103 protein-coding genes, 3 pseudogenes and 1 riboswitch (2 of these 107 only partly in view) are annotated in these 115,343 nt (G+C 44.8%); of the genes and pseudogenes, 41 read left to right on the forward strand and 65 right to left on the reverse strand.

Annotation, left to right across the window (positions count from 1 at the left end):
* A protein-coding gene (parE, locus tag COP04_RS10535) for a DNA topoisomerase IV subunit B (protein ID WP_100487985.1) crosses the window boundary here: on the forward strand, nucleotides 1–765 show its end. 1,206 nt of this gene lie to the left of the window's left edge; only the last 765 of its 1,971 coding nucleotides appear in the window; its start codon lies beyond the left edge, outside the window; its stop codon occupies nucleotides 763–765.
* A gap of 5 nt (nucleotides 766–770) precedes the next feature.
* Nucleotides 771–3,221, forward strand: coding sequence for a DNA topoisomerase IV subunit A (gene parC / locus COP04_RS10540; RefSeq protein ID WP_100487986.1), 2,451 nt, complete (start codon nucleotides 771–773; stop codon nucleotides 3,219–3,221).
* Here the strand turns inward: parC and COP04_RS10545 are convergent.
* Nucleotides 3,218–3,733 carry a hypothetical protein gene (locus COP04_RS10545; RefSeq protein WP_100487987.1) on the reverse strand — a complete coding sequence of 172 codons (516 nt, stop codon included), beginning with the start codon at nucleotides 3,731–3,733 and terminating at the stop codon, nucleotides 3,218–3,220. The two genes, parC and COP04_RS10545, sit on opposite strands and share 4 nt — an antisense overlap.
* A gap of 1,037 nt (nucleotides 3,734–4,770) precedes the next feature.
* Here COP04_RS10545 and COP04_RS10555 point away from each other — a divergent pair.
* From COP04_RS10555 to COP04_RS10565, 3 genes are all read left to right on the forward strand, one after another.
* A complete protein-coding gene (locus COP04_RS10555) occupies nucleotides 4,771–5,781 on the forward strand; it encodes an NAD(P)/FAD-dependent oxidoreductase (protein ID WP_100487989.1) in 1,011 nt (336 codons plus the stop codon).
* Nucleotides 5,782–5,922: 141 nt separating this feature from the next.
* Complete coding sequence (locus COP04_RS10560; RefSeq protein ID WP_100487990.1) at nucleotides 5,923–6,798, forward strand: GNAT family N-acetyltransferase; 876 nt, start codon at nucleotides 5,923–5,925, stop codon at nucleotides 6,796–6,798.
* 12 nt (nucleotides 6,799–6,810) lie between these two features.
* Nucleotides 6,811–8,025 carry a class I SAM-dependent methyltransferase gene (locus COP04_RS10565; RefSeq protein ID WP_100487991.1) on the forward strand — a complete coding sequence of 405 codons (1,215 nt, stop codon included), beginning with the start codon at nucleotides 6,811–6,813 and terminating at the stop codon, nucleotides 8,023–8,025.
* A gap of 115 nt (nucleotides 8,026–8,140) precedes the next feature.
* Here COP04_RS10565 and COP04_RS10570 read toward each other — a convergent pair whose 3' ends face one another.
* The gene (locus tag COP04_RS10570) at nucleotides 8,141–9,592 is read right to left on the reverse strand and encodes a sugar porter family MFS transporter (protein WP_100487992.1); all 1,452 of its coding nucleotides are present in this window, start codon (nucleotides 9,590–9,592) and stop codon (nucleotides 8,141–8,143) included.
* A 284-nt stretch (nucleotides 9,593–9,876) separates the two neighbouring features.
* Here COP04_RS10570 and COP04_RS10575 point away from each other — a divergent pair, with 284 nt between their 5' ends.
* From COP04_RS10575 to corA, 3 genes are all read left to right on the forward strand, one after another.
* Nucleotides 9,877–10,338 carry a MarR family winged helix-turn-helix transcriptional regulator gene (locus tag COP04_RS10575; protein WP_239984838.1) on the forward strand — a complete coding sequence of 154 codons (462 nt, stop codon included), beginning with the start codon at nucleotides 9,877–9,879 and terminating at the stop codon, nucleotides 10,336–10,338.
* A gap of 817 nt (nucleotides 10,339–11,155) precedes the next feature.
* A complete protein-coding gene (locus tag COP04_RS10580) occupies nucleotides 11,156–11,692 on the forward strand; it encodes an EXLDI protein (RefSeq protein ID WP_100487993.1) in 537 nt (178 codons plus the stop codon).
* Nucleotides 11,693–11,759: 67 nt separating this feature from the next.
* Nucleotides 11,760–12,719, forward strand: a complete 960-nt coding sequence (corA, locus tag COP04_RS10585) for a magnesium/cobalt transporter CorA (protein ID WP_100489632.1) — start codon at nucleotides 11,760–11,762, stop codon at nucleotides 12,717–12,719.
* 57 nt (nucleotides 12,720–12,776) lie between these two features.
* Here corA and COP04_RS10590 read toward each other — a convergent pair whose 3' ends face one another.
* Nucleotides 12,777–13,427, reverse strand: coding sequence for a peroxiredoxin-like family protein (locus COP04_RS10590; RefSeq protein WP_100487994.1), 651 nt, complete (start codon nucleotides 13,425–13,427; stop codon nucleotides 12,777–12,779).
* Between the two features lie 139 nt (nucleotides 13,428–13,566).
* Between COP04_RS10590 and COP04_RS10595 the strand changes: the two genes are divergently transcribed.
* Together COP04_RS10595 and COP04_RS10600 are read left to right on the forward strand one after the other, a co-directional pair.
* Complete coding sequence (locus tag COP04_RS10595) at nucleotides 13,567–14,004, forward strand: SRPBCC family protein (protein ID WP_100487995.1); 438 nt, start codon at nucleotides 13,567–13,569, stop codon at nucleotides 14,002–14,004.
* Between the two features lie 246 nt (nucleotides 14,005–14,250).
* The gene (locus COP04_RS10600; RefSeq protein WP_100487996.1) at nucleotides 14,251–14,838 is read left to right on the forward strand and encodes a xanthine phosphoribosyltransferase; all 588 of its coding nucleotides are present in this window, start codon (nucleotides 14,251–14,253) and stop codon (nucleotides 14,836–14,838) included.
* Nucleotides 14,839–15,186: 348 nt separating this feature from the next.
* Here COP04_RS10600 and xerS read toward each other — a convergent pair whose 3' ends face one another.
* On the reverse strand, nucleotides 15,187–16,281 hold the full coding sequence (xerS, locus tag COP04_RS10605) for a tyrosine recombinase XerS (RefSeq protein ID WP_100487997.1): 1,095 nt from the start codon (nucleotides 16,279–16,281) through the stop codon (nucleotides 15,187–15,189).
* A 1,260-nt stretch (nucleotides 16,282–17,541) separates the two neighbouring features.
* Between xerS and COP04_RS10610 the strand changes: the two genes are divergently transcribed.
* Nucleotides 17,542–18,744 (forward strand): MFS transporter, encoded by a 1,203-nt coding sequence (locus tag COP04_RS10610; RefSeq protein WP_100487998.1) that lies wholly within the window; start codon nucleotides 17,542–17,544, stop codon nucleotides 18,742–18,744.
* 367 nt (nucleotides 18,745–19,111) lie between these two features.
* Here the strand turns inward: COP04_RS10610 and COP04_RS10615 are convergent, their stop codons facing one another.
* Nucleotides 19,112–20,068, reverse strand: a complete 957-nt coding sequence (locus COP04_RS10615; RefSeq protein ID WP_204988038.1) for an SDR family NAD(P)-dependent oxidoreductase — start codon at nucleotides 20,066–20,068, stop codon at nucleotides 19,112–19,114.
* A 113-nt stretch (nucleotides 20,069–20,181) separates the two neighbouring features.
* On the opposite strand from COP04_RS10615, the gene COP04_RS10620 reads away from it, so the two are divergent.
* Nucleotides 20,182–20,856, forward strand: a complete 675-nt coding sequence (locus COP04_RS10620) for a DUF975 family protein (RefSeq protein ID WP_100487999.1) — start codon at nucleotides 20,182–20,184, stop codon at nucleotides 20,854–20,856.
* 107 nt (nucleotides 20,857–20,963) lie between these two features.
* On the opposite strand, the gene COP04_RS10625 is transcribed toward COP04_RS10620, so the two are convergent.
* Together COP04_RS10625 and COP04_RS10630 are read right to left on the reverse strand one after the other, a co-directional pair.
* Nucleotides 20,964–21,827, reverse strand: coding sequence for a VOC family protein (locus COP04_RS10625; RefSeq protein ID WP_100488000.1), 864 nt, complete (start codon nucleotides 21,825–21,827; stop codon nucleotides 20,964–20,966).
* A 255-nt stretch (nucleotides 21,828–22,082) separates the two neighbouring features.
* On the reverse strand, nucleotides 22,083–23,822 hold the full coding sequence (locus COP04_RS10630; protein WP_100488001.1) for a methyl-accepting chemotaxis protein: 1,740 nt from the start codon (nucleotides 23,820–23,822) through the stop codon (nucleotides 22,083–22,085).
* Nucleotides 23,823–24,082: 260 nt separating this feature from the next.
* On the opposite strand from COP04_RS10630, the gene spoIIP reads away from it, so the two are divergent.
* The gene (gene spoIIP, locus COP04_RS10635; protein WP_193437411.1) at nucleotides 24,083–25,171 is read left to right on the forward strand and encodes a stage II sporulation protein P; all 1,089 of its coding nucleotides are present in this window, start codon (nucleotides 24,083–24,085) and stop codon (nucleotides 25,169–25,171) included.
* 124 nt (nucleotides 25,172–25,295) lie between these two features.
* Nucleotides 25,296–26,891, forward strand: a complete 1,596-nt coding sequence (mbcS, locus tag COP04_RS10640; protein ID WP_100488002.1) for an acyl-CoA synthetase MbcS — start codon at nucleotides 25,296–25,298, stop codon at nucleotides 26,889–26,891.
* Between the two features lie 66 nt (nucleotides 26,892–26,957).
* Here mbcS and COP04_RS10645 read toward each other — a convergent pair whose 3' ends face one another.
* The 3 genes from COP04_RS10645 to COP04_RS10655 are packed head-to-tail and all read right to left on the reverse strand — an operon-like array spanning nucleotide 26,958 to nucleotide 29,797.
* On the reverse strand, nucleotides 26,958–27,761 hold the full coding sequence (locus tag COP04_RS10645) for an energy-coupling factor transporter transmembrane component T family protein (protein WP_100488003.1): 804 nt from the start codon (nucleotides 27,759–27,761) through the stop codon (nucleotides 26,958–26,960).
* The gene (locus COP04_RS10650; RefSeq protein WP_100488004.1) at nucleotides 27,703–29,211 is read right to left on the reverse strand and encodes an ABC transporter ATP-binding protein; all 1,509 of its coding nucleotides are present in this window, start codon (nucleotides 29,209–29,211) and stop codon (nucleotides 27,703–27,705) included. The genes COP04_RS10645 and COP04_RS10650 overlap by 59 nt, the downstream gene beginning before the upstream one ends.
* Nucleotides 29,195–29,797, reverse strand: coding sequence for an ECF transporter S component (locus COP04_RS10655; protein WP_100489635.1), 603 nt, complete (start codon nucleotides 29,795–29,797; stop codon nucleotides 29,195–29,197). The genes COP04_RS10650 and COP04_RS10655 overlap by 17 nt, the downstream gene beginning before the upstream one ends.
* 104 nt (nucleotides 29,798–29,901) lie before the next feature.
* A riboswitch (TPP riboswitch) is annotated at nucleotides 29,902–30,000 on the reverse strand.
* Between the two features lie 171 nt (nucleotides 30,001–30,171).
* On the opposite strand from COP04_RS10655, the gene COP04_RS10660 reads away from it, so the two are divergent.
* Both COP04_RS10660 and COP04_RS10665 read left to right on the forward strand, forming a co-directional pair.
* Nucleotides 30,172–30,777, forward strand: coding sequence for a hypothetical protein (locus COP04_RS10660; RefSeq protein WP_100488005.1), 606 nt, complete (start codon nucleotides 30,172–30,174; stop codon nucleotides 30,775–30,777).
* A gap of 101 nt (nucleotides 30,778–30,878) precedes the next feature.
* A complete protein-coding gene (locus tag COP04_RS10665; RefSeq protein WP_100488006.1) occupies nucleotides 30,879–31,082 on the forward strand; it encodes a hypothetical protein in 204 nt (67 codons plus the stop codon).
* Here COP04_RS10665 and COP04_RS10670 read toward each other — a convergent pair whose 3' ends face one another.
* A complete protein-coding gene (locus COP04_RS10670; protein WP_100488007.1) occupies nucleotides 31,083–31,478 on the reverse strand; it encodes a YppE family protein in 396 nt (131 codons plus the stop codon).
* Nucleotides 31,479–31,572: 94 nt separating this feature from the next.
* Nucleotides 31,573–31,866, reverse strand: a complete 294-nt coding sequence (locus tag COP04_RS10675; protein ID WP_100488008.1) for a hypothetical protein — start codon at nucleotides 31,864–31,866, stop codon at nucleotides 31,573–31,575.
* 252 nt (nucleotides 31,867–32,118) lie between these two features.
* Between COP04_RS10675 and recU the strand changes: the two genes are divergently transcribed.
* Both recU and COP04_RS10685 read left to right on the forward strand, forming a co-directional pair.
* A complete protein-coding gene (recU, locus tag COP04_RS10680; protein WP_100488009.1) occupies nucleotides 32,119–32,724 on the forward strand; it encodes a Holliday junction resolvase RecU in 606 nt (201 codons plus the stop codon).
* A gap of 84 nt (nucleotides 32,725–32,808) precedes the next feature.
* Nucleotides 32,809–35,241, forward strand: a complete 2,433-nt coding sequence (locus COP04_RS10685) for a transglycosylase domain-containing protein (protein ID WP_100488010.1) — start codon at nucleotides 32,809–32,811, stop codon at nucleotides 35,239–35,241.
* Nucleotides 35,242–35,347: 106 nt separating this feature from the next.
* On the opposite strand, the gene COP04_RS10690 is transcribed toward COP04_RS10685, so the two are convergent.
* The 13 genes from COP04_RS10690 to COP04_RS10750 all read right to left on the reverse strand — a co-directional run bounded on the left by COP04_RS10690 (nucleotide 35,348) and on the right by COP04_RS10750 (nucleotide 45,988).
* A complete protein-coding gene (locus COP04_RS10690) occupies nucleotides 35,348–35,866 on the reverse strand; it encodes a YpoC family protein (protein WP_100488011.1) in 519 nt (172 codons plus the stop codon).
* Entirely contained in the window at nucleotides 35,856–36,521 is a 666-nt protein-coding gene (nth, locus tag COP04_RS10695) for an endonuclease III (protein ID WP_100489636.1), read from the reverse strand. Before nth ends, COP04_RS10690 begins: the two co-directional genes overlap by 11 nt.
* Nucleotides 36,522–36,536: 15 nt before the next feature.
* Nucleotides 36,537–37,235, reverse strand: a complete 699-nt coding sequence (locus COP04_RS10700; protein WP_100488012.1) for a DnaD domain-containing protein — start codon at nucleotides 37,233–37,235, stop codon at nucleotides 36,537–36,539.
* A 172-nt stretch (nucleotides 37,236–37,407) separates the two neighbouring features.
* The gene (gene asnS / locus COP04_RS10705) at nucleotides 37,408–38,700 is read right to left on the reverse strand and encodes an asparagine--tRNA ligase (protein ID WP_100488013.1); all 1,293 of its coding nucleotides are present in this window, start codon (nucleotides 38,698–38,700) and stop codon (nucleotides 37,408–37,410) included.
* Between the two features lie 37 nt (nucleotides 38,701–38,737).
* Complete coding sequence (locus COP04_RS10710) at nucleotides 38,738–39,922, reverse strand: pyridoxal phosphate-dependent aminotransferase (protein WP_100488014.1); 1,185 nt, start codon at nucleotides 39,920–39,922, stop codon at nucleotides 38,738–38,740.
* A 48-nt stretch (nucleotides 39,923–39,970) separates the two neighbouring features.
* Nucleotides 39,971–40,453, reverse strand: a complete 483-nt coding sequence (locus COP04_RS10715; protein ID WP_100488015.1) for a cell wall elongation regulator TseB-like domain-containing protein — start codon at nucleotides 40,451–40,453, stop codon at nucleotides 39,971–39,973.
* Nucleotides 40,454–40,602: 149 nt separating this feature from the next.
* On the reverse strand, nucleotides 40,603–40,986 hold the full coding sequence (gene panD, locus COP04_RS10720; RefSeq protein ID WP_100488016.1) for an aspartate 1-decarboxylase: 384 nt from the start codon (nucleotides 40,984–40,986) through the stop codon (nucleotides 40,603–40,605).
* 3 nt (nucleotides 40,987–40,989) lie between these two features.
* The gene (panC, locus tag COP04_RS10725) at nucleotides 40,990–41,895 is read right to left on the reverse strand and encodes a pantoate--beta-alanine ligase (protein ID WP_420852750.1); all 906 of its coding nucleotides are present in this window, start codon (nucleotides 41,893–41,895) and stop codon (nucleotides 40,990–40,992) included.
* Between the two features lie 264 nt (nucleotides 41,896–42,159).
* Complete coding sequence (locus COP04_RS10730) at nucleotides 42,160–43,143, reverse strand: biotin--[acetyl-CoA-carboxylase] ligase (RefSeq protein ID WP_420852790.1); 984 nt, start codon at nucleotides 43,141–43,143, stop codon at nucleotides 42,160–42,162.
* Nucleotides 43,113–44,330, reverse strand: a complete 1,218-nt coding sequence (locus tag COP04_RS10735) for a CCA tRNA nucleotidyltransferase (protein ID WP_100488018.1) — start codon at nucleotides 44,328–44,330, stop codon at nucleotides 43,113–43,115. The genes COP04_RS10730 and COP04_RS10735 overlap by 31 nt, the downstream gene beginning before the upstream one ends.
* A gap of 57 nt (nucleotides 44,331–44,387) precedes the next feature.
* Nucleotides 44,388–44,804: a methylglyoxal synthase gene (gene mgsA / locus COP04_RS10740; RefSeq protein ID WP_100488019.1), complete on the reverse strand. Its 417-nt coding sequence runs from the start codon at nucleotides 44,802–44,804 to the stop codon at nucleotides 44,388–44,390.
* Between the two features lie 48 nt (nucleotides 44,805–44,852).
* Nucleotides 44,853–45,662 (reverse strand): 4-hydroxy-tetrahydrodipicolinate reductase, encoded by an 810-nt coding sequence (dapB, locus tag COP04_RS10745; protein ID WP_100488020.1) that lies wholly within the window; start codon nucleotides 45,660–45,662, stop codon nucleotides 44,853–44,855.
* A gap of 2 nt (nucleotides 45,663–45,664) precedes the next feature.
* A complete protein-coding gene (locus tag COP04_RS10750; RefSeq protein WP_100489638.1) occupies nucleotides 45,665–45,988 on the reverse strand; it encodes a nucleotide pyrophosphohydrolase in 324 nt (107 codons plus the stop codon).
* 254 nt (nucleotides 45,989–46,242) lie between these two features.
* Between COP04_RS10750 and COP04_RS10755 the strand changes: the two genes are divergently transcribed.
* Nucleotides 46,243–47,127, forward strand: coding sequence for a YitT family protein (locus COP04_RS10755; protein WP_100488021.1), 885 nt, complete (start codon nucleotides 46,243–46,245; stop codon nucleotides 47,125–47,127).
* A gap of 107 nt (nucleotides 47,128–47,234) precedes the next feature.
* Here the strand turns inward: COP04_RS10755 and coaW are convergent, their stop codons facing one another.
* Nucleotides 47,235–48,059, reverse strand: coding sequence for a type II pantothenate kinase (gene coaW / locus COP04_RS10760; protein ID WP_100488022.1), 825 nt, complete (start codon nucleotides 48,057–48,059; stop codon nucleotides 47,235–47,237).
* A gap of 138 nt (nucleotides 48,060–48,197) precedes the next feature.
* On the opposite strand from coaW, the gene rarD reads away from it, so the two are divergent.
* Nucleotides 48,198–49,166 carry an EamA family transporter RarD gene (rarD, locus tag COP04_RS10765; protein ID WP_239984839.1) on the forward strand — a complete coding sequence of 323 codons (969 nt, stop codon included), beginning with the start codon at nucleotides 48,198–48,200 and terminating at the stop codon, nucleotides 49,164–49,166.
* 96 nt (nucleotides 49,167–49,262) lie between these two features.
* On the opposite strand, the gene COP04_RS10770 is transcribed toward rarD, so the two are convergent.
* The 3 genes from COP04_RS10770 to COP04_RS10780 all read right to left on the reverse strand — a co-directional run bounded on the left by COP04_RS10770 (nucleotide 49,263) and on the right by COP04_RS10780 (nucleotide 52,346).
* Nucleotides 49,263–49,697: a ferritin family protein gene (locus tag COP04_RS10770; RefSeq protein WP_100488023.1), complete on the reverse strand. Its 435-nt coding sequence runs from the start codon at nucleotides 49,695–49,697 to the stop codon at nucleotides 49,263–49,265.
* 143 nt (nucleotides 49,698–49,840) lie between these two features.
* Nucleotides 49,841–51,388: an amidase family protein gene (locus COP04_RS10775; RefSeq protein ID WP_100488024.1), complete on the reverse strand. Its 1,548-nt coding sequence runs from the start codon at nucleotides 51,386–51,388 to the stop codon at nucleotides 49,841–49,843.
* Between the two features lie 316 nt (nucleotides 51,389–51,704).
* The gene (locus COP04_RS10780) at nucleotides 51,705–52,346 is read right to left on the reverse strand and encodes a GNAT family N-acetyltransferase (RefSeq protein ID WP_100488025.1); all 642 of its coding nucleotides are present in this window, start codon (nucleotides 52,344–52,346) and stop codon (nucleotides 51,705–51,707) included.
* 188 nt (nucleotides 52,347–52,534) lie between these two features.
* Between COP04_RS10780 and COP04_RS10785 the strand changes: the two genes are divergently transcribed.
* Nucleotides 52,535–52,819, forward strand: coding sequence for a GNAT family N-acetyltransferase (locus tag COP04_RS10785; protein WP_100488026.1), 285 nt, complete (start codon nucleotides 52,535–52,537; stop codon nucleotides 52,817–52,819).
* Nucleotides 52,820–52,937: 118 nt separating this feature from the next.
* Here the strand turns inward: COP04_RS10785 and COP04_RS10790 are convergent, their stop codons facing one another.
* The 3 genes from COP04_RS10790 to COP04_RS10800 form a co-directional block, all read right to left on the reverse strand.
* Complete coding sequence (locus COP04_RS10790; protein WP_100488027.1) at nucleotides 52,938–53,474, reverse strand: hypothetical protein; 537 nt, start codon at nucleotides 53,472–53,474, stop codon at nucleotides 52,938–52,940.
* A gap of 811 nt (nucleotides 53,475–54,285) precedes the next feature.
* Nucleotides 54,286–54,825: a DUF1003 domain-containing protein gene (locus tag COP04_RS10795; RefSeq protein WP_100488028.1), complete on the reverse strand. Its 540-nt coding sequence runs from the start codon at nucleotides 54,823–54,825 to the stop codon at nucleotides 54,286–54,288.
* Nucleotides 54,826–54,849: 24 nt separating this feature from the next.
* A complete protein-coding gene (locus COP04_RS10800) occupies nucleotides 54,850–55,146 on the reverse strand; it encodes a hypothetical protein (RefSeq protein ID WP_100488029.1) in 297 nt (98 codons plus the stop codon).
* Nucleotides 55,147–55,421: 275 nt separating this feature from the next.
* Between COP04_RS10800 and COP04_RS10805 the strand changes: the two genes are divergently transcribed.
* Nucleotides 55,422–55,967, forward strand: a complete 546-nt coding sequence (locus COP04_RS10805; protein ID WP_100488030.1) for a phosphatase PAP2 family protein — start codon at nucleotides 55,422–55,424, stop codon at nucleotides 55,965–55,967.
* A gap of 290 nt (nucleotides 55,968–56,257) precedes the next feature.
* Here COP04_RS10805 and COP04_RS10810 read toward each other — a convergent pair whose 3' ends face one another.
* From COP04_RS10810 to hemH, 8 genes and pseudogenes are all read right to left on the reverse strand, one after another.
* Nucleotides 56,258–57,184, reverse strand: a complete 927-nt coding sequence (locus tag COP04_RS10810) for an alpha/beta hydrolase (RefSeq protein ID WP_100488031.1) — start codon at nucleotides 57,182–57,184, stop codon at nucleotides 56,258–56,260.
* A gap of 334 nt (nucleotides 57,185–57,518) precedes the next feature.
* Nucleotides 57,519–58,862 carry an SLC13 family permease gene (locus COP04_RS10815; RefSeq protein ID WP_239984840.1) on the reverse strand — a complete coding sequence of 448 codons (1,344 nt, stop codon included), beginning with the start codon at nucleotides 58,860–58,862 and terminating at the stop codon, nucleotides 57,519–57,521.
* 292 nt (nucleotides 58,863–59,154) lie between these two features.
* Nucleotides 59,155–60,087 (reverse strand): YczE/YyaS/YitT family protein, encoded by a 933-nt coding sequence (locus COP04_RS10820; protein ID WP_100488032.1) that lies wholly within the window; start codon nucleotides 60,085–60,087, stop codon nucleotides 59,155–59,157.
* Between the two features lie 865 nt (nucleotides 60,088–60,952).
* Nucleotides 60,953–62,026 carry a 3-dehydroquinate synthase gene (gene aroB, locus COP04_RS10825; protein WP_100488033.1) on the reverse strand — a complete coding sequence of 358 codons (1,074 nt, stop codon included), beginning with the start codon at nucleotides 62,024–62,026 and terminating at the stop codon, nucleotides 60,953–60,955.
* A 2-nt stretch (nucleotides 62,027–62,028) separates the two neighbouring features.
* On the reverse strand, nucleotides 62,029–63,030 hold the full coding sequence (gene aroF / locus COP04_RS10830; RefSeq protein WP_100488034.1) for a 3-deoxy-7-phosphoheptulonate synthase: 1,002 nt from the start codon (nucleotides 63,028–63,030) through the stop codon (nucleotides 62,029–62,031).
* An 18-nt stretch (nucleotides 63,031–63,048) separates the two neighbouring features.
* On the reverse strand, nucleotides 63,049–65,097 hold the full coding sequence (tkt, locus tag COP04_RS10835; RefSeq protein WP_100488035.1) for a transketolase: 2,049 nt from the start codon (nucleotides 65,095–65,097) through the stop codon (nucleotides 63,049–63,051).
* A 973-nt stretch (nucleotides 65,098–66,070) separates the two neighbouring features.
* A complete protein-coding gene (gene hemQ, locus COP04_RS10840; RefSeq protein WP_100488036.1) occupies nucleotides 66,071–66,814 on the reverse strand; it encodes a hydrogen peroxide-dependent heme synthase in 744 nt (247 codons plus the stop codon).
* Nucleotides 66,815–66,881: 67 nt separating this feature from the next.
* Nucleotides 66,882–67,826: pseudogene (gene hemH, locus COP04_RS10845) on the reverse strand (ferrochelatase).
* Between the two features lie 423 nt (nucleotides 67,827–68,249).
* Here hemH and COP04_RS20895 point away from each other — a divergent pair.
* Nucleotides 68,250–69,368 (forward strand): annotated as a pseudogene (locus COP04_RS20895) (uroporphyrinogen decarboxylase); the annotation flags it as partial.
* Between the two features lie 244 nt (nucleotides 69,369–69,612).
* Here the strand turns inward: COP04_RS20895 and hemB are convergent.
* From hemB to COP04_RS10880, 5 genes are all read right to left on the reverse strand, one after another.
* Nucleotides 69,613–70,602, reverse strand: a complete 990-nt coding sequence (gene hemB / locus COP04_RS10860; RefSeq protein ID WP_100488039.1) for a porphobilinogen synthase — start codon at nucleotides 70,600–70,602, stop codon at nucleotides 69,613–69,615.
* On the reverse strand, nucleotides 70,586–71,404 hold the full coding sequence (locus COP04_RS10865; RefSeq protein ID WP_100488040.1) for a uroporphyrinogen-III synthase: 819 nt from the start codon (nucleotides 71,402–71,404) through the stop codon (nucleotides 70,586–70,588). The genes hemB and COP04_RS10865 overlap by 17 nt, the downstream gene beginning before the upstream one ends.
* Entirely contained in the window at nucleotides 71,394–72,326 is a 933-nt protein-coding gene (gene hemC / locus COP04_RS10870; RefSeq protein WP_100488041.1) for a hydroxymethylbilane synthase, read from the reverse strand. Before hemC ends, COP04_RS10865 begins: the two co-directional genes overlap by 11 nt.
* 51 nt (nucleotides 72,327–72,377) lie before the next feature.
* Nucleotides 72,378–73,745, reverse strand: a complete 1,368-nt coding sequence (hemA, locus tag COP04_RS10875) for a glutamyl-tRNA reductase (protein ID WP_100488042.1) — start codon at nucleotides 73,743–73,745, stop codon at nucleotides 72,378–72,380.
* Nucleotides 73,746–74,173: 428 nt separating this feature from the next.
* Nucleotides 74,174–75,847 carry an alpha-keto acid decarboxylase family protein gene (locus COP04_RS10880; RefSeq protein WP_100488043.1) on the reverse strand — a complete coding sequence of 558 codons (1,674 nt, stop codon included), beginning with the start codon at nucleotides 75,845–75,847 and terminating at the stop codon, nucleotides 74,174–74,176.
* Nucleotides 75,848–76,080: 233 nt separating this feature from the next.
* Here COP04_RS10880 and COP04_RS10885 point away from each other — a divergent pair, with 233 nt between their 5' ends.
* On the forward strand, nucleotides 76,081–76,521 hold the full coding sequence (locus COP04_RS10885) for a MarR family winged helix-turn-helix transcriptional regulator (protein ID WP_100489641.1): 441 nt from the start codon (nucleotides 76,081–76,083) through the stop codon (nucleotides 76,519–76,521).
* A gap of 227 nt (nucleotides 76,522–76,748) precedes the next feature.
* Here COP04_RS10885 and COP04_RS10890 read toward each other — a convergent pair whose 3' ends face one another.
* From COP04_RS10890 to COP04_RS10900, 3 genes are all read right to left on the reverse strand, one after another.
* Nucleotides 76,749–77,150, reverse strand: coding sequence for a hypothetical protein (locus tag COP04_RS10890; protein ID WP_100488044.1), 402 nt, complete (start codon nucleotides 77,148–77,150; stop codon nucleotides 76,749–76,751).
* A 76-nt stretch (nucleotides 77,151–77,226) separates the two neighbouring features.
* The gene (gene lacB / locus COP04_RS10895; RefSeq protein ID WP_100488045.1) at nucleotides 77,227–77,754 is read right to left on the reverse strand and encodes a galactose-6-phosphate isomerase subunit LacB; all 528 of its coding nucleotides are present in this window, start codon (nucleotides 77,752–77,754) and stop codon (nucleotides 77,227–77,229) included.
* Nucleotides 77,755–77,809: 55 nt separating this feature from the next.
* Complete coding sequence (locus COP04_RS10900; protein ID WP_100488046.1) at nucleotides 77,810–78,262, reverse strand: RpiB/LacA/LacB family sugar-phosphate isomerase; 453 nt, start codon at nucleotides 78,260–78,262, stop codon at nucleotides 77,810–77,812.
* A gap of 356 nt (nucleotides 78,263–78,618) precedes the next feature.
* Between COP04_RS10900 and COP04_RS10905 the strand changes: the two genes are divergently transcribed.
* The 3 genes from COP04_RS10905 to COP04_RS10915 are packed head-to-tail and all read left to right on the forward strand — an operon-like array spanning nucleotide 78,619 to nucleotide 80,888.
* Complete coding sequence (locus tag COP04_RS10905) at nucleotides 78,619–79,107, forward strand: PTS sugar transporter subunit IIA (protein ID WP_100488047.1); 489 nt, start codon at nucleotides 78,619–78,621, stop codon at nucleotides 79,105–79,107.
* 27 nt (nucleotides 79,108–79,134) lie between these two features.
* On the forward strand, nucleotides 79,135–79,440 hold the full coding sequence (locus COP04_RS10910; protein ID WP_100488048.1) for a PTS sugar transporter subunit IIB: 306 nt from the start codon (nucleotides 79,135–79,137) through the stop codon (nucleotides 79,438–79,440).
* A 41-nt stretch (nucleotides 79,441–79,481) separates the two neighbouring features.
* Entirely contained in the window at nucleotides 79,482–80,888 is a 1,407-nt protein-coding gene (locus tag COP04_RS10915; RefSeq protein ID WP_100488049.1) for a PTS transporter subunit IIC, read from the forward strand.
* 452 nt (nucleotides 80,889–81,340) lie between these two features.
* Here COP04_RS10915 and pfkB read toward each other — a convergent pair whose 3' ends face one another.
* Nucleotides 81,341–82,291 carry a 1-phosphofructokinase gene (pfkB, locus tag COP04_RS10920; protein WP_100489642.1) on the reverse strand — a complete coding sequence of 317 codons (951 nt, stop codon included), beginning with the start codon at nucleotides 82,289–82,291 and terminating at the stop codon, nucleotides 81,341–81,343.
* A 167-nt stretch (nucleotides 82,292–82,458) separates the two neighbouring features.
* On the opposite strand from pfkB, the gene COP04_RS10925 reads away from it, so the two are divergent.
* Nucleotides 82,459–83,208, forward strand: coding sequence for a DeoR/GlpR family DNA-binding transcription regulator (locus tag COP04_RS10925; RefSeq protein WP_100488050.1), 750 nt, complete (start codon nucleotides 82,459–82,461; stop codon nucleotides 83,206–83,208).
* 378 nt (nucleotides 83,209–83,586) lie between these two features.
* On the opposite strand, the gene COP04_RS10930 is transcribed toward COP04_RS10925, so the two are convergent.
* Nucleotides 83,587–85,254 (reverse strand): L-lactate permease, encoded by a 1,668-nt coding sequence (locus COP04_RS10930; RefSeq protein ID WP_100488051.1) that lies wholly within the window; start codon nucleotides 85,252–85,254, stop codon nucleotides 83,587–83,589.
* A gap of 220 nt (nucleotides 85,255–85,474) precedes the next feature.
* Between COP04_RS10930 and COP04_RS10935 the strand changes: the two genes are divergently transcribed.
* The 4 genes from COP04_RS10935 (at nucleotide 85,475) to COP04_RS19590 (ending at nucleotide 87,455) form a co-directional block, all read left to right on the forward strand.
* The gene (locus COP04_RS10935) at nucleotides 85,475–86,119 is read left to right on the forward strand and encodes a class I SAM-dependent methyltransferase (RefSeq protein WP_100488052.1); all 645 of its coding nucleotides are present in this window, start codon (nucleotides 85,475–85,477) and stop codon (nucleotides 86,117–86,119) included.
* A gap of 11 nt (nucleotides 86,120–86,130) precedes the next feature.
* Entirely contained in the window at nucleotides 86,131–86,844 is a 714-nt protein-coding gene (locus COP04_RS10940; protein WP_100488053.1) for an SOS response-associated peptidase, read from the forward strand.
* Nucleotides 86,845–87,006: 162 nt separating this feature from the next.
* Complete coding sequence (locus tag COP04_RS10945; RefSeq protein WP_100488054.1) at nucleotides 87,007–87,261, forward strand: helix-turn-helix domain-containing protein; 255 nt, start codon at nucleotides 87,007–87,009, stop codon at nucleotides 87,259–87,261.
* A 44-nt stretch (nucleotides 87,262–87,305) separates the two neighbouring features.
* A complete protein-coding gene (locus COP04_RS19590) occupies nucleotides 87,306–87,455 on the forward strand; it encodes a hypothetical protein (RefSeq protein WP_157800261.1) in 150 nt (49 codons plus the stop codon).
* A 250-nt stretch (nucleotides 87,456–87,705) separates the two neighbouring features.
* Here the strand turns inward: COP04_RS19590 and htpG are convergent, their stop codons facing one another.
* Nucleotides 87,706–89,589 carry a molecular chaperone HtpG gene (htpG, locus tag COP04_RS10950; protein ID WP_100488055.1) on the reverse strand — a complete coding sequence of 628 codons (1,884 nt, stop codon included), beginning with the start codon at nucleotides 89,587–89,589 and terminating at the stop codon, nucleotides 87,706–87,708.
* Between the two features lie 273 nt (nucleotides 89,590–89,862).
* On the opposite strand from htpG, the gene COP04_RS10955 reads away from it, so the two are divergent.
* Nucleotides 89,863–90,513 (forward strand): histidine phosphatase family protein, encoded by a 651-nt coding sequence (locus COP04_RS10955; protein ID WP_100488056.1) that lies wholly within the window; start codon nucleotides 89,863–89,865, stop codon nucleotides 90,511–90,513.
* 225 nt (nucleotides 90,514–90,738) lie between these two features.
* Here the strand turns inward: COP04_RS10955 and COP04_RS10965 are convergent, their stop codons facing one another.
* From COP04_RS10965 to COP04_RS10975, 3 genes are all read right to left on the reverse strand, one after another.
* The gene (locus tag COP04_RS10965) at nucleotides 90,739–91,026 is read right to left on the reverse strand and encodes a dihydroxyacetone kinase subunit DhaK (protein ID WP_100488058.1); all 288 of its coding nucleotides are present in this window, start codon (nucleotides 91,024–91,026) and stop codon (nucleotides 90,739–90,741) included.
* A 300-nt stretch (nucleotides 91,027–91,326) separates the two neighbouring features.
* The gene (locus COP04_RS10970; protein ID WP_100488059.1) at nucleotides 91,327–92,493 is read right to left on the reverse strand and encodes an aminotransferase; all 1,167 of its coding nucleotides are present in this window, start codon (nucleotides 92,491–92,493) and stop codon (nucleotides 91,327–91,329) included.
* Nucleotides 92,493–92,993, reverse strand: a complete 501-nt coding sequence (locus COP04_RS10975; protein ID WP_100488060.1) for an Lrp/AsnC family transcriptional regulator — start codon at nucleotides 92,991–92,993, stop codon at nucleotides 92,493–92,495. The genes COP04_RS10970 and COP04_RS10975 overlap by 1 nt, the downstream gene beginning before the upstream one ends.
* A gap of 291 nt (nucleotides 92,994–93,284) precedes the next feature.
* Between COP04_RS10975 and COP04_RS10980 the strand changes: the two genes are divergently transcribed.
* Genes COP04_RS10980 through COP04_RS10990 form a run of 3 tightly spaced genes read left to right on the forward strand, consistent with a single transcriptional unit; the run spans nucleotide 93,285 to nucleotide 96,693 of the window.
* A complete protein-coding gene (locus COP04_RS10980; RefSeq protein WP_100488061.1) occupies nucleotides 93,285–94,565 on the forward strand; it encodes a UDP-glucose dehydrogenase family protein in 1,281 nt (426 codons plus the stop codon).
* The gene (locus COP04_RS10985) at nucleotides 94,562–95,518 is read left to right on the forward strand and encodes an NAD-dependent epimerase/dehydratase family protein (protein ID WP_100488062.1); all 957 of its coding nucleotides are present in this window, start codon (nucleotides 94,562–94,564) and stop codon (nucleotides 95,516–95,518) included. The genes COP04_RS10980 and COP04_RS10985 overlap by 4 nt, the downstream gene beginning before the upstream one ends.
* Complete coding sequence (locus COP04_RS10990; RefSeq protein ID WP_239984841.1) at nucleotides 95,515–96,693, forward strand: glycosyltransferase family 4 protein; 1,179 nt, start codon at nucleotides 95,515–95,517, stop codon at nucleotides 96,691–96,693. Before COP04_RS10985 ends, COP04_RS10990 begins: the two co-directional genes overlap by 4 nt.
* 198 nt (nucleotides 96,694–96,891) lie before the next feature.
* Here COP04_RS10990 and COP04_RS10995 read toward each other — a convergent pair whose 3' ends face one another.
* Genes COP04_RS10995 through COP04_RS11005 form a run of 3 tightly spaced genes read right to left on the reverse strand, consistent with a single transcriptional unit; the run spans nucleotide 96,892 to nucleotide 99,560 of the window.
* The gene (locus COP04_RS10995; protein ID WP_100488063.1) at nucleotides 96,892–97,332 is read right to left on the reverse strand and encodes a hypothetical protein; all 441 of its coding nucleotides are present in this window, start codon (nucleotides 97,330–97,332) and stop codon (nucleotides 96,892–96,894) included.
* On the reverse strand, nucleotides 97,333–98,430 hold the full coding sequence (locus tag COP04_RS11000; RefSeq protein WP_157800262.1) for a CotS family spore coat protein: 1,098 nt from the start codon (nucleotides 98,428–98,430) through the stop codon (nucleotides 97,333–97,335).
* Complete coding sequence (locus COP04_RS11005) at nucleotides 98,427–99,560, reverse strand: glycosyltransferase family 4 protein (protein ID WP_100488064.1); 1,134 nt, start codon at nucleotides 99,558–99,560, stop codon at nucleotides 98,427–98,429. Before COP04_RS11005 ends, COP04_RS11000 begins: the two co-directional genes overlap by 4 nt.
* A gap of 401 nt (nucleotides 99,561–99,961) precedes the next feature.
* Here COP04_RS11005 and COP04_RS11010 point away from each other — a divergent pair, with 401 nt between their 5' ends.
* From COP04_RS11010 to COP04_RS11025, 4 genes are all read left to right on the forward strand, one after another.
* Entirely contained in the window at nucleotides 99,962–100,966 is a 1,005-nt protein-coding gene (locus COP04_RS11010) for a CotS family spore coat protein (RefSeq protein WP_239984981.1), read from the forward strand.
* Nucleotides 100,967–101,498: 532 nt separating this feature from the next.
* A complete protein-coding gene (gene gpmA, locus COP04_RS11015) occupies nucleotides 101,499–102,227 on the forward strand; it encodes a 2,3-diphosphoglycerate-dependent phosphoglycerate mutase (RefSeq protein WP_100488066.1) in 729 nt (242 codons plus the stop codon).
* Between the two features lie 311 nt (nucleotides 102,228–102,538).
* Nucleotides 102,539–103,888, forward strand: a complete 1,350-nt coding sequence (locus COP04_RS11020; protein WP_100488067.1) for an MFS transporter — start codon at nucleotides 102,539–102,541, stop codon at nucleotides 103,886–103,888.
* Between the two features lie 207 nt (nucleotides 103,889–104,095).
* Nucleotides 104,096–104,371 (forward strand): hypothetical protein, encoded by a 276-nt coding sequence (locus tag COP04_RS11025; RefSeq protein ID WP_162297092.1) that lies wholly within the window; start codon nucleotides 104,096–104,098, stop codon nucleotides 104,369–104,371.
* Between the two features lie 72 nt (nucleotides 104,372–104,443).
* Here COP04_RS11025 and COP04_RS11030 read toward each other — a convergent pair whose 3' ends face one another.
* The 7 genes and pseudogenes from COP04_RS11030 to COP04_RS11065 form a co-directional block, all read right to left on the reverse strand.
* Complete coding sequence (locus COP04_RS11030; protein ID WP_100488069.1) at nucleotides 104,444–105,733, reverse strand: hypothetical protein; 1,290 nt, start codon at nucleotides 105,731–105,733, stop codon at nucleotides 104,444–104,446.
* Nucleotides 105,734–106,164: 431 nt separating this feature from the next.
* Nucleotides 106,165–106,890 (reverse strand): ABC transporter ATP-binding protein, encoded by a 726-nt coding sequence (locus COP04_RS11040; RefSeq protein ID WP_193437412.1) that lies wholly within the window; start codon nucleotides 106,888–106,890, stop codon nucleotides 106,165–106,167.
* Nucleotides 106,883–107,659, reverse strand: coding sequence for an ABC transporter ATP-binding protein (locus COP04_RS11045; protein WP_100488071.1), 777 nt, complete (start codon nucleotides 107,657–107,659; stop codon nucleotides 106,883–106,885). The genes COP04_RS11040 and COP04_RS11045 overlap by 8 nt, the downstream gene beginning before the upstream one ends.
* Nucleotides 107,656–108,948 carry a branched-chain amino acid ABC transporter permease gene (locus COP04_RS11050; RefSeq protein ID WP_100488072.1) on the reverse strand — a complete coding sequence of 431 codons (1,293 nt, stop codon included), beginning with the start codon at nucleotides 108,946–108,948 and terminating at the stop codon, nucleotides 107,656–107,658. Before COP04_RS11050 ends, COP04_RS11045 begins: the two co-directional genes overlap by 4 nt.
* A 6-nt stretch (nucleotides 108,949–108,954) precedes the next feature.
* A complete protein-coding gene (locus tag COP04_RS11055) occupies nucleotides 108,955–109,947 on the reverse strand; it encodes a branched-chain amino acid ABC transporter permease (protein ID WP_100488073.1) in 993 nt (330 codons plus the stop codon).
* Between the two features lie 220 nt (nucleotides 109,948–110,167).
* Nucleotides 110,168–111,389 (reverse strand): annotated as a pseudogene (locus tag COP04_RS11060) (branched-chain amino acid ABC transporter substrate-binding protein).
* Between the two features lie 339 nt (nucleotides 111,390–111,728).
* On the reverse strand, nucleotides 111,729–113,906 hold the full coding sequence (locus tag COP04_RS11065) for a methyl-accepting chemotaxis protein (RefSeq protein ID WP_100488074.1): 2,178 nt from the start codon (nucleotides 113,904–113,906) through the stop codon (nucleotides 111,729–111,731).
* 289 nt (nucleotides 113,907–114,195) lie between these two features.
* Between COP04_RS11065 and metA the strand changes: the two genes are divergently transcribed.
* A complete protein-coding gene (metA, locus tag COP04_RS11070) occupies nucleotides 114,196–115,104 on the forward strand; it encodes a homoserine O-acetyltransferase MetA (protein WP_100488075.1) in 909 nt (302 codons plus the stop codon).
* A gap of 90 nt (nucleotides 115,105–115,194) precedes the next feature.
* On the opposite strand, the gene plsX is transcribed toward metA, so the two are convergent.
* Nucleotides 115,195–115,343, reverse strand: the 3' portion of a protein-coding gene (plsX, locus tag COP04_RS11075) for a phosphate acyltransferase PlsX (protein WP_100488076.1). 865 nt of this gene lie beyond the right edge of the window; 149 of the gene's 1,014 nt are visible here — the last part of the coding sequence; the start codon falls outside the window, past its right edge — the gene reads right to left on this strand; it ends in the stop codon at nucleotides 115,195–115,197.

Raw genomic sequence — 115,343 nt, forward strand, 5'->3', positions numbered from 1 at the left:
CGGAAGGAAACGTTGCTCAGCGGTAAACTAACGCCAGCGTCTTCGAAAAACGCCGACCGGAATGAACTGTATCTGGTCGAAGGCGATTCTGCCGGAGGTTCCGCGAAGCAGGGAAGGGACCGCAAATTTCAGGCTGTACTTCCCTTGCGCGGGAAGGTGATCAATACTCAGAAGGCAAGGCTGGAAGATATATTAAAGAATGAAGAAATCAATACGCTGATTTATGCCATCGGTGCGGGAGTCGGAGCCGATTTTTCGATAAAAGACAGCAATTATGACAAAATCGTGATCATGACCGATGCCGATAATGACGGCGCGCACATTCAGGTCCTTTTGCTGACCTTTTTCTATCGCTACATGCGACCGCTGATCGAAGCAGGCAAAGTCTATATTGCCCTTCCGCCGCTTTACAAGGTCAGCAAGGGCACCGGAAAGAAAGAGGTGCTTGAATATGCATGGGATGACAATGGTCTGAAAGAGGCGATCAAGCACATCGGCAAGGGCTATGCAATTCAGCGCTATAAAGGGCTAGGCGAGATGAATGCTGATCAGCTCTGGGATACGACAATGAATCCGGATTTGCGCACACTGATCCGGGTTAGAATTGATGATCAGACCTTTGCGGAACGGCGCGTAACGACACTGATGGGGGATAAAGTCGAGCCGCGCCGCAAATGGATTGAGTCCCATGTCGCGTTCGGTCTTGATGAAGAAACAAACATTCTGGAGAACGAAAACCTGACTGTCGTGAAAGGTGCTGAATAAAGAACATGAACCGAGAAAAGCTGCTGGACCTGCCGCTGGAAGAAGTGATTGGCGACCGTTTCGGTATTTACAGCAAATATATCATTCAGGAGCGTGCGCTTCCCGATGTCCGAGACGGGCTTAAGCCTGTTCAGAGACGTATTCTCTATGCAATGTTCCGTGATGGAAATACGAGTGACAAACCCTTCCGTAAATCGGCAAAAACAGTGGGCAATGTCATTGGCAATTATCATCCTCACGGTGATTCTTCCGTATATGAAGCCATGGTGCGCATGAGCCAGGAGTGGAAGGTCAGAATGCCTCTGATCGAAATGCATGGGAATAATGGCAGCCTCGACGGCGATCCGCCTGCCGCCATGCGATATACTGAAGCGCGCCTGTCAAAAATATCCGCAGAGCTGCTCAGAGACCTTGATGCTAAAACAGTAGAATTTGTGTCTAATTTTGACGATACGCTTGAAGAACCGATTGTGCTCCCCTCTAAATTCCCAAATTTGCTCGTTAACGGGTCAACAGGTATTTCAGCCGGCTATGCGACAGAAATACCTCCCCACTCACTTGCAGAAATCATTGATGCGACGATCATGTTGATGGAACGACCTCAGTGCACCATAGATGATCTGATGACTGCTGTAAAAGGCCCGGATTTTCCGTCAGGTGGCATTGTTCAGGGGATTGATGGCATCAGGAAGGCCTATAGGACAGGCAGGGGAAAGATCATGCTCAGAGCACGCACAGAAGTCGAGTCCTTGCGCACCGGGCGTCAGCAGATCGTTATTACTGAACTTCCCTATGAAGTAAATAAAGCGCTGCTGGTTAAAAAAATGGACGAACTGCGCCTGGATCATAAGGTTGAAGGCGTCGCTGAAGTGCGAGATGAGACGGACCGGACCGGTATGAGAGTTGTCGTCGAATTAAAAAAAGAGGCGGATTCTCAAGGGATACTGAATTACTATTTCAAAAACACGGACCTCCAGGTTTCTTACAACTTCAATATGGTGGCCATTGATCATAAAGCGCCACGCCAGCTTGGACTGAAAGAAATTCTGGAAGCTTACGTTGAGCATCAGAAAAATGTTGTCACCCGGCGATCGCAGTTTGAGCTGCAGAAGAGTAAGGAACGTCAGCATATCGTCCAGGGACTGATCAAAGCCGTTTCCATTCTCGACGATGTGATTCGTGTGATCCGCGCGTCAAAGGATAAGAAAAATGCGAAAGAAAATCTTTCCAGTTCATTCGGTTTCAGTGAGCTGCAGGCCGAAGCTATCGTCAACCTGCAGCTGTACCGGCTGACCAATACCGATATTCTCACATTGAGAAAAGAAGAGGAAGAACTTGTTCAGACGATCAACCGTCTGCAGGGCATCCTCAGTTCGGAGAAGAAACTAATTTCAGTAATTAAGAAAGAACTGATTGAAATTAGGACCAAGTATGCCGATGCCCGGCGGACAACCATTGAAGATGAGATCGAAGAAATAAAGATCGGGCTTGAAGTCATGGTTGCTTCAGAAGATGTCATGGTTTCATTAACCAAACATGGTTACATTAAACGTTCAAGTCTGAGATCTTTTGCTGCCAGCAGCGATGACGGGGTCGCCATGAAAGATACAGATCACGTCCTGTACCAGAAACAGATGAACACAACGGATACGCTGCTTGTCGTTACGAACTTGGGACGTTATTTGTACCTTCCCGTTCACGAGATTCCGGATAAACGCTGGAAAGATCTTGGCCAGCATGTCACCAGTATGGTCCAGGTTGAGACGGATGAGCAGGTAATTGCAGCCCTTCCGGTTTCTGATTTTGGTACGGAAAATCAGTTCGCTGTCTTCATCACGAAGATGGGCATGGTGAAACGGACAGCACTTTCTGAATATAAAGCCCAGCGCTATTCAAAACCGCTGACGGCGTTGAAACTGAAAAAAAGTGATGCGTGCATCAATGCATTTTTGACTGATGGGACGATGGATATTCTTATTGCCACCCGTTTTGGCTATGGGCTTCGTTTTGCAGAAGAAGACGCCGGAATGGTTGGCCTCAGAGCGGCCGGAGTCAAAGCGGTTCTACTAAAGACGGATGACTGGGTTGCGGGCGGACTGGCCTTTCCTAATGAGGCATCTTCAGATGATTTACTGATTGTGACTGATCGCGGTTCGGTCAAAAAGATGTCGGTTGAAAGGCAGCTTGAGCGGAGTGCACGCGCCCGCAGAGGGCTGACGATGCTTCGTGAACTGAAAAGCAAACCGCATCGAATTGCCGGCATTGAACTGATCAATGAACAGGATAGAGTCTGGCTGGCAACGGAAAAAGGGAAAGTCGTCCCAGTAGACCCGTTTAACGTCCGAATTTCTGACAGATATAATAATGGATCCTTTGTAGTGGATCAGGAAGAAGATGGAGACGTTATAGAAATTTGGAAAACCCCAGGGATTTCGGATACTGATGAGGTCGATTAACTTTTGCTGGGTCGGTTAGCCTTATTTTCTGTTTTTCGAATAAAGAGTTGGAAATAAATCATGGTCAGACTTAATACGAGTAAGTAGATGGGGATGGAGAAGAAAATCCGGTATCCCCGTCTGTAATGATAGACACCGGCATGCCACGCCAGTGCTTCAGCGGTGATAGAAAAGATAGTCCAAACCAGTAAATAGAAGAAATATGTGGATTTACTTTTTCTGAGTAAAGTGTAGCCATAGATAAAAAGATAGGCAAATGGTCCATACATGATGTAGGAAAGAACATCCCAGATGTCGATTTTGTTTGAATCGTTGACGTCATAATAATCAAGGGGTTCAACACACATTGTATGATCAAAAAAAACGACGAAATAGATGCCGATAAAAAGAGTAAGCACAGTCTGGGCCCGGGTGAACTTTTTGGGCAGAAAAAAAATCAAACTGTATGCGGTGATGCCGGTTACGATAATGAACCATTCGTTTAGGCTTAAAAATTGATCATAGGTTCTCATCGGTGCCTCCGGAGTTCATATGCACTCTTTTTTTCCATGCCTCTGATTAACTGAAAGCTTTTTATCAGGCATGAAATCAGAAACAAGTATACTACTTCAAAAAAAATCAAAAATGGAACATGGGTGACTGTTGTATATTTTTCTTCCAACGAAATAAAAAAAGTGACAGTAATGATGAATAACAGGGCCGCGCTGACGTGTTGATAAAACCTGGTATTTTGAATCAGGTTGGCGTAAATGATTGTCAGCAACGGAAAAATACAATTTCGGTTGATCAGAAAAGCAAAAAACTGAGCGAGGCTTAGTTTAAATCCTGGTACACCATAATAAGCTTTATGGGCCGGGAAATAGATGGCCAGCGTGATTGCGATGGAGCTCGTAAGAAATAAGAAAAGCATTTCTTCCTTTGATAATTTTCTCGGTATGAGGATGAGAAAATTGATAGCAAACCATAGGAGGCAAAGGTTTGTCGCAAGTATCATCATCGATTTCCTCTTCCCTTTTTTATAGTTCGTTGATATTTTGCTCTTTTTTTGCTGAATTTAATCTTGTCACGCTTAACGATCCGCTTTTCAGGTGCTTTTCAGATTTTCCTGTTAACTTAGGGTTTGGGACTTGTTCATCAAGAACAGAAGGTGATTTTGTGATAACAAAACGGCTCTGGTGACGAAATGTTTCGACGGTCGGCCGGTTAAAAATTTACGGGAGATGGCGGAAAAACTGACAAGATCTATCCGTCGTGTAAAGATATCCATATTGTCTGTTGCCAAGGCCGCGACGCTCGAAACGATATGAAGCGCACGCTCTTGGAAATTCTTCCGTCGATTCATGGAAAAGGCGGAGGAAATACTTCTTTGGCACAGGGTGATCAGAACTCTCGGCGGACAGGTACTGAAATTATTGAGAACTGCAGTATTGCGCCTGCTTAATCGATGTGAAACTGCACGAATTATTTCTGATAGGGCGTTAAAATTGTGCATTGATTCACTGTTTTTGCGGCGTAAGCCATAATGAATAAATGATTCGGAGGGGTCAGATTGTCAGAAACTCAGGAACTGTATGATATAACTATTATCGGCGGCGGTCCGACCGGGCTTTTTGCTGCTTTTTATGCCGGATTACGGCAAATGAAAGTAAAAATTATTGAGAGTCTTCCTCAACTCGGAGGTCAGCTTGGCACGCTTTATCCGGAAAAAGATATATTTGACGTTGCCGGTTTTCCAAAGATAAAGGCTAAAGACTTGGTCAAGAACCTCGTGCAACAGGCGGCACAATTTGATCCGGAGATTATTCTTGATGAAAAGGTACAAACACTTGAACGTCAGGATGATGGGACTTTTAAGATCACTGCGGAATCAGGAAATAGCCACCGTACAAGAACGGTGATCGTTACGGCCGGGGTCGGAGCTTTTTCTCCGCGACCGCTGAAAATTGAAGGCGCGGAAACCTACGAAAATAAAAACCTGCACTATTATGTTGACGATGTCCAAAAATTCGCGGGTAAGAAAGTTGCCATACTTGGTGGCGGCGATTCTGCAGTCGACTGGGCAAACACGCTTGAGCCAATAGCCAGAGATGTTATGATTGTCCACCGCCGCGATCAATTCCGAGCTCATGAAAAAAGTGTAGAACAAATGAACCGGTCACGCGTTCGGATTTTCACACCGTATACGGCAAAAGAAATTATTGGAAACGGGGACAGAATTGAAAAATTGGTTGTTGAGGAAGTCAAGGGCAATCGGCTTGAAATTTTGCCGCTTGACGATCTGATCGTCAACTACGGCTTTGTATCGGCGCTTGGCCCGATCAAAGACTGGAACTTTGAATTTGATAAAAATGCTATTGTTGTCAATACAAAAATGGAGACGAGCGTACCTGGTATCTATGCTGCCGGTGATATTGCTTCATATCCAGGAAAAATAAAACTGATTGCCACCGGATTTGGCGAAGCGCCGACTGCAGTCAATAACGCAAAACACTTTATCGATCCTGATTCCAGGACGCAGCCGATGCACAGCTCAAGTTCCGGAGAACTTTTTTCCAAATAAACAACCGATGGATAAGTGAATAAGTCGAATAGTCGATTATGCCCGGTGTCTGAACGATGCCGGGCATTGAGATTTGATGTCGTTTTTTTTAACTGGTTCACTTATAATTAATCGTATCAAAGAACAGGCGGAGACGATGGGATGATTATAAAGAGTTTCAATCGGCTGGATGAGGGAACGCTCATCCAGATTCGCAGCCTAGAACAGGCAGTGATGAAACAGGATGGCGAAAGGAATGAAGTATACCTTGATGCCTCACTGCATTTTAACAATGCGATCAAGCATACGTTTATTGCTTATGAAAAAGACCAGCCAATAAGCGTTCTGCACCTGTTTCTGCCCACTTCGCGAGAAGCCGAACTCTGTGCTATGACACTGCCCGACTATCGGGGGCGTGGATACTTTTCAGCACTGCTGCTTTGTGCCGGGAAAGAATTGTCGAAGTACGGAATCCCGGATATTTTGTTTGTCGCAGATCATCGCGACTCAAATAAAAGCCTGACGGACCATCTGGGTGCAAACTATGATTTTTCGGAGTATGCCATGGCGCTTGAAAAAAACAGTTGGCATGATCAGTCGCAGGACAATGGAATTAGATTAATAAAAACAAAATTTGGTGATCTCGATACGTTGACGGATATCAGTAGGGCGATTTTTGGCGAAAGCGAGGAGGACGCGCGCAGCAGGATTGAAAAATCATTGCTTGCCAGGACACGGGAAGGTTTTGCTGCGAATTTGAGCGGAAAGTTGATTGGCATGTGTTATGTTGACTATGAAGAAAGAGACCCAAGTGTTTTTGGCTTTGGGGTTCTGCCTGAGTTTCAGGGAAAAGGATACGGGCGGCGCTTTTTATCCCTCATCATCAGGCATCTCTTCGTCAGAGGTGCTGTTCGAGTAAAATTAGAGGTAGAAAGTAAAAATAATCGCGCACTAAACCTGTATCGAAGTATCGGCTTCGCTGTTTCATCAGGTTACGATTATTATCGGATGGCTGTAAAACATATTTACAACGGTTAAGGGGATCTGTTTATGTGTGAAAATGATTCAAGAGAGCGATGGGAAAATGTACTCATGACTGCAATGGCGCTGATTGATCAGGCAAAAGTCCCCTACACGCTGACAGGGAAAAGTGCTCTGGTCCTCCAGGGTGTTAAAATTCCTGATTCGGAAAATCAAACGATACAGATTTTAATTCAATGGGACGCGATAGAAAGTCTGTATCGGCTTTTTTTGCCTTACGAACCGGCTCCTGTAAAAAAGGACCTGAGAAAAACTTGGTTCGCACTGACCATTGATCATTTTCAGATGGAAATCGTCGGTTTTTTTGGCACGGTAATCCGTACGGATCCGGATCGGTTGCAGATAAAATGTGGAACAGAAATGGTCTTTGTCAAGTCCCTTTATTATTTTTTAAGACGGTTGCAGGCGGATGATCCTTTATATCTGACGGTCAAAGACTATCTCCATCAAATGCAAAGTTCGGATGCCATTCAAAATGAAAAAGCCTGGAATGAAGATGCTTTTCAGGCATGGATCAGCCGGTTTGGGACCCCTGAACAGGCTGCTGCGAAAATACGGCATGATCCGGTCGGGCGGCTGGCTCAGCTTGCCCCTTATTTTCGCGTAGTAAAAGGGAAAAAGATCATCAATCTGCTCGGTTCACATGGGGGAAAAGCCCTGGCTCTTTCTTTGCTTGGGGCGGATGTAACGGTTGTCGATATATCAGAAGAAAATGCTGCGTATGCCCAAAGAACGGCGGCTGCGCTGGGTACTCCGCTCAATTATATTGTTTCAGATGTTCTGCGCCTTCCGAAAAACATAAGAACGTCGGGTTATGATGTTGTTCTCATGGAATTGGGCATTTTGCATTACTTTATTGATCTTGACCCGCTTGCGAAGTTAGTCTTCCAATTGCTTAAAGACGGCGGGCAGCTGGTTCTTCAGGAATTTCATCCGGTTTCCACGAAACTGGTCACGACACGCGGAAAAAAGCAAATCGTTTTTGGCAATTATTTTGATCAGACGTTGAAAGAACGGGAAGTCGCATACGGAAAGCATTTATCTTCCAGAGATCAATCAGAAGCTTTAAATTATAAAGTATTCCTGAGAGAATGGACACTGGGAGAGATTGTCACTTCATTCGCCCGTTCGGGGCTGCGCGTGGACAGGCTGGATGAACTGCCCAATACGAAAAACAGTGATATCGGTCTTCCAAAACTGTTTACGCTTGTCTGCTCAAAATGAAAATTAAAAGCACTGAGCTACTTTGGCCGCTCAGTGCCCAAGAACATACAGTTTAGTCAAAATGGCGATTCCCGGCGAAATTTTATTTTTCTGGATTATAGAGTAAAATGATTGGTTAATCGGCTTGCTGTGATTCTTGAACAGCCTGATTTTTATCAAAATTTTTGAAATAGCGCTCAAGTTCTTCAAGCGAGTGTCCATTTGTTTCCGGTAAAAACTTTCCGACAAAGGCCAGCGCGCCCAGTCCGCAGACAAAAAAGACAAAGAATGTCGTAGAGAGGCCGATCCAATTAAGTAAAACAGGGAAAATCAATCCAATCAGAAAGTTCGTGATCCAGAGACAAAAAACAGTGACCCCCATTCCGAGGCCGCGCAGCCTGAGCGGGAAAATTTCCGAAAGCATCAACCAGGTAACCGGGGAAATGGCACCTTGCTGAAATGCGAGAAAGGTCACTGTCATGCCGAGGACAAGGAATGGGAGCAGGGCAGTGCCATGCAATGTGAGGGAAAAAATTCCGATCAGCAGAAGTGACAAGCTTGTTCCTGTGAGACCGACAAGCAACGTTGGGCGATGATTTACTTTGCCAAGAAGCCACATCCCGAAAAGCGTTGCAAGCACAGAGATAATGCCGTTGGCAATATTGGCAATGAGAGCGACCTGCGCTTGAAATCCAGCTTCCTGAAGAATGTGGGTGCCATAGTACATAATGGAATTTACACCGGTAATTTGTTGAACAACAGCAATACCAATACCAAGTAAAACGATTCTCCGGATCCAGCCAACGTTCAGATCTTTGAAACCGGCTTTGTTTATTTTACTCTCTTTTTCGATCGATTTTTTAATGGTAATGAGTTCCAGATTCGCCCGCTTTTGCCTCCGAATCAGATGAAGGACATGCAACGCACTTTTCAGTTTGCCTTTCGATGCATACCATCTTGGACTTTCCGGAACGATCAGCATGCCGATCCAAAGGAAGACTGCCGGCAAAGTCGCCAGCACAAGCATATAGCGCCATATATGCCCGGCACCGCCGGTATAACTTGCAATCATCGCATTGAAAGTATAGGCGAGCAGCTGTCCGCTGACGATCATCAGTTCGTTCTGCGTTACAATCTGTCCGCGTTTTTCAGCCGGTGACACTTCTGCCAGATAGGTGGGGACGGTTACTGAAGCCCCGCCCACGGCAAGCCCCAGCAAAAAGCGGAAAAAAATCATGAGCTCAGCGTTAGGAGCTAATGAGCAACCTAAAGTCGTGGCCAGAAAAATGATGGCCAGATACATAATGACTTTCCGGCGCCCTTTCATATCTGCCAGTTTTCCGCTGAATACAGCTCCAAAAGCAGCTCCAAACAGCAGTGAACTGGCAACCAGCCCTTCAGTGAAAGCATTGAGGTTGAGCTGATCCGGACGTGACATAAAAGGCAGTGCACCATTGATCACGCCTGTGTCATAGCCGAACAAAAGTCCTCCGAAGGTAGATACTAAAGCTATCAGTTTTAAAAATCTTTTATGTTTGTTTGAATTCGGTGTCTTAAAGTTTCGGTCGGTATCATAGTCTGTTTGAATCGGATTATTGATACTGATAATGAATCCCTCCTTGTCTAAAAAACATTTTACCGAAGCAATGACAAATCACATGTTTGGGTTAGAAAAAGCTGTGGCAATAAATATTGAGAAGATCAACGGAAAAACAGGGTTGTGCGAAAATGAGTACGTGGGAATAGAAATTGAAAATCAGTGCTAACATTGAAGATAGCTGATCAACCGAAAACCACAAGAGCAAAGTTGATTTTTGAGATTGTGATTAGTTTAGCATTAAACTGATATTAAGTCAAAGAAGGTGAAATAATTTGAAAAAACTTTCAATGGGAAACAGGTCAGGAAAAGCACAAAATAGAAGCCAACAACTTTGGCTTTTTCTGTCCCGAACCTATCATCTTCAGTTGCATTCCTTTGGGGTTTTTCTGAAAAAATGGAATCTTACTGTTCCTCAATATGAAGTGCTGAAACGGATTGCGGAACAGAAAAGGATTTCACAAAAAGATCTCGCTGAAAAATTGCTTGTTTCTAAAGGAAATGTCACACAACTTATTACTAAAATGGAAAATTCGGGATATATTTATCGTGAACGGGAGTGGAAGACAAAATATTTATCTTTGACAGAAAAGGGGCTTGCACTTTATCAAAATTTACTGCCGGAGCAAGAAGATTTTTTTACACTTAGAATTCAAAGTTTAACAAAGAAAGAACAGAAGCAACTGATTAAGCTACTGAAGAAATTATACGATGAAGAGCCACATCCCGAAAGCTAAGCGAAATTCACGGGTTAGAAAAAGGCCCCGGAAAGCAGGGACCGTTTTTTTATAATCAATTAATCAAACGTTTGTTTAATTGATTTGTTTGCTTACACTACCCCGACAAAAGTTCTGTCAGCCGTATTAAGTACAAGTTTTTTAGTTCTTTGCATCTATCATTCAGCGTTGTCATTTGAACAGCGTTTACGATCACAACGGTTTTTTCCATAGTTTTCTGATCGGTACCTGTCCATTCAGTTCATCCTCAATAATCGGAATCCCATGCATTGAAATCTTCTCATACCTTCAAACTTCTTGATTAGTTTTGAAATATCTTTGTTGATCATTTGTATTTGGCACGACCTAAGTCATTTATTTCTTGGAAGAATACACTTAGATCTACACATCACTATTTTGAATTGCCGGGGTTTTTAAGTTCCCTGGATTAAACTTTGCGGGTGGGGAATGCCCGGCCGAAACTATGCTACTGGCACGAAGCGGCCACTCTGTGACAAAAATTATGCGCTGCTCGTCATTTATACATAAACCAATCGTTTTAATGGATATTTTTTCAAGCAGCAGCCTCATCCAGGTCAAAAGCAGCTGCTTTAACACGGGAAAAATGATTCAGATTCATTCTACCCCGCGGTTATTGCTTAAATAATTGCATTATCGTCGCTTTTTGAGGCGCCGTTGTCGAATATACGTATAATATAGTACAAAATATGTTTATAAACTATTCATATAATGCTTTATTTATACGTATATGTCGTGTATATTTATGTGTATAAACTAAATAGTCCGCAGATTACTTCAAAACGAGGGAGGAATTTCAGTGCCAAATAAGACAATCTATGTACCTGACTCTGACCTTCAAGTTTTTGATCACGCACAGGATGTGTCCGGAAAAAACTTATCTGCTACGATCGTTCAGGCATTGAGATACTTTATCAAAATCGGTGAGGGCAAGGGCTTTGAATACGTGGAAATATCGGAAGGCGAAAGAGGATTTTACAAACGGAAGAGATTTATTGGCAGGGAACTGGCTTCGGCGTGTGTAACGGATGATCAGTCATCGCTTACTACCAGCTATACTGTCTATGAGACAGTGCATGGCCGTTTTGCAGTGCTTATTTCGGAGGAGAAAAAAATTCCTCTAGAACAGTCTTTAGAGCGTGAACTCGAAAGAAGGATCATGGAAAGGATTACTGGGGACTATAAAAACAGTTTTCAATATGGCAAGGAGGAGGAAGTGCCCGATGTGCGCCGGCTTGAAGTCTATAATTCGCTTGATTTACTTTCCGGCCATATTCCAGGTGACCTTTTCAGAACGCTTCACGAAATCAGGGATGGCGAATTTCTGGATATTTAATGACAGGAATCCATATAAAAAATGCTGGAGATTTTGCATGTTTTCGGGCTTAAAAGGAGCATGGACGATGATTCGTATTTTAGCAAAACAAGAAGAAGGGGAACTGACCGATTCGCTGACACTGTCTTCTCTGAATACAGCGTCGACAGAATGGCACTGGGTGGACATCAGTGAACCGGATGAGGAGGAGACGGAGGAATTTACCCGGCGTTTTCCATTTTTCAGGTCCCATATGATGAAAAATGAACACCGTTATACAAAACGTCCCCAGCTTCAACTTTTTAATGATTACTATTTCATGTCAATTCAGGCCGTCAGCCCGAGCACACTGAAACCTCATGAACTTCAATTGTATATAGGCAAAAACTACTTTTTCTCGTTTCATACAGATAATCTAAAAGCGGTTAATGACATTTGGCATGAATGCCGTTCAAATGAAAATATTTCCGATGCCCAAACACCAAAGGAAATTTTGCATCGTTTAATGGACAGGCTGGTAGAACAATATTTTATGGTCGCCAGTCTTCTTGAAGACAAAATCGATGCATTGGACATGAATTCCAAACGTGAATCAATACACAGATTGAATGAACGGGTGTTTCAGATCCGCAGTGAACTTCTCGGCTTTCGGAGAGTGGTGACACCTTTGATGGACATTCTCCAGCGGATGGTCGGTTCTTCTTATATACCGACAAGCGAGACGGAGAACATTTATTTGCGAAATGTCAGTGAGAATCTCGCCCGGTTGACTCACATAATTGAATCCAACATGGAGATTACATCCGATATCCGTGACAGTTATCTGTCATTGACTTCGTACCGGACAAACAGCATTATGCAGACACTGACTGTCATTACGACCATATTTATGCCTTTGACATTTATTGCCGGGATTTATGGTATGAATTTCAAATACATGCCGGAACTTGACTGGCATTGGGGCTATTTTCTGGTACTTGTGCTGATGATGGGTATTGCAATCAGCATGTATTTCTGGTTCCGGAAAAAAGGCTGGTTTGATAAATAACAGAAAGCTGCCCCGAGATAAGGGCAGCTTTCTGTTTAACCTTTTTTACTGCAAAGGTTATTTTCCCAATCCTTTAACAACGTTTATAACTTCGACCGGATCAGTTCTTACTTTATAATCTGAACTGACATGTGCAAAAACAATGTTTCCTTTCTGATTGATTACAAAAGTTGCGGGCTTTGGCAGTTCCCATTTTTCATTGCCATTCCGCTCTTCAAGATCAATTCCGGACTCTTTATACAGATCAATTAGATAATCCTGAAGTTTAAAAAGCAAATGATAATGTGCAGCAACTTTTCCATCTTTGTCGCTCAGCACGGCAAATTCGAGTTCATCTTTTTCTTTTGTGGATAAAGACGCGTCAGGTGTCTGCGGACTGATTGCAATCAGCCGTGCACCGGCTTTTTGAATTTCAGGCAATGAGCGCTGATAGGCTCTCAGTTCAAGGTTGCAATAGGGACACCAGCCGCCGCGATAGAATGAGATGATTACAGGACCTTTTGCCAGTTCTTCTGAAAGAGTTACTTTTTTTGCGGTGGCATCGGGAAGAGAAAAATCGGGGGCAGGATCTCCTTCCTTTAGTCCTCGAGCGACACCGAATGCTTCCAATTCTTTGATAGCCTGTGCATAGAGACGCTGTTTTTCAGGAGATGCTTTTTTCTTTGAAGAAACTTTATATTCATTTATTTCATCAAGTAATGAAGCCATTTTTTTACAAGCCTCCAATAGTATGTTAAATTTACTGTACAGCAGAGTTGAGAATGTTTCGAATCATTCGCTCTGATGCGAAAATAGATTTGCTTTCCAGTAACATCATTGTATATAGAAATTTTCGGGAGGTCATTATATGGCATTTGCTGAATTTGCGGTTTCAATACATAGACCGGTAAAAGAAATTTATGATTTTATATTGAATGGCGAAAATAATAAACTTTGGAGGCCCTCTGTAGTTGATGTGAAACAGGAGACCGCGGGTGCCATTGACATCGGGACCAAGTTCTCACAAACTATGAAGGGACCGTTTGGGAAAAGCATCAGCGGTGATTATGAAATTACGGAATGTAAAGCAGATCAAACCATTTCTTTTAAAGTGATATCGGGTCCGGCAAGGCCGGTTGGACATTACGTTTTCGAAAATGATGGAGAAGAAACAAAAGTAACGTTTACCTTATCTTTTAAGCCTAGTGGATTCGCGCGGCTTATGGATCCAATGATAAACAAACAAATGCAGTTGGAGACGGTCACAATCTCAAATGTAAAAAAATACTTGGAAGAAAAATCCTGATTAGAACGGTTTGAGCCGCTTCCGGGTCTTGTACATATTCATTGAAGAGAATGGGGAGATCTTATCAGGTCAAGCCTACATTGAGTTTTTTTCCTGGTTCATGCATTTTTATCATGTGCCATCATTGATTCTTTCCTGAGACATATGGAGGCGCATCTGTTCTCTCGTTTAACACATATACTTATTTTTTGAAAAAATTTATCTTTTAAACTTTCAATTTGTTTTGGAGAGGATTTGGAGAAGAAAATGAAAGAATTAAAAAAACGTATTCGGGAAGAGGGGAGGGTCATCGGTTCGGAGATTCTTAAGGTGGATCATTTTCTGAACCATCAAATTGATCCTGTATTAATGCTGAAAATAGGCAAGAAGTTTGCCAACATTTTTCAGAAGAAAGAAATCACCAAAGTCATTACAATTGAGTCTTCAGGTATCGCACCAGCGCTGATGACAGGGCTAGAGTTGGAAGTACCTGTTATTTTTGCCCGGAAGAAAAAACCGGTTACTTTGGATGAAGGCAGCCTGGTTACTGAAATCTTTTCATTTACCAAACAAGTCACAAATTCCGTATTTATTGAGAAAGGCATGTTGATCCCTGGTGACCGTGTACTTATTATTGATGATTTTTTAGCAAATGGGGAGGCTTCACTCGGTCTGACGCGAATCATTGAGATGGCAGGGGCAGTTGTAGCAGGCATTGGCATTGTGATCGAAAAATCATTTCAGGAAGGAAGGATGAGGCTGGAGCAGGCTGGTTATCCGGTTTTTTCTCTTGCCAGAGTTGCTTCATTGAACCACGGACAGGTAACGTTTATTGATGAAAAACAGGTACAATGAGTACTGACAACGGATGAATGTATATAAAAACACATAAATTATATTATGTAAACTAAATTGCATGGAATATTGGTTTGCAATTTAATAGAGATAAAGCATGGAATACCTACTTAAAAATTTATAATTGGGATTTCTGAGGGCTGTTTTTCAATTAACTGACGATTTTAAGGAGCTGCTTTTATGTCAGTTTAGGGCTAAACCGGCAGCACAGGGGTAGCACAGGCACAGGCAAAATATAGGGCTAATTTATTCTAAGCCTTTGTTTTAGTGCAGAGTTGGCAGAGTTGTTAGGTGAAACTAAAATTTATTACTCTGGTTCAATAAACTATGCGGCGTGCAATGATGTAATCATTGATTATCCGGTTCATCGAAGTGGTCGTCCATATTGTCGACAGCTCTTTTAAGTTCCTCATTTGATAGATGGGTGTAAATCATTGTAGTCTGGATAGACGAGTGGCCAAGCTGGCGGCGAAGCTTAGGAATATCGTTGTTTTCGGCCTGGTATCTAGTTGCAAACGAGTGCCGTAGTTTGTGCACAGACAGCGCCGGTTTGCCGAATGCGGTAGCATATTTTTTTACCAGGTTTTCGATTGCCCGCGGGCTCAGCCTCCGTGTTGTTTCTTTTGGTCCCATAGATGCGGAAACGAAAAGAGCTTTATTTGAAACCGGCAAATGATATTTTTCAGTTCGTACCTGCAGATAATCTTCAAGATCCAGTCCGGCCTGTTCACTGAAGTAGACATACTGCTCCTTGTTGCCTTTGCGCATGACACGAACCATCCGTTTTTTAAAATCCACATCGCTCAGATCCAGTCCGACCACTTCGGATAAGCGCAATCCGGAGCCGAGAATTAACGATACAATTGCCGTGTCACGTTCCGCATTTTGCTGATGGAAATTCAAAAGCTTTTTGTCATTCTTAACAGTCTGGCAGTAATCTTCGGCAACAAACTGGCGAAACTGTTCATATTCATCTTTCCAGAGTATTTTTCCCGCCATCTTCTGGGCAACTGTTTCCTGATCTTCTTTAATCTTGTTGAAGGAAATTTTGGCCATCACATTGCGCACCAGATAGGGCTTGAGATCCTGAGTCTCGGCGACATTCTGAAGGTAATTAAACAGCGACTTCAGCGAGGAGAGTTTACGGTTGATTGTAAAACGATCGTTATTCAGCCGGAACTGCAAATAAGACAGAAAGTTTTCAATCTGCTGCGGAGTAAGTTTTTCTAGGCCATCCAGGGGAATATCCTCACATTTGCCTTTATAAAGACCTTCGGCAAGCATCCAATTAAAGAAAATCAAGTAGTCATGGCAGTAATTCAACAGTGAACGGGGCGACATCGTCCGCATCTTTTTATCAACATACTCGCGGACATACCAGGGGAGCTCATCTGTTTTTTCATCGATTCTGTCAAGCAAATGCTGTTTACGAGCATCATCCACGCTTAGGGCCTCCAAAGAGAAAAATAGTTTTGTTAAATAATGGTAATTATAATAGTATAATATCATGATGAAATATAAGAGTCAAGTATTTTACGTAGTAATCACTCGATCACGATCTGAACATTGAAGGCGTTGAAGGTGCTGCAACTTCAGCTAGACGTTGCTGATGAGCATCAACAGTGGGAAAATCAGTTCAACAGTATTTGCAATGACCGGATGAATGAGCAATCAGAATTATTGCGGCATTGGTACTTTGATGAACGTTAAGCCATAGATAATCATTTTCGGTTTCCGTTATGTGCATCTGATACAGTGAACAGCTCGTGGAATATCTAAATGATGAAAATATCTACAAGAAAAGATGAGCGGTCCGGAACATTTCATTCGAGTAATTTATCATTCAAAATAGATGAGACCAATGAAATCACTTAAGCACACTAAAATAGACCAAACAAAAATAAATCATAACATTACTTCGTCAAAATTATATTTTACGTAGTAATGTTTAAGAGCAATAATACTCCTATACCAGACTTTCCAGTCCTCTGCCTCTTCTTATATATTTACTGTATCAAAGTTTCGAGTGACCGTTTCGCAACAATAAGCTCGCAACGAAGTTTTTATGTTGTAATCACACACCTGTTTTCGTTCCTTTCTTACGCATTATTCGTTTACTTTTTCAGTACAAACCATAATATTTTTAAATAACTTTATTTTATAACGGAACAATTTTACAGTTGAAAATGCAGCCTTATCATTATCAAACCTCTTATTTGTATTTATCAGTGCCCATCACTGTCGCGGTTGAATCTGTACAGGTCATAATGCACCAAGCCAAGCCCCAAGCCACGGCAAAAGAGATTTCATTTCAGTGATCTCTTTAATTTCTTTATCCGTACAAATTGATGATCAACGACATTCCGGGAACAATGGCTTTGTCACCACCTTCCCCTCCCTGCTTCAGTCATTACTAATGCCGTTAATTCTGTTAACGTTAAAGAAATTTTGCTAAATATCTTGTCATACCTAATAAATTTTATTAATATCTAATTAGATAATTGTTTAATTAAATACAGATATGTGACTCAGTAAGTGGTTGTCCTTTGCAAAGCTTTAGGAGATGCAACAGCTGCTTGTTCTATCCTATCGTTTCTTCTGTGTTAGGACATAATTAAAAATCTATCCTTATATTTTTTAAAAAATTAATTAGATATATGTGAAATTAGATTATTGTAAAAGTAGGCGATTGCTGTGTCTTTAATGTTTAAAGGTCCGTACAGTAAGTTGTTTTTTTCTGGAATGATTAATGGTTTGGGTGACAGATTCAGTCAGGTTGCTATGCTCACACTATTATTAAAGTTAACGGGATCTGGATTTTCAGTCGGAATGGTGATGATGCTTCGGTTACTGCCATTTTTATTTTTTGCTCCGATTGGAGGCCGTTTAGCAGATCGATTCCCTCGAAAAAATATTTTAGTGATCACGGATTTAGGGAGAATTATTTTTGCATTTTCTTTTTTGCTGGTTCACTCAGAAAATGAAGTATGGATCATCTATATGAGTGCGTTTGTTTTGGCAGCCGGAGAGGCAATTTATGCTCCTGTTCGCAAGTCTGTACTTCCTTTGATGGTAAAAAGAAATGATTTTGCTAGGGTAAACAGTCTCGAACAAGTTTTAACAGGCATTGTATTGATTATCGGTGCCTTTTCTGGAGGAATTATCTCCTTTATTTGGGGTCAAAGCATTGCTTTTTGCATGAACGGATTATCGTTTTTGATTGCTGCTTTGATTAATTCTACAATTACCTTGAAGGAGACAAAAATCAGACCTAATTCTGAGTGTAGAAATCATTCTTTTCTGCTTAGCGTAAGAACTATGATACGACATTCGTTTTCTATTCAAATAATTATCAGCTGCATACTGCTTGTCTCATTGGTTAACGGAATTGACAATGTGCTGATCAGTATTTACGCCGTTAAGGTTTTTCATCTTGGTGATTTAGGAGTCGGAGTTTTCTACGGAGCTTTGGGTGTGGGATTGGTTTTGAGTTTTTCAATTGCAAGCAGATTAAAAAAACATTTCATTGTTATCGGATTTATTTGTTTGTTTCTTGAAGGTATGATGCTAATCTTCTTAAGCATTAGCATCATTGCAACCATGGCTATTTTAGCTTTCAGCTCTGCAGCTTTGTTTTCAGGCATCGGTAATACATGCTTTGAGACTGTAATGATGAAAGAAATTCCAGATGAATTTAGAGGTACAACATTTGGCCTAACAGAAGCACTTTCTAACTTTCTCCTTGGACTTTCAATGTTTTTTTCGGGTATTGTTTTAGCTTTTATTTCTCCGAGACATCTAGGTTTTATTGGCGGATTGGGTTTCATAATCATTTCAATTGTATTATGTTTTGTATTAATTGTTCGAAGTGCACACTCTGCTCACCCGAAAGGAAGAATTTTATAAAAGTCAAAAAGTATTATGGCCCTTTGTTATTTTACTGAAGTTCATTACTCAGGTTGATTATCCGAATTTATGGCGTAAGCCGTATTCAGTTATTATGCGGTTTCCTGCTGTGCATTTTGATCTATTGGCGTGTTTAATGAAATATCTAATACTTTGTGTAGTGATCGGTTTGATTTCCTGATAAACTCTTAAAAAATTGGCCCTATAAACGATCTTTTTATGAAAGCAAAGTATATGTGCGATTATATTGTTTTTCCATCACATTTGAAGAGCTTTGAGCCTTGCACAGACATCTTCTGGCGGCAATTCCGATGAAAAAATTCATAACTAATTTACCTCTTTTGGTAAAGTTCCTTCATTTATATTGCTAATTATCCCTTCTCATTAAACTAAAACTTTGGGCTGTTGGTCCGATCTCAGGCTGTGTCGCGAGAAAAATGGCTAAAGGTATTACATCTTTTGGTTCCTTTATCCATTCACTTTCTATATCAAAAACACTCGCTTTTGAGTTATTATCCATTGACGTTGTAACAGGTCCAGGAATAAGCTCATTAACACTTATCTTATACTGCCAAAGTTCTTCAGCTAAAATCCGAGTCAGCATCCATAGTCCGGCCTTAGAGCACGCATATGCTGAACCACCTTGATTGCCACGGTGTCCAAGACCGGAACCTATGGTTATGATCTTTCCGCCTTTTTGTTTCATATAAGGAATCACGGAATGTGCACAGTTGTACGCTCCTATTAGGTTTACATTTATTGTCTGAAACCACCCATCTGGATTGCTTTTTTCCACTAGATTTCTGTCTGCATTAATGCCGGCATTTACGACTAAAATATCAATTCTGCCAAAATCTTCGTTGGTTTTCTTTAACATTGCATATACAGACTCTAAGTCAGTAACATCCGTTGGAATGGCTAAAGCCTGTCCACCTTTTTTCTGTATTTCTTCTGCGACCTCCTTAATTTCTTTTTCTGTACGGGCTGCACACACAATGGATGCACCAATATTGGCGAACGCTAAGGCAATGGCTTTGCCAATCCCCCGCCCTGCCCCGGTAATTACTGCTACTTTTCCTGATAGTAGATTTACATTATTTTGCATAGAATTCTCCCACTTAGTCAAATGTAATTTTTTGCGGTTTCTACGTACTTTGTTTTCTCTCAACATATTCAGATTATCACATGCTCCCGTTTTTTTCAGTAAGTGCTTATTATATGGCAAAGGTATACCTAGCTGAACATCATAAGAACTAAGGGAGACCGGCTGGCCCACTGAAAGTGCGGATACCGCAGCAAGTAACACATACCGATAATTGTTCATCTGCTCCAATTTCCGATTTAACTTTTTCCAGGTTTGAGTCATGTGTTAAAATTTATAATGTATGCGTCGACTGCTGATAAATTTACAAATGATGACCGGGAGGTAATTTGTTAATGCGCATTTCTGAAATCAAAAAGAAAGCCAGAGACTCGCTGGAAAATAATTGGGCAATCTCTTCTCTGCTAGTTTTCATCGCATTTTTTGTAATTTCCGGCTTTCAGGATCTTTATGAAATATTTATTTCCGGAGGCTTGAGCATCTGGATATACAATTGGGAACATAACATTGATCTTCCCCCGTCTGTCCTGCTGACTGAAATTATTTATTCAATCATCGTATCACCGATATCCATTACGTTTTATTGGTTTTTCCTCGGGCTGGCCAGATCGGAAAATCCTCAGATCGGTGAAGTATTTACCGTTTATACAAACATTAGAAAAGTACTGAAGTTGATCTGGGTGTCGTTCGTCCTGGGCTTTTTCGTTGCGATGTGGACCCTCTTATTTATCGTTCCGGGCATTATTAAATCGATCGCTTACGCCCAGACTTACTTCATTCTTAAAGATCATCCGGAATACTCTGCCACAGAGGCAATTGCTGAAAGCCGTAAAATGATGCGCGGTTACAAGTGGAAATTCTTTGTCATGGAGTTAAGTTTCATCGGTTGGGCGATTCTGTCCGTCTTTACATTGTTTATTGGCATGCTCTGGCTGGCACCTTACTTCTTTGCGACTCTGGCAGTGTTCTATAATGAACGAATCAAAGTACCAGAAGAAGTATACAGGTGATCCTGCTTTCAGGCAGAAAAAAAATAGCAGTTAAAATAACAGCAGCAGCTGAAAATCGGTTTGATTTCCGGCTGCTGCTGTTATACTTCATTTAACGATTAAAAGAATTAATCTGCATTTCCCGCGTGCAGTAATATTTTAATGTTCGACGGATCCTTTACGCTGATAAATGTCCCCTTTTCGGATACAGAGACGCCCATGCTCTTCAAACGGCCGACAGCTTCTTCTCTGGTTTCCGGGCTTGGATATTCCAGAATAAAACAATTCATGCCGGCATGGACTTCGTCGGTTGCCGGACGGCCTTTGCTCATCCAAACATTCAATCCGATGTGATGATGATAGCCGCCGGTTGAAATGAAATCTGCCTGATCATCGTACTGTGAGACCAAATCGAAACCAAGCGCGCTGCAATAAAATATTTCGGCGGCTTCCAGATCGGCAACCTGGAGGTGAATATGCCCCATGATTGTTTGCTCCGGCATCCCATTCCACGGCTGACCGTCCAGCTCATCAAGAATATGTTCATCCATTGCTACAGTAGGCATGAACACCTTACCGTCACGCCACTTCCATTCTGTTGCAGGTCTGTCGCGGTAAAGTTCAATGCCGTTGCCATCAGGATCCGCCAAGTAGACTGCTTCACTGACCGCATGATCGGAGCCGCCCTGCAGCGGGTATTCCTCTTTCAGCAGATGATACAGCACGGCGGCAAGGTCTTTGCGCGAAGGCAGCAGCAGCGCAAAGTGATACAAACCCGCCTGCCGCGAGTGATGCGGCAGCACTTGGTCCGGTTGTTCAAGTGTGACCAGCGGATCGAGTCCGTTTGCGGAAAAAGTAATTGAATGGCCCTCTTTTTTCATGACACGCAGACCCAGCATGTTCTGATAAAAATCCCGGGAACGTTCCAGGTTGCTTACCGCGAGATAAACCTGGCTGACGAAAGTGTTAGGAAAACTGTGAAAAGGTGACATGTGAATCCCTCCGATTTGTATAAACTTGCTTCACTTCATCGTTGCTCTATGTAAAAAAGTATATGATGATAAGAGCAATGTCCAACAAACGTTCTCTGCCAGCCAGAATATGTTGGATTAGTGTGAGACATGCCCCGTTTTCCTCTGCAAACAGCATTGCGGTTATTGACAGGAAATGCAATCGCTACTCGTTAAACGAAAAAACCGGGTTGCACAAGGCAGCCCAGTTCCTGATCAGATAAATGCCGGTGATTATTATGTAGCCGGTGAGTCATTCAGTTTAAACCGATTCATCATGTCATCCATTCTTTTTGATTCGAGGGCCATTGATTCCGCGTCATGCGAAAAACTAAGCATTGTTTCATTGACGCTTTCCATCGATTGTGATACATCGCCAACCGTTGCTGCTGACTGTTCCGATACGGCGGCAATACTCTCGATTGAATGGATCATATTTTGTCCGATTTCACTAATTTCATGAAGTCTGGCAGACATGCTTTTTATTTTTTCTCCTACCTGTTTCATCTGTGCATCGATCTGCGTAAATTGGCCGCCCGTGGTCTTGATTTGTTCCGATCCGTTCCTGACTTGTTCATAGCTCATGGTCAATGCCTGATGCACAGCACCGGAATTCTTACGGATCTCATTCATCATTCCGGTAATCTTTTTCACAGACTCCGACGTCTGGTCGGATAAGTTGCGGATTGATTCGGCAATAACCGCAAATCCCTTGCCACCTGCTCCTGCCCTGGCAGATTCAATCGAAGCATTGAGCGCAAGAAGATTAGTTTCTCTGGCAATTCCTTCAATCAGATGAATCAAGCCGGAGATATCCTTCATCTGCTCATCAAGCCGCGTCATTTTGACCATGCAGTCCTGGACACTGCTGTTAATCATAGTCATATGGCTCACGGAGCTGTCAATCGAGTTTTTCCCCTTTTTCGTTGCTTCTGTCGCTGAAACAGAAAGCTCATTAATTGAGCTCGCCCGCGTGGCTTCGCCGGAAAGACTGTCCATGAAATGACCTGCCATTTCACTGATTTGTGATGCATTTTTTGCCTGATCTTCCGTACCGGCGGAAAGTTCAGCCATTGCCTCTTTGACATGATTACTGTTTTCTGCCACCTCACGAACAGATTGGATCAAATGGTGGCTGTTCTGCCGTGATGTAGTCGAAAGTCTAGCGATGGTCAGTGTCATATTCAGCAGATTGTTTTTCATATTGATGATCGACTGTGCAATCAGACCGATCTCATCTTTCCCGCGAACGGTTTCCGCGGAGTCTCTAAGATCACCTGAAGCGATCCGGTCTGTCATTTTAAGAACGTGAGCAAAGGATAGCCTCATCTGCCGGTGTATGAAATAGGTGATGCACCCGCTCACGGCTACGGACAGAAGCAAACTCAATATTAAAAAAATGATCGACCATCTGATCTGGGCACGAGCCCCCGCGACCGCCGACTGTTCCTGGCCTAAAACCGAAACCCGAAGATTTTGAATCTGCCTCATTGTATCATCCTGAAGGCGGTTCTGCTCATTTCGGATGCTTCTTGCTTTCTTCATATCATTCATCGATATTGCAGGCACCAGTTCGTTTTGAAACAGATCATAGGTCATCGAATCGTTTCTCATAATCCGGTTGAAAATCGTCTGCTGCTCTGGAGTCTTCATATAAGGCTGCACCTGGCGTTCCATCCGGGTCAGCTGCTGCTGGTCCTGTGTATACCGGCTAACCGCCGAGTCACTGGGATTAATGAGATAATCGGCGACTCCGGAATCTTTGGAACGGAACAAAGAGCCAATATCTGTAATTTGAACGACCCGGTTCGCCTCCACTCCGGCACCGTCCACCTTCTGCAGTGCCTGCACGAGCAAAATTGTGGCGATCGCCACGGAAACCAAAGTGATCAGGAGTACGATAAGAAGATTTAGAAGATACTTCTGATTGATTTTAAGATTTCGCCATTGAAAATGATACCGTAATCTTAGCTGCATGACGCCCTCCTGGTTATTAAGAATCAAGCTGAAAGTCCTTTATTAAGTATTCAACGTGCAGCGAAATGAGACAAGACGAATCATGTAAATTTATTGTAAATCAGGCTTTACAAATTATTGCTGTAACATTAAATAGTCTAAGGGAATCTTAAATATCTTTTTTAATCTTTTTTAATGAAAAATTGAGTCTATCTTTTCCCCTTCGAATCATAGAGTTAATCAGACGGCATGAAATTCTCAGATGGTCAGGAGGGACAAGCTTGAATCATAACGACCCATCTCATACAACCTCACTCGCAGAAATTTTCTTATACTATTTGATTCTCCTGATTATTGCCTACGGGCTGGCTGCGTTAATCGTTGTCAGCCAGGTAAGAATCGGTCCTGTAGACGATGCGCTGCAAAAAGCTAACTGGCCTGCAGAAGCGTTGATGGCTGAAACCTTCGGTAATGAAAACTCAGTTTTTAATCACGTCATCCGTGCAACTGATCGCCCGAAAAGTGTCTATAAACTTGCTTTTGAGGTCATGACCGATCTGCGGTTTGATGATATCCGAAGCCTTTTCGGTTCGGAACTTCCGGGTTTTACAATTTATAATACAAAAATATTTGTAGCGGGCAAAGGATTGAACTACACGAATCTGCCTCAAGATAGTCCGCCACCGCCTGAAATTACCCTGGAAAAGCCTAAGCAGACAAAACCGGAGAAAGCGCCGTCAGGCCCAATCACTGATAATAATAAACTTAAAAAAACAGTATTACTCTACCACACACATTATTGGGAGTCGTATAAACCTTTTAACAACGGTCAGGCAACAGGTCTGAATCCGGATCATGGCGTAATTCATGACGGATTTGTAGTTGGAAACGTCCTTGCAAGTCATGGTATTGGCTATATTAATACGGGCATACAAAACTGGGGCTACAATGTTGCCTATCAGGGTTCAAGAATTCTTGTCCAGAATTTGCTCAAGCAAAATCCTACCCTTACCTATTTGATCGATATTCACCGGGACTCTTCCGGAAGGAGCATCACAACAATGGATTTGAACAATACCTCTTACGCGCGGATCAGCTTCATTATCGGTGAGGATAATCCGGACTATTCGGCCAATCTGTATATGGCAAAGCAAATAAAAAATGTTATGGACAAACAGTACCCGGGCCTTGTGCGCGGCATTGTCGGCAAAACAAAATTTGACGGCAATGGTGTCTACAATCAGGATCTGTCAAAAAATGCCCTGCTTATTGAGATCGGCGGCATCGATAATACTCAGGCTGAGGTGGATCGGGCATCTAAGGCATTTGGTGAGGCCCTGGCCACATATATAAAACAATCAAATCCATAAAAAACAGTTGTAATAATTAGTACCAGGTATTAATATGTAGTTATATAAAACAACGCTCTTTCAATCCTTGGTACTATTCATTGATTGTTTGCACAATTAACAGAAAAGCAGAGGTGTCCATTTAATGGAACTTAAAGATTTGATCGCTCCGGACTCTTACAATCTGACTAGTGAAATTGATCGCTTTGACTCAGATAAAATTGCGCTTCGCTGGGAAAATGAGGATGGAGAAAAAAAGACTGTTACCTATCATGAATTGATTCAGAGAGGAAAACGGTTTGCGAACGTGCTGACCAGCTTAGGAATCAAAAAGGGTGACAGGATCATGACGATTGTGCCCCGGATCATTGATGCGTATGTGATTTATCTTGGCGCACTGAGAGCGGGCATCGCTGTTATTCCAGGATCGGAAATGCTCAGATCCGCAGATATTGCTTTGCGCATTAATCAGGGAGAGGCAAAAGCAATTGTTGCTTTTCACGAATACAGCGGCCAGGTTGACGAGATCAAGGAAGAGACGCCGTCACTGAAATACAAACTATCAGTAGCCGGAGAAACTGCGGGATGGTTGTCGATGGATCAATTGATTGGAGAGGCTTCTGCTGATTTTACAACCGTTGAAACGAGCAAAGATGACATGGCTTTTCTGACTTATACTTCAGGGACCTCAGGCACTCCTAAAGGCGTCGTACACAGCCATGCCTGGGCCTACGCCCATCTGAGAATTGCAGCGCCTCGCTGGTTGGACATTCGCGATGGTGATACATTCTGGGCAACTGCCGGCCCGGGCTGGCAGAAATGGATCTGGAGTCCGTTCCTTTCAGTTCTGGGCAAGGGCGTTACCGGATTTGTATACAACGGGCGGTTTAATCCTGAGAAGCAGCTGCAGCTGCTTCAGGATTATAAAGTCAACGTCCTCTGCTGCACGCCGACCGAATACAGACTGATGGCAAAAGTTGACGGGCTTGAAAAATATGATCTATCCCATCTGCGCAACGCCTGCTCCGCCGGAGAAGCATTGAACCGGGAAGTGATCGACGTCTTTAAGAAAACATTTGATATTCAGCTTAAAGACGGCTATGGACAGACGGAAAGCACGCTGCTGATTGGCACCATGGTCGGTGATAAAATCTGTTATGGATCAATGGGTAAACCTATTTTGGATCCTTTTATCACGATTATCGATGAAGACGGCAATCCCGTTCCTGATGACGTGATCGGTAACATCGCCGTCCGCCGTGATTTTCCGGCGCTGTTCCGTAGTTATTATCATCAGCCGGATCGTTATCAGGCAGCTGTTCGCGGCAACTACTTCCTTACCGGGGATCGTGCTTCGAGAGACAAAGACAACTATTTCTGGTTCCACGGCAGACGCGATGATGTGATCATCAGCTCCGGGTATACCATCGGACCGGTAGAAGTGGAAGACGCATTGCTCAAGAATGAAGCAGTCAAGGATTGTGCGGTTGTCGGGAAACCGCATGCCATCCGTGGCAATATTGTCAAAGCATTTGTCATACTCAAAGACGGTTATACCGGCGGTCCGGAACTGATTAAAGCATTGCAGGCATTCGTTAAAAGTGAAACGGCGCCTTATAAGTATCCGAGAGAGATCGAATTTGTCACGGATCTTCCAAAAACCATCTCAGGTAAAATCAAACGGTCTGCTCTGCGTGATCTTGAAGTTCGCCGTGCCCGTGAAAATGGACTGACCGTTTGATTGTTCTGTTTAATGACAATAAATGTGGCACAAAAAAGCATTTCCCCTTTTGGAGAAACGCTTTTTTTAATAGCTGTCAAAAACATTTGAGAAGGGTGTCAGCGGGAACCACTTGGATAGAATGAAACTGGCAGCCACTGCTGCAAGCAGGATCAGAACAAAAGCAGCATCAGAGCGACTCCAGCCGATCTGATAATAATAGGTTCGGTCATCTGTCAGTGCAAAACGTTTTGCCTCCATGGCAACGGCCGTTCTCTGGGCGCGGCGGATTGATTGGACAAGCATTCCGAGTGTGTAGCGCATAAAACGGTTATAAATGGCTTTTATCCCCTTTTTCCGCATCAGGCCGCGTACTTTCATTGCCTGGCGGATGTGGAAAAATTCTTCAGCCATTAAGGGCAACATCCGGAAAGCAGCAAGGCAGCCATAGGCATAACGGACCGGAACTCTAAGTTGCTGCATCAGTGAGTAGAAAAAAGGTACCGGTTGCGTCGTTGAAGCGAATAACATACCGACCAGACTGAAAACAAATGTCCTCAGCCCGAGCAGGATGCCGCGCGCCAAACTCTCCTCTGTCACCCTGACCAGAAACCACTGAAAAAGGACATGTGTCCCTTTTCCATATAAAATCATCGCCGAAGCACTGAGAAAGGAGACAATAAACGTGATGAACAAAAACCAGAAAGAAATTTTCCCGGAGCTCCCTCCGGCGTATAGGTAAAGCATTAAAAAAACTGCTGTTGCCCAGATTATCGTATTCAGATTATGAACAAATAAATAAACGATAAACAAAAGCGCAAAACATAAAAATTTAAGTGTTGGATTGACTTTGAAAAACAGTCGGTCTGTCTTCGTCCACAATGCGTCCATTCGGATCCCCCTCCCTGCCCGGATCAGGATCTGTCACGAGTGAATCACCGATCAGCCTGCCTTGTTTAACCGTTAAAACGCGAGTCGCAAAGTGCCGGACAATCTCCATTTCATGGGTCACCATGATCACTGTAGTGCCCTCATCAACGAGCTGCTGTAACACGTCGAGGAGTGCAAAAGTATTTCGCGCGTCCTGGCCAAATGTCGGTTCATCGAGAATGACGGCTTCAGGACGGTCGATCAGCGACGACGCAACACTGAGCCGCCGTTTCTGCCCGACCGATAACTGAAAGGGATGGCGCGCGCGCTGTTCGTTCAGTGAATATCTGTCAAGTGTCTCATTCACGCATCTATCGATGACGTTCCTGTCGGATTTTTTCAGTTTAAGACTGAAAGCCAGTTCATCATCGACCCGGTCGGTTACAAACTGGTACTCCGGGTTCTGGAAAACGAAAGCGACATCTTCTTCTTGGTGTTTGAGATGCCAGTGAATAGCCCCCTTGCGGTGGATCAGATTCATCAAACCCTCGACCATGGTACTTTTTCCCGCGCCGTTTTCTCCAATAATGGCAATCCATTCGCCCCGGAAGATCTTCAGACGGGACACCGAAAATTTGAGTTCCCTGCTGCGGAGCACAGAAAAATTTTTAAGGTCCAGAAGCGGCTTTTCATACGTTTTTTTCTTGAGATTTCCTAATCGGCTTTTTTCATAGCCGGCCCAGGCGCCTGGATGCCAGATGCCATACTGATCCAGCTCCCGGCTGTGTTCTTTGAGAAGTTCTGATTTGGGTCCGTCAGCAATAATCTTTCCGTGCGCATCAAATAAAACAATCCGATCAACGAAATCGAGGATCCGGCTGATTTTATGTTCAACAATAACCAATGTTCGTTCAGAACCAATGTTACGTACGGTCTGCCACAATTGCATGGTTCCCTCAGGATCAAGCAGCGCCGTCGGTTCATCAAGAAAGAGCACTTCGGGTTCCAGCGCGAGCACGCTGGCAATCGCGAGTCGCTGTTTCATCCCACCTGAAAGCGAGTTAATCGGCCGGTGCGGATCTACAAAATCCAGTCCGGTCATGTTCAGATACCGGTGAATCAGCTCAGGCATTTTTGAGGGATCGATTTTCCTGTTTTCCAGCACAAAAGCGATTTCTTCATCTACGTAGGGCATACAGAACTGAGTATCAGGATCCTGAAAGATAAAACCCCAGTCTTCAGGAATAGACAGGGATTCCGCCCTCATCGGCAGCTGGACGCTTTTGGGAATCAGTCCGGAAAGTACCTGAAGCAGTGTTGATTTTCCACACCCGGACGGGCCGAGAAAGAGAACCTTCTCCCCCTTATGGTAGTGAAAACTAAGATCTTTGAAAAACATGTCCTGCTTTTTTGGAAAAGCAAGGCGTAATTTCGAAACGCCCCATTCCTGAATCCTACTTGTTGAGGACATCGTAATCTTCCTTTGTAACAGGGCGGACGAGCTGGGTCACTCCCGTTTTCTCCAATGCTTTGACCAAAACAAATGGAAGCACGCCGGCAAAGATCAGTGCACCGATGAATCGAAAAATGATATTCAGAGTCAGATTCCATCCTGCAAGATAGTTCATGGCACCTAAGGGGATATCCAAAATAAGCGATCCGGCGGAAGCGGCCAATCCGGATAACATGGCTGGAGACAGTGTAAAACGGCGGTACATGAAAACAGCAAAGATCAGTTCAGAAAATGCCCCCTGAATCAATCCGTAATAGAGATTGATGATTCCTCCGCTGCCGCCAAAAAGCACCTCTGCCAGTGCAGCAGCTGTTTCCGCCAGAAATGCGATACCTGGTTTTCTGATCAGCAGCGCCGCAAACGGTCCAGCGATAAACCATAATCCGTAAATCAGAGCATCGAGCTGCACGCCAAACGACTGGAGCAGATCGTAAACCGGCCCCATCAATCTGAAAATCAGTCCAAAAACCAAAGATGCAACAATGGTGACCAGGATATCGGTCAGATTCAATACGTTGTGTTTACTCCATTTCAAATGAATCACCCTCTGTTCGTTTGTGTCCACCAGTCCGCACAAAAACTGGTCAGGGGAAAAGCACACAAATAAACCGCTTCCTCGCGTAACACAAGAAAGCGGCTGACTGTATGCTCATTCAAGCACCACTTCCCTACGCTGGTATTATCCAGATCAGGTCCAAGGGTCAGGGCTGAAGCCCCTCTCAGCAAAATGCGCCCCTAGTGGACAAATTCAATATTTAATTGCACATTCTCAATTTACTACATGTTCACCTTTTGTTCAAGAATAACTTCTTCTTTTTGCCAAGCTGCAAAGATTCAAACTTAGGAAGATTCACGGATAGTTTTTGTCCCATGGTTTATCCTAAGCTTTAACAGGTTTCAATATGAGGGAGATATGTAATGCAACATTTGACTACTCGATTCATCCTTATGGGTATCCTGATTTTTTTCTTTTTTACCTATGTGTACACGGATGTTGTGTACACGGAACCGGTGAATGCACAGCTTCCCCTTCCCCGCCAGATCATCAAAACATCTCACCAGAAAGATAGCGCGGCATTAACCCGCACTTCCGATCTCATTGTTTATGCATCTATCGGTCCCCACAGCGACAGATGGCCGGTAAATAGGAGAATTTCTGCTCATCAAACACTTTTCAACGCCCGGCAGCAGATTCAAATAAAACGGGTGCTGAAGGGAAGTCTCCCGCCATCTGTTTATTTGCTGACAACGGGGGTCGATCCGCTTCCACGGCCAGGGGATCCATTGAACAGTCTCTATACCGGACCTCTGGCGGACGGTGAATTTTTGCTCTTTCTTAAATCCTATAATGTAAGACCTTATTATACACTTAATGGCGGTTTCAGTGCCGTTTATCCGATTATAAATGGGAAAACAGTGGTTCTGGAAGATGAAGGTTTTGGCGATTTTGGAGGAAAAACGGTAACTGAAATAGCAGATTTACTGCGGCAGCTGGTTCAAGCCCTTTCTTTTTGCCTGAAATAAATAAGTGTTTCGGCAGCACAAAAGCCTGTCTCTCTTTTTTGGCATAAATAAGTGAGACAGGCCATATTATTTTGATAGAAAGATCACAGGAGGAACATCACATGGAAAAACAAATCGCAGCATCTTTAAAAAGAAAACAAGTTACCCTTTCTGAACGAATCAGAAAATTTGCCGGAAAAATGGAGCATCTTTCACCTGAAGCGTGTTTCGAAATGCTGACCATCATCATGTACCGTTTGATTCTGTTTCTCGGTATTCCTTATTTTATTTATGTGCTTTTTTCGTTCATCAGAATGACCAGCTGATTAATGGGACAGGCCCTCTTCAAGGATGTCCGTGTCCAACTGATCAAGGACATTATCGAGCACATAGTCAATCGCTTTGATTGTTTCGATGAATCGTCGTCTCCGGGTATCCTTTTGAAAAGCGGTGACGATCACAATCGACAGATTTTCACACGTGTCTTTAATCAGAACAGGAAAGACGTATTTGGGTTTCCGGTTTTCGACCCAGTCCTCCACAAGCGGTTGCCATTGATCAATGATCGCCTGGTAGCGATCGGCAAAGGGTTTTACATCCTGTTGAAAGTCCGCATCATAGTCTCCCGCAAGTGTATGGTTCATGAATTGATCATAAGCTTCTTTATTTCCGCTTTTCAATTTTTCAGTCAGTTTTTTCAACCTGACGGATTGACTATCCATTATCGTTCACTCCAAACATACAAATTTCATCTTCCTGCTTCAGTGTAGCATGGAGCCTGTGTGAACGGCCATTTTACATCAAATCGGGAGAACTTCAGGAAGAAGCTACAGCTTTTTTCTTCTGCAGGGAGAGCACACGTACTTCGCCCAGACGATCAGGAATACTGGGCCTTTGTGTTTTAAAAAAGCCAATCTCCTGGTCGAGATTCACAAGTTTTTTTGCTGAGTGTAATATAGGAAGTCTAAAAGCGGAGCAGTGAAAATCGATCAGGTCCTCAATTCTGCGCGTCACTTTATTCTCAAGTTGGTCCGTTTCAAGAATCAGAAAGTCGATCTTATTATTGATTTCCTTAATCGAGAGACCTCTGGCATCAACTAAATGCTGCATCGTCTATCCCTTCCTCTCATTAGCTTTGACTAATTATTCTGCTCTCATTACCGGATCCCCTTTATGTATGACAAAAGCAGTGCCGGGAAGACAAAACTAGTTTTTAAGGGACAAATTTCTATCAATCCATAGGATATTGATCTGAAATTGTGTCTCCGGTGCCGCTTAATTGTGAATTTTTCCCCGTTGACCTTTGATTTTGGTATACTGGGTTATAGCAATTGCTTATCCGATGAAAGGAGTATTGGGAATGTGACACTCTTTTATCCGAATGGACAGCCTTATAGAGAGACAGAAATCCGGAAAGAAGCCCTTTCGCAATCGGCTGTTGATTATAGCCATCGCGGAATGTCTCTGGAAGAAGACCTCAACGTGACGAATCTTTATTATATTAAGACGGATCAGGCGGTCATCTACAAGAAGCCGACGCCTGTCCAGATTGTGCATGTGGACTATCCAAAGCGCAGCGCGGCCAAAATTACGGAAGCATATTTCAGAAAAGCTTCGACAACGGATTATAATGGAGTCTATAGAGGAAAATATATTGATTTTGAGGCGAAAGAGACGACTCATGAGAATTACATTCCTCTGAAAAATTTTCATGGCCATCAAATCGAACACATGGAACGGATCCAGCGCCATGGTGGCATAGGCTTTATTATTGTTAAATTTACGAAGTCTGACGAAATCTTCCTGTTGGACGCCTCCTTCCTGTCTGGTTGCTGGTCTTTATCCATGCAAAGTGGTGGAAGAAAATCCATTCCGAAAAAGCTGTTTCAGGAAAAAGGGCATCTGATTTCCCAGAAATACTTGCCGCGAATTGATTATCTTCGCGTCATAAATGATGTATACTTTTAAACTAGTCATAATTCACGGCTGGATACGAATAATTTGACGTTGTAAACCATGGACTGGTTTTTTCAGAAAGGTAGGATTTTTAGCATGGTCGAATATCATTCTAGAATGGAAAAGCGCCGGGCAGCCGAGCTTGAGAATCAAAATGGCAATGGCGGCGCTCATGCAAAAAAGAAGTCTTCTGGAGGGGGCAGAAAAAAAAGAGGCTGGTTTAAACGTATTTTGATTATTTTCTTCCTGATCATTCTCTTTTTAATCCTTGCCGGCACGGTGACAGTTTTTGCTATTATCAGAAACGCTCCCTCACTGAATGAAAATGCACTTCGCAATCCGGTATCTTCAGTAATATACGATGAAAATAATCATCTGGCGACTTCTGTAGATACAGGTCAGCACAGGACATATACGAGTATTGATCAAATCCCAATGATCGTTCAAGACGCTTATATATCGACTGAAGACGTCCGTTTTTATCAGACGTTTGGTATTGACCCGTACCGAATTCTGGGAGCCACTGTCGCCCAGTTTACAAGGGGTTTCAAATCAGAAGGCGGAAGCACGATTGACCAGCAGGTCGTCCGCAATGCTATGCTGACCCAGAACAAAACATTTACAAGGAAAATTCAGGAAATGTATCTGGCCATTCAACTGGACAAGAAATATACGAAGAAACAAATTCTTGAAATGTACTTGAATTCAATCTATCTTGGCAGCGGACCAACTTATGGTGTGGCTGCTGCTTCAGAGAAATTTTTTGGAACAAGTATACAAAATGTCACCTTGCCAGAAGCGGCTATGCTGGCAGCAATGACACGAAATCCCGGCTATTACGACCCAATTCTCCATCCCGTCCAGGCAAAGCAGCGCCGCGACTTGGTTCTTGATCTCATGGTTCAGAATAAAGCGATCACACCTGCACAGGCCGCACAGGCAAAGGCTGTAACGATGCAACAGATGACCAAGAACCACAAGACGCTCCCGGTAAGTAATCGAAAGTACGCGGCTTTTGTTGATTATGTTCGGCGTGCCATCCTTAATGATAAAAGTCTGGGCATCACTGAAAATGAATTTGATTCCGGTGGATTAAAAATTTATACAACTCTTGATCCGGCTATTCAGCAGCAGACGCAAAACATTCTGGACAATAAGAACAATTTTCCCAATGTGCAGAAAAATTTTGAAGCCGGCGTTTCAGTCATTGACACACAAACCGGAGCGATCCGGGCATTGGGCGGCGGCCGGAACTATTTTTACAGTGATTTTAACTGGGCGGACAGCGCTTCACGAAGTATTGGCTCAACTGCTAAACCAATCATCGACTACGGCCCGGCTATTGAATATTTAAAATGGCCAACCGATTATACTGTTGATGACCAAAAAGGGACAACATATACTAACGGTCCGGCTGTTAATGACTGGGACGGGAGATTCATGGGGAAAATGACCATGAGAAAAGCTCTGTATTTGTCCCGAAATGTCCCGGCTGTAAAAACTCTTCAGACAATCGATCAGCAGACCGGTTCAACTCAGGACGTTACTACATTTGCCGGGCTGCTTGGTTTCCACTGGCCCGCTACCGGCCCCAATGCTTTTAACGAAACTTACGCCATTGGCTCATTCGGCTCGTCGCCGCTTCAAATGTCCGGTGCATTTGCGGCTTTTGGAAACAATGGCGTTTATAATCAGCCGTATGCCATCAGAAAAATCGTTAAGCCTGACGGCGAAGTGATTAACTTTAATCGCCCGTCTCACATTGCCATGCATGATTATACGGCTTATATGATCACAAACATGCTCGAAGATGTCATGACCAAGGGAACCGGGATTAAAGCCGATATACCGGGTGTGGCTCTGGCAGGAAAGACAGGGACAGAGAATATTCAGACGCAGTACGCTCAGCAGTACAACATTCCTCAATACGATGTCGATCATGGCGCTATGGATGAATGGATGGTCGGGTACACGAGCAGGCTGACTGCTGCAGTCTGGACAGGATATGGCAATGTTGCGGCAAATCCTAAAAATAACAGTAATTATGGGACCTACCTGGGACCCAATGAGCTTGGCTATGCGCAATCTATTTTTAAATCCATCATGAGTGGATTTATGCCTGGTGCTCCTGAATTTATCAGGCCGAATTCGGTTGTCAGTCTCGGCGGCGGGGAATTAGGTGTGAGCGGTTCAACAGTCACCAATCATTTCTCGAATACTCAGAGTTCAAGTTCATCGAGCAGTTCATCAAGTTCGTCCAGCAGTTCTTCAAGCTCTTCGAGTAGCTCATCGTCCAGCAGTTCATCGGTGGCTCCGCCCGCCAGCAGCAGCTCGAGTTCATCATCATTTGTACCGCCGGCAAGCTCGTCTGGCACATCAAGCTCCAGTGTTCCTGCTACGTCAAGTTCGTCGTCCAGCAGCGGCGGATCGTCATCTCCGGGTGCGACGGGCGCATCATCAGTGAATAAGTCGTCTAAAAAATCTTCTTCTGGTGGCGGGACGTCAACAACAAATTCGACGAATCATTAAATGGCTTCTGGTCGACGACACTAATCATTTGACACAGTATTTGTTTTGATGGCGAATAAAAATAAAAAAACCTGCTCTATCTGATTTGGATGGAGCAGGCTTTTTTTCATCGTTTAATTTTTTTATACACAGACAGTTTTTTACCGAGTTCTTCCTGAAGTTTGTCCAGCTGGATGAAGGAAAGATAACGATCCGGCTGATCATGGATGTATTTGAGACGTTCCCCGAGATTTAGAGGCGCATAAGGCATTACCAGCAGCTCCGGGACCAGAATATCCGGTGAAAGCGTGTGGACCGGTCTGTCCGATGCCCAGAACATCTGATCAATAAATGAGGACAGAGCGTATATCATCGGTTTACGTGCTTCGTCCGGCCGGCGTCTGTGGAAAGTCTCTTTTATACGGGGACGCATCTTATCCCATAACTTTCTAAAATGCGGGGTTCCGGTCTGCCATGGCCAGGGTGAGCCCGAAGAAAACCCAGCAGCATACAGTATATCGTAGAAAAAAGGAATGTTCTCTTCGGTTGGCGAATGGTCGATAAAAGAAATAACAGCCTGTTTCTCAAAATAGGGCAAGAAACAAAAAGGTTCGGGAATTTTCAGGCGGGTGGCTTTATTTTCCAACTGCGACACCTTCACCTTTCATTCTTTTTTTCCCTTCCCGGCACAGGTAGAGCAGAGGACATTCCGGACAGTTAGGATGCTGCGCTTTGCAATGATAACGTCCAAAAAAAATCAGCTGGTGATGTGTTTGCGACCACTTGTCCCTCGGCACGCGCTTCGTTAACGTCTTTTCCACTTCGAGGACACTGTCTTTCCAGCGGCAGATACCGAGCCGTTTGGTCACGCGCTCAACGTGGGTATCGACAGCAAGAGCAGGTTCCCCGAAAGCCACTGAAGCGATAACATTTGCTGTCTTCCGGCCGATTCCCGGAAGTTTGATCAGTTCGTCACGGGTTTCGGGAAGTCTTCCGCCGTAATCATCGATCAGGCACTGGCACATCTGGCGGATATGTTTTGCCTTATTACGGTAAAGCCCAATGGAACGGATATCATCCTGAAGTTCTTTTTCCGGAACGGCCAGATAATCTTCCGGTTCGTGATATTTTTCAAATAATTCCGGTGTGATCCGATTGACCAGAGCATCGGTGCATTGAGCAGAAAGCATCACAGCAATTGCCAGCTCAAAAGGATTTCTGTGATTCAGTTCACAATGGGCGTTCGGAAACATTTCAGCCATTGTACTCATAATCGTATCAATTTGTTTCTGGTTCAGAATGATAGACAACTCCTCTCAGTCTTTGTCCAGCCAATCATATGCAGGCTTTTTCGGTGCAGGATCCTGATCATTTGAGCGGGCTGTGCGTGACGACGGCTGGCGACGGCGTATTTTGTCTCCATGCTCTTTGGCCTGTTCAAGGGTCTTAATTCCATTTTTCTTCCATTCAAACAATATCCGGTCAATATATCTGAAATTAAGCTTACCGGAGACAACCGCTTCACGAAGCGCGGCTTTAACGAGAGCCGGTGAATTCCGGTCTTCATCTGTCCACATAGCAAGTGTTTCACATTCGATCGGTGAGAGCGGCCTTCCGAATTCATTTTCAAACAAAGTGTACAGTGCATCTTCATTCTCCTGCTGCACTGATGACGCTTCACTTCTATAGGCAAATCGCAGCAACTTTTCCCACAAAGGCTGAAGCGAGTATGATTCAGAATAAATATCGTGATCGGTTTTCTGAACGATTGAGAGAAAACCGTGCTGAACCAGGCTGCGCAGCATATCCGCACATGATGTTTCGTCCAATGTCATTCTGTTTGCAAGAGTATCAAATGTCGGGAAATGATCTCCTTTAATTATAAAAGAGTGAACTTCAATAAGCAGCATGCATTCTTGTTCGTTCAGACCAATCGAGTGATAATGTTCAATGAGCAGCGATGGGATGTTTACGTTACCGTCAATCATCAGTTTCATAATAAATTTAGTATCCATGAGTTGACACCTCTCCACCATTATAGCATGACTGCGTAAAAATTAAGGCCTGGGAAAACCCATTGAAAAAGCGCTCAGGAATCCGGTGAATAGTACACAAAAAGCCGGGGATCACCCGGCTCAATTTTGATAGAGATGAACATGCTCCTGAACAAAAAAAGCAGAAATAGGATCACGGATAGATACGGTTCAGCAGTCTCGGGAACGGGATTGCTTCGCGTATGTGATCCAATCCGCAAATCCAGGCAATGGCTCTTTCAAGTCCCAGACCGAAGCCTGAATGAGGAACCGAACCGTACTGCCGGAGTTCCAAATACCATTGATACGACGGATCTGTCAGATGGTATTGTTCATAACGTTTCTTCATCAAATCCAGGTCGTCAATTCTCTGACTCCCGCCAATAATTTCCCCGTATCCTTCCGGAGCAAGCAAGTCGGCGCAAAGTACAACTTCTTCCCTTCCGGGTACAGGTTTCATATAGAAAGCTTTGGCTTTCGCCGGATATTCTGTCACAAATACGGGAACATCAAAATGCTCGGCAATCGCAGTTTCGTGGGGAGCACCAAAGTCATCGCCCCACTCAATGTCATCGAACCCTTTCTCCTTGAGAAAATCGACGGCCTGATCATAGCTGATTCGCGGAAAAGGAGCCTTGATTTTTTCAAGTTTTGATGTGTCCCTGCCGATGGCTTTCAGTTCAGTCTGGCAATTTTTCAGCACGCGCTGAACCAGGTAGGCTATATAGTTTTCCTGAACTTTCAGGTTCTCTTCATGATCGCAGAAAGCCATTTCCGGTTCGATCATCCAGAACTCAATCAAATGGCGCCTTGTTTTCGATTTTTCCGCACGGAAAGCGGGGCCGAATGAAAAAACTTTGCCGAAAGCCATGGCAGCCGCTTCCATGTAGAGCTGCCCGCTTTGGGATAGATAGGCGTCCCGGTCAAAATATTTTGTATGGAACAGATCGGTCGAGCCTTCTGCCGAACTTCCTGTCAGAATTGGCGGATCCACTTTGATAAACCCATGTTCATTGAAAAAATCATAGGTCGCTTTGATCACCTCATTACGGATTCGGAGAATGGCATGCTGACGACTGGATCTGAGCCACAGATGGCGGTGGTCCATTAAAAATTCGACACCATGTTCTTTCGGCGTAATTGGGTAATCAAGAGCAATCTGTATGGTTTCCACTGAAGAAACGGTCAGCTCATAGCCTGAAGGCGCGCGTTTATCCTCCCTGACCGTTCCGGTAATGTAAAGGGAACTCTCTTGTGTCAGCTCCTTGGCTTCCTCCCAGTCTTTCTCGCTTACTTCGTTCTTCAGAACAACGCCTTGAATGAACCCTGTCCCGTCGCGGAGTTCCAGAAACTGAATCTTACCGCTGGAACGTTTATTCGCCAGCCAGGCACCGATCGTCACTTCTCCTCCGACATGTTTGCTCACTTCTGAAATTGTTGCTTTCATTCTTCAATGACCCCCTGCTTAAATAAACCTGAGCTGGTTATTTTGTATGTTTTTTCATAAAATGCTCGATTCTGTCCAGCGCTGCTTCAAATTTTTCCAGTGAAGTGGCGTAAGACAGCCGTATATGTTCCGGTGTGCCGAAGCCTGCTCCCGGCACAACAGCTACCTTTTCTTCATCCAGAAGTTCGGAAACCCAATCGGAAACCTGGCTGAATCCGCAGGCAGCACTCGCTTTCTGAATATTCGGGAACAGATAAAAAGCTCCTTCAGGTTTGATACAGCTGACGCCCGGGATCGCTACAAGACGGCTGTACACTGTATTCAGCCTTTTTTCAAAAGCCTGGCGCATTTCTTCAACGCTGTCCTGCGGGCCGTTGTACGCTGCAATCGCAGCGTACTGGGAAACGGATGCAGGATTCGATGTGCTGTGGCTGGCGACATTGGTCATCGCTTTAATCAGTTCTGCGTTTGCTGCGGCATAGCCGATCCGCCATCCGGTCATAGCGTGCGATTTGGATACGCCGTTAATGATGATCGTCTGCGCCTTCACCTCGTCCGAGAGCTGGGCGATCGAGTAAAACGTATTCCCGTTATAGATCAGCTTTTCATAAATTTCGTCTGAAATAATCAGAATACCATGTTTCAGGCAGAATTCGGCAATCGGAACGAGATCGTCTTTCTGATAAATCATCCCGGTCGGGTTGCTTGGTGAGTTGAGGATCAGCGCTTTCGTTTTCGATGTCACAGCCTTTTCCAGGTCATCGGCTGTGATCTTGAAATGCTGCTGCTGAGTCGTGGCGATGGATACCGGGATACCTCCCGCCAGCTTGACTTGTTCCGGGTAGCTGACCCAATAAGGTGCCGGAATGATAACTTCATCCCCCGGATTAAGAAGAGCCTGAAACAACAGGTACAGAACATGTTTCGCACCGTTCCCAACGATGATTTCCGACGGGTCATAGTCAAATCCCTGATCGCGCTTCAGCTTGGTGATAATTGCCTGCTTCAGTGCTGGCAGGCCGGCTGTCGGTGTATATTTTGTATGACCGGCTCTCACAGCTTCCATTGCGGCGTCAATGATAAAGTCAGGTGTATTGAAATCCGGCTGCCCTGCTCCGAGTCCGATGACATCGAAACCCTGTGCTGCCAGTTCTCCGGCTTTTGCTGTAATGGCCAGAGTACTTGAAGGTGTAATCGTCGCCACGCGTTTTGCTAATTTCATAATTCTTCCCCCTCGTATGACTATGAATGATATTCCGCTATTTCAGACTCAGACATTGAGAATCCTCTGGGCTTCCTTGCCATTATCAAAATAAAATGAAACATAATTATAACTATTTGTATTATTGGTAAAGGTAATTTCCCAAACCGGACTATTCTGTATCGCTCCAAGCTTTACCGAAATAATTTTGTTCACATTAAGATGAAGGCCAGCCAGCTCTTGAAGCGCCTGATTGCGTGTGATGCCGTTCTTGACAGCCCGAACTATATACTTTGCCTTTTGGGGTTCGTCAGGAACCCACACATACATCTGCACACTGTTTCTGACACATTTAACAACTTCATAGGCATCCGTCCCGTAATAGTAAGAGACAGAATCTACTTTCTGCACCTGATAGTAGCGTTTCGCCTTAACGATCGCTGCCTGTGCAGAACTGTTGCTCGTGTCCATATTGCTTGTGTACAAATACCAGGATCCAAAGCCGGCAATTAAAAGCACAGCGAGAACACCAGTAATAATCCAATTTTTCAAGTGATCACCTTAAACTCTTTTTTATGTAATAGCAGAACAATCCGGCCGCTTGTTTATCTCCGGATGTCCTGCATTCAAAGCTGAAAACATACACAAGCAAATTAATCGTAATCATAAAGCCTGGTAAAAGCAAGACTGAATATCAGTGGTTACAAAATGGTGAACGGTTTTTCACCCTTGATCAGCCGAGAAATGTGATTCTGATCATCCAGCAGGGCAACTTCAGGAACAAGATGTGCCCATTCCTCCTCGTTCATCAGAGCATAAGCCATGATAATCACAATGTCGCCCTTCTGTGCCAGCCGGGCAGCGGCTCCATTAAGACAGATGACGCCCGAATCGGCAGGACCCGGAATGATATAAGTTTCCAAGCGGGCGCCGTTATTATTATTGACGATCTGTACTTTTTCGTAGGGCAGCAGATCAACGGCCTTCAGAATAGCTTCATCGACCGTGATACTGCCGACATAATTCAGATTGGCGTCCGTAACAGTGGCCCGGTGAATTTTACATCTCAGAAAGGGTCTCAGCATGATTCAGTCAGCCTCCCTGCTGGAAAGGAGTTTTTCGGTATCCGCAGTGATGTTGTCAATCAGACGCGCGCTTTGGTAACGGACTGCGCAGGCGATGATGAAGTGCCTGTCCAAAGAGGCTCCGGATCGTTTCAGCTCCGGATAATTCAGCACATCCACGTAATCAATTTTTCCGAGGATCAAGTGTTTTGCATAATAAGCTTTGACAGTTGAAATCAGACGGTCAAAATTCCTTTCTCCGAGTTCAGCAGCTCTGAGACCTGCCTGAAGCCCCTTATAAATTTCGGGGGCCTCCTTTCTTTCATTGGCACTGAGCCGCACATTTCGGGAACTCTTTGCCAGTCCGTCCGACTCTCTGACAATCGGGCAGGCAACCAGTTTCACAGGAATATGGAAAGTGCGAATAAGGCTTGAAACGATGGCTACCTGCTGCGCATCCTTCATTCCGAAGTAAACAGTATCCGGCTTGACAATATTGAATAATTTCGTCAGGACTGTCGCCACTCCGTCAAAATGACCGGGCCGGCTTTTGCCACAAAGCACATCGGTTTTGGTGTGAACCTGTACTGTCATATCGGAACCATTCGGATAAATTGCTGATTCCTCGGGGATGAAAAGGACGTCAACGCCGGCACGCTCAGCCAGTGCGGCATCCCGATCAATATTTTTCGGGTAATTGATATAATCATCCTTGTCGCCAAACTGCGTCGGATTCACAAAAACGCTGGCAATGACACAATCAGAACTTTCGCTTGCCCTTTTAAACAGCGATAAATGCCCTTCGTGAAGGGCACCCATTGTCGGCACGAAACCGACCGTTTTCCCTTTTTGTTTCTGTTCCGTCACAAACCGGGCCACTTCTGCGGGGGAAACCATACGCTTTAATCCCTCAGCCACGATCTTGTTCATTTTTACTCCTCCTATTGTCCGGAGAAGGTCCGACCCAGCGCACGAAGTACAGCGTCGCCGGCCTTCCGTCTACGTCTTTTCAAGGATCATAGCGGACTTTTCTTTTTATTTGCGTCAGGATCCGGGCCCTGTCTGTGCCGCTTTACCGATCGGAAAATGCAGCCTTGTTGTTCAGGCACGCCCCCGCGCAACTCTTATTATAACAAATGAAGCGGCATTTTTCGCAGCATAGGACGATATAATTGACCGCTTTTGCTTTAAGGCTTACGACCATTCAATGTCGGCAGAATAGATCCGCGTCATTAGCCCGTCACTATCCTTCAATAGAAGCACCCCTTCATCATTGATTCCAAGCGCTGTCCCCTCTATGACACGGCCGCCGGGCTGGCGTACTCTGATCTGTTTTCCGAGGCTGATCGCCCGCTTTTCCCACAGAGGCTTGATCACGGAGAACCCTTTCTGAAGAAAAAGTTCATAGAGTCCTTCAAATGTCAGCAGAAATAGTTGAACAAATTGCGCCAGGTCATATTTTTTTCCCGTTATCGCATAGAGCGAGGACGCTGTTGTTTTCAGTTCTTCCGGAAAATGGCTCACGTCGGAATTGACGTTAATCCCGATACCAATCACAACGGCCTTGACAAAAGTCGCTTCGGCTTGCAGTTCTGTCAGTATACCGACAAGTTTCCGGCCGTGGTACAGAATATCGTTCGGCCACTTAATGCCGCAAGACAAGCCGGCCGTCTCTTCAATGGCTTGCACGGCGGCGACGGCTGTCAGCAGGGTTAACTGCGGCGTTTGTTCAATGGGCAGACCGGGCCTGAGAATCAGACTCATGGCGATATTCTCTCCCCGCTGAGATTGCCATGAGTGGCCCAATCGCCCGCGGCCGGCAATCTGCTCATTTGTGATCACCAAAGTGCCGTCTTCGGCGCCATCATCCGCTAACTGGAGTGCTTCTTTCTGAGTTGAATGGATCGTTTCAAAGAAACGGATAGAATGGCCGAGCGTTTTTGTCTCAAGTCCTGAAGAAAGGGCAGCTTCATTAAGTCCTAATGGAGCTCCTGTCAGTTTATACCCGCTTTTCTGCACCGCCTCGATCATAAAGCCCTCCTCTGACAGCTCACGGATATGTTTCCAGACCGCGGTACGTGAGCAGCCGATCGTCTCCGAAATTTTCTGACCGGAAAGAAAACGTTCCCTGTTCTCGTACAGCATTTTCAATATTGCTTTTTTTGTTCGCCCTGCCACACTCTGAACCACGATTCAATTCCCCCAAGCTCATTTGGTACTTCGCCGGTCACAATCTTTTTTTCAAGCGCCGCAATGGCTTCCGAAAGCCAGGGCCCCGGTTTTTGTCCTGACCATTTGATCAATTCATGACCTGTCGCTGCCAGCTCCCTCCTGCTTTTGACCGGGCAGCTCCGCCAAAGGTTGTCAATTCGCTGCTCTCTCTGTTTCAGGCAATCAGTTTCTGCTTTGCCTAGTGCCGTCTCAAGCCGCTCAACGGCTTTCGCGAGTTCCGGCCCTGCATCATACACAGAGAGTCTGTCCCAGGAAAACTGTGCATAGTTCCCGTCATACTCCAAAAGCCTGCCGACATCTTTTCTTCTTGAGGCCGGCCATTTCCAAGCTTGCGCAAATCCAAACATATAGCGTATCCCCAGCGATTCAAGAAAAGCCGCCCAGCGTTCCGCGTCAGAAATCAGAACAGAGAAACGGACAGAGAAAAGGCATTGGTCTGCAGACGCATGATTCAGACAAGGCAGCACATAGATGCAGCCTGTATCGAAAAGCAGCCGGATCGCATCAGTTGCTGCTGCACCGGCGAGCAATTTGTTCATTTCCTGATCAATGCGTTCGATTGATATCTTTTTAAGTAAAGCGAAGTTCTTGCTGAATGCCAGACGTTCGGCCTCACCCAGTGAGAAATCAAGTTCTGCCACAAATCGGATGCCCCGCATCATCCGGAGCGGGTCTTCGGCGATCCGTTCCTCCGCACAGCCCACGGTCCGGAGGCGTTTTTTCTTCATGTCGTCCTGCCCTCCGAACAGGTCAATTATCTGTCCGGTCCGGTCCATGGCGAGCGCATTAATAGTAAAATCTCGCCGCATCAGATCCTTTTCAAGTGAAGATTCAAAGCTGACTTGATTCGGATGCCGGAAATCATCATAACCGCTCTCTGAACGAAACGTCGTCACTTCGTAAGTTCTGCCGCTATAAATCACGGCAACCGTTCCATGCTGAATGCCAATGGGAATGGTTCTTTTAAACAGTGTCATGATTTCATCAGGATGTGCGGAGGTTGTAATATCTACGTCATGAACCGGACGCCCTAGCAAATAGTCCCGGACTGCACCGCCGACGACATAGGCTTCAAAACCGTTTTCGGTCAGCTTGTCGAGGATGGCAGCCGCTTTTTCAAAAGGAAAATTCATCTGTGACACCTCATTTGTGCGAATAACAGGCAGGCTTTCCGCTCATGTTCATCCAGCTCATTGCTGTTTCGCCTGTTTTGCATGCATGAGCTCCCGCCAGTGAAATTCACCGCGCTTCAGTGCATGCATCATGATTTCTGCCGATGCCAGATTGGTTGCAAGCGGGATCCGGTACACATCGCTGAGCCTCAGAAGTGCATTGACATCCGGTTCATGAGGCTGAGCCGTCAACGGGTCGCGCAGAAAAACGACCAGATCCATCTCATTTGAAGCAATCATAGCGCCAATTTGCTGATCGCCGCCAAGCGGACCGGACTGAAAGCGGTGCACCTTCATCCCGGTTGCTTCCATGACTTTCAGCCCTGTTGTTCCTGTTGCGTACAGTGCGTGTTTCGCCAGAACGGACTGATAAGCGCTGGCGAACTGGACCATCTCAGGTTTTTTCTTATCGTGTGCAATCAATGCAATTTTCACTGGCAATCCCTCGTTTCAAAAAATGGTCGACAGTACCCATTTGGAAACTTAATCCAAAATATTTTCGAGTCCGTAAACCAATGTATCCAGTGACATCACGGTACGAACCGAATAACGGACACCTGTCATGAAGGAAGCACGCTCCATGGAGTCATGCCGCAGAGTTAGAAGTTCACCCTTGCTGCCGAAAAGAACCTCCTGATGGGCGATCAGACCGGGCAGGCGGACGCTGTGGATGCGCATACCATCAAAATCGGCGCCCCGTGCGCCTCTGAGCGTCTCCCTTTCGTCAGGCGCTCCCTGTTTCTTAGGTTTTCTCGTTTTTTCAATCAATTCAGCTGTCTTGATCGCAGTTCCGGACGGCGCATCTTTTTTTCCGTCGTGATGCAATTCGATAATTTCTACATCCGGAAAATATTTGGCGGCCATCTGGCTGAATTTCATAACAAGGACGGCACCAATCGCGAAATTAGGTGCAATGATCCCACCGAGCTTTTTCTCTTCCATAAGTTTTTGATAACCCTCAACCTCTTCATTAGAAAAACCTGAAGTGCCAATGACCGGCCGAACACCAAAGTCAATGGCGGCCTGAAGATTTCGTTTTCCTGCCTCAGGATTCGTAAAATCGATCAGCACGTCGGGATGCTCTGCTGAAAGGCATGCGTCAATATCTGCATAAACCGGAACATCAAGTTCGGAGATACCAAGCAATTCTCCGACCTTTTCTTTGTCGTGACCGTCGTCGATGGCGGCAGTCAATCTGAATCCAGGTGTGCCGATGATCATGCGGATCGTCTCCGACCCCATTCTGCCCCGCGGGCCGGCAACTACAATGTTGATTTGTTTTGTTTCAACCATCTTTATCTTGCCCCTTCATCCTTTTTAGTCCAGCGGTCTTTGTCACGCGTGTTAAACTTGTCCAGAACGCGCCCAAGAGCTGTTCCAAGATCAATATGTAAACTGTTTGCCATGCAGATGACAACAAACAACAGATCTCCCATTTCTTCTTCTATTGTTTTTTCAGATTCCGTCGGCTTTTTTTTCTTTTCCCCATAGTAGTGATTGACTTCGCGGGCCAGCTCACCCAGCTCTTCAGTCAGCCTCGCCGTCAAAGCCAGCGGTGAAAAATAACCCTCCTTAAACTGGCTGATGTAATCATCGACTTCTTTCTGCAGCGTTCCCATTGTTTTTTCGCCCAATGCACAGACTCCATTCTATAGCTTCGTTTCTTCCCGTGATGATTGCTGGCAAACTCGATACACTTCTTAAAAATCAACCGATAGAATTTTCCGGACAAAAATATCATACCACTGTTTGACAGAGGCGAAAACGCTGTTATCCTAGAGAAGCGGCGCAGGCTGAGAAATGGCGATATTGAACGATTGCGTGCATACGCTTATGATATAAATGGTGTAAGAGCAGTAAAGGATGTGGCACAATGAAACTCGACTTAAAGACAAAGAACATCATTTTTATCCTGATCGGAGCAGCCATCTATGCTTTCGGACTTGTTAATTTTAACATGAAGAATCAATTGGCTGAAGGCGGCGTGACCGGCCTGACACTGATTTTGTATAACAAATTTTCCATTGACCCGGCGATCAGCAACATTGTCCTGAACGTTCCCCTTTTCCTGGCCGGATGGAAATTTTTCAGAAGGAACGAATTTATTTATACTTTGATTGGGACTTTCTCACTGTCTGTTTTTCTATTTATTTTTCAGTATCTCATTACGTTTAACTTTTCACTGGCTCATGACCTGCTCCTTGCCGCTCTGTTTGCAGGCGTATTTATCGGCGGCGGCCTCGGTATCATTTTCAGGTATGGCGGGACAACCGGCGGTTCGGACATTGTTGCGCGGATCACCCATAAGAAATACGGCTGGGCGATGAGCAAAACTATGCTGATTATTGATGCCGCGGTCATCATTATATCGCTTGTCTATCTGGATTATCGTCAGATGATGTACACGCTGGTCGGTGTTTTTGTCGGTGCACGGATGATCGATATGATTCAGAAGGGCGCTTATGCTGGAAAAGCGGTGATGATTTTTTCCAGGAAAAGTGATGAGATCGCCGAGAAAATTATGAGCTCACTCAACCGGAGCCTAACCCTGATTGACGGAAAGGGGGGCTACACACGGCGTGAAATGAACGTTTTGTACTGCGTCGTCAGCCACAATGAAGTGTTCCGGCTGAAAAACCTAATTAAGGAAATTGATCCGGATGCCTTTGTGACTGTCAATGATGTTCATGAAGTATTTGGTGAAGGTTTTTCTTATCCGAAATCTTCACCAAATGGATATGATCATTCGAAAAAATGAGAAACAGATATTCGGCCCTGATTAACATTGGGGCTTTTTTAATACCCTTAGAAGATATAAAAATTTAGAAGAAGGCCTCTGCCCGCGCCTGAAGCCTTGCTAACCGTTTAATGTTCAAGTCGAAGCAACGCGCCGACTGCCCCGCTGTACTGGCCGTTTTCCGGGATGACGGGCTTGATGCCGTAGAGCCTGCTGTAGCGCATTACAATGGCTCTCATCTCCGGATTTCCTGCAAAAGAGCTTCCAATGTAAACCGCTGTTCGAACACCTTCTTTTTCCGCCGCAAAAATACTAAGAGTTGTAATTGTCTCGGCAACGAGGCCGATTACAGCTGAAACTTTGTCGGCTTCATCTATTTCTGCTGTGCCCCGAGAGGCAAGTCCAAAGTTACTTGCCGTTAAATCGCCGGGGATTGGCGGAACAGCTCCTTCATAGATTCGGGCGACCGTCAAGTCGATACGATCACGATTTCCGTGATCAGCGAGACCCATCAAGGTTCTGAAATGATGCTTGCCCGTCAGAAGTTCGGAAAGGCCTATCAAGGTCCCTCCCCCGATGCCCGAGCCGCCGATCCGGCGTTGCGTATTTCCGTCCACTAAGTGGATAGACGTTCCGGTGCCGCAGTTAGTCAGAATAAAACGATCCGTTGCCCTTTCTGAAGCTTTTTTCAGAAAAAAGCGCACTCCGCTGCAGGAAGCTTCGAACTCCGGGATCAGGTGGACTTTTTGTTGCAAGAGTTTTTCCTGCAGCATGGAAGCTCCCCCACCGGTCAGGCACAAATCCGTATCCGATAGGTCATCGTTCAGCCAGCGGGCGCACTGACCCAGTTCATCGGCCATAAAGCTCCGAAATTTCAGCCCATCTGCATCTCTGATAGCCGCCTTGATCAAAGTGCCGCCCACATCAATGCCCGCTTTTCTTTTAAACCCCAATGAAAAATCCTTCTTTCAGAAATTTGCAGTCTTTTTTTCTTTTCATCGAGTCCGCTTTCGATTACAATACTAGATATTGCATTTAATTATACTAGATATGTTCCATTGTAAACAATTTTGAGGGGTTGTGGATGAGCAGTGAAAAGTGAGTTGCCGGCAACAACAGAGTTAAGTGCAGAACAGCATAAGAAAAAGTCCGGTGCTTTGTATGCCATCGGAGCATATTTCATGTGGGGGCTTTTCCCGTTATACTGGATTCCATTGAATCGGGTGCCTGCCATTGAAATTCTGGCGCATCGGATTCTCTGGGCACTGGTTTTCATGATCAGCCTGCTGTGGGTTTCCGGAAAATGGTCTACCTTCCTGAAACAGTTGAAGGAACTCTTTCACAATCTCCGCAACCTGTTTCTTGTCTTTGCCGCAGCACTGCTGATCAGCCTGAACTGGTTCATCTACATTTGGGCCGTAACGAATAACCATGTCGTTGAATCCAGCATGGGCTATTATATTAATCCGCTTGTCAGCATCGTGCTGGGGATCTTGATTCTGAAGGAAAAACTGACAATCCCGCAGGTCGTGGCGGTAGTTCTCGCTGCTTGCGGTGTTCTTGTCCAGACAGTTGCTTTCGGCCAGCTTCCGCTGATTGCTTTGACACTCGCTTTTTCATTTGGTTTCTATGGATTGACCAAGAAACTGATCAAAATCGACCCATCTATTGAACTGACTTTTGAAACACTTTTTGTGACGCCCGTTGCGCTTTTCTACTTGGTCCACGTTCAGATTTCCGGGACGGCTGCGTTTGCAAATGGCTCTCTTCTGACAACGTTGCTGTTAATCGGAACCGGTGTCGTCACGGCGGTGCCTCTGCTCTTTTTTGCTGAAGGTGCGCAGCGGATTTCACTGACCATGATCGGCTTTTTTCAGTATATTACCCCTACGCTTTCACTCTTGATTGGCATTACTGTTTATAAAGAAGCGTTTACGCTTGTCCAGCTTATTTCATTTTCGTTCATCTGGCTTGCGCTGCTTGTTTTTTCATTATCGGGTTTAAATTTTAAGAAGCGCGTCACCTCTGAAGGCCGGGCGGCTCAATCCGGTCATCAATAAGAAAAGGTCATTCTAAACAATTTTGATAAATAAACAGAATCGGCGGGAAAAATGGATCATTTTCCCGCCGATTGATTCGCATCATTTAAACAATTTTTAATACCGGCTGAGTGAGTAAAAGTATAAGAACCAAACAGCATGCTGCTGCTCATCCTTGGCTATCCGGTAAAAGATCGATTTTATTTGTTCGTTAGGTGCCATATCCCCTGATTCCAGATAAAAGTCAACCGTATTCTGCTCATCTTCGATCGCGTGACGCAGTCCTTCCAGATACGTATTCGGACACGTTCCCGTCTGATGGGGCTGGTAGGTTTCACCGGTAAGCTGCTGGTATAGAGCAGAGAACACTTGATAATGGTGCATCTCATCGCCGCGTATCTCACCGATCTGCTGCCGTTCGTGTCCTGTACGCGCTTGATTCATCAGCACCTCATAACAAGTGATTGCATTATACTCACCGGTGATCGCTGTTCTGAGCCGTTCAATAAGCTGACTGTTCACTCCCGGATCATCAGGTCTAAATTCATCCATTGCGCTTCTGACCTCCCTCGTTCATCCCATTCTCTAGTTTATGCACGGCAAATGAGAAAGGTACCCAGTTTAATAAAAGGGCAGAAGTACGAATCGATTTCAAATCAGGGGCTATGCCGAGACCGGATTAAGAGAATCAGCGATCAGAGTACGGGAGGAATCCGGCGTTTGGTAGCCTGTTCGAACCCGTAAGCAAGCTCGATCAGTTTCGGTTCGCTGAACGCAAGTCCAGTGAACGTAATACCGATGGGTTCTCCGGCGCTTGTATAGCCGGCAGGAACAGTAATGGATGGATACCCTGCTTTTGCGGCAATATCGCAGCCTGAGTAATTGGCGAAAATCAGCGCATCAAGATGGCGCGCCTTCAAGACAGCGTCTATACCTTCTTTCCGCGACAAACGGATATCATCCGCGCGGTCAGCCAGATACTGCTTTTCTCCCAAATCGCTGCTCAATGCTTCCGATTTTTCAAGCACAGCCTGTCCATATTTCAAAGCTTTATCTGCATGCTCCTTATTATAGTTAATAACATCGGCCAGACTGTGAACCGGTGAGTCTGAAGGAAGTTTCTCAAGATACTGGTTCATGTCCCATTTAAATTCACGATACATGACGGATGATTTATGTTTTTCAAGCGCTTCGGATGAGGCAATGACAACGGGGTCCAAGATCGTTGCTCCCTTTGCTCTCATATCATCAAGTGCTTGATTGATCAGCTTCACTTGTTCCTCACTCAAAGATTCCAGATAATGTCGGTCGATGCCAAGCCGGGCGCCTTTTAATCCCCCATGTCTCAGATAAACGGTGTAATCCTTTTTCACATCACCCTGGCTCCAGACCGTTTCTTCATCATCTTCGTCGACCCCGGTCATTGCATTCAGTAAGAGAACAGCATCTTTGACAGTACGCGCCATTGAACCTGCTGTATCCTGGCTATGGGCGATCGGAATAATGCCGCTGCGGCTGATAACGCCTACGGTTGGTTTGATGCCGACCAGTGAATTGGATGACGCAGGGCTCAGAATTGAACCGGATGTTTCTGTTCCGATGCCTGCGGCGGCGAGGTTCGCAGCCACTGCGGCGCCCGTTCCCGCACTTGATCCGCCGACATCAAACGAAGCTCCATACGGATTAAGCACCTGTCCGCCGAGTGAGCTGTAGCCGTTTGGCATATCTTTTGCAATGAAATTAGCAAACTCGGTCAGATTAGCTTTCCCAAGTATAATGGCCCCTGCCGCTTTCAACTGGCTGACCACGAAGGCATCCCTGGCTGGTTTATTGCCGGCCAGAGCAACGGAACCCGCTGTTGTATGGAGCGGACTCTCGGTATCGATATTGTCCTTAACAATCAGGGGTACACCGAAAAGCGGACCTACATCCGGTGAAACCGACCGCTTCACATCGCTTGCTTCTGCATCGTGAAGTGCCTCGGGATTAATTTCAATAAAAGCATTTAATTTTGGGCCCGTACGGTCAAATTTTTCTATCCGATCCAGATACATCTGCACCAGATCTTTTGATGTGACTTGTCCCATTTTCAGCGCCTTCTGTATGTCGGAAATAGTGGCTTCCTCAATAACGAAAGGGCGGCGCTTGGCGACCTCCTGTTTTAAATACATACCGGCTGTTAAAGCTGCTGCCGTAGCACCAGTCAGTGCTGCAGCCCACGCAAATTTCTTCTTCTTGGACATATTGGCTCACTCCGTTGAATGAATTCATGGTCTCAACAATCTGACCGGTGATTTAAAATTCTCTATTATCTTACAGTTATATCGAATAACTTGCAATGTTGCTAGAATCTAAAAAAGAGACGCTCTGTACGATTGGGCAGGGAGCACGGTATTGCTTCCCTTTTTCAAATGCTGCAACAAAAAAAGGACTTAAGTGGTCCCTTAAGTTCCGCTGTCGGTTCAGAAACCTGGCCGCAACGTATATCGATATGTCGTTCGTTTCTTTTCAATATAATAGTGCAGCAACCGGGCTAAATCGATTTTATGTTGTCCTCGTTCAGGTTTTGTTTACCTGCAGCCGCATCATCCGCTTCCATTTGGAACGGCGCACTGTTTCCACGAAACCGGCTTTTTCAAATGAAGCGGGTATCCCTGTCCAGAGGAAAGTTCCGGGTTCTTTGTCGCTGTACGGGACTTCTGGGTATGCTTCGATAATTTCTGCACCGTTCATTTGGCAGAAGTTTACGGCTGCTTTAACCAAATCATAGGATAAGCCCCTTCTTCTGAATCGCTTTGACAGGAAGAAACAGCTGATCGACCAGACGGGCAGATCGTCTATCCTTCTAAAAACCCTGGATTTATTGAGCCTGATATACTGCTCTCTCGGCGCTGCTGCACACCATCCGATTGGTTCTTTCCCCCGGTACAAAAGTATACCAACGGCCTGTCCCTCAGTCACCAGGGCCTTCATCTTCTGTTTGTTGCTTTCCCCTTTATTCGCATCGAAATCTGACTTGGCCAGTCGCCAGCTCATGCACCAGCAACCGCCGCACGCCCCTTTATCACCGAAGAGCGCAACGAAGTCGTCCCAATGTTCGAGATCAAGCGAAAATGCACTCAGGCGCTCCTCTTTATTCTCATAGGCAAACAAACTGTTTTCCCCCCATCCGTGCACACTGCTTGTAAAAGTTAATGCCATTATACCAGCCTGCTTTCCGCGGTACAAACACTATGGAATATCCCGGAAATATCATTTCACCGCTCAGGACATCTATAAAATTTTTCTGAAAAGGGAATGAATGGTCTTATGGCGAAAGTATTAAAAGGCCATTAAAAAATATTGGCTTAACGCGGCAATCCTGAACGATAGGAAAAGAGGATGAGCATATGGATATACTGGAAGGCAAAAACAGGTACTTTATCCGGGATGAAGAAGGCATTGAAATCGGTGAGCTGACTTACACACTCAAAGGCGACTCCGTACTCAGCATCGACCATACTTTTGTCGATCCAAAATACAGGGGGCAAAAGCTGGCACAGCAGCTGGTCCGGACGGTTGTCGATAAGGCAATCAGAGAGAATAAGAAAATCATTCCGGCATGTTCCTACGCCAGAGCGCAGTTTGACAGAGTGAAAGATTATCAGAAAGTCGAATATACCGGTATATTTTGAACCTGCCTGCTCCTCTCGTCAATTTTTTGAACAGGGATATTAAAAACCTGAGGCTGAATTTCTCAGGTTTTTTCATTTATTTTGTTGTTACATTTTCTCCAGCTATCAGGCTGCGGCTTCAGTGCCGGATCATTCGGGATAGCCAGCCGCGCCTCCTCCTGCCCGTCTCACTTATTTCACGAAGGCGCGTAACCAGCGCTCTGTCTCTCAGTTCAATCCGCCGTTCCATTTCACGATCATATTTTTGCACGACCTCCTCAGCTGTTTTCTCAGCAGCCGTCGCCGCAACCTGTTCAACCATCAGCCTGAACTGAGAAGCAGAAAGTGAGATCCCGGTCTCCGTAATCTCAGGCTCCTCCCATTCGAAGAGGGATGGATTTTCTTCAGTCCGCAGCTCAGGAGTGGCACTGCACTGATTCACCACTTCACCGGCGGAAGTTTCAATTGTATGCCCTCTGCGCATCAACGTGATCATACGCTGCACTGCCATGATGTCTGAATCAAAATAAATCCTCTGATTGCTTTTGTTCCTCGTGAAAACATAGCCTTTCTTCTCCAGAGCCAGTGTCATCCGCCTGAGTTTACTCAGAGTGATCTGCAGTTTATCGGAAACTGTTTTTGTAAAATAGCCAATATTTTCTCTCCCGGATCGCATCCGACCATGCCCCGTTTCTATATAAGTATATGTTACTTATATAGTTAGACACAGAACCCTGCGAATCCTTTTTGAAATTAAATAAATTTAGAGCAAATCATAATTTTTTATTAAACTCATTCTTGAGGAACAGGATCAGCTGTTAATATGTGTGCTGCATCTGTGTCGTATTCACATGATAAATTGATATTCACGTCCACCGACATATGCACCTCCGCGCACCCAGATTAGCAAAGGTAATTTCTCCTCCGATTTTTTTGAGAAGGACCAAACCCGTTGTTTCCTTCTCGAACTTTGAGTGGCAGCTGAGATTGCTGAGTTTTGTCGTCCTTACCGCTTTTGATGATCAGTAGGTCTCCTCAATTAATGAGATCCTGATCGGATGCTTTTTCAAATTAACGACAATTTTCAAGATCCAGATTCTCCTTACTTTGATGTTTTTTTGTTTACATAAAAATAGTTATGTAGGTTCATGAAAATTCTCATATTCTCTCAAAAAATTATGTCCCTGTGAGAGAAAAATAGATGGCGCTTTCCCCCGTTTCCCTCCGTGCGTATTGCAAGAATAAAATACAAGTTAAATTTGAGCACTTACAATTTTGCTTTTCCCCGCAGTTTGCAATCACCCGGTCAATAGCGACTAGGTGATATGTTGACACCTCAGTCGAGAGCGGCAGATTGACCTTCAGAGCAAAGGCGAACGGTTTGACTATGCGCCGCATGCAATCTGCTTGAAAGGTGGATTTTGATTCTTTAATAAGGAAGTTAATGCAAGGATCTCGAGAACATACATGATTGGTACTTTTTACTTTTATTCCTGTTTCTGTTGTAAAAGTTCTTTAATCTCCCCGATTTCGGACTCAATGCGCTCTAGACGTGCTTGAATATCATCGATTTCTTCTCCTGCTTTGTAGTTGATTGAAAAATCGATAATTGATTCCCGTTTGTCACGGGCGGCAGAACGATTCTGACTCATCATGATAAACGGTGCCTGAAAAGCGGCGATAAATGAGAGACAAAGATTTAAAAGAATAAAAGGCGGTTTATCAAATTTTAGTACTCCGGTCAGGCCAATTACATTCCAGACAATCCAAAGTGCAAGAAAAACGCCAAATAATATGATAAACCGCCAGCTGCCGCCAAACCGGGCAATATAATCTGATATCCGGTCCTTTGCCTTCGTCTGCCTGACATATTCCGAGTTCAGCTGCCGAACAATTTCCGATTCATATTCATCAACAAGCCGGTCAATTCGGGTCAGGCTTTCATCATTCAGGTCAATATCGAATCCTTGAATATTTTTATCATCTTTTTTCCTATTGTTGTCCTTATTATCCGTTGAACGCCACATCAGGAATCCGTCCTCCGTCTATTATTAGTTAAAAAAAGGAACGGCAAGCAAAATTATCGATGCCGCGGCCATTAGAAAATAATTTGCTCCAGCTGAAAGCTTCTGTCTGCCTTGTCCCTTGTAAAAACCATGAAATTGGAATTTATTGCGATAAAAGATAAAGATAAATATCAAGTCCGCAATAGTGATCAGAAAATAGCCCGTTCTCCCAACTGTCATGTCCAGTAAATGATAAATCCATATTACACCGAAATCAAACAGAGTACCAAGAATCAGAATGATGAGAATAATTCTCGGGATTTCCAGAAACGGACGCAACATTGGATCGTCTCCTTCATCGTTTATCAAGATCATGATCGATAATTTTATTATCTCGCAATTGTTATGATTCTCAATTCATTGAGCAAAAATTAGTAGAAACTTGGCAAAAAAATAAATCTTTGGGATATGGCTTCAATGGCCGAGAAAAGCTTATATTCTCCCTTAAAACTTTACAAATCTCTTGTCCAGGACTTACAATAATAATGCCTGCGCTAATATTGCCCTATTAAACTATGCGTGTGTGTCGAATTTATTTATCACTGGGGTGAACTTGGATGTTTTCAAAGTCTATAGATGGATTTCATCAAATAGAGTGCCAGATATCTAAAGGAATTAATCGCTATTTTGAAAAAAAGGCGTTGAATGTTTATTTCCGGACGATTACTAATATTGGAGGAGCTGTGGCAGAGATCCTTGTTGTTCTTTTTCTGCTCGCTTTTTCTCACGGGCGCCTGCATCAAACGGCGGAAGCTTGTGCGGTTTCCCTGACGGTCAGCCATCTGATCGTGCAGATACTGAAAAAAATGTTCCCGAGAGTGCGGCCTTATCTTGCTTTGGACGGTATTAAAGTTCCGGCCCATCCATTAGCTGACCATTCCTTTCCATCCGGACACTCGACAGCTGTTTTCTCGGTTGTTATTCCGCTGATCATGTACCACCCGTTTCTGGGTGTCTTTCTTCTGCCGCTTGCCTTGAGCGTTGCAGTGTCACGTATTTTTCTCGGGCTTCATTACCCGAGTGATGTGCTGGCCGGAATACTTATTGGATCGACGACCGGCATGATCGTTTTTTCTCACATGATGGCTATGGTTGCTTTTTAACGGCAGTGTAAACCGGGGCGTAGCGCGATTCTTTTGCTTAAAAGTACTGCGTGTCATTTTTCCGCTCCGTTCTTTATCTTTGTTAGTAGTTATGTTTTGGTCGCCGGAAAAATCGTTAATGTAATGTTTGTGCTTTTCGGTTCTGCATTTCTGACTGCCGGCTGCCAGGAAATCTATTTTATCATTCTTTTTATCACTCTATTTAGCTGATTTGAATGATTCACTTGCACTTTGTTAATCAAATTAAAAAAATCGGTCCTCACTATTTCGGGAGGACCGATTTTTTTCCTTTATCTACCAATTGACTTCTTTTCCGGCAAATGTTTTTCAACAAAATCAAAGATTTTTGAAAAATAAAGCTTTGGATTAACGAATGAGGATGAAGCATGCGGCGCACCTTTTACAATCAGTAGCTCCTTATCAACCGGAGCAGCTTCATAAACTTTATAGACCATTTCTGTCGGCACATACGTATCTTTTTCGCCGTGAATAAACAGCATCGGCACTTTGGCCTTTTTCAGCTGCTCCACTGAAGAAGCCTGATAGATACTGAAACCGGCTTTGCCTCTGATCGCTTTGTCAGCCAGCGGCAGAACCGGAAAAGCCGGCAATGAATAAAGATTGTGAAGTTCATAGGAAAACTCGTCAGCAACCGAAGTATACCCGCAGTCTTCGACAATCGCAGCCACGTTTTCCGGCAAATTTTCACCGGCTGTCATCATCGCTGTTGCAGCACCCATGGAAATCCCATAGACAACAATCTTTGCCGCCGGATCCAGGTCGACAATGCTGTTAATCCACGCGACGATGTCCAGGCGGTCGTCCCAGCCCATGCCGATGTAGTCACCCTCGCTTTTACCCGCACCCCGCAGATCGGGCACAAGCGCGTTGAAGCCATGTTGCGCGAACATTGCCACGAAGAAGAACATATCGGATCCCTGATTCGTGTAGCCATGCAGAGGGATGACCCATTTATGACTGTCCGCATGTGTATAAAAACGGTAAGCATGCAGCTTCAGCCGGTCATTTGACACGAGAAATACATCTTCCGGTGAATTTTGTTCAATAAAAGCATCTCTCATGTGCGTCTGATTCTTAAGCGTATTCTTTACAGATTCCGGAATCGGCTCCTTCGTCTCGCCTGAACTCAATGCACCGGCAAGCTGTGCTTTATCATTGCGGGCGATCGCCAACTTGTAGAAGTATCTGCCGACCATATCTGCAGCGACTTTAAAAAAGGCAGCGGTACTCGTCAGAACAACGGACGAGATAATGATCCCCTTCTTTACATCCTACTTATCCTTTGGTACCCTGTTCAGTTTTGATTGTGCTTCAGATGTTATGGTTTCCATTTTCCTTCACCCCGCATCAATCTGGTAAAAAAGTACCAGTTTCTTAGTTGCAACATCATCCTTATATTCATTTTATAACGAGTAAATGGCACATGAAAGTCATTTGACTGAGAATCTACCCGTTGGGATACAAAACCATTGTGTCTATATATTTATAAGAATCGAAGCGACGTTTGAAAATATGGCCCTTACTTTTTCATCAATGGAAAACAGCGAAAATGATCAGACTCATCACTAAGGAGGAACCGACACAGATGGGCCAGCCGCGGAATAATTCCTTAGTAAACATCACCTGGCGCTCTTTTTCAGTCGGACAAAATCCGAGCACCAGCGCGCCTCCTGATGAGAAGGGAGAAATTGCCGCCGACAGGCCGCCGATGACAATGCACGTATACAATAGAATCGGATTTAAACCTGTCAGATGGGCGACTGACGGAACGATCGGAAACAAAGCCGGCGCAACGACACCGATCAGGCTGCTGAATGATGTCATAATCGCCGCAATCAGGCATAAAGAGATCGGCACAAGAAAACCGGGCACACTCGATCCGACCCAGTTCGCCAGCAGCTGAATGGTCCCTGCCTTGATCGCCACCCCGATCAAAATGCCTACACCAGAGATCATTAACAGTGTATGCCATGGCACCCTTTCAATCACGCGCTTCTCATCGGCCAGCTGCAGCAAAGAAGCGATAACAGCGAAGAAAATAGCGACCAGTCCGACATCAACTTTTGAACTGATATAAGTCAGCACGGTATTGCCCGGGGCAAACGCATGCAGAATGGCCGGCAAGAGAAGCACGATCACAAACAGCGCGATGAGATAAAGGTTTATTTTCTGCTTGTGATTGAGCGGCTCTGGTTTGTTCATTTCCAGACTTTCGATTTCTGTACGAAGCGCTTTACGATTTTTTCTAAGACTGATCAGCGTGACGATCACTAGAATAGCAATAATTAAATACACAATAAAAATAGCCGATGATTCGGTAAAAGCAAAGCTGTTACTATATCCCTCACTGGATATCAGGCCTCTGAAAATGACACCGTTGGCACTGATCATAAAGTTGGCTCCGGCCTGGGCCCCGAAGCTGGCACACAGCGCGCCGATCAGCGGATCGAGACCAATCCGATCACAGGCAAGCAAAGTCATCGGAACAAGCAGGACCATTATCGCATAATAGCCGGCGCCCAGAGCTGACATCAGAATTGCTGAAAAAAGGATGACCAGCGGCATTAAAAATGGATGCTGACGGCTTCGGTACAGGAAATAACCGGATATTTTCTCAAGTGTCCCGTTGACGACTGCAAAGTTGAAAAAAAGCGTGACAGCCAGTATGACGAAGAAAATCGATATCGGCCACAAAGCGATAATTTTCGCCGGCTCCATCTTCAGAATGAAACTGCCGATGAGATAAGCAAAAGCAATGGCCAGAATTCCAGTGTTGATTTTTGTCTTATAACTGATTGCGATTGAGAGAATAATTGCCAAACCAATAACCCAACTAATCACCCTGATCACCTGATCCATTCTGTATTTTTTCACTGTATACGCCTTGAGGCCGATGAATTGAAAATAATTAGAAAACAGCTGATACGTGCTATTGAAGTGTTTCCCGATTGCTCCGGACGTAAGCATAAATAACAGCAGGTTTTTCAAAAATTATGTATGTGAAACTAATATTGATTAAAAACTCGCAAAATATCAAAAATTTTTTTCGCTTAATTACAAGATTACAGCAAAATAAGAGAATTTGCATTACATATTACAAAAACGCATGGAAAATATATCGACAATGTAATGATTTAGACGCATATTTCATATGATTATTCCTTGATTAATCCGGCTTTTTATTCCTTTTGCTTTCTTCTTTCGTCTCTCGCCGCCGTTCTTCTTTCTTCAACAAACCGTATTGGATCCTCGTATTATCGATTACCGTTTTAGCATCTCTCAAAGTCCGGCGCGCCTGCTTTTGCTTCTGCTGCAATTGCGCATCGGAATAATGAGACAGTTTCTCTTGTGTCTCCACCGTCTGATCATAACTGTGCTTTACTAAATAATAAGTATATCTACCTGCACCGGTAAAGCCCTGTCCAATACTTTTCCCGGAAGGATGTTCGCTGAATGCAATGACTCTCGAAACAAGACGGCTGCTCACATACTTGTCCCAAAGTGTGATCAATGGCCCGGCAAAGAATGCGATAATGATGGTCGCCAAACCGATCGGCCCTCTCGCAATCAATGCTGCGATCATAAAAGCGATATCCTGAGCGATGCGGCAAAATCTGTACTTGATATGCAGCCTGTTGGAAGCAATCGGCGCGATGGCATCATAAGGCGCAACTCCCAAATTAGCGGACATGTATAAGGATGTACCCAATGTAAATAACAGCAACCCTAAAAGACCATTAACGATCATCGTCAGGATCGTCGCATGATAGTGAAAAAATAAAACATAAAATCTGGAGAACCAGTCGATCATAAAACCGGCGAACACCATATTAATGATCGTTCCAATCCCAATCTTTTTCCGATCTAACAAAACGACAAAAATGATAATGACCACATTGACAAGCAGCTGATAAATGCCCAAACTCAGATGTAATTTACTCGATACGCCAATATTGAGAGCGGTAAAAGGATCAAGCCCAATCTTCCCCTGTTTGCACAACGTTGCACCTAAAGCTAGGATCGCTACGCCGATCAAAGAGAATATTGTTTTTGAAAAAAGTTCCCGCCAGCGCTGCCCGTTTTTTGACCGTCCTGACATTATCCAACCCCCGCTTGATCAAAAAATATAAAAAGAGTCATCTACAAAAGAAGTATCCCCTTTTCAGTGATTCGACATGCAAACGGGTTGTCCCTAACAAGTTAATGAACTGAGATCTCTGTACTGAATCAAAACGAAATAAATGGGATATGGTCGTTACGCTTTTTCGCCAATTTCTTCAGTGTAATTTTTTGCAATACTTCAGAACATCGTAGTAGAACTTCGGTAACAATCATCAAATTTCATGGTTTATCAGATTTAGCCAGCCATGCTTAAAATGAAGTGGGAAAAAAAGCTAAGCTTTTGGGTAGTCCGTGTTTTATTAGGGGGAAGCCAAATTGCAATGAGAAAAAAGAGAGCCATTTATGTAAAAAGACCTCCAGTATGGTATCTGAAGGATATTATAGCAACTCTAATTTATTCATTTCCGATATGATATAGTTAAAATCGGGCAGTGTCATTTTTCCGATAGAGTCATGGGCTTTATCTTTAACCTGATTTTGCAAGTCATGAAGGGAATAACGAAGGATTGGCGTTCCCCTACACCAGAATTGTCTTTCAAAACCGTCTTTTCGCCAATTTAAAATAGGAATCCTAAATTCATCATACCATCTAAGGGAACTATGTCTGGGCTGACTGGTTGTAGAAACGACCAAATAGTTCTCAGGATCTTGTCGTCAATAATAATTACCGGTCGCCTACCTGGATCATCGGAATCGGAATAGGTAAAATTCAAATAGCTGTTTCAATTGATGCTTTTCTTTCACCGCAATATTCAGGTTACTTCCCCACTGATTAAAAGATTTTGTTATTTCATCTGTTAACTCAGAGAGAATCAAAGCAGCATCAAGGATTTGTTCCTTGTTTACTTATCTTTCTTGGAAAAAAATGATTGGGTTTGATCAATCGGGATCGGATAAAATGTAGGCTGGCCCAATGCTTTCAAGTAAACGAGATGAAGCAGGTTTCCATGATTCTTTTTATCATTTTTTAATTTCTCTATAAAAGCCGGCGTGCCAATCAACACTGAATTTAACGGCAATCCTACGGCTTGTAATCTCTCTGTCAGCAGATCTGTTATACCCTGAGGCGACAAGCCGCAATTTTCAAAAAGTCGGGTTAACTGGACCATTCCAATACTGATTGCTTCGCCGTGGGCTAATTTCCCGTCAGACAGTAATTCAATTGCGTGGCCGATCGAGTGGCCAAAGTTTAAAAATTGCCGGTGCCCTTTTTCTTTTTCATCCTCCATGACAACGCTCGCTTTATACGCAACACTCCTGTAAATCAATTCATATCCGTACTTGAGAATATCTTCCGGCTGATTAATCTGTTCAATCATTTGCCAAAAAGAGCCCCCTGCGAGTGCCGCCATTTTGACTATTTCAGCGTAACCTTCAACGACATAACGTTGTGGCAGTGTCGCTAACATATCAGGATCAATGAAAACAGCGTCTGGTTGATAAAAGGTTCCAACCATATTTTTTCTCATATCCAGATCAATTGCCGTTTTACCTCCGACACTGCTGTCTACCTGTGCAAGTGTTGACGTGGGCATCTGAATCAGTGCCAGTCCCCGCATAAACGTTGAAGCCACAAAGCCCGCCAGGTCGCCCACAACACCGCCGCCTAATGCCAGCACGCTGTCTGTCCTCGTAAAATGATCAGCGGCCAATTTCTGATATAAGTGAACAGCTGTTTGCCAGGTTTTCGAGGTTTCTCCCGCCGGCACGGGATAAGCTTTCACAGTAAATCCCGCAGTTTTTAATTCTTTCACCACTTGTCGCTCATATAACGGCGCTACATTACTGTCGCTGATCACGGCAATCTTGCGTGATGTCCAGAGCTGTGAGACGAACATTCCTATGTGGTTTAATAGTCCCCTTTCAATTCGCACAGTATATCGTTTTTGGGGTAAATCCACTTGAACGTTCTCCATAGTCAGCCCTCCCAGGAATCCATCAATTGCCTGAGTGCAAAAACATGTGCGCTCATCGCTAAGTAGTTATCTGGTTTTAACGCTTGAGGACCATCGGAAAAGGCATGTTCCGGGTCGTCGTGTATTTCGACGATCATCCCACTCGCGCCGCTTGCTGCACCTGCATAGGCCATTGGAGCGACCAGATCCCATGCACCAACCGCATGACTTGGATCCACAATAATCGGGTAATGAGTCAGCTTTTGCAAAACGGGCACGGCTCCCAAATCAAAAGTATTGCGGGTGTATTTGTTATCAAATGTGCGAATGCCACGTTCAATCAACATAATGTTGTGGTTACCCCCACTGGCAATGTATTCCGAAGCATTGAGCAGATCATCAATCGTTGCGGCCAGTCCTCGTTTCAGTGCGACCGGAATCCGCGTTTTACTGACCGCTTTTAATAACGAGAAATTCTGCATATTGCGGGCGCCAATCTGAAATACATCTGTGTACTCGGCGACCATTGGTACATGGGTTTCATCCATTACCTCGGTAATCACGTCCATTCCGTTTTCATCAGCTGCTTCACGCAAAAATCGTAAACCCTCTTCACCTAACCCCTGAAACGAGTATGGAGTGGTGCGCGGTTTGAACGCCCCGCCGCGCAATAGTGTTGCGCCGCCTTGTCTAGCAACTTTTGCCATGCGCCGTATATGCTCTTCCGATTCAACGGAGCATGGTCCGGCCATCATCGTGAAATCACTGCCGCCAATCTGCGAATGCGGTAATTTGATCCGTGTGTCTTCCGGATGAAACATGCGGCTGCCCAGCACATAGGTTGATGTCTTCATCTTCACTTGGTCAATCGCTGCGGATTCCTGATCTGTAAAATCAAAGTGATCCAGATCAATCACGGCCAGATAGTTGTTATTCACAAAGACCTGTTTACGCATTCGGGCAAATTTTACTTTGAGTTCATCAACAATTGTTGTGTTTATTGGTTGTTTTAATTGAATAATCATCCTTTTTCCCTCACTTAGTTAGATAATTTTTTTATTTCTGCCCCAGTCAAAATCATCAGGTGGTATTTCTTTCGCCAATTTCCGATAGCTGGCTACCACGTGTTCCACTTTGAATCCGTATGCCGGAATAAGGTCTCCCGCAGCACCACTGGCGCCAAATGTATCGATACCTAAGCTGACGCCATCCAGTCCGACGAAACGTTCCCAGCCAAGTGTGGTCCCCATTTCTATAGAAATCCTTCGGCGTACTCGAACGGGTAATACGGATTCACGGTACGTACGGCTTTGCCGGTTAAACCGATCAAAACTTGGCATCGATACCACCGAAACATCATAACCCTCATGGGATAAAACCTGCTGGGCGTTCATGGCCAATTGAACCTCGGAACCCGTTGCGATTAAAATGCCGTGAGGCACCGTTCCATTTTGTGGAGAGAGAACGTACCCCCCGCGATGAACGCCGTCTTGCGCTAACTGTACAGTGTTTTTCAAAACGGCCAATTTCTGCCGGGACAGGATCAACACTGTTGGATGATCTGTAGATTGCAGCGCCGCCTTCCATGCCTCCACCGTTTCATTCGCATCAGCAGGCCGAATCACCGAAACATTGGACATTGCCCGCAGGCTCATTAAATGCTCAATAGGTTCATGGGTCGGCCCATCTTCTCCGACTGCAATGGAATCATGAGTGAAAATATAAATTACGGGCAGCTTTTGCAGTGCAGCGAGCCGAATAGCGGCGCGCATGTAATCAGAAAAGACGAGAAACGTCCCGCCAAAAATTCTGCTGCCCCCGTGCAACATGATACCATTTAAAGCCGCCCCTTCAGCAAACTCACGCACGCCAAATGCAATGTTGCGCCCGGATCGATTGACAGCAGTAAACAAGTCCTCATCATCCATGTTGGTTTTATTGGAACTGGCCAGATCGGCGGATCCGCCCCACAAGAATGGAATTTTATGAGCCAGAGCCTGAATCGCGCTATGACTTGTATCGCGACTTGCAGCACTTGTGCCCACTTGATACTTGGGTAAAACGTCCTGCCAATTTTCCGGCAATTGATGATCCAGTGACTGTTTCAATTGCTGTGCGAGCGTAGGTTGACGGATCGCCAATGCTTCAACTCGATGGAGCCACTGTTCTTCCGCAAAGGTGCCGCGCTGTGCAACCGTTCCTTGAAAACGATCATAAATCCCTTGGGGAACCGTAAATTCGGGAAAGTTCCAATTTAATCGTTTCCTTAGCTCCACTATTCCTGTCGCACCAAGCGGCGCGCCATGAACCTTATTTGTGCCTTGATTCGGGGCACCAAATCCGATCACGGTCTTTATCTCAATAATCGTAGGTTCAGCTGTTTGTGTTTTCGCTTCGATAATCGCTGCGTCAATGGCTTCTAAATCATTGCCGTCTTCAACACGTTCATAGTGCCAGCCATAGCTTTCAAAGCGTCCGCAAACATCATCTGTAAACGAAAGATGGGTTGGTCCATCCAGTGAGACAGCATTTGAATCATACAAAACGATTAATTTGTTCAACTTAAGATGACCCGCCAAACTGGCCGCTTCGTGGGAAATACCCTCCATCAAATCCCCATCCCCACATAACACAAACGTATGATGGTTGACCACTTTAGTTGGTCCCCGATTATATCTCGATCCTAAGTGGGCTTCAGCCATAGCCATACCGACAGCCATGCCCAACCCTTGTCCTAATGGGCCTGTTGTCGCATCGACACCACTGACGACACCAAGCTCCGGATGCCCCGGTGTATGGCTGTGAAACTGGCGAAACTGCTTTAAATCGTCAATCGACAGTTGAAATCCCGCCAAATGCAGCAAACTGTACAGCATCGCTGAACCATGACCTGACGATAGAACAAAGCGATCGCGGTTAAACCATTGAGGATCCTTAGGATTAATGTGTAAATGATTGCGCCATAATACATAAGCCATCGGTGCTGCACCGAGTGGCAACCCCGGGTGCCCTGAATGAGCACGTTCAATACTCTCACAACTCAACATCCGAACGGCATTCACACTTAATTGATCGATTGCGTCAAACTTCATCTTTAATCCCACCTCGTACGTTAGTTATCGTTCTACAGCTATATCTACAGCACGTTTTCACCGCCCGTCTGCCGCGCATATCGCGTATGCAAAAAGCCCCACGGTTGTCAGTAAACCGTGGGACTTTAAGAAACCACCCCAACAAAATGGGGGTATAAAAAAGCCACACAGCTTATTGACAATTCTCATTGCAACATCTATGTGGCTTCGTTTTTAATGGATATACAAAACGACTTTGGCCAGAATAGATGCAAACGCGTCAGTGTTTGCATCTACCCCGTTCGTAGCTGCAAACACTAGCTAAACCAACCAAAGTAATAATATCGATTCAATTGTGAGTTCAAGCATCGTTTGGCAGATATCATTCTAAAAACTCCTTGAATTTGTTGAAATAAAATATAACAATTAACCGGAGAACTGTCAAGCTATTTAAAAAATATGGCTTTTGTAAAATAATGGATAACCTATTTTTCGTGAAAAATCCAGCGATCAATTTCCTCTTCCCGATAGCTCCTAAACACCCCTTCTGCCTTAAACACCGCATGAATCAAAAAGGATGAGGTTCCCATAATCAAATGATATGTGGCCATGGTCGGGATTGACACAGCTCCATTTTAATTATTCTTTATGCCCCGTATCACTAGCTTTGTCAGGATGTTTAAAGGGAAGATGGATATTTCTACAATCTCTGAACTGAGAGGCCTTTCAATTGAAAAAATGAATGGACTGAAGAAAGCGATCAAATAGCGTCCGAAAAACATTTGAAATATCTTAGATATCGGTTAGTCAATTAGATTATAAAAAGAGGGCAACATCCCTTTATTTTTCAGGGATGTTGTCTTATTGATTTCAAAGTGCTCCCGCATGATCCGTACAATGATATGTGGCCGCTGTTAAAGTGACAGAATCGCGATTTTGGAATAGATATTTTTTTATGATTCAATTTTTCAACGATTCTTCCGTCATCCTGCAGTTATTCCATCATCTTCGTAAATCGGTCATTATCTAAAAACGTGCCGACATAGAAAGAACCAAATTCTCCAAACCGGGCACTGACTTCATCAAAACGCATTTCATAAACGAGTTTCTTAAACTGAAGCACATCATCGGAAAACAGGGTGACCCCCCACTCCCAGTCATCAAACCCAACCGATCCGGTAATCACCTGCTTAATTCTCCCGGCATAGCTTCTGCCGATGCGGCCATGGTTTTTCATCATTTCACGGCGCGCATCCATCGGAAGCATGTACCAGTTATCCTGCTGTTCCCGTTTTTTATTCATCGGATAAAAACAAAAATAGTCTGTCTTTGGAAGAATCGGTTTCAACCGCGTCTGAACGCGCGGATTGGCGTACGGATCTCCGCCGTCTTTGCCGAGATAATTGCTCAGTTCAATCACTGACACATAGGAATAGGTTGGACTAGTTACTTCCGCAAACTTCGTTTTGTTAAACAGTGTTTCCAGCTCATTAAGCTCCTCCATTGTCGGCCTTAACCACATAAACATAAAGTCTGCTTTTTGACCGATAATAGAGTAGAAGGCGTAACTCCCCTCTTTATTCTCCTCATTTTGACTTAAATGATCGACAAACTCCTTGAATTCCTGCATGGCGGTCTGCCGTTCCGTAGCAGAAAGAGCTCTCCATTTCGACCAATTGATGGTTTGAAAGTCATGCAGGCAATACCAGCCATCCAGTGTTTCTGCTGCTTCTGCCATATACTGTTCATCCTCCGATTTAACGTTTAAATTAGCTGTACATCTTTTTATTAGCTATGGTATCCGCTCACGCATTGATCTGACTCAGCTCGGTTATTTTCTTAGTCACCGCGTCAGCAAGACTTTCAATGAACTGTGGATGGACATTGGGCATTTCCGGACGGTAATATTGAACACCCAACTCATTTGTTAATTTTTTACATATTTGATCATTATCATAAAGCACTTCCAGGTGCTCGGCAACGAAACCAATCGGACAGTAAACGTAGAATTCATAGCCCTTTTCTTTATAAAGACGCCGCGTCAGATCCTGCACATCCGGTCCGATCTATGGCTCGCCTGTCTTTCCGGCGCTTTGCCAGCCGATCGCGAAGTTTTTCAGATGGGCCAGTTCTGCAATCAGCTGCGCCGTTTTTTTGACTTGATCCGGATAAGGGTCGCTGCCGGCCAGAATTTTTTCCGGAAGACTGTGTGCGGAGAAAATAACGACCGTTTTTGAGACGTCTTCAATCTTTGTCATCACTTTATTTACTTGTTCCGCCCAGAATGAAATAAATTGGGGTTCATCGTACCAGGAATTAATGGCATAAATTTTCGGACCGCCCGATTTCTGTGCCGTTACCTGGGCCCGGTCATTATAGGCCTTGACACTGAACGCTGAATAATGAGGCGCGAGAATGAGGCTGACCGCTTCTTCCATCCCGTCTTTTGCCATCTGTGCCACCGCATCCTCGATGAAAGGCGTTGTATGTTTCATACCAAGATATAGCTTAAACGTCCTGCCGTTGGTTTTCTGATTCAGCCTGTCGGTTAATTTCTCTCCCTGCTCGCGGGTAATTCGGGCAAGAGGCGAAACGCCGCCAATTGCCTGATAACGGCGCTTTAAGTTATTCAGCAAAACTTCCGAAGGCTTTTTTCCGTGACGGATATGCGTGTAATAGGCTTCCACCTGATCTAGGTTTTCCGGAGTCCCGTAAGCCATTATAAGTAATCCAGTTTTTTTATTTTCCACAAAAAATCCACTCCTCGAATGTACAAGTATCAAATTAAGAGCGTACAAAGCATTTATATTAAAAAATTGGATAGAACCCGTCCCTTGCAAAGATTAAAAAACACGCAGAAAATATAACAAATATGGTTTTCTGCTATATAGTACACATTTATTAGGAAAATTTTTACGCTTCAAATCTATATGAATAAAAATGTTACCCGCTCAACAGGCCCTAAATAGATCAACTGAGCCGTGCAGGAGGTGAAAAAAAGAGATTTTTCACGTAAAATATGACAAGGGATCTCACCCGAAAACCATACTGGCAAATCCGTAAATAAGAAAGACAGCCTGTCTGGTCTCACTGCCCAAATTGAATGAGAAGACGTCTACATCTATTAGTTTGAAAGGAATGAGACAACTGTTTAATGATGTTTTTCTAAAAGCGTGTCGAAAAGAGACTGTTCCTTATACACCGGTCTGGTTTATGAGACAGGCGGGGCGCTATCAGGCTGAATACAGAGCCATTCGCGAACGTTATTCTTTTTTTGAAATTAGCCGCCATCCGGAGCTCTGTGCGCAGGTGACCCGGCTTCCGGTTGAAAAGCTCGACGTTGACGCAGCGATCCTTTTTGCCGATATCATGACACCGCTCAAAGCAAGAAAAATTGATGTTGAGCTGGTTGAAGGCGTCGGGCCCGTATTGAGTCAGCCGGTCCGTTCAGGAGTAGACTTTGCTCATTGGCTGCAACTGGATCCGGTCCGCGATCTGCCTTTTGTTATGGATACGATCGAATTGCTGCATCAGCAGCTGAACGTGCCGTTGATCGGCTTCGCCGGCGCCCCATTTACCCTGGCCAGTTATCTGATTGAAGGCGGCCCCTCCAGGAACTATCATCAGACAAAGGGATTTATGTATGCACATCCCGATGACTGGTCGGCGTTGANGCTTCGCCGGCATTTACCCTGGCCAGTTATCTGATTGAAGGCGGCCCCTCCAGGAACTATCATCAGACAAAGGGATTTATGTATGCACATCCCGATGACTGGTCGGCGTTGATGGACGACTTGGCGGAAATGACACTGAATTATTTACGAGCGCAAATCCGGGCAGGAGCGCAGGCTGTACAAGTCTTTGATTCCTGGGTAGGAGCACTCGGCGAAGAAGACTATCAGGTGTTCATTGCACCAACAATGAAAAAAATCTTTACTGAACTGCAAAAAACAGGAGCGGTGAGCCTGTATTTTGCAGCTGGGGCAGGTCACCTGCTGAAGGAATGGAATAAACTCCCTGCCGATGTCCTGTCGATCGATTGGCGTACCTCTGCAGACGATCTGCGCAGGCTGCAAATCACGAAAGCGATACAGGGAAGTCTTGACCCTGCGCTGCTGCTTGCCCCAATGCCTATACTGAAGGCTCGTGCAAAGTCTCTATTAGACCAAATCAGTGATCGGCCGGGCTATATTTTCAACCTTGGTCATGGCGTTTTTCCTGAAGTAAAGGAGGAGACGCTGCGTGCACTGACAAGTTTTGTTCATTCCTATTCAAATGATAAAGGAGAATGAGATCATTCGCCTTCCCCCCTACTTGCATGCTTTACCAATCAGCCATCGCAATAAAACCCGGACAGTACTCTTGTCCGGGTTGATTTTTATTGGACAAGGTCTCGTTTTTCCTTTTCCAGCCGTTCTTCATTCAGCCCTGCCTGACACGGATGATTCTGTCAAGAGTTCGATGTCTTAAGAAACGCGTATTCGACAGCTTCGATTTTTTTCTTAAAGCCAGCAGCGGTTTACTGAAATCCGTCGCTCATTCTTCTTTCATGAGCCAGCGGACTGCATCTTTGGCATGATAGGTAATAATCATATCGGCCCCGGCCCGTTTCATCGCGGTCAGCGACTCCAGAACAACCGCCTTCTCATCGATCCATCCGTTCAGGGCCGCGGCCTTTACCATCGCATATTCCCCGCTCACATTATAAGCTACAAGCGGCAGAGTCACCTGATTTCGCACGTCGCGGAGTACATCAAGATAAGGTAATGCCGGTTTAACAATAATAAAATCAGCACCTTCCTGAACATCAGATTCGGCTTCTCTAAGAGCTTCGCGCCGATTGGCGGGATCCATCTGATACGTTTTCCGATTGCCGAATTTCGGCGCGCTCTCGGCAGCATCGCGAAACGGGCCAAAGTAGGCCGAAGCATATTTTACCGCATAGGACATAATCGGGATCTGCATGAAACCGGATTCATCAAGTGCCTGGCGGATCGCGGCTACAAAACCATCCATCATATTTGAAGGGGCAATGATATCCGCACCAGCCTCAGCCTGCGATACGGCGGTTCTAGCAAGATAGGTCAGGCTTTCATCATTGTCCACATCACCATCGTGAATAATACCGCAGTGTCCGTGATCCGTGTATTCGCACATGCAGGTATCGGCGATGACAACCAGATCCGGATAATTTTTCTTGGTCTGGCGGATCGCCCGCTGGACAATCCCCTGGTCATCATAAGCACTCGAACCGACAGCATCCTTTTCTTTCGGAACGCCAAAAAAAATCACCGATGGAATGCCAAGAGCGGCTACTTCCTTCAATTCCTCATCAAGACGGTCCAGCGAATACTGATACACGTTCGGCATGGATTTAATCTCCGATTTAACGTTGCTCCCCTCTTCAGTTACAAAAATAGGATAGATGAAATCGGATGGCTGTATAAAAGTCTCGCGAACCATCTTCCTGATGGCAGGAGTGCGCCTGAGCCGGCGGTGACGGTCAAACTTAAGATTGCTGTTCATTACGATGACTTCCTTCATTGTTAGAATAGTAGTTTGCCAGTGCGTCAATCATATCAACGGCAGTAAATCGTGCCGGAACAACGTCCGGTGCATATCCAAGTGCATCTAGTGCCTGCGCAGTGGTCAATCCGATGGCAGCGATTGTGCATTTTTTCATTGCCCCGCGCCATGCGCGCTCTGTCAGGAACTCTTTAAAAAAACGGACTGCCGACGGACTTGCAAATGTAATTGCCGACAAGCTTCCCGATTCGATGATTCCTTCAAGGCGGGCTTGACTTGAGACATTTGCTTCAGTCTGGTAGAGGACACAGCTCGTGACCCTAATCCCCAAGTCTCTTAGTTTTTCGAGCCAGCCAATGTCTGATAGTGAACCGAACGGAACGACAACCCGGTCCGCCTTAAATCGGTGATCAGAAAAGGCATCCAGCAAACCCTGCACGGTAAACGCCTCAGGGATAAAATCTGCGCGGAGCCCATAAGTTTTGAGATGCTCACCGGTTTTTTTCCCGACAACGGCCAATCTGATTCCCTGCAGCCGTTCGCGACGATCCAAAAGGTTCATGAAAAAGTCCAGACTGTTTCGGCTGGTTAGAATCACCCAGTCCGCCTGCTGCACAGCATCAAGCCAGTTTTTTCGCTCTTCATAGGAAAGCGGAGCCTGACGGTAATCGATCAACGGTACTTGAACAGCCTCACCTCCATAATCACGGATCCTGGCACACATGGCGGCAGACTGATGCTGCGCGCGCGTCACCAGCACCCGTTTTCCTTTCAAGAGTGCCGGCAGGTTTTCACCTGGCATCGGTATCACTCCATTTCAATCCGGACAGAATTTTTCCCGCGCCCTGAGCCAGCAAGTCTTCTGCTACCAAAGTTCCAAGCGCATCGGGCTGATCGCCTGAGCGTCGGGCTTTCAGCACCTTTGCACCGTCTGCTGAAGCGACGAGCCCGCTTAGCGACAATGTACCGTCCTTCTCGCGCGCGCAAAATGCGGCTATCGGTACCTGGCAGCCCCCGTTCAACCGTTTCAGAAAAGAGCGCTCCGCGCGAACGGTTGTCGCTGTTTCTTCATGATTGATTGTTTTCAGGAGCGTCTTCAACTCGGTATCCGACGACCGGCATTCAATCGCCAGTGCGCCTTGTCCAACGGCCGGCAGCATGAGATCAAACGGCAAAGCTGCGCCCTTTTCCTCTACACCCAGCCTTTTCATCCCGGCCTCAGCCAGCACGATAGCATCGAAGTCACCCGATTTCAGCCGGGAAATCCGCGAATCCACATTTCCGCGCAGCGGACGGATGACGAGATCGGGCCGTATATGCAGAATCTGAGCGGCACGGCGCAGGCTGCTTGACCCAATCACGGCCCCCGGTGCAAGATCCTTTAGCTGTTTATTCGCCTGGGAAAACAGGACATCGTGCGGATCTTCACGCATAGGGATTGATGCAATCTCGAGTCCCTGAGGCAGCTCAGCAGGCATGTCTTTCATACTGTGAACTGCGAAATCAATATCTCCGTCTAACAACGCACGCTCAATTTCTTTGACAAATAATCCTTTCCCGCCGACTTTTGATAACGTCACGTTCCGAATTCGGTCGCCCTTTGTCACAATATGCCGGATGTCAAAGGAAAAGCGAACGGACATGTCCGACAGACTGTTGATGACAAGGTTGCTCTGAATCAGAGCCAGTTTGCTCTTCCTTGATCCAACCCGAATTATTCTCATATCATATCCCCACTTTTCTGATATCTCTGAAGGTGATCATAAGGCAAACAGTCAGCGGCAACGGATCGTCTTCTGAAGAACGTTCTTCTCAAATTGCCCATCCGGAAGCACCTTCATCTCACCAGTCTGTGCAGGTTTGGCCGAACGTTCCACTTCATTTGCAATATTAAAAATTTCAGCAAAATGGTCAATCGCGTGTCGGCCATGCTCACAGGTGGCTAATTCTTTAATTTTGCTGATCGGGTCGCGCAGCAGCTGGTTGATCATGCTCTTGGCCTGTTTGCTGATCACCTTGCGCTCCTGTTCCGTCATTTCAGGCAGTTTATTTTCAATTCGTTGCATCATTTCCGAATGCATCGAGAGTGCTTTTCTCCGCAGTGCCGAAATCACAGGGACGACGCCAAGTGTGTGCAGCCATTCCGAGTATTTTTCCATCTGCCGGTCAATCAGCGGTTCGATCCGAAGCGCCGATTTTCGGCGCGCTTCCAGACTCTTGTCGACCATTCGTTCCAAGTTGTCAATATCAAACAGATGAACCCCATCCATCCTGGCAATCTCCGGATCAATATTTCTCGGAACGCCAATATCGACCAGAGTCAGCGGCCGGTTTCCGCGCGCTGTAAGAAGCGGTGCGAGTCTTGCCTCTGTAATCAGAAATTCAGGAGCTGAGGTTGCTGCAAAGACAATATCGCTTCTCTCAATCCAGGCGTCCAATGAGCTGAGCGCTGCCGCCTGTCCACGAAACTGCTCAGCCAGCAGGTCGGCTTTTTCCTTCGTCCGATTCATCACTGTCAAATTGCGGACACCGCTGCCGGTCAGATGCTTCAGCGCCAGCCTGCTCATATCACCCGCACCGATCATCAGCACCGATTTGTCCTCAAGCGGACCTGTCGTTTCGTGGAGCAGTTTAACCGCCGCATAACTGACGGATACCGGGTGATCATTGATCTGTGTTTCATCCTGTGCGCGTTTGGCGACAGTCAGGGCTTCTTTGAACAGTTCATTGAAAAATGTTCCGGTCGTTCCGGCTTGCTGGGCAGCCAGAAAGCTGGTCCGCACTTGCCCAAGAATCTGCGTCTCACCAAGGATCATCGAATCCAGCCCGCATGTAACCCGGAATAGATGACAGATTGCTTCCTGGTCTTCTTTGATAATCATAAAAGGGTTAAGTGTTTCCGGTGTGCTGTGAAACCAGTCGGCAAAAAACCTCTTGCTATAATAACGACCCGTATGCAGCTGATCGCAAACGACATAGAGTTCTGTCCGGTTGCATGTGGACACGATCACATCTTCAAAAATGCTTTTTGTGTCTCTTAATTCGGTCAGTGCCTGCTCTAAAACTGAGGGCTGAAACGTCAGCCTTTCTCTAATTTGTACCGGAGTATCACGATAATTAACGCCAATTGTCAGAATGTGCATGAGATCACTCCCTCCGTTCTCTTCTGCACAACGGTGGAACTGCATCGAACAGCCCGGCATAAGTTCACTTGTGCTCGGTTACTCTCTTAAAAGTAACAAATCAGAAGGGTTAATTAAAGTATCGAGCACTAATAAAGTGATATTTATCACACCAATGTCACAAAATGTTCAAATTTATTGGCGACGGTTACATCTAATGATTCGGTTGCTAAACCCCATGATTGAAAATGAGGATAGCAAATGACGAGGAAAATAAAAAATTCCCCTCTCTCAATCTTTATTCAATGTCCATGAAGTTATTTCAAAAAGTTCAAGGTCCTTCAACCCGAGGCCGTACAGCAGTTTGTAAATTAAATCGTCCCATTAGTAAAAGCCCTCAGCACCATGCAGGCGCCGAGGGCTTCGCAGTTTCTAATGTCTTGTTAAGCTCAATCGTTCTGAGCAGCAAATACTTTGCCAAGAACGGTTAGCAATTCAGGCATATCCATTTTCTCCATTACAACTTCAACAAATCTCAGGGCATCGGGATGGGCAATCATATCTTTGAGCGCATCCGCGAGTTCGCCCTCCGTTGTTGTTTTATAACTCTTGAAATTTTTATTTCCGCCAAGTACTGCGGGAATATCCTCGTAATTCCACATTTTAATATCATTGTAGGGCTGGTTCGGACCGTGAATCGATCGCTCGACCGTGTAGCCATCGTTGTTCATGACAAAAATGATCGGGTGAAGATTTTCACGCATCATCGTCGAGATTTCCTGGAATGTGAGCTGAAAAGCTCCGTCACCGATCAGCAGGATATCGCGTCTTGATGGGTCGGCAAGCTGCGTGCCAAGCAAGGCCGGCAGCGTATAACCAATCGATCCCCACAAAGGCTGGCCGACATAGGTGACTTTTTCTTTCAATGGCACGGTTTGGGCGCCAAAGAATGACGTCCCCTGATCGGCGATCACCACATCATTTTTCTGGATAAAGAGCTGCATCATTTCCCAGAACCGCTTCTGAGTCAGCAAATGGTCGGCATGCACGTAAAATGAATCTTCCTTCTGCTGGCCGGCAAGTGGAATGATGTTCAGAGATTCCAGTTCTCTCTTTGAAACTTTTCCGGCGAGATGGTTCATGGCTTCAGCCATCGAAATGCCTGAAAAAGTATGGCCTTGATAGCGGACATCATCAGGATTGATATGAATGACTGCATGTTCCTTGAATCCCTGAGAGAATCCGCTCGTGATCGAGTCAGTGAGTCGAACGCCAACGCTGATGATGCAGTCCGCTTCATCGATCCGTTTTCTAAGATACTCCGGACTTGTTTTGCCACTGTAGACACCGATGAACTGAGGATGTTCTTCATTGAAAACACCTTTGCCCATGCTTAGTGTCGCAACGGGGAATCCTGTCTGTTCCGCAAAACGGGCCAATTCTTCTTCAGCGTGGAACCGATTGACCTGATAGTCTGCCAGAATGACAGGCGATTTTGCCTGTTCGATAACAGGAGCTAATGTCTCAAGCATCTGGCTGACGGTGGCTTCAGAAGCAGCGGGCTCTTCCTTGAGCAGCGGCTCGGAAGGGAGCGTTGCCGGCAATCCGTGAATATCAACCGGCAGGTTAATATAGACTGGAGCTTTCTCAGTCCAGCACGCTCTCAATACACGATCAATTTCTTCAACCGCGTTCTCCTGAGTCAGTGTGGTCTGTGCAACCGTGACTTCCTTATACATTTTGGAAAAGTGATTAAATTCACCGTCACCCAGCGTGTGATGTACCAAGCGGCCCTCTTCTGCTACCCTAGTTGTCGGTGAACCCGTGATTTTGACAACCGGCACCTGTTCGGCACGCGAGCCGGCGATGCCGTTAATCGCACTGAGCTCGCCGACACCAAAAGTTGTCACAAGCGCAGAAATACCATGAATACGTGCATAGCCATCCGCCGCATAGGCCGCGTTCAATTCGTTGCAATTTCCAACCCATTTAACCGCCGGATGCTCGATAATCTGGTCCAGAAAAGAAAGATTGTAATCACCGGGCACACCGAAAATATCGCGAATGCCAAGTTCCGCAAGTCTGTCAATGAGATATCTTCCGATCGTATAAGATTCGCTCATCGTTTAAATCCGCCTCACTTTGATTAATAAATAGCTTCACACAGCCCAATCAATTAGGTCAACCTCATTGACCTATAAGAGTAGTGTACCTTAAAAATTTAAATAGGTCAATTGACTTGACCTATTTAAAAAAAACAAGGAAGACGTTCACGCTTTGTGTTATACTACTGTTCCATAAAGAAGGGAGTCGAACGGTTTTGAATGAGGAAGAACAAAAACTGAATGAAGTTTTAATGTTATTCTACTTCGCTTATCGGACTTTTACTGAAAAGCCCGATAAGATGATTGAAAAATACGGGATTCAGCGCGTGCATCACCGCGTCTTGTTTTTTATCGCCCGCATTCCAGGTATCACGGTAAATGATCTGCTCTCGATTATCGAAGTATCGAAACAGGCGCTGAACGCTCCACTCCGCCAATTGTACGAAAAAGGGCTGATCACAATGGTTCAAGCCGACTATGATAAACGCTATAAGCAATTGTATCTGACTGAAAAAGGAAAACTGCTGGAAAGCGAGTTAAGCCATGTTCAGCGCGAACAAATGAAGACAATCTTTTCTGATTTAGGAGGCAATCATCAGGGGGCCTGGACGGATGTGATGAAAACACTGTCCAAAGTGCGGCCAGGTCAGAAGAATTTTCAGGCTTTATTCAAGGAAGGCCGAAAAAGATAAGGTGTTGGATCGTTTGCTCCCCACCTTGTTTCTGATATGCAGTCATTCCTTTTTTTCTATCACAAAACATATGGCTCTGGTTTTACATAGCTTATAAAAACGATGGAGAGCAGCAGATATAGCTGCTAAGAGTAAAAATTTTTCTTGCTTCAATGAGAACTAAAAGAGAACTAAAAAAAGACAATCCTTTTCTTTTGGAGGTTCAAGGGTCGTCTTTTTTCTGTGATTCATTTTTTAACACTGCCGACTGTTGAAGATTTTGGTGGGGACAGGTACAGATACACGAATGAGGAAGGCACGGCCATCAGGAAACCGATGAGGCTCAGGATCAGCTGGCTTACTAGTCCGACCGGGGCAGTCACCCCGGCGGCAAGAATAATCATGCCGATCAGTACCAATCCTTCAAGACGTATCCGAGTCCGGCCGGACAGGTATTTTCCTTCTTTGCGACGCTCGCTGTGTCCGAGCAGGACAACCGACGGCGCAACTGTCCCGAGCATCAGATAACACCAGCCAAATACCGAATAGACGTTGCCGGACTGGACAAATTCCTGAATGCCCCAGAAAATGAAGACGAGACAGGCTCCGAGAAAGACAATCTTTAGGCTGTTTGAAATTACTTTCGGCATGTATCGTACCTCCTCATTCCGTAAACATGATTCTTAATATCAATGCGACCCGATGCTGCTTTTTCTTCGACAGAATTCAATCGTGATAGTAGCCCTCTTCCCATTTCTTTTCAAATTCATCAAAGAAGTGTTCATTACCGGTCTGTTCCGGTTTCGGTCCTTCGAGCGCATCAATTTTCTTAATCAGTGCATCGTGTTCGGGAGTCTTTTCATATTCAGTTGTCAGGAATTTGTCGACAATTGCTTTAATTAGATCGACCCCTGTAATGTGGCCGCCCACCGCGACAACATTGGCGTTCAGGGTCTTGCGTGCATATTCTGCTTCCGCGACATCGCGGACCAGAGCAACACGGGCACCGGGAACTTTATCAGCCGACGAGCTGATGCCGACCCCGGTTCCGCACAGGACAACGCCCAGTTTGGCTTCTCCATTGACAACCCTTTCCGCCGTTTTCTTGCCGTAAATCGGGTAATGCGTCCGCAGCTTGTCATACGTGCCATTATCGATGACTTCATAGCCTTCTTCTTTCAAATGTTCCGTAACCCGTTCTTTAATGTCTGTTACAATGTGATCATTGCCAATTGAAATGACTGCTTTTGCCATTTTTCTTCACTCCTTCAGTTCTTCTCAGTTCTTCAATAATAGTTTGTGCAGACGATCAAGCCATTTTATTTACCATATCAATACGGACCATATGGCGTCCGCCGTCAAACGGCGCCTCCAGATATGCTTTAGCACAGCTCTTCAGAAGCTCAGGCCCGACAACCGCTGTGCCAAGTGTGATTAGCAGCGCGCCGTTATGGCGGCGCGTCATTCGTGCTGAATGTTCATCGGACACATTGGCGGCAATGACATACTTCAGTTTGTTTGCGGCCATAAATGCATCGGTTCCCCACCTATCAATCACGATGCCGCGCGGCGCGGTTGCACTTTTATCCTCGCCGTTGTTCGTTTCCTTTAATGTTTCTTTTGCTACCGCAATGGCAACATCTACAAAATCCTGTCCTTCTTTTGATAGATCAAGAATTTCATAGCCTTCTTCTCTCAAGTCTCTGACCAGTTCATCCTTTGCCTGAACACCGTCTTTGTCCGCTCCAATAATGACTTTCACCGAACTTACCCCCTTATGATAGAAACCATAAATACGCATTGATGTTTTAAAATGTTTGTTAATGTTTACACGTTCAATGTATCACCATATATCCATTGTGTCAACGCTTACAATCATAAAATATTTCATCCATTTTCTAACATGATATCGCCAGATATAAAAAGATATCTATTCCTTCAGATAAAAGCTGCATAGTCATATACACCGCTAATAATTGATATATTAAAAGATAAATTGATATCAAAAAGCGATAATTTTTTTATCAATAAATATGTTGACAACGCTTACAATAAGATTTACAGTAAACATGTAAAAAGGAACATAAATGAACATATTAGAACCAAGGAGGTTTGAAAATGACTATTCAGATAGACTTTAATTACAATGACATTTATTCTCTGTCTGCTCTTAATCAACAGGAACTGTTTGATCAGTTGGGTGTTGCACTGGTAAAGCGCGACGATGTTACGGAATCCTTTTCTGAAGCCGTTTATATCCGTGAAACACAGTATCCTACCGCTCTTGACATGCAGCCTGTGTTCGCTGGTGGCCCAAATATAGCGATCCCGCATACCGAACCGAAATACTGCAAGAGCCGCAAGGTGATCGTTATCAGACTGAATCAACCGATTGACTTCTATAATATGATCAATCCAAAACAGAATCTGCCGGTCCAATACCTGTTTGCAATTCTGAATAATGATCCGTCGGCCCAGACGAATATTCTGGCGAATCTGATGGATCTCTTTAAGAGTGATCATTTCCTTGAGAAGCTCGGGAAAGCTCAAAATCAAAAAGAAGTTTATGATGTTTTAAAACAATATGCCAATGTTGTATGCGCTTAATTTATTAAAATCAGGGAGGAATTTATAATGATTAAAATTTTAACTGCTTGTGGCGCCGGAGTGAATTCAAGTCATCAGATCAAGGATGCTCTAGAAGAAGAAATGAAAAATCGGGGCTTTGACGTGAGCTGTGAAGCGGTCATGATCAAGGATGTGACGGAGGAAATGGTTTCGAAATTCGACATCTTCGCACCAATCGTAAAACCGGATCTTGGTTTTGAGGTCGCTATTCCGACAGTTGACTGCGGGCCGATCCTTTACCGGATTCCGGTGATGGCTCAGCCTGTATATGATCAAATGGAAGAGACAATTAAAGGATTGAATAAAAAGTAAACAGCTTAAAGTGTGCTAAAACTAAACAGGGGTGAAGATTCATGGGTTCAATTATTCATTTTGCAAACAGCATTTTTAATCCAATCATTGCACTGGGTGCTGCTCCCGTCATGCTGATTGTTTTAACAGTCATTGCACTTTTATTCCGTGTGAAATTTACGAAGGCTCTGGAAGGCGGCATTCGGCTGGCAATCGCCCTGACCGGTATTTCAGCAGTAATCGGCTTGCTGACTGCCGCCTTCTCAACTGCTTTGACCGGCTTCGTTAAGTCGACCGGTATTCAGCTGAGTATCACTGACGTAGGTTGGGCTCCTTTGGCAACGATTACATGGGGCTCTCCATACACCTTGTTCTTTCTTCTAATCCTTGTCTGTCTCAATATTGTGATGATTTTTCTGCACCGGACGAATACGCTTGATGTTGATATTTTTGATGTCTGGCATTCCGCTTTTGTCGGATTGCTGTGCATTTTCTCTGGTGCCAACCTGTTCATCGCGACTTTGCTGGTTCTCATGATCGGTGTCATGAAAATCATCAACTCTGATCTGATGAAACCGACGTTTAATGACCTGCTGCATAATGACAATAACCCAATGACCACCACTCATATGAACTACATGATGAATCCTGCCATCATGGTTTTAAATAAAATATTTGATGTCATTTTCCCTTGGCTCGATAAATTTGATTTTGACGCTGCAAAACTGAACAAGAAAATTGGCTTCTGGGGCAGCAACTTCTCCATTGGCATTTATCTTGGCGTATTCATTGGTTTAATGTCCCATCAAGATATGAAAGCCATTTTCGTTCTGGCGTTTACTGCAGGCACTTGCCTGGAACTCTTCTCACAAATTGGGAATTGGTTCATTAAAGCAGTGGAACCCCTCTCTCAGGGTATCTCCAATGTGGCTACGAAATATCTGAAAGGACGCAAATTTAACATCGGACTTGACTGGCCATTCCTTGCGGGTCGCGCGGAAATCTGGGCGGCTGCCAATGTTCTTGCACCGATTATGCTTGGTGAAGCACTGATATTGCCTGGCAACCATCTGCTTCCGCTTGGAGGCATCATTGCCATGGGTGTCACGCCTGCACTGCTGGTGGTCACTCGCGGCAAGATTATCCGCATGATCGTTATCGGAGCTTTGGAACTGCCGATCTTCCTCTGGGCTGGCACGCTGGCCGCACCGTTTGTTACGCATACGGCTAAATTAGTCGGCGCGTTCCCAAGCGGCGTTCCAAAGGGTCAGATGATCTCACAGACTACTATGGAAGGCCCGATTGAAAAATTTCTGGCCTACCTGGTTGGCCATGCAACATCTCAGGCCGGTATGTACATCGTCTATGCCCTGCTTGCGATTGCCGGTTATATTCTGCTCTTCATCTGGTACGCTTTCCAGATGAAGAAACGGAATCAGGCTTATGCAGAGGCCAAAGCGAACAGCTGATTGCGCCTGCGAACAAATCAATATCTAAAGAAAGCCGGGACAAATGCCTGATTATTTTGTCCCGGTTTTCATTTAGTTTTAAATATCTATATGCCTTTTCATTCCTTAAATGTAATGGTCGCATAGTGAAGACGTGCTGCGCACCCTCAAATCGGGAACAGCTCCATTTGCTAGAAGTATCACTTCTAATTTTGAGTGCTTAACTTCCGGGATCGTGCATATCGAGTGCGTAAACGATATACGTTTGTATCGGCATATCGTTACGTTTCGCATATATAGCCTTGGACATGAAACGAATAACTCCTGACAAAGAGTGAATAACGCACCAATCATTATGCAATTCCGTCTTCTGTGCAAGGAACGCGGATTAAGCTAAACGATGTAGGAAATAGCAGACATACTAAAAAAAGCCGGGCATTTTCGTCCGACTCCATTTTTATACTTGCATCCTTCTAACGGTTCACCTGATAATCCTTTTCTTCCAAACGGCTGACTGAAACCTTTTTCAAAAACGCGTCAATCCGCTCCGTGTTAATTACTCCTGTCGCTGATTCTAAGGCATTCAAAGTTCCAAATGTGCTTCCAAGAGCAAGAGTTTTCTCAGCGCTGTATCCTCGGGCCGTGCCCAGAGCCAGGCCGGCAATCATTGAGTCGCCTGATCCCACCGCGCTGACGGCCTCAATTTTTGCTGCATGGACTCGATAAAATGTCTTGTTAAGGAAAGCCAAAGCCCCTTTGCTTCCCAGCGAAACAACAATATTTTCAGGACCTTCTGCTGTTAATTCCTTTATAGCCTCAACCAGTTCCTTTTCAGAATCAATGGTCCTTCCGATCAGGGCTTCAATCTCATACTGATTGGGCTTAATCAGAAAGGGCTTTGCCTTGATTCCGGTTTTCAGTGCTTCTCCGCTTGAATCAAGGATGAATTTTTTCCCACATTTATTAGCCAGTTCGATCAATTGGCGATAAAATTCTGTTCCTAACCCTCTTGGGATACTGCCTGAAGCGGTAACTACATCTCCCAGTTCCAATAATTTTTCATAGTTTTGAAAAAAGGCAGATTTTTCATCAGGTGAAATTTCCGGACCGTTTTCCAACACTTCTGTCTGATTCCCTTCATGCATTAGTGCGAGGCAGTGACGGGTACTCTGCCTGATCGGCACAAAGCGATGTTTAACGCCCTGCTGATCCAGCTGCTGCCTGATGAAAGTTCCGGTCAGGCCACCGAGAAAACCGGTTGCAATGACCGGTTCGCGATTCTGATGGATGACACGGGTAACATTCAGCCCCTTGCCTCCTGCTGTCAGAATGGGATTGCCGCTTCGATTCACCTCATTGATTTTGAGTGCTTTCAGTTGATAATTCATGTCAACGGAAGGATTTAATGTGATTGTAATGATCAAAAAAAACACCTCGATATTGTTTACATGTGTTTTATAATGTTCTATTATGTTTATAATAATCATGTATAATAATATTGTCAACGCTTTCATATACAATTATTTTGCAATTTTTCTCTTATGCAAGTAATCGATCAAATGTCTGATTCAACAGGAAGGATTGAACAATCATGTTAAAAACAAAGCGTCAGGAAGCTATACTCTCAATGCTGGATGCCGCAAAAGTCGTGGAAGTCGTTCAGCTTGCCAAAGATCTCAGGGTCACCGAGATGACAATCAGACGTGATCTGAAGGAACTGGAAGATGATGGCCAGCTCGTGCGTGTTCATGGCGGCGCAAAAAAATCCGGCTTTTCCTCCTATACAGTGATCAGCCACGAAAAGAAAACAAAAATCCACACGGATGAAAAGAAGGAAATTGCGAGAAAATGCGTGGGGTTAATCAAGGAGAATGATATCGTTTTTCTCGGAAGCGGTACAACTATCGAATATATTGTTGATATTCTACCGTCTATTGATCTCACCATTATCACAAACTCGCTTTCTCTCTTTAATCGCCTCCAAGGTCTCAACTTCCGTTCAACGATACTCATTGGAGGCAGGTACCGGCACAGCACAGACACTTTCTATGGTGTATTTTCAAATGAAATGATCAGTCACATTAAAGTCGCAAAGGCATTCATTGGAACGAACGGAATCACCGGTATTAACGTCACAACGACTTATGAGGATGAGGGCCAGGGCAACCAGCTAGTCTTAAATAACGCGGAGCAACGCTATATTGTCTCGGATTATTCAAAGCTGGAGATCAGTGCGCTGTACACTTTTTATAATCTGAAAAATATTGATGCCCTGATCACTGACAGCAGAATTGCGGAGTCCCAAAGGCAGTATTATGAACGGTTCACGAAAGTGTTGTAAATGCTCGCTATTTGTCGGCAAGTTTATGAGGCACTAACATAATAGGGTACCCATTTGATGTAAAATGAAGAAATTATTCTTTATCAAAGCGGGTGTAGAAAGGCATACTAAAAAATATATTATTCTACTCATTCCAACGCTTATCATCATGTTTTGACTGCTTTATTTTCCTCAATAAATAAAAAAAATTTGCTTCGTCCGTACCCGTCTTGTTTTAGGTTACCTATTACTTGTGGACGCATTTAGAAAAAGAGCTGGAGAAAGATCAAAACAAGAAGAAACGCCGCTGTTTGAATGGCGTTTCTGCTGATCACTTAATTCCCTTTTACAAAATAATGTTACCCGATCTCCCCTCTTCGCCATGCATCCCATCAGAATTCAAGGAATCATCCACTGGAAGACATAAGCCTGCAACAGCGTGATCACGCCAACGATGGCGAGAAAAAACAAGCTGTGCTTGATTGTGAACAGGAACAGGCTCCCCTCTTTTCCGACCTGTCCGGTTGCAGCTGTCGCTACGGCGATCGACTGCGGCGAGATCATCTTCGCAGCGACACCGCCTGACGAGTTGGCGGCTACGAGCAAGGTTGGATCGACGCCGATCTGATGGCCGGTGATCTTCTGCAAATTTGAAAAAAGTGCATTTGATGACGTGTCGGATCCGGTGAGAAACACACCAAGCCAACCGATGATCGGAGCGACGAAGGGGAAGGCAGCGCCGGTTGACGCGAGCCCGAGGCCAAGCGTCGCACTCATGCCGGAATAATTGTCGATATACGCGAATCCAAGCACGGAAGCGATCATAGTCAGAGGAAAAATCAGAGATTTAAGCGTCTCACCGAGAGTCTGAAACCATTGCTTCCAGGTCAGCTGAAGAATGAATTTGCTGATGATACAGGCGACCATAATCGAACTGCCGGTTGCAGCGAGCAAATCAAACTTATAAACCGCGTCATAAGGGGTCAGCTGATTGACAATCGGCTGTGCTTTCTCGACCACCCCGTTCAACCCAGGTATGGGGATTAGCACAGTTAGTTTGCTGAGCATATTTTTTACAACATCCGACCCGCCCCAAAGACCGATCACAACGACAAGGACGGCAAACGGGGCCCATGCCTGAATGATTTTTCCGGTCGGATGTTGTGCTTTATTCTCCAGGGCCACCGCCTGTTCGGTGAGGGCGCCTCCCGCAAGTGGAAAGATTGGTTTTTCTTCTTTGAAACGGAAGACCGTTCTCGGCTTCCAAACTTTAAGAAAGGCTGTCAAAGCGATGAGACTGACGATTGCGGAAGCAATATCCGGAAGTTCGGGGCCGAGATAATTCGAAGTAAAATATTGCGTAATCGCAAAGGAGAACCCGCAGACAAGGATTGCCGGCAAAACTTCGATTGTTTTTTTCCACCCGGCAATAATGAACACCAGCCAAAACGGGACAAATATGGATAAAAAAGGGACTTGGCGTCCGACCATCTGGCTCAGCGAATGAACGTCAATTCCCGTAACCTGCGCTGAGGTCAAAATCGGTATGCCGACACCTCCGAAAGCAACTGGAGCGGTATTCGCTATCAGGCAGAGTCCCGCCGCGTAAAATGGATTGAATCCGAGACCGGCCAGCAAGCCTCCGGCAATTGCGACCGGTGTTCCGTATCCGGCGGTACCCTCCAGGAAGGCTCCGAATGAAAAAGCGATCAGCAGCGCCTGCAGCCTTCTGTCCTCAGTCACGGAGGCAATGGAATCCCGAATCAGTTCGAAATGGCCGGAAGCCACCGTAAGCTTGTATAGAAAGACAGCAGTCACAATGATCCAGCCGATTGGCCAGAGTCCTTGAAAAGCCCCGTAAATGGTTGCTGAGATAGCCGGAACGACAGGCATTCTGTATACTAGAATCGCTTCAAGGACGGCAATGAGTACGGTGAGTGAACCGGCCAGATGCCCTTTCATCTTTTTAATTGCCAGAGCCCAGAAGAAAAAAGCAATCGGCACACAGGCTATGAGAAACGAGAGCAGCATGTTCCCAAGAGGATTGTAGTTCTGTACCCAGTGCATGTTTCAAAAACCTCTTTTCTGAATGAGATCAAAAATATTGTATTAAATCAAGAACTATTGTAAGCGCATTCATTATAGCATTCAGAATTTTATATGTGAACATTCTGTGAACAACTTTTTGCCGACAAATCCTGCCTCTTTTCTCCTTGCTGAATCATTATGACTTTATGACTCTTTACGCTATGATATAAAAAAGGAATGTTTAGGAGGTTCTATCTCAATGAGCGATCGGACCCGAACGATTGAAAAAAGGTATGACCGGGTATCAGGAATTTACAACATGATGGATCGGATGATCAAAGATTCTTGGCGTCAGGGACTCCTCTCGTCCGTCCAAGGAAAAGTACTTGAGGTCGGTGTTGGAACAGGGGCCAACCTGCCTTTTTATCCTGCCGGTGCTGAGGTGACCGGCATTGATTTCAGCAAGGGCATGCTCAATCAGGCCCGGAAAAAACTGTACCAGCTGCATACGGAGAATCATATCCGTCTGATAGAAATGGATGCTCAGGATCTTCAATTTTCTGATCAGATATTTGACTTCATTGTGTCCACATGCGTGTTCTGCTCCGTTCCTGATCCGATCAAAGGTCTTAGGGAGCTGGGCCGGGTGTGCAGGCCTGACGGGAAGATTCTGATGCTGGAACATATGCGCAGCGAGAACAAAGTCGCAGGAGTGATTATGGATCTGCTGAATCCACTGACGGTGAGACTCTGGGGAGCAAATATTAATCGCAGAACTTTGGACAATATCCGTTGTGCCGGTCTGACTATCGAAGAAAGTGAACCTATATATGGCAGTATTATGAAAAAACTGATTGTAAGTCGAAACAATTCAATGCAGAATGCTATTAAACTTGTCAATTGAGGTGTTTCATCATGTGTGGCAGATTTACGCGGATTGTGCCGCTCGAATCGATAGTGATCCGATTCACAATTTTGAATCAGGTCGATGAGAAAGACTATAAATCAAGTTATAATATTGCTCCCGGGCAAAATATTAACGCCATTATCAATGATGGCCGACGTAATCGCTTTGGCCAGCTTCGCTGGGGGCTGGTGCCCTCATGGGCAAAAGATCCCAAAATAGGCAATAAACTGATCAACGCACGTGCGGAGACGATTGCGGATAAGCCCAGCTTTCGCGATGCCTTTCTGAAAAGGCGCTGTCTAATTCCTGCCGACAGCTTCTATGAATGGAAACATGATGATGAAAATAAAAAAATGAAAACACCGATGCGTTTTCAACTGAAATCCGGTGAACTTTTTGCGCTAGCCGGAATCTGGGAATCCTGGAAAGCCCCTGACGGACATAAGATTTTCTCGTGCGCCATCATCACGACAGAAGCAAATGAACTAATGGCTCCGATTCATAACCGGATGCCTGTGATGCTGAGAAAAGAAGATGAAAAATTCTGGCTTGATCCATCCAACCATGACCTAGAAGCCCTCAGTCAATTGCTCATACCCTATTCGTCTGAAAACATGGAAGCCTATCAGGTTTCCGAAGACGTCAATTCTGTGAAAAATGACGGACCCAATCTTATAAAGAAAGTCAGACGGGACAATGAGAATCATATTAAGCACGATTAAGAAAAGCTTAATTTATTAAAGATTGCCAGTGGAGAAAACGCGTCCATTTTAATAACGAGATGAATCCGCGTCTTGCAATCCCATAGAGATAAGATCACCGTACCTTCTTATGTTAAAAAGAGAACGTGTGTGCCATAACCATTTCTGAAGGGAGGCGAACCCATGGTCACGAAGGGCTTGAAATTGAGAATCTATCCCAACAAACAGCAACGCCAGCAATTGACTCAAAATTTTGGCTGTGTGCGTTTTGTTTGGAATCAGATGCTGGCGATGCTCAACGAACGGCAGGCAAACAATCCTCAGGCTCCTTTTTTACACGTCTATGAGTTGAACAACTTGCTCCCTCAACTGAAAAAAGAGCATCCATTCCTTAAGGATGCGGAGAGTACCAGTCTCCAGATGGTCAACAATATTTAACGGATGCGTTTATTGCTTTCTTTAAGAAGGAGAAGAAGCCCTTTTTGGGCATCATAATGACAATCTTTGTCGGTTTCATCCAGCTCGTTGTTGTGACTTCGCTAAACTTTTATGGAAAAAAATTTCTGAACAGCCGGACGCAGTACGTGATCTCGTTTGTCTTTGCTGTTTTGTTCTGCATAGCCATCACTTAGTATGTCTCAATGGTTCCTGTTTTAAGATAGGATCAGCGGACATAATCCGGCCAGAATCAGAGGTGATCCCATTTTGTCTACACTACGCTTTCCCCACTGCCTATAACTGCCTATATCGGTTCGGCTTTAAATCAATTCGGTTCGATTTTAAAAATTCGTATCCCCTTCGCGTTAAAGAAAATTTTTATGCCACAAAAAAAGCAGCTGCTCCCGTTTTTGTCGGAAGCAGCTGCTTTTCTGAGAGCCTATTTCAGTTCATCAGTTTGCATATATCATTCGCAAAAGCGACCGGATCCTGAACCTGAAGGCCTTCTACCAGCAAAGCCTGGTTGTACAGGATGTTCGTGTAAAGGCTGACTTTCTTTTCATCATTCAGGTCATAAGCTGCTTTCAGTGCTTTGAAAACTTCGTGATTTGTATTGAGTTCAAGGATTTTATCTGCTTTGACATTTTCATTGTTTGGCATCTGATTGAGCACCTTTTCCATCTCAATCGATACCTCGCCTTCAGTTGCAAAGCAGACAGGATGTGTCTTCAGTCGTTTCGAAGCGCGGACTTCCTTGACGTTATCGGAAAGGATGTCCTTCATTTTGTCAAAAAGATTCTTGTTGACTTCTTCTTCAGCTTTGCTTTCCTTTTTCTCTTCTTCACTTTCGAGGCCAAGATCGCTGCTGGATACTGACTTAAACGATTTTTCTTTATAGGCATTCACCATCTTGATGGCAAATTCATCGACATCGTCAGTAAAGTAGAGAATTTCATAGCCTTTGTCGGCGACAAGTTCGGTTTGCGGCAATTTTTCGATCTTCTCGTTCGACTGACCAACCGCGTAATAGATGAACTTCTGATCTTCAGGCATTCTGGAAACATACTCGCCGAGCGTCACCATTTTCTTTTCCGTTGACGAGTAAAACATCAGCAGATCCTGCAGTTCCTCTTTGTGAGTGCCGTAATCCATGTACGCGCCATATTTCAGCTGGCGGCCAAACGATTTATAGAACTGCTCGTATTTTTCACGGTCTTCCTTCAGCAGCTTCTCAAGTTCCTTCTGGATCTTGTGTTTAATGTTTTTGGCGATCAGCTGCAGCTGCTTGTCCTGCTGCAGAATTTCACGCGATATGTTCAAGGACAGGTCTTCCGAATCAACCATGCCTTTGACGAAGCTGAAATAGTCCGGCAGCAGATCAGCGCATTTTTCCATGATCAGCACGCCGTTTGAGTACAGCTCCAGGCCCTTTTCATATTCTTTGGAGTAATAGTCGAAAGGAATGTTTTCCGGGATGTAGAGAATTGCGTGATAGCGCACCGCACCGTCCGCCTGGATATTGATATATTTCAGCGGCTTGTCATAGCCGTAATGTTTTTCGGTATAGAAGTTCTCATAATCCTCGTCTTTCAGCTCGTTCTTATTCTTGCGCCAGAGCGGCACCATGCTGTTGACTGTCTGTTCTTCCTTGAATTCTTCAAATTCCTTGTCGTTATCTTCTTTTGGACGGCTTTCAGTGACTTCCATTTTGATCGGGTAACGGATAAAGTCGGAATATTTTTTAATAATCTCTTTCAGGCGATAGTCTTCAAGAAATTCACCATACTTTTCATCATCAGTGTCTTCCTTCAACTTCAGAATCACATCGGTTCCGACGGCATCTTTGTCGCAAGGTTCAACAGAATAGCCATCTGCACCCTGCGATTCCCATTTATACGCCTGATCACTGCCCAGTGGTTTAGTGATAACCGTAACAACATCGGCAACCATGAATGCTGAGTAAAAGCCGACACCAAACTGGCCAATGATGTCATGTCCGTCTTTGGCTTCGTTATCATTCTTAAAATTGAATGAACCGCTTTGCGCGATAGTGCCGAGATTGTTCTCCAGTTCTTCCTGTGTCATGCCGATGCCGGTATCCGAAATAGTCAACGTCCGGTTTTCTTTGTCCGGAGTAATCCGAATATAGTAGTCATCTTTATTAAAGTTCAATGAATCATCGGCAAGCGCTTTGTAGTAAATTTTATCAATCGCGTCACTGCTGTTCGAAATAATTTCTCTCAGGAAAATTTCCTTCTGCGAATAAATCGAATGGATCATCATATCCAACAGTTTTTTCGATTCTGCTTTAAATTCTTTCGTTGGCATAAAATCTCTCCCCTTTTCAATAAATCCATTCCATATGTAACACGTATACCGTTTCTGTCATCGGATTAGCACTCATCATGCATGAGTGCTAACACATAATTTTATATATCATTCAAGGGCATTTGTCAAATTTGTCCTGTGTTTGAAGTCATACTTATTCACTAATTATACCTAGTAAAACGTTTACACTCATTTCAATCAATGTTACGATGGATCTGTTAATCCATTACATTAATCATAACACGGTTTTAGGTGAATTAGAGGAGGCAGTATATGAAAAATATATACATAGTCAGGCATGGGGAAACAATTCTCAATCTTCTCAACCGCTCTCAGGGCTGGGCGGATTCTCCGCTCACACGGAAGGGTGAACGGCAGGCTGAAACACTGGGGAAAACGATTAAGGAAATGCCGATCACCTTTGATGCCGCCTATACGAGTGATTCAGGGAGAGCCAGAGAAACAGCGCGCCTGGTCCTGAACCACTCGGGAAATAGTAGTGTCCCTTTGACTGAGACTGAAACTTTGCGTGAAGCGGCGTTCGGCAGCTTTGAAGGCTATGATAACGATGAAATGTGGGAACAGGCCGGTCTGGCTGTCGGCATATCCGGCATGAGCAGGAAATCACCGATTGACCTGAAAATTAAAGCAATCGAAGGCATCAAAAAATCGGACAAAATTAATTACGCAGAAGGTTTTGAAGAAGTCAGCCGCAGAATTGAAGACCTTAAGAATCTTATCATCAGCAGCGAAGCCTCCAGTATTCTATTGGTCAGCCATTCACTGCTAATTTGCTGCATTTTACATGTGCTTTTCCCGAACGGATTGAAAATTGATAAAGTACCAAATGCCAGTGTCACAAAGATCCATTATTCGGAAGAAGCCTTTCATTTGGACTACATTGGGCGAACTGAAGAATTGTGAGCGGTTATTTTAGATAAGTCGGGACGCTTTGAATGCGATCCCGATTTTTTATTTTAATAATCATTTTATCTTTGGTTTATCTTTTTCCTCAATCAGTGCCTGTCGTTCAGGCTTTTCTCAAAACAAACTGCTTCGGGACGACCAATGTACTTCCCATAATTATGAATACGACGGTAAGACTTACTTTTGTAAAATTGAACGGCTTTCTGGTTTATCTGGCTCGTTTCAAGAATTAATTTTATATATACCCCATCTTACGTACCCCATCTTACGGGCTTCATTCTCCAGATAATCCAGTATTTTACCTCCTATTCCCTGTCCGACAAAGCCGGCATGCGTCGGTTCATGACCGCTGCCGCCTCCGCTGACAAAGGCAACCTTTCCCTTAGACAGCCGTTTATTCAGGACAACATTTGTTCCCGGAATGCGTTCGATCAGATCTTCGCTTCCGAAAATCAGCCCGTCAATCATCTGATCCACGACATCTTCCGGTTTATTGATAATTTTTTTCATCTGGCAACACCCCTTTCGATCTTCCCAAATAACATACATCTTAATCTTAATGTGTAACCGCTTACAATTCTATCTCTATAAAGCTTATTTACACAATTTTAAAGAAAACAGAAAAGCAGCAATCGGAAAAGCAAAAATATTCCCGGACAATTTTTTGTCCGGGATCATTGGAAATTTATAAAATGGCCTGGGAGCATTCAGTTTAATCCAGCCACTTTTCACACTAATCCTTTTAGGCAACTTCATGCATAAATCCGGCCGGGCTTAAGAAGGATACTCCATTGTATCGCTTTCCTGAGATCAAAGATTATCGACAAACCGCTTCATGCGCGTCATCGCTTCCTGGAGCTGCGCCATAGAAGTGGCGTAAGAGCAGCGCACGAAGCCCTCGCCCCCTGCTCCGAACGCATTGCCGGGGACGACCACTACTTTTTCAGTCTGCAAAAGTCGGGTTGCGAACTCTTCCGAACTAAGCCCTGTTGATTCAATGCATGGAAAAGTATAAAAAGCGCCCTCAGGATTATGGCAGGCCAGCCCCATGTCATTTAGCGACTGAACGATAAAATTGCGCCGCTGCCGATAGCTCTTCCTCATCTCCTTGACGTCCTTGCGCCCAGTCTTCAGCCCTTCGAGCGCGGCATACTGTGCCATGGTCGCGGCACACATAATGGCGTACTGATGAATTTTCAGCATGCCTCCGATAATTTCTTCCGGCGCACAGACAAAACCTAGCCGCCACCCCGTCATTGCAAGATCCTTTGAAAAACCGCTGACCAGAATGGTACGTTCACGCATGTCATCGAGCGCGGCGAAACTCGTATAGAGTTCGTCATAGACAAGTTCAGCGTAAATTTCATCAGAAAGGATCAGTAAGTCGTTATCCTTAGCAACGGCAGCGACTTTCTCCATTTCATCCTTGCTGAGCATCGAGCCCGTCGGATTATTGGGTGAACAGATCATGATTGCTTTGGTGCGCTCCGTGAGTGCCTCCCCCAGCTCTTCAGCAGTCACTTTAAAGTTGTTTTCCCTGTTTGTTTGAACGATGACGGGAACGCCGCCGGCAAGAGTGACCAGAGGCGCGTATGACACAAAGCACGGTTCAATCACCAGAACTTCATCACCTGGATCCAGAATGGCTCTCAGCGCGATATCAATGGCCTCGCTTGCGCCCACCGTGACGATAATTTCAGATTCCGGTTGATAAGAAACACAAAAATAGTTCTCGATATATTTTGCTATTTCTTCCCGAAGCGCCGGCAGCCCGGCGTTTGCCGTATAGGATGTATAGCCATCTTCCAGAGACACGATGGCAGCTTCGCGGACATTCCACGGTGTAACGAAATCAGGCTCACCGACACCCAGAGAAATCACTCCGGTCATTCCCGCTGTTGCGTCAAAAAATTTCCGTATACCGGAAGGCTGAAGTGTTCTGACATGTTTCGCCAGATAACTGGTTTTTAATTCCATCACGGCGACACCACAATTCGTTTGTCCTTGTCATCCGAATCATAGATCGTGCCGTCATGCTTATACTTTTTCAGTACGAAGTGTGTCGTCGTCGAAATGACACCATCGATGGTCGATAGTTTTTGAGTGACAAAATGAGCCACTTCATTCAGTGAGTTACCCTCGACAACAACGGACAGATCATAAGTTCCAGACATCAGATAGACTGACTTCACTTCCCTGTGTCGGTAAATCCGCTCCGCGACATTTTTGAAACCGACATCTCTTTTTGGCGTGATTTTAACGTCAATCATCGCCGTCACGCCCTGGTGACCATCAATTTTTGTCCAGTCGACAAGCGAAACATAGCGCACGATGATTTTCTGCTCTTCAAGTTTTTTTATAATTTCCCGAGTCTGCTCGACACTCAGATTTGTCATCTTGGCGACATCCTCATTTGTCAGACGGGCATCTTTTTCAAGTATTTCGGCAATTTCAATTTCAGTCGCAGTCAGTTTCATTCTATCTCTCCTCTCAAATCATACGTTTCAAAATACAAAAGAACGTCACAGTCATTATATTACTTCGCGCCCCGCGTGAAAACGCCAAAGTGAGAAGAATTACATTCCTCTTAAGAATTTTTTTCTATAGGGCCTTGGAAGATTTGAAGAAGCCTGTTTCTAAATGGACAAGTTGCCTAGGGAAGCCCTAAGAATAGTATGTAAAAAAGGGCGGAATAGGCCGTGTCGTGACAAAAAAACATGGCCCATTCCGCACACCTGAACGGTGAGCAACGGATGGGGGAAGTTTGAATGAAAGTTTGTGTGGTTGGCGCCGGGTATGTCGGCCTGACGACTTCAGCTGTACTGGCGGATCTTGGGCATCAGGTAACATGCGTAGACTTGGATCAGAATAAAATCAGAACGCTTCAGGACGGAAAAATTCCGATTTACGAGGAAGGACTAGCCGAGCTTATCGAAACGGGCACTCGTTCTGGAAGACTGGTTTTTTCCAGCGATACAGCTTCAGGCATTGAGGATCATCCCGTCATACTTATCGCTGTCGGAACACCTCCGCAGAACGATGGAAGCACAAATTTGGCGGCCGTAGCCAATGTAATTGAAATGATTGCTGATCACGCGCATGCGCACAAAACGGTCATAACAAAAAGTACCGTTCCTCCCGGGACCAATGAGTGGATCAGCCGGGTATTGAGTGATAAAGGATTGCATCCGGAAAGTTTCGATGTGGTATCCAACCCTGAATTTCTCAAAGAAGGCACAGCGGTTCATGATTCTTTCCATCCGCACCGGATCGTCATCGGCGCAAAACGAAAGAAAGCTTTTCAATTGGTCCGGTCACTCTATCAAAAGATCAAAGCTCCGGTGATAGAAACAAATCTCGCCGGTGCTGAGTTAATCAAATATGCGTCAAACGCTTTTTTGGCTGCGAAGATTTCCTTTATCAATGAAGTTTCCAGAATTTGTGATGCGTATGATGCCGATATCAAAGACATTCAGCGCGGGCTTGAAGAAGACCCACGGATCGGCTCACATTTTCTCAGTGCGGGGCTGGGTTTCGGCGGTTCGTGCTTTCCTAAAGATTTAAGTGCTCTGGTACATGCGGCTACGGATAAGGGGCTTACCCCTTCCCTGCTTCAGGCAGTCAGTGATGTTAACGAGACGCAAACTGACTTTTATCTTAATAAACTGGAACAGGATCTGAACGATTTAAAAGGAAAGCAGATTACAGTCTGGGGTGTCACTTTCAAACCCGGAACCGACGATCTGCGCTGCTCCCAGTCCGTTAAACTGATCAACAAATTGATCAGTAAAGGCAGCGTCATTCATACGTATGATCCGGTAGCAAAGATTGAAAGCGAACGAGTGGCAAGCCATGATGATCTCTATGATTCTGTAAAAAATTCAGATGCACTGATTATTGCCACGGAATGGCCTGAATTTCAGGCACCGGACTGGGAGCGGATTAAAAGGTCAATGAATGGGACACTGCTGCTCGACGGCAGAAATTTCGTCGATTTGGAATCGATACGTGCACATGGACTGCATTATCTGGGGGTGGCACGGCGTTGAAAATATTAGTCACCGGTGCTGCAGGGTTCATCGGTTCACAGCTCTGCGAACGATTGCTTCAGACAGGAAATCATCACGTCATCGGAATTGACGGCCTGATTAATGAGAAAAAAATCAGGTTGCGTAATCTGACTCATTTAATTGAATACGACGAATCACGTTTTCAATTTTATCCGATCAATCTGCTCCAGGCTGATCTGAATCAGCTGCTTCAGGATGTGGACGTAGTTTATCATCTTGCCGGAATGCCCGGCGTCCGTTCAAGCTGGGGAAACGATTTCAATTTCTACGTGGAAAATAATATTCTGGCGACGCAAAAGTTGCTGGAAGCCTGCCGGGGCAGGTCTCTGAAGAAATTTATCTATATTTCTACCTCTTCGGTCTATGGTGAAAAAAAAGGAAGGGTGCCTGAATCATCTCTGCCGCAGCCGCTTTCCCCCTATGGCGTCAGCAAACTTACCGGTGAATACTTATGCAAGGTTTACTACAAGAATGAAGGAATTCCGATTGTTATTTTAAGATATTTCACCGTGTATGGTCCCCGTCAGCGCCCGGATATGGCGTTCCACCGTTTCATCCGCAAGATCATGGAAGGCCAACCGGTTCCTGTATATGGAGACGGGAAACAGACGCGGGATTTCACCTATATCAGTGACTGCGTTGAGGGTACAGCTTCCGTTCTTGAAGCCGACCATGTGATCGGCGAGACGATCAATATCGGCGGGCTGGAAAGAGCCTCTGTCTTAGATATCCTGTCTATCCTCAAGGATCTTACCGGCCAACCGGTCCAAACAGTTTTTGCCGGGGAACCCAAAGGCGAGCCGAAACACACGTGGGCGGACACACGGAAGGCAAAGAAATTACTGAATTATCAGCCGAAAGTATCTCTGAAAACGGGGCTTAAACATGAAATTGCCGACCTAAAGCTTTTATATAAGGAGAAAGTCGAATGAAGCTGGCATTGATCTGTACTGAGAAGCTGCCTGCCCCGGCTGTCAGAGGCGGGGCTATCCAGATCATGATTGACGGAATCTCACCGTTTCTTTCGTTTGGACACGAACTGACCGTTTTTTCAATTACTGACCTCTCTCTTCCCCGCCAGGAAGAACGCAATCATGTCCGATACATTCGCTTTCCGCGAGAGAGTTATACAGAACAGGTCACTTCGGCACTGACAGACGCTCATTTCGACGTCGTACATGTTTTTAACCGCCCGCAAAATCTGATCCGCTACAAAGCGGCCGCTCCGGAGAGCAATTTTGTTCTGAGTCTGCATAACGATATGTTCAGTACGGAAAAAATCAGCGTGACGGCAGGACAGGAAGCTATTCGATGCTCAGAAAAAATCATGACCGTCAGCCATTATATCCAGCGTACGACCGCAGACCGTTTCCCGGAATCCGAGCAAAAACTTGAGGTGGTTTACTCGGGCATTGACCCTAGCCGGTTTCATCCACAATGGACACCGAAGGGCAGAGCAATCAGGGAACAAATGCGAAGCAAATACCAACTTGGAAATAAAAAAATCATTTTATTTGCCGGTAGACTTTGCTGCGCAAAAGGGCCCCATCTGTTAATCCGGGCGATGAAGTATATCATTGACAGTCATCCGGATGCTGTACTTGTCATCGCCGGAGGAAAATGGTTCGCTGATAACGATATGAATCATTATGTCCGGATATTGCACCGACTTGCCGAACCTTTGGGCAATCATGTCCTTTTTACCGGATTTATCCCCGCAGATCGGATACCTGACCTGTTCACTATGGCCGATCTTTTTGTCTGCAGTTCGCAATGGCAGGAACCGCTGGCCCGTGTCCACTACGAAGCCATGGCTGCCGGGCTGCCGATCATTACGACCAACCGCGGAGGTAATAGTGAAGTGATGCACCCGAACGTCAATGGACTGGTCGTGAATGATTATGATCGGGCTGGCGCTTATGCAGCGGCAATCGATTTTATTTTGTCAAACGGTTACTCAGCGAAAATCATGGGACATAACGGGCGAAAACAGGCTGCCACATCCCACCGCTTCAGTCAGGTCGCCAATCATTTGGAACGGATTTATCTGAAAGCCTGTCGTCCGGCAGGCCAACCTAATCAGAGCGGATCTATAGCCACTTCTTAGAGAAGACCTGATAAATAAGAAGTTTACTTATGAGGCTATTTCGGCAATTAAAAATCAGTCTAAACTAATAAAAGTCTGTCGTCCTGTAAATCAATCGGCTTTCACGCTTCAGAGGATCCTATGGGCTAAAAAAGGCACTATCAGAAAACATCATTACAAGAAAAAGGGGGCCTCAGACAGCCTCCTTTTTCTTCATATTCAAGAATAGAATAAATTGAACTTTTTCGCGATCCATGGCTTTGCCGGAGGATTTTCACTCACTACATAAGTAGGATCCGGTACTTTAATCTTCTCAGATTCAGTCTTTTCTTCATGAATCCCCTTCGTTTTTTCTTTTTTGACTTCTGTTTTCTCCTTCGGTATTTCATCATCTACATCAATGGAAGAATGTACTTTCTCAGGTTTTTCGGTCATCTCTCCTGAGACCAGATGCTCCGAAGATAAAGAGAGTTCGGTTAATGATGTATCGGGCACTTCAGGCGGGGAAAAAGTTTCTGTCTGTATGCCGATTTCAGGATGATTGAGCAATTGATCATATTCAGCAGCGCTCCACCCCATCGAACCCGGCGGCGAAAACCGATAGTGCTCCAGATCGACTTTTGGAATTTTAATTTCGTCAAGATTAACAGGCTTAGCCAATTATGTCTCAGCTCCCTTTATGACACGTACATTTTCATCAAAGTGATCAAGAAATGCCTGTTTGGATTCTTCAACAGCTATGACATTTCGAAAATTCATCAGATACTTCTCATCGCCCCAAGACTCTTTCTGGCCAAGAAAATATTTATGGGCCATTGCGCAGAACATATGAGGGAACTTCAGATCCGTCCATAATACCTGATAATATTCCTTGGATAGAGGGTAAACGCGATCGTAGGCGCTCAGCATCCGGCATGCCAGATCTTGATCCCATACGGCCAGTTTCTTCATGACTTTATTTAACAGGATTCTTAGATCTCTTGCCGGAAGATCGATGGTCACTGAGTGCAGGTCTTTCATGAACACTTGATCATCTTTCAGGATCATACGGGCCATCGTAAAATCCTGCTGGCAGAACATACCCGACTCGATCGTTTCATTAGTCCAATTTTCTATATTCGAAGCGTCCAATTCTTTCAGCGATGCACGGCCGCGCGCAATCATCTGATCAACATGACTGAGAAAAAGCTTTGAAAACTCATCTTCCGGATCATCCTCAGCCAGTTTTTTATTGTCTTCGAGCTCCTGAAGCTTCCAGCGATACAATTTATGCCACTTTCCGGTTCGTGTTCTTTTCTTGCTGCCATCAACGGGAATATATCCTTTCGATGCCTGATGAAACGCACCGGCAAAAGCCATTGTTTTAGTGATCTGGTTCTTGTCGTAATATAGGACCGGATCGCTCTCACTTGCTTCATAAAGCACATAGACATGATCCCCGCCCGACAGGCAAAGCCCGCCGTTTTTTGTCGGAATCAGCTTCGCAATTGGAAGACCTTTTTTTTGCAGATGCCAGTGTGCGCCGGCAATAAATACCATTCGTCTCGGATTCATAAATTCCTGCCGGAGGTAAAAATCTCCATTTTCAGTCTTAATCAACCATTTTGATCGTCCACTGCGTGTTGAAAGCAGTTTTACGGATTTGGGGTTGATCGGATAGTAGCGCAGAACCATTTTCAGATCTTCATGATTTTTTTCCAGACTTTCCGTGTATTTTTCTTTATTCAATTTGATTCCCCATTTCAGATGCCTTTTCATTCATTGCCTTCGTACACGCGAAGCAAATTATCCGCTACACGGCTCCAGCCATATTTTGATTCGGCAAGCTGCCTGCCTTCTCTCCCCATCTCTTCCCGCTTTTGTCCATCGCTGAGCAATGAATTGATGACTCGTGCGTACTCCTGTGGCTGATCAAAATCATCAATGATCGCTCCATTTTCACCGTTGCTAATCACTTCGGCATTTCCGCCCCGGTTCGTTGTAACAATCGGCAAACCGGCAGCCATCGCTTCATAATGCACCCTGGCCAGCGGCTCCTGCCACTGCGAACTGCAGACGAAAAGATCGGACATAGCATAAAAATAGGGAATATCCCGGGGCCTGACAAACTTGATAAAAGTGACATAATCCGAATGCATTGCGCCCAGCGTGTACAGATGCTTCACATAATTATTGACCTGATTATCGCCAAACCACTTTGAGCCGACAAAAACAAGCATCACATCAGGATGTTCCCGGGCTATTTCCGGAATGGCCTGAAGGAGAATATGGGGGCCCTTGACTTTGCTCAACCGCCCGACGAACAGAATGATTTTCTTCCCTTCAAGGCCAGCTTTCTCCCGCATAATTTTCCGTATTCTTCCGCCTTCGTCTGTCCACACAGGATGATAAGTATCCAGGTCTACTCCTGAATAGACGGTCTCGATTTTTTCTGCAGCTTCAGGAAACCTGGAGATTATTCTCTCCCCGATAAAATTGCTGACCGTCACGATTTTTGAAACTGCCTGAATACATTTTTCACCGTTTTCTTTTGTTATTTTACTTTCCGCAAACATTTCATTGTGAACACTGAGTACGAAGCGACTGTCCGGTGACGCTTTTTTCAGACTTTCGATCCAAGACGGACGGTTGCACAGATGAATGACATCAAAGTGTTGGGTTTTTAACTGTTCCACCAATCCTGCGAGATAATGATGCTTATCAATTCGAATATACTGAATCCCGTCTTTCGTTTCACTCTCCTGCAGGTCGGGATCTTTTATCGAAAAAACGGTGACCTGATGGGACTTCGCAATGATTTCCGCTGATGACTGGAGGTATATTTGGATCGCGCCGCCCCTGATTGCCGGGACAGGCAGTTTTTCCGTTGCGATCATCGCAATATTCATAAGGCTCCTCCTTCTACTACGCTGTATAAATAGTTCTCACTTTTTATGATACGGGCAACCGGCGCGAGTTGTGCGCAGTCATCTCTTTTGCTATGAAAATGGGCAGTTTATGCCGGGCCGTCAACCTAATTGTTGAAACCTGGTGTTTAATAATAGCAGATACCGGTCAGAAACCATAAGTTATCTATATAGAACTCTGGAGTGGAGGAAAAGTGATGAATAGACCGAGCGGACCGCTATTGACCTATAACGGAATTAAATTAACAAGCACTGATATCGGGGCAAACTCCGATCAGCACCTGATACAAGATGATCTGAAACACACAAACCAATCACTGAATCAATCTTCGAAAGACAAGTTGAAAGAAGAAGAAAAAAGCGAGACGGAACTGACTCCGGAAATGGTTGAAAAATTAAATCAGCTGGCCTCTTCCCTGTTGAACAACTGGGCGATTGAGGTACAGAATATTGAATTGATTCAGGGCGGGCAAATGGCGATTGTCTGGAAACTGGCTACAGACCGTGGCCCTCTTTGCCTGAAACGCATTCACCGGCCGGAGAAAAAAGCTCTGTTCTCTATCTATGCTCAGAATTACCTGGCGAAAAAAGGATCGCGTGTTCCCGGAATCATATCCAATAAGGAGGGCGGCCTTTATACAAAGCAGGGTCCGTTTCTTTTCGTCGTTTATGACTGGATTGTCGGCCGCCCTTTTGATTTAACCGTGCAGGAAGATCAGGAATGGATTATGAAAGGATTGGCGCAGTATCATCGGGATTCAATCGGTTACCAGCCGCCCGAAGGCGTTCCGGTGTTCACCAAGCTTGGCCAATGGCCGAAACATTATATCAAACGCTGCCAGCAGATGGAATCATGGAAATTGATAGCTGAAAACATGCCCGATGATCCTTTTTCACAACTATATTTGTCGGAAATTGATCACCACATTGAATTCGGCAGGGATGTATTAAAAAAGTTACAGGCCTCCTATTACCCTGAATGGGTAGCCAAGTGCAAAATTGCGCCCGGTCTTTGCCATCAAGATTACGGGACAGGTAATACGCTGCTTTCAGATAATAACATCTGGATCATCGACCTTGACACGACGACCTTTGATCTGCCTATCCGGGATCTGCGAAAAGTAATAATCCCTCTGATGGGCGATCAGGGAGAATGGGATCAGGTCCTTTTCAATACAATGCTCAGGGCCTATGAACAAGTTTCTCCATTGACCGGCGAGCAGAAAAAAGTAATGTTTACAGATATGCTCTTCCCGTATGAGCTCTATGAGACTGCCAATGAGAAGTATGGAAGAAAAAACGATTTGCCGCTGGAAGAATTGGTGCAGGCTCTTGAATACGAGCAAAAAAAGAGCGAGCAAATCAATGGACTGATAGCGGGTTTGTAAATTTCATTGGTATACCAACAATAAAGGATCAGAACTCTATATTGTAAAGAGTCCTGATCTTGTCTTTTTCTAATTATCGTCTTTTTCCAGGTTTTCACCACATATGTCGGCATCGATGACCTGTCCTCTGTCCGTTGAAGCCTGCGTTTTCCCGGAGGATGTTTTCTGCCGACAAAGTGCAAAGTGTCTGAACTGAGTCACGCTGATACCAGCAAAAACCAAACTACCAACCAGGTTCAGTACATGTCACTTTCTCGTACTATAAAGGTATCCTAAAACAAAGGTATCCTAAAATCAGGTCTCTATCGGGTCGGCTCAAAAGCATTGTACTATTTTACTAAGAGTCGCTCTTTCCGCCAAACAAGGAATCCGTCAGGAAAATGAAATATGTCCTTAATTTTCCAGTCATGATTTTAATGTTTGGAAAAATATTTTTGATGAAGTATACTGAGGTTTGTAAAGGATTTTTCTTTTTTCCTGATGACTCATAGAATAGAATCTCACACATCCACTCTGTATGGAGGAATGGAAAATGAAACTTGTTATTGTCAGGCATGGTGAAAGTGAATATAATAAGCTCGATTTGTTTTCCGGCTGGGAAGATATTGCACTGACCGAAAAAGGGATCAGTGAAGCTCGGGCGGCAGGCCGGGACATTAATCAGACCGGCATTCATTTTGATGTAGCTTTTACATCGGTTCTCAAACGCTCGATTAAGTCTCTTCAATACATACTTGACGAGATCGGCCAGGAATGGCTTCCCGTTCATAAAACGTGGCGTTTGAACGAGCGCAGCTACGGAGCGCTGCAGCGTCTGAATAAAGCCGAAACAGCTGATGAACGCGGTCACGACCTCGTTAACAGGTGGCGTAAAAGTTATGATGCATTGCCTCCGATGCTGGAAAACGATGATCCACGCCACCCTTGCCATGACCGGCGCTATGCGCATGTCGATCCGTATCTGCTTCCCGGAGGAGAAAGCCTGAAAACAACGTTGGACAGGGTACTCCCCTGCTGGAGCGACCAGATTGTCCCCCATCTTCTGAGCGGTGAAAACGTTCTTGTGGTCAGCCACCGGAATACATTGCGCGCTTTGGTAAAATATTTGGAACATATCTCAGACCAGGACATCGTCAAGGTCGACATTCCCACTGGTGTTCCAGTCGTTTATGACTTTGATAACAAGATGAATATTGTTTCAAAACTTGAGCTCGAAACAGAGGTTATTTCCCGTTCCAACCCTGAGATCTCGGAAAAGTAAGTAATGCTACTTTTCCGTCAGCGATTAAAATTCTCCCGAAAAATGATTGTCACACGCCTTGTAGATTCTTTATTATTTGATTGGGAAGGATATTGATTGACGGATCCTTTCTTTTTTTGTACCCTCTCAAAATGATTCTCTGAAGAAGTAATCTATGTGATAGAAGTATACAGAATAATTCATTACTAATTTTTTTTTTTTGAAAAAAGAGTGTTTTCCGAAATATTTTTCGCTATAATTAATTCATTACCTAAAGTCATCAAATAGATGTGTTTTAGGAATGTATTGTCTATCACAGAGAGGGTGAAAACATGTCCGGAATCCAGGAAGCACAAAATAATAATTTTTCAAATATTGCCAACCGTCTGGATAGGCTGCCGATAGCCCGTGTGCACATTCATGTGCTGGCGGCGCTTGGCGTCGTTTATTTTTTTGATCTTGCCGATCTATTCACATTGAGCAATGTGGCCCCTGCTTTAATTGAACATTGGGGCATCAGCCTGAAAACTGTAGGAAATATCACCGCTGTTTCATTTCTTGGAATGTTCATCGGCGCTTCGGTCGGCGGCTGGCTGGCCGATAAAATCGGCAGAAAGCGAGCGCTCACATGGTTTGTCCTGCTCTTTTCTGTCGCATCGATCTTCAACGGATTTTCTTGGGATGTAACCTCGCTGATCGTTTTCCGCTTTTTCACAGGTGTCGGGCTTGCATCCGCTATGATTGTGACGAACAGCTATCTGGCCGAATTCTTCCCTTCAAATGTTCGAGGCAGATTTACGACACTCTGCGCGATGGCCGGCCTGATCGGCGTACCGATCACAAATGTTGTTTCTGCTTTAGTCATCCCTCTTGGGGGATGGGGCTGGCGTCTGGTCTTTTTCTGGGGGGCTGCCGGTATACTATTTTTCATACTCTCTCATAAAATGGAAGAATCACCCAGATGGTTTGAAAATCAGGGAAAATTTCGAGAAGCGGACGCAATAATGAAAAAAATTGAGGCACAGGTTGAAAAGGAAAAAGGTTCACTCAATGAACCCAGAAAACCCGTCGCAGTAAAGCAAATAGAACATAAAGGGTACGCCGGTCTTTTTAAGGGAACGAACCTGAAGATTACGGTTGTCCTTTCCGGAATCTGGATTTGCGAAACTTTCGGATTTTATGGCTTTGCATCTTGGGTGCCCAGTCTGTTAAAGAGCAGCGGCATTGATATTGAGCAGGCGCTCTGGTACAATGTGCTTCAGTCTGTCGGTGCGCCATTCGGTGCCTTTATTGGTTCAATGATTTCTGAACGTTTTCAGCGTAAATCAATTCTGGCATTCAGCGCGTTTCTCACAGCGATCGCAGGTCTATTGTATGGCATGACAATGATTCCGCTGATGATTATCATTTTCGGTCTAGCGGTAAATATTACAGAGCGTGTTTTTACCTCCAATCTGTACGCGTACACTTCCGAACCTTATCCAACAGAATACCGTTCATCGGGGAGCGGACTGGCCTATGGACTTGGCCGTTTCTCAAACATCTTTGGATCCCTGATTATCGGTTTTGTCGCTGTAAATCTCGGTTATGTGAGCGTCTTTCTCTTCATCGGTGGCTGCTGGCTAATCTGCGTTGCTCTTCTCATCTTCTTTGGGCCGAAAACTAATAACTTGCAGATTTGATCAATTTGCTCTTCTCATTTCATTTAAGCTAAGGCACAGACTTTTAGTGGGACTAAAGTCTGTGTTTTTATTTTTTTTACAAATAAAGGGAATAAATACTCTGTTTATATTTTCTTCGAATCTTATAATTATTGTAAAATAATAAACCGAGGTGATTGGTGCGTGCAAATTACTCAGGTTGCGATAGTGATTACTACGGGTCGGCATTTGACAAATACTTATAGCCAGCTTATTGCTTTACAGCAGGAAAAGCATTTTATGCTGAACAATATACAGGAGCTTCAGCATGGAAGGATTTCAAGAACAGCGGCGGAAAGCATCAACAGAATCCAGGAAAATATTATATCTGTAAATCGGCAAATTAATGACGTCCAATCGGAAGCTAGTCATCAGAGTCAGTACTCTCAACAGGCGTTAGTCGGAGGCGACCGAATGGAGATCAGCAATCAAGCATTAGCACGATACAATGCCTATTATACTTAAAGAAAACCCAGAATCGGTTCCGATTTTGGGTTTTCTTTTTAGTCATTCTGTTTTAAGAGAGAAAAGCATGGGTTATTCCGGATTTGGAAAGTAACCAATCATCTGATTTACAAAACGATCCAGCCATTTACGATCCTGCTCGGTACCATGAAAATTGGTACTGAATGTCATCACTTTATTGAATGTGGTCACAGCAATCTGAAAATAAGGTGCGTATTTTATCGATCCGGAGATGAAGGCATCTTCAGCATCCAGATTCCCGAACCTCAGACTTTCCTTGTCAAGAATGCCTATATTAGTCATGCCGTTTAAAGGAATACTGTAGATTTTAGGGAACTCTCTCTTCGCTTCGTCAAGCGGCAGTGTCTGATATGCTTTCTCCAGTTCCCAGTACACTTTCAGAGGTTCAAGACTCCCCTTTTGTTTATCCATGACGTTTTTCACTTGATGCAATGCCTCATCAAAAGTTATTCCAACTTTTCTTGGAACAGCACAGATAATATTAGACGTCAGGTTGCATATACCGGGAATATAGTCTTTAGGTAAAAAGGCCCGAATGTTGACCGGACAATCGAGAACAATCAGATCACCCTTAAGGGCAGCCGACAGTGCACAGACATAGGCCGCAAACAATGCATCGTTAATCGTAGCTCCACGTTTTTTTGCATAGTCTTTAATGGCATTGAATTGCGATACTCCGACCTTGTGTTTGATGATGAACGGGTGATGTTCATCACCTGATAAAGGTAAGTAATCCCGTTCTGATTGGGAAAAAGATTGCAGATGAGCCTGATGTACTTCTTGCATCTGTTTTTCTGTTAAATGGCTGAAAACCTGATGAATGCTCCGTCTCCCAGGATCCGGCATCTCAAATGGAAGTGCAGTCATATCGGGATAATCAGAAAATTGAGAGTAGCATTTGCAAAGAAGATACAAATAATCCCTGAAGCCTCCTCCGTCACAAACCATATGATTCATGACAATAGCCAAAGTATCTGCGTTTTTATCGCGCACAACAGTAATGGACAATTGAGGGCCAACCTGCTCATCAAGCTTGCGGATCAGGGACTCGTGAACCGATTCTTCACGATTGTCTGTCTCAAAAATCTTAACAATATCTTCCGCTGTCCAACCCGCTTCTGACCAAACGGCCCCGGTTTCTGATTCAGAAAACCTGCAAACAATCAATGGAACAGCCTGAAATGTTGCGGTAACCGCTTTTTTCAGAAGATCCACGGATACACGGCCATTATATTCAATGGAAGCATGTAAATAATGATCATTGCGCTTCTTCTGTCCTGATACGTAATGCTTGATGTCCGCACTTTCAGCCGGATAGTTTCTCTGTTTTATTTCTGTCATTCATTTCATCTCCTCAATCAGCAGTTAGTTATCTTATCGATGGGGCTATTACTTACGGCAATAGAGTGACTAGAGGTCGGATCTGAACGGTCATAATTTTCTAAATGCGCGCCGCTCCGCATAATCAACACAAGTGGGGCAGATGAAAATAGTTCTTCCATGGTCGTCTCTGTATTTTCTCATACCAGGCTTTTTTTGATGACAAAGCGCGCATTCTTTTTGAAATAGCAAAATATGCACCGTTGCAGTTGCCAGATTTCTTAGCCAATTCATGAACAGCCATCCCCTTCAATGATTGCCTTGAATAGTTACAATTATAAATTGTAAGCCGCTTTTCGATCAAATGATTAAGACTGTGAACCAGGCGGTATCAGAAAAACGGCGGGATCATCCACAAAGATGATTCCACCGTTTTTTTAATAAAACAAAAATTATGCCAGATAGGCTTCGCGAACCTGTTGGTTGGACAGTAATTCGTTGCATGGCCCCTCGAGAACAATGTTCCCTGTTTGAATCACATACCCGCGGTTAGCAATCTGAAGAGCTTGAAAGGCATTCTGTTCTACGAGTAGAATGGTCATGCCCTCTTTGTTCATCTCTTTTATGATCTCAAAAATCTGCTCCACAACAATGGGAGCAAGTCCCATAGATGGCTCGTCAAGCATCAGAAGTTTGGGTTTCATCATCAGCGCGCGCCCGATGGCGAGCATTTGCTGTTCGCCGCCGCTCATGGTCCCTCCTTTTTGATCGAGCCTTTCCTTCAACCTTGGGAAGTATCCGAATACGCGAGCCATACGTTCGGCAATTACTTTTTTATTTCGCTCCGCAAAAGCGCCGATCTGCAAATTCTCACGCACAGTCAGTCTTGGAAAGATGCGCCTGCCCTCAGGTACCTGAGCAATACCCATATAAGCGTTCACATGAGCCGGGTTCTTGGTAATATCTTTGCCATCGAATACAATGAATCCTTCTTTGGGCGTTACCTGACCGCTGATAGATTTCAATGTTGTTGATTTTCCGGCACCGTTGCTTCCGATCAGCGTAACAATCTCACCTTGATCAACGTAAAGGTCGATCCCCTGCAGCGCTCGAATTTTTCCATAAAAGCTCTCTATATTTTTCAGCTCAAGATAATGCTTTCCCGGTTCATCAGCCAAGATTGCTCGCCTCCTTTCCAAGATATGCCTCAATCACACGTTTATTGTTCCTGATATCGTCAGGTTTACCGGAGGCGATTAATTCGCCATGGTCAAGGACGTAAATATAATCCGAAATCTCCATAACCAGTCTCATATCATGTTCAATCAGGATTATCGTTACATCCAACCGCGTACGCATATCATGGATAAGATCCGTTAAACTCTTTGTTTCTTTAGGGTTCATGCCTGCTGCCGGTTCATCAAGAAGCAGAATTTTAGGCTTTGACGCGATCGCTCTGGCAATTTCCAGGCGTCGCTGTGCCCCATAAGGAAGATTGCCCGCACTTTCATTCAAGCTGTCTTCCAGACCGACATATTCCAGTATTTTATAAGCCTCTACTTTGGCCTCCTCTTCCTCGCGTGTGATAGACGGAAAGTGAAGGAGCGTCCCGACCCAATGGCTTTTAAGCTGCTGATGCATACCGACCAGCACATTTTCCAGGACGGTCTGTTCATTAAAAAGGCGGATGTTCTGGAAAGTACGTGTAATACCAAAGTGGCAAACCTGATGCGGCTTGAGCCCGACAAGTGATTTTCCATTCAGTAGAATATCTCCCGATGTCGGTCTGTAAACTGCGGTAATCATATTAAAGAAAGTCGTTTTACCGGCACCGTTAGGGCCTATTACAGCTGTGATTGAATTCTTCTCAACATTCATTGTAATATTTGACGTCGCGGTTAGTCCGCCAAATTTTTTTGTCAAATTTTTTACTTCGAGGATGTTCACGATTCGGATCCCTCCATTTTGGGGTTCTCCTTATATTTGTTTTCTTCTATGGCCGCTTCCCTTTTCAGTTTTTTCACATCAACCATTTTATTCTTGTGCGGTATTAACCCTTTCGTTCGGTAGAGCGCGAATACAACCAGCAGAATGCCGAAAATAAACCGCTGCATTTTTGCCGGAGACAGGGCATCAGGAACCATCAATATTCCAGATGCGCTCAACTGGCTCAGCCAGTTGGAAATATCAGTCAGCACCTGGTTATTCAGGATAATGACTACCGCGGCACCTAAAATGACACCCGGAATACTGCCCATCCCGCCAAGGATAACCATAACCAGAACCATCGTTGATTCAAGATATGTAAAGCTCGTTGCGTCAATGTACATCTGCTTCGCTGCAAAAACCGATCCCATCATTCCGGAAAAAGAAGCGCCAATCGCAAAAGCGGCGAGTTTGGTCTTGACTAGCGGAATACCCATCGCCTGAGCAGCAATTTCATTATCCCGCACAGCTTTCCACGCGCGACCAAGCTTCGAATGTTCAAGCCTTGTAGCTACATATATGGCTACGAGAAATATGCCCAGTGCAATGTAATAAAACTGACTGGGATTCTGAATTGCGATACCAAAAAATTTCGGCGGGACAATTGAAGGAATTCCCATCGATCCGTTTGTGATATTGATCGGATGATCCATATTATTCAGAACGATACGGATGATTTCCCCAAAACCAAGGGTCACAATCGCCAGATAATCGCCTTTTACCCGAAGCACTGGGATGCCGAGAAGGATGCCAAAAATAGCTGCTATAATGGCACCAATCGGAATGAACAGCCAGAAAGCATCTCCGGGGACCGGAAAGTGTCCAAATGGCATAAAGTGGTTAGCCTGAGAACTGCCGAAAATGGCAAATGTATAAGCACCAACCGCAAAAAAGGCGATAAACCCTAAGTCGAGCAAACCAGCAAACCCTACGACAATATTCAGCCCCAGTGACATGGTCACGTAAATCAGAACCAGTGTGCCGACATCCATAAAAGACTGGAATGATGTCCCCTGGCTCGCGGCAAATGGCATCAAAACGCCAATAATTAATAGGCCTAAAACCCATTTAATCTTCACATTGAACTTCAGGTAATAAAGGATCAAAACAGATAACAGAAGAATCAGGAACGCAGTGACTGAATCTGAAAGCAGAAACAATCCCAATGTTGTGATCAGAACATATGCTGCAAAGAAAATGATCTGGCCTTTTTTGCTGTCGCCAATCTTGTGTACCAGTGTTTTTATCATATTGGCTTACACCTTCTCTACAGCGGCTTTTCCAAACAAGCCTTCAGGTTTAAATATCAGAACGAGGATCAGAATAACGAAGGCGAATACATCTTTATATTCCGAGCCCATCGCGCCGTGGGTAATGGTAGAAAGATTGGCCGATGCGAACATTTCAAGCAGTCCCAGTAAGATGCCTCCGAACATCGCGCCGCGTATGTTGCCAATGCCGCCCAATACAGCTGCTGTAAAGGCTTTGATTCCTAGAATAAAACCGATATACGGATCAACGGTACCGTATTGAATTAAGAAAAGCACACCAGTGGCACCGCCAAGCGCGGATCCAATGAAGAAAGTAACTGAAATGACGCGATTGACATTGATTGACATGAGTGAAGCGGTGTCACGGTCCTGAGCCACAGCACGCATTGCCATACCCCACTTTGTGCGGTTAACAAAAATGTCCAGAGAAACAAGCATAATAATCGTAACAATTGAAACAACAAGAAAGGAACCTTGAAAGATCGCATTGTTAAAGAACGGAAACACTGAATGGATATTCAGCACAAATCGGTGCTGAAACATTGGCGGAGCAGTAACAATATAATTACCTGTTTTCAGTTCTGCAATAAAACGAACGGCATCTTCCAGAATGAAGGATATTCCGATCGAAGTGATCAGTGCAATAAGTTTTGGAGCATTTCTCTTTCGAAGCGGCCTGTAAGCCACACGCTCAATGCCCACTCCCAATGCCCCTGTCACAAGTGCTGCGACCAATATAATGATAATAAAAACAATCAATGATGGCAGCGACGACATGAACCCGATACTCATTAGAAAGAAGAGCACTGCCGCGCCCACAAAGGAACCGGTCATAAAAATGTCACCGTGCGCAAAGTTGATCAATTCAAGGATGCCATACACCATGGTATAGCCAATGGCAACAACAGCGTAGACAAAACCTAGTGTCAAACCGTCAATCAATACCTGGGGTGTGATCTGTATAATTTGCTGCAGCATTCACTTTTCACCTCTTAGTTTGTAATATCTCTGCAGGTCCATCAGCAGGAAAAATCGAGCGAATTTTTTGACTATAAAATTTTTAAAAGGGTATAGCCAGAATATCCATACCCTTTTAGACCAAGCCCAATATTGGCAGCAGAAGTGAATACTATCCGAACGCCAATTCGCTCAGCGTCAAGATACCCTGCCACATGCCAGTTCGAATGAGCTACTTATATTATTGTTTAGTAATTTCGGTTTGTTCGGTTGCCGGATAAGCAACTTTATCAAATTTATAGATATAAATCTTGGCAAATTTGTTGTCGCCTTTCGAATCAAAGCTTACTTTCGTCGCTATACCGCTGTAGTTCTGAATACCGCGAACCGCAGTGGCAACTGCTTCACGAGTCGGAAGCTTTCCTCCGTTCTTGTCAATGGCATTCATGATTCCTTTGAGAAGAACTCCGGCACTATCATATCCATAAGCCGAATAGCCTTCAATATTCATGTGGAATGCAGCTTTATAAGCGCTGGCAAACTTACGGCCCGCTTCGGTCTTTGTTACGTCACCAACAACAGTCGAGAAGTATACACCCTTTACAGCGCTACCGGCAATCTGAACTGTCGTAGAAGAATCCATGCCGTCACCGCCCATGATCGGGATATTCAGCCCCTGCTGGCGAGCCTGCTTGACAATCAGAGCACCTTCAGCGTAAACGCCACCGAAATAAATCAAGTCGGGTTTTGTGGCCGCTGCCTGGCTGATTACACCACTGAAATCTTTTTCGCCGACCGTGATACCGTCATATCCGAGAATCGTAGCACCAAGCTTCTTGGCTTCATCTCTGAATGCCGAAGCAAGTCCGGATCCGTAAGGTGTTTTATCCTNTGCCGAAGCAGGATCCGTAAGGTGTTTTATCCTGAATGATAAAAATCTTTTTTGCTTTTAATGTATCTACAGCGTATTTCGCACCGGCGGGTCCCTGAAAGTCATCGCGTGCGCAGATTCTGTTGACAGTTTTTAATCCTCTGTCTGTGACTTCAGTAGCCGTGTTTGCCGGGGAAACCATCGCGATGTGGTTTTGTTCATACACCTGTGAAGAAGGGATGGCCACGCCTGAGTTCAAATGACCGACAACGCCAAGAATCGAGGTATCTGCCGCAATATCCTGGGCATTTGATACACCCTTCTTCGGATCAGCCATATCATCATAAGGCACCAATTCCAGTTTAAAGCCTTTCTTTGCAAAAGCCGCCTGCTGATCATTAACGGCAAGCTGGGCACCGTCTTTTATGGCTTCGCCTAATGTTGCGCTGCCACCCGAAAGAGGCGTTTGTGTTGCAATTTTAATAATGGTTTTTCCTCCGCTGGCACCGCCTGACGATTTCGAACATCCGGCAATTGATCCGGCAATGAGTGCGATTGCAACAAACAGTGGGATAATTCTCTTTAATCTCATTAAAACCCTCCTTTTTTTAAAAAGCGGCATTAATTTAAATTATCAGACATTTTTGTGCAAACCTCACCACCTATCATTAATCTTCTGTAAATTTTCTAATTTAACTTGCAACTCTTAAGGACAATAATAATTACTTATATGCTCATAGTCATTATCTATGTCAGATGATTTAACACATTAAATTTTTTTGACAGTTTATTATTCAAGAAAAAATAGCGGTGCATAAATAATTTAGGTAATATGATTATTTTCAAAAATTTTAAAATTGTCCTTTGCGAAAATAATTTTTATATTAATAGTGCCTCTTCTTTTTATTTTCTCTTACTTAGTTCAACAGCTTCAGACTATTTTAAAAGAGGAGACCATACTTTGAAGGTTGTTTGATACATAATCAAGATTGCCGGTAATTTGCTTCAGACGGACAATCTCATTTGAAACCTGTGCCAGCAGATCAATCGATTGTTCACTGCTGCTCGCATTCCGGACAGTTTTTTCATTGATTTCATCTGCCGTTTTGTTAATTTTTACAACCACATCATTGACATCGCGACTCTCTTCATTCGTGATACTCAGCAAGGCCTCCATTTTTTCTGTGATCTCTCTGATATTTCCGGATATGTAATTAAATGTATCAATTGTGTCTTTAATCCTTTGGGTAGAATCCTTAACTTTTGCATCAGTTTGTTGGATCTCCTGAAGTGTCCGATTGGTTTCTCTCTGAATATTGTCTACCAGGTCGGCGACAGAATTCGTCGCATATTCAGTCTGCTCCGCCAGTTTAGATACTTCTTTAGCGACCACACTAAAACCCTTGCCCGCATCACCGGCCCGCGCAGCCTCGATCGTTGCATTTAGTGCCAACATCTGAGTTTGCTCACTGATTCGGGCAATTGTCGTCACTGCTTTAGTAATAGCCTCTGAATGGCGGTGCAGTGTTTCTATATGTTCAAGCGACCCGTTCATCGTTTTTTCAAGATCACTGATTTGCTGTAACGTTGCCGAAGAATTGCCGTTCGCGATTTTTGTGCGGCTGCTTGTATCTTCCGTTTTGGCAGTGACCTGATGGATTAAAGTGTCCATTTCCTGAATAGCAGCAGAAAGGCTGTTAAAATGCTCACGGGTGTCCTGAAAGATACTGTTTTGCTGTTTCGCAGCTGCGACCAGGCCATTAACCGTGCTGCCGACGGTTTGCATACTTTCAGAGAGCTTATTAGTCATGCCGGAAACTGTCGTTGCGGCGTTCTTGGACGCTTTTGCTGAACTGCCGACACGTTTGACCATGGACATCTGATTGTTGATAAATTTATTAAACCATCTCGAAAGCTCGCCAATTTCATCATACGAACTTTTATCAACACGTGTTGTCAGATCTCCTTCTCCCTCTGCAATCTGATGAAGGATGTTGACAGTCCTGTTAAGCGGGCTGACAACAACTTTTTTTGTTGAAAGGTAAATGGCCAGAGAAAGAAGCAGCCAAGTCATTATTGAACAAATAATACCGGCGTTAAGCGAGAAGTGAAAACTTATTCCGTTGGCTGCCACTGCCATTGCAATACCGGCTGCAAAATTAAGTGGCAAACGTAAATTCAGGCTCTTGAAATTGTATATTTCCGAAACATCGCCCTCGCACATCATTCCCCAGACTTCTTCAGTATACGGAGGATGAATCAGCGTTCCTTTGCCGCCTACGAGGATATGCCGATAATCGGGATACCCGGGCCACACATCGAGATTGCTGCCATTTTCCATGGTCAGTTGCACACCTTGATGAAGCTTACCTGTTTTCGGATCCGTGAATCTGATCTCAAATTCGGTATGTTTGTCAACTTTCACAATGCCCCATTTTCCCGCCCGCACACCATCTTTCAGATTATCGCCAAGCGTGAAAGTATTATCTTCAAATCGGCTTCTGGAAATTGCAGTCCCGGGAAGAATCGGTCGATCTGTCTTAACCATAAAAAGATAATTATCACCGGATTCTTTATACACGTGTGTATCTTCATCCTGAATGACGTTGCTCATGCTGTCATTAAGCACGCGGCCAAGGAATACTCTCTTCACCCCCGCACGATCAGAGGCGGGAACAGAGAACATCAACGTTACCTCATCCGCAAAATGCTGATCTGAACAATCAATATCCAAGCTTCTCGGGTCTTCGTAGGGTCCATACATCAATCGCTGATTTTCCAAGCCTTTTGAATAATTTGGCAGATCAGCCATCATATGGCCAATATGCTGATTGAAAGTAGAAATGATGACTTTGCCACGTTCATCAAGAAGGATGAATTCTACAAAATCACTGCTCTGTTTTAATTGTGCTCTCATCACTGCGGCAATTTCGCTGCCCTGCTCATCGTAACTGTTCACAATTCTGTTTGCATTTTCAAGTTCCACCCACCGGTCACGGAACCAATTATCAAGAGCTTTTTTTCTTCCGTTGGAAATGCCCTCAAAAACCTTCTCATGATGACTTTTTAATTTTCTATTTAAAGCATGCATGATATGTACATGCGACATACAGCATCCCCCCATTATTTTTCAGAATGATAATCGTCATCAGAACTTAATTTTTATTATAATAGAAATTGTTGCAAAATAAGTATATTTTCATAGAAAAAAAGTCGTTGAATCAAAATTTTCAGCATATTTTTTGCTAAATCGAACAAATCTGAGCAGCTATCGATGTGAAACCGGTATTTTTCTCACTGCCTTGTTTTTATTATCCGCAAAAGACTACACGCTGGTCGGGAAGAAAAAAAGAGTCTATAATGAGAACACCAAGTTAACCATGGGGAGAACTGATATTGTGCCTATAAAAATTCCAAGGGGGCTTCCCGCCAAGGAAGTACTGGAAAAAGAGAATATTTTTGTGATGGATGATGAACGGGCTGTGACCCAGGATATCCGTCCGCTCAATATATTAATATTGAATTTAATGCCTGAAAAACAGAAGGAGGAAGCTCAATTGCTCCGCCTTCTTGGCAATACACCTTTACAGGTTAATGTCACGTTCATGAGAACGGCGACACATGTTTCAACGCATACAAGCCATCTACATCTTGATCAGTTCTACACAACATTTGATCAAGTCAGAGGGAAAAAATTCGATGGGTTAATTATTACGGGGGCTCCGATCGAAAAGCTGCCCTTTTCGAAAGTAGATTACTGGGATGAACTTAAGGAAATTATGGAGTGGTCAAGAAAATCGGTCACTTCCACCTTGAATATCTGCTGGGGCGCTCAGGCGGCTCTGTATTATCATTTTGGCATTAACAAGGTGCTCCTGCCAAAAAAGCTATCCGGTATTTACAGCCATACTGTCGTGAAGCCAAGAGAGAAACTGCTGCGCGGTTTTGACGATCTATTCACCGCCCCGCATTCCCGATACACCGACCTCGACCACGATACTCTTGTGAAACACCCCGAAGTAAAAGTTCTGGCTTCGTCGGCAGAGGCAGGTGCATTTATTCTGATGGCCCGCGGTGGCAACCAGATTATGGTCACAGGCCATTTTGAGTATGATACTGACACACTGGCTGTAGAATATCAGAGAGATTTAAAAAAAGATATCCATCCTGATCTTCCGGAGCATTATTTTCCTGATGATGATCTGAACGAAAAACCTGTTAATAGCTGGCGGTCGCATGCCCATCTCTTTTTTTCAAACTGGCTGAATTATTATGTCTATCAGGAAACGCCCTATCAGTGGGAATAACTCAATCATGAGTTTGCTGTAAGAAAAAATGGCATAATAAAAAAAGCCGGGAGATCAATTCCGGCTTTTTCAACGATTATCTATAATCGATCAGGCTTTACTAATCAACCAGGCATGATCTTTGTCATGCAATGTTGCTTCGATCGTCCCCACAACATCTTCTTCAACTAGAATCTTGGCCTGTTTGATCGCCGCAAATACGGCCTCGCTTTTTGCAGCGCCATGGACTTTGATGACCG

The organism is Sporolactobacillus pectinivorans (assembly GCF_002802965.1).
Taxonomy (GTDB): domain Bacteria; phylum Bacillota; class Bacilli; order Bacillales; family Sporolactobacillaceae; genus Sporolactobacillus; species Sporolactobacillus pectinivorans.

Excerpts from the sequence above, each read along its gene's own strand:
- COP04_RS10930 (WP_100488051.1), bottom strand. The coding sequence starts at position 85,254 with ATGCACTGGGTACAGAACTACAATCCTCTTGGGAACATGCTGCTCTCG.
- COP04_RS10565 (WP_100487991.1), top strand. The coding sequence starts at position 6,811 with ATGTGTGAAAATGATTCAAGAGAGCGATGGGAAAATGTACTCATGACT.
- COP04_RS10600 (WP_100487996.1), top strand. The coding sequence starts at position 14,251 with ATGAAAGAATTAAAAAAACGTATTCGGGAAGAGGGGAGGGTCATCGGT.
- COP04_RS10610 (WP_100487998.1), top strand. The coding sequence starts at position 17,542 with ATGTTTAAAGGTCCGTACAGTAAGTTGTTTTTTTCTGGAATGATTAAT.
- COP04_RS10805 (WP_100488030.1), top strand. The coding sequence starts at position 55,422 with ATGTTTTCAAAGTCTATAGATGGATTTCATCAAATAGAGTGCCAGATA.
- COP04_RS10650 (WP_100488004.1), bottom strand. The coding sequence starts at position 29,211 with ATGTCCTCAACAAGTAGGATTCAGGAATGGGGCGTTTCGAAATTACGC.
- COP04_RS10595 (WP_100487995.1), top strand. The coding sequence starts at position 13,567 with ATGGCATTTGCTGAATTTGCGGTTTCAATACATAGACCGGTAAAAGAA.
- COP04_RS10590 (WP_100487994.1), bottom strand. The coding sequence starts at position 13,427 with ATGGCTTCATTACTTGATGAAATAAATGAATATAAAGTTTCTTCAAAG.
- COP04_RS10945 (WP_100488054.1), top strand. The coding sequence starts at position 87,007 with ATGGTCACGAAGGGCTTGAAATTGAGAATCTATCCCAACAAACAGCAA.
- COP04_RS10625 (WP_100488000.1), bottom strand. The coding sequence starts at position 21,827 with ATGTCACCTTTTCACAGTTTTCCTAACACTTTCGTCAGCCAGGTTTAT.
- COP04_RS10785 (WP_100488026.1), top strand. The coding sequence starts at position 52,535 with ATGGATATACTGGAAGGCAAAAACAGGTACTTTATCCGGGATGAAGAA.
- gpmA (WP_100488066.1), top strand. The coding sequence starts at position 101,499 with ATGAAACTTGTTATTGTCAGGCATGGTGAAAGTGAATATAATAAGCTC.
- COP04_RS11065 (WP_100488074.1), bottom strand. The coding sequence starts at position 113,906 with ATGTCGCATGTACATATCATGCATGCTTTAAATAGAAAATTAAAAAGT.
- COP04_RS10885 (WP_100489641.1), top strand. The coding sequence starts at position 76,081 with ATGTTATTCTACTTCGCTTATCGGACTTTTACTGAAAAGCCCGATAAG.
- COP04_RS11020 (WP_100488067.1), top strand. The coding sequence starts at position 102,539 with ATGTCCGGAATCCAGGAAGCACAAAATAATAATTTTTCAAATATTGCC.
- hemC (WP_100488041.1), bottom strand. The coding sequence starts at position 72,326 with ATGAGAATAATTCGGGTTGGATCAAGGAAGAGCAAACTGGCTCTGATT.
- COP04_RS11005 (WP_100488064.1), bottom strand. The coding sequence starts at position 99,560 with ATGAATATTGCGATGATCGCAACGGAAAAACTGCCTGTCCCGGCAATC.
- COP04_RS10630 (WP_100488001.1), bottom strand. The coding sequence starts at position 23,822 with ATGCAGCTAAGATTACGGTATCATTTTCAATGGCGAAATCTTAAAATC.
- COP04_RS10665 (WP_100488006.1), top strand. The coding sequence starts at position 30,879 with ATGGAAAAACAAATCGCAGCATCTTTAAAAAGAAAACAAGTTACCCTT.
- parC (WP_100487986.1), top strand. The coding sequence starts at position 771 with ATGAACCGAGAAAAGCTGCTGGACCTGCCGCTGGAAGAAGTGATTGGC.
- lacB (WP_100488045.1), bottom strand. The coding sequence starts at position 77,754 with ATGGCAAAAGCAGTCATTTCAATTGGCAATGATCACATTGTAACAGAC.
- COP04_RS10910 (WP_100488048.1), top strand. The coding sequence starts at position 79,135 with ATGATTAAAATTTTAACTGCTTGTGGCGCCGGAGTGAATTCAAGTCAT.
- COP04_RS10675 (WP_100488008.1), bottom strand. The coding sequence starts at position 31,866 with ATGCAGCATTTAGTTGATGCCAGAGGTCTCTCGATTAAGGAAATCAAT.
- COP04_RS10935 (WP_100488052.1), top strand. The coding sequence starts at position 85,475 with ATGAGCGATCGGACCCGAACGATTGAAAAAAGGTATGACCGGGTATCA.
- COP04_RS10670 (WP_100488007.1), bottom strand. The coding sequence starts at position 31,478 with ATGGATAGTCAATCCGTCAGGTTGAAAAAACTGACTGAAAAATTGAAA.
- COP04_RS10790 (WP_100488027.1), bottom strand. The coding sequence starts at position 53,474 with ATGCGATCCGGGAGAGAAAATATTGGCTATTTTACAAAAACAGTTTCC.
- mbcS (WP_100488002.1), top strand. The coding sequence starts at position 25,296 with ATGGAACTTAAAGATTTGATCGCTCCGGACTCTTACAATCTGACTAGT.
- COP04_RS10780 (WP_100488025.1), bottom strand. The coding sequence starts at position 52,346 with ATGGCATTAACTTTTACAAGCAGTGTGCACGGATGGGGGGAAAACAGT.
- COP04_RS10685 (WP_100488010.1), top strand. The coding sequence starts at position 32,809 with ATGGTCGAATATCATTCTAGAATGGAAAAGCGCCGGGCAGCCGAGCTT.
- COP04_RS10820 (WP_100488032.1), bottom strand. The coding sequence starts at position 60,087 with ATGTCAGGACGGTCAAAAAACGGGCAGCGCTGGCGGGAACTTTTTTCA.
- htpG (WP_100488055.1), bottom strand. The coding sequence starts at position 89,589 with ATGCCAACGAAAGAATTTAAAGCAGAATCGAAAAAACTGTTGGATATG.
- COP04_RS10700 (WP_100488012.1), bottom strand. The coding sequence starts at position 37,235 with ATGGATACTAAATTTATTATGAAACTGATGATTGACGGTAACGTAAAC.
- hemB (WP_100488039.1), bottom strand. The coding sequence starts at position 70,602 with ATGAACAGCAATCTTAAGTTTGACCGTCACCGCCGGCTCAGGCGCACT.
- aroF (WP_100488034.1), bottom strand. The coding sequence starts at position 63,030 with ATGATTATTCAATTAAAACAACCAATAAACACAACAATTGTTGATGAA.
- COP04_RS11055 (WP_100488073.1), bottom strand. The coding sequence starts at position 109,947 with ATGCTGCAGCAAATTATACAGATCACACCCCAGGTATTGATTGACGGT.
- COP04_RS10775 (WP_100488024.1), bottom strand. The coding sequence starts at position 51,388 with ATGTCCAAGAAGAAGAAATTTGCGTGGGCTGCAGCACTGACTGGTGCT.
- COP04_RS10915 (WP_100488049.1), top strand. The coding sequence starts at position 79,482 with ATGGGTTCAATTATTCATTTTGCAAACAGCATTTTTAATCCAATCATT.
- COP04_RS11010 (WP_239984981.1), top strand. The coding sequence starts at position 99,962 with ATGGTTGAAAAATTAAATCAGCTGGCCTCTTCCCTGTTGAACAACTGG.
- COP04_RS11030 (WP_100488069.1), bottom strand. The coding sequence starts at position 105,733 with ATGACAGAAATAAAACAGAGAAACTATCCGGCTGAAAGTGCGGACATC.
- COP04_RS10545 (WP_100487987.1), bottom strand. The coding sequence starts at position 3,733 with ATGAGAACCTATGATCAATTTTTAAGCCTAAACGAATGGTTCATTATC.
- COP04_RS10800 (WP_100488029.1), bottom strand. The coding sequence starts at position 55,146 with ATGTTGCGTCCGTTTCTGGAAATCCCGAGAATTATTCTCATCATTCTG.
- COP04_RS10890 (WP_100488044.1), bottom strand. The coding sequence starts at position 77,150 with ATGCCGAAAGTAATTTCAAACAGCCTAAAGATTGTCTTTCTCGGAGCC.
- hemQ (WP_100488036.1), bottom strand. The coding sequence starts at position 66,814 with ATGGCAGAAGCAGCAGAAACACTGGATGGCTGGTATTGCCTGCATGAC.
- COP04_RS10940 (WP_100488053.1), top strand. The coding sequence starts at position 86,131 with ATGTGTGGCAGATTTACGCGGATTGTGCCGCTCGAATCGATAGTGATC.
- COP04_RS10925 (WP_100488050.1), top strand. The coding sequence starts at position 82,459 with ATGTTAAAAACAAAGCGTCAGGAAGCTATACTCTCAATGCTGGATGCC.
- COP04_RS10965 (WP_100488058.1), bottom strand. The coding sequence starts at position 91,026 with ATGAAAAAAATTATCAATAAACCGGAAGATGTCGTGGATCAGATGATT.
- COP04_RS10905 (WP_100488047.1), top strand. The coding sequence starts at position 78,619 with ATGACTATTCAGATAGACTTTAATTACAATGACATTTATTCTCTGTCT.
- COP04_RS10795 (WP_100488028.1), bottom strand. The coding sequence starts at position 54,825 with ATGTGGCGTTCAACGGATAATAAGGACAACAATAGGAAAAAAGATGAT.
- COP04_RS10710 (WP_100488014.1), bottom strand. The coding sequence starts at position 39,922 with ATGAAATTAGCAAAACGCGTGGCGACGATTACACCTTCAAGTACTCTG.
- COP04_RS10955 (WP_100488056.1), top strand. The coding sequence starts at position 89,863 with ATGAAAAATATATACATAGTCAGGCATGGGGAAACAATTCTCAATCTT.
- COP04_RS10750 (WP_100489638.1), bottom strand. The coding sequence starts at position 45,988 with ATGGGAACGCTGCAGAAAGAAGTCGATGATTACATCAGCCAGTTTAAG.
- panC (WP_420852750.1), bottom strand. The coding sequence starts at position 41,895 with ATGAACAAGATCGTGGCTGAGGGATTAAAGCGTATGGTTTCCCCCGCA.
- COP04_RS10770 (WP_100488023.1), bottom strand. The coding sequence starts at position 49,697 with ATGGATGAATTTAGACCTGATGATCCGGGAGTGAACAGTCAGCTTATT.
- COP04_RS10865 (WP_100488040.1), bottom strand. The coding sequence starts at position 71,404 with ATGCCAGGTGAAAACCTGCCGGCACTCTTGAAAGGAAAACGGGTGCTG.
- COP04_RS10970 (WP_100488059.1), bottom strand. The coding sequence starts at position 92,493 with ATGGAATTAAAAACCAGTTATCTGGCGAAACATGTCAGAACACTTCAG.
- COP04_RS10880 (WP_100488043.1), bottom strand. The coding sequence starts at position 75,847 with ATGAGCGAATCTTATACGATCGGAAGATATCTCATTGACAGACTTGCG.
- tkt (WP_100488035.1), bottom strand. The coding sequence starts at position 65,097 with ATGAAGTTTGACGCAATCGATCAATTAAGTGTGAATGCCGTTCGGATG.
- COP04_RS10990 (WP_239984841.1), top strand. The coding sequence starts at position 95,515 with ATGAAGCTGGCATTGATCTGTACTGAGAAGCTGCCTGCCCCGGCTGTC.
- COP04_RS11000 (WP_157800262.1), bottom strand. The coding sequence starts at position 98,430 with ATGAAAAGGCATCTGAAATGGGGAATCAAATTGAATAAAGAAAAATAC.
- asnS (WP_100488013.1), bottom strand. The coding sequence starts at position 38,700 with ATGAAAGCAACAATTTCAGAAGTGAGCAAACATGTCGGAGGAGAAGTG.
- COP04_RS10560 (WP_100487990.1), top strand. The coding sequence starts at position 5,923 with ATGATTATAAAGAGTTTCAATCGGCTGGATGAGGGAACGCTCATCCAG.
- corA (WP_100489632.1), top strand. The coding sequence starts at position 11,760 with ATGATTCGTATTTTAGCAAAACAAGAAGAAGGGGAACTGACCGATTCG.
- COP04_RS10810 (WP_100488031.1), bottom strand. The coding sequence starts at position 57,184 with ATGGTCGGCAGATACTTCTACAAGTTGGCGATCGCCCGCAATGATAAA.
- COP04_RS10615 (WP_204988038.1), bottom strand. The coding sequence starts at position 20,068 with ATGAACAATTATCGGTATGTGTTACTTGCTGCGGTATCCGCACTTTCA.
- COP04_RS10645 (WP_100488003.1), bottom strand. The coding sequence starts at position 27,761 with ATGGACGCATTGTGGACGAAGACAGACCGACTGTTTTTCAAAGTCAAT.
- COP04_RS10975 (WP_100488060.1), bottom strand. The coding sequence starts at position 92,993 with ATGAAACTGACTGCGACTGAAATTGAAATTGCCGAAATACTTGAAAAA.
- COP04_RS10755 (WP_100488021.1), top strand. The coding sequence starts at position 46,243 with ATGAAACTCGACTTAAAGACAAAGAACATCATTTTTATCCTGATCGGA.
- COP04_RS10620 (WP_100487999.1), top strand. The coding sequence starts at position 20,182 with ATGCGCATTTCTGAAATCAAAAAGAAAGCCAGAGACTCGCTGGAAAAT.
- COP04_RS10980 (WP_100488061.1), top strand. The coding sequence starts at position 93,285 with ATGAAAGTTTGTGTGGTTGGCGCCGGGTATGTCGGCCTGACGACTTCA.
- COP04_RS10735 (WP_100488018.1), bottom strand. The coding sequence starts at position 44,330 with ATGAATTTTCCTTTTGAAAAAGCGGCTGCCATCCTCGACAAGCTGACC.
- panD (WP_100488016.1), bottom strand. The coding sequence starts at position 40,986 with ATGCTGAGACCCTTTCTGAGATGTAAAATTCACCGGGCCACTGTTACG.
- dapB (WP_100488020.1), bottom strand. The coding sequence starts at position 45,662 with ATGGTTGAAACAAAACAAATCAACATTGTAGTTGCCGGCCCGCGGGGC.
- aroB (WP_100488033.1), bottom strand. The coding sequence starts at position 62,026 with ATGGAGAACGTTCAAGTGGATTTACCCCAAAAACGATATACTGTGCGA.
- COP04_RS10660 (WP_100488005.1), top strand. The coding sequence starts at position 30,172 with ATGCAACATTTGACTACTCGATTCATCCTTATGGGTATCCTGATTTTT.
- COP04_RS11050 (WP_100488072.1), bottom strand. The coding sequence starts at position 108,948 with ATGATAAAAACACTGGTACACAAGATTGGCGACAGCAAAAAAGGCCAG.
- hemA (WP_100488042.1), bottom strand. The coding sequence starts at position 73,745 with ATGCACATTCTGACAATTGGCGTTAATTATCGTGATACTCCGGTACAA.